114 protein-coding genes and 2 pseudogenes (2 of these 116 running past the window's edge) are annotated in these 110049 nt (G+C 64.9%); 61 read left to right on the top strand and 55 right to left on the bottom strand.

The window, feature by feature from the left end:
• Together ACFSX5_RS18205 and ACFSX5_RS18200 are read right to left on the bottom strand one after the other, a co-directional pair.
• Positions 1–943, bottom strand: partial view of an extracellular solute-binding protein gene (locus tag ACFSX5_RS18205; RefSeq protein ID WP_386835346.1) — the 5' portion only. 209 nt of this gene lie to the left of the window's left edge; only the first 943 of its 1152 coding nucleotides appear in the window; it begins with the start codon at positions 941–943; its stop codon lies beyond the left edge, outside the window.
• Positions 944–1277: 334 nt separating this feature from the next.
• Entirely contained in the window at positions 1278–2291 is a 1014-nt protein-coding gene (locus ACFSX5_RS18200) for a LacI family DNA-binding transcriptional regulator (RefSeq protein ID WP_386835345.1), read from the bottom strand.
• 269 nt (positions 2292–2560) lie between these two features.
• On the opposite strand from ACFSX5_RS18200, the gene mazG reads away from it, so the two are divergent.
• On the top strand, positions 2561–3370 hold the full coding sequence (gene mazG / locus ACFSX5_RS18195) for a nucleoside triphosphate pyrophosphohydrolase (protein WP_386835343.1): 810 nt from the start codon (positions 2561–2563) through the stop codon (positions 3368–3370).
• Positions 3371–3373: 3 nt separating this feature from the next.
• Here mazG and hflX read toward each other — a convergent pair whose 3' ends face one another.
• From hflX to ACFSX5_RS18175, 4 genes are all read right to left on the bottom strand, one after another.
• Positions 3374–4723, bottom strand: coding sequence for a GTPase HflX (gene hflX, locus ACFSX5_RS18190; protein ID WP_386835342.1), 1350 nt, complete (start codon positions 4721–4723; stop codon positions 3374–3376).
• Between the two features lie 6 nt (positions 4724–4729).
• Positions 4730–4978: an RNA chaperone Hfq gene (hfq, locus tag ACFSX5_RS18185; protein WP_386835341.1), complete on the bottom strand. Its 249-nt coding sequence runs from the start codon at positions 4976–4978 to the stop codon at positions 4730–4732.
• 186 nt (positions 4979–5164) lie between these two features.
• Positions 5165–6550, bottom strand: a complete 1386-nt coding sequence (gene ntrX / locus ACFSX5_RS18180; RefSeq protein ID WP_386835339.1) for a nitrogen assimilation response regulator NtrX — start codon at positions 6548–6550, stop codon at positions 5165–5167.
• Positions 6551–8875 carry a sensor histidine kinase NtrY-like gene (locus ACFSX5_RS18175; RefSeq protein ID WP_386835337.1) on the bottom strand — a complete coding sequence of 775 codons (2325 nt, stop codon included), beginning with the start codon at positions 8873–8875 and terminating at the stop codon, positions 6551–6553.
• A gap of 188 nt (positions 8876–9063) precedes the next feature.
• Here ACFSX5_RS18175 and ACFSX5_RS18170 point away from each other — a divergent pair, with 188 nt between their 5' ends.
• Positions 9064–9966 carry a DMT family transporter gene (locus tag ACFSX5_RS18170; protein ID WP_386835336.1) on the top strand — a complete coding sequence of 301 codons (903 nt, stop codon included), beginning with the start codon at positions 9064–9066 and terminating at the stop codon, positions 9964–9966.
• On the opposite strand, the gene ntrC is transcribed toward ACFSX5_RS18170, so the two are convergent.
• The 3 genes from ntrC to dusB are packed head-to-tail and all read right to left on the bottom strand — an operon-like array spanning position 9963 to position 13545.
• Complete coding sequence (gene ntrC / locus ACFSX5_RS18165) at positions 9963–11408, bottom strand: nitrogen regulation protein NR(I) (protein WP_386835334.1); 1446 nt, start codon at positions 11406–11408, stop codon at positions 9963–9965. The genes ACFSX5_RS18170 and ntrC overlap by 4 nt on opposite strands.
• On the bottom strand, positions 11405–12538 hold the full coding sequence (locus ACFSX5_RS18160) for a two-component system sensor histidine kinase NtrB (protein WP_386835333.1): 1134 nt from the start codon (positions 12536–12538) through the stop codon (positions 11405–11407). The genes ntrC and ACFSX5_RS18160 overlap by 4 nt, the downstream gene beginning before the upstream one ends.
• Positions 12535–13545: a tRNA dihydrouridine synthase DusB gene (gene dusB, locus ACFSX5_RS18155; protein ID WP_386835331.1), complete on the bottom strand. Its 1011-nt coding sequence runs from the start codon at positions 13543–13545 to the stop codon at positions 12535–12537. Before dusB ends, ACFSX5_RS18160 begins: the two co-directional genes overlap by 4 nt.
• A gap of 160 nt (positions 13546–13705) precedes the next feature.
• Here dusB and ACFSX5_RS18150 point away from each other — a divergent pair, with 160 nt between their 5' ends.
• Both ACFSX5_RS18150 and ACFSX5_RS18145 read left to right on the top strand, forming a co-directional pair.
• Positions 13706–14899, top strand: a complete 1194-nt coding sequence (locus ACFSX5_RS18150) for a bifunctional 2-C-methyl-D-erythritol 4-phosphate cytidylyltransferase/2-C-methyl-D-erythritol 2,4-cyclodiphosphate synthase (RefSeq protein WP_386835329.1) — start codon at positions 13706–13708, stop codon at positions 14897–14899.
• The gene (locus ACFSX5_RS18145; protein ID WP_386835328.1) at positions 14899–15402 is read left to right on the top strand and encodes a CinA family protein; all 504 of its coding nucleotides are present in this window, start codon (positions 14899–14901) and stop codon (positions 15400–15402) included. The genes ACFSX5_RS18150 and ACFSX5_RS18145 overlap by 1 nt, the downstream gene beginning before the upstream one ends.
• On the opposite strand, the gene ACFSX5_RS18140 is transcribed toward ACFSX5_RS18145, so the two are convergent.
• The 14 genes from ACFSX5_RS18140 to ACFSX5_RS18075 all read right to left on the bottom strand — a co-directional run bounded on the left by ACFSX5_RS18140 (position 15399) and on the right by ACFSX5_RS18075 (position 30433).
• Entirely contained in the window at positions 15399–15842 is a 444-nt protein-coding gene (locus tag ACFSX5_RS18140; protein ID WP_386835326.1) for a type II toxin-antitoxin system RatA family toxin, read from the bottom strand. The genes ACFSX5_RS18145 and ACFSX5_RS18140 overlap by 4 nt on opposite strands.
• A complete protein-coding gene (gene lipA / locus ACFSX5_RS18135) occupies positions 15843–16796 on the bottom strand; it encodes a lipoyl synthase (RefSeq protein ID WP_386835325.1) in 954 nt (317 codons plus the stop codon).
• Positions 16797–16883: 87 nt separating this feature from the next.
• Complete coding sequence (locus ACFSX5_RS18130) at positions 16884–17930, bottom strand: Gfo/Idh/MocA family protein (RefSeq protein WP_386835324.1); 1047 nt, start codon at positions 17928–17930, stop codon at positions 16884–16886.
• Positions 17931–18015: 85 nt separating this feature from the next.
• Positions 18016–19455: a dihydrolipoyl dehydrogenase gene (gene lpdA / locus ACFSX5_RS18125; RefSeq protein WP_386835323.1), complete on the bottom strand. Its 1440-nt coding sequence runs from the start codon at positions 19453–19455 to the stop codon at positions 18016–18018.
• Positions 19456–19479: 24 nt separating this feature from the next.
• Positions 19480–20127, bottom strand: a complete 648-nt coding sequence (locus tag ACFSX5_RS18120; protein ID WP_386835322.1) for an SGNH/GDSL hydrolase family protein — start codon at positions 20125–20127, stop codon at positions 19480–19482.
• 12 nt (positions 20128–20139) lie between these two features.
• Positions 20140–21516, bottom strand: coding sequence for a pyruvate dehydrogenase complex dihydrolipoamide acetyltransferase (locus tag ACFSX5_RS18115; RefSeq protein WP_386835321.1), 1377 nt, complete (start codon positions 21514–21516; stop codon positions 20140–20142).
• Positions 21517–21527: 11 nt separating this feature from the next.
• Positions 21528–22925 carry a pyruvate dehydrogenase complex E1 component subunit beta gene (locus ACFSX5_RS18110; RefSeq protein ID WP_386835320.1) on the bottom strand — a complete coding sequence of 466 codons (1398 nt, stop codon included), beginning with the start codon at positions 22923–22925 and terminating at the stop codon, positions 21528–21530.
• Position 22926: 1 nt separating this feature from the next.
• A complete protein-coding gene (locus ACFSX5_RS18105; protein WP_386835319.1) occupies positions 22927–23331 on the bottom strand; it encodes a hypothetical protein in 405 nt (134 codons plus the stop codon).
• Between the two features lie 8 nt (positions 23332–23339).
• Positions 23340–24359, bottom strand: coding sequence for a pyruvate dehydrogenase (acetyl-transferring) E1 component subunit alpha (pdhA, locus tag ACFSX5_RS18100; RefSeq protein WP_386835318.1), 1020 nt, complete (start codon positions 24357–24359; stop codon positions 23340–23342).
• Between the two features lie 189 nt (positions 24360–24548).
• Positions 24549–24875 (bottom strand): FtsB family cell division protein, encoded by a 327-nt coding sequence (locus ACFSX5_RS18095; protein WP_386835317.1) that lies wholly within the window; start codon positions 24873–24875, stop codon positions 24549–24551.
• A gap of 55 nt (positions 24876–24930) precedes the next feature.
• A complete protein-coding gene (locus ACFSX5_RS18090; RefSeq protein ID WP_386835316.1) occupies positions 24931–26475 on the bottom strand; it encodes a Ppx/GppA phosphatase family protein in 1545 nt (514 codons plus the stop codon).
• Entirely contained in the window at positions 26472–28643 is a 2172-nt protein-coding gene (locus ACFSX5_RS18085; RefSeq protein WP_386835315.1) for an RNA degradosome polyphosphate kinase, read from the bottom strand. The genes ACFSX5_RS18090 and ACFSX5_RS18085 overlap by 4 nt, the downstream gene beginning before the upstream one ends.
• Positions 28636–29358 carry a hypothetical protein gene (locus ACFSX5_RS18080; RefSeq protein WP_386835314.1) on the bottom strand — a complete coding sequence of 241 codons (723 nt, stop codon included), beginning with the start codon at positions 29356–29358 and terminating at the stop codon, positions 28636–28638. Before ACFSX5_RS18080 ends, ACFSX5_RS18085 begins: the two co-directional genes overlap by 8 nt.
• Entirely contained in the window at positions 29348–30433 is a 1086-nt protein-coding gene (locus tag ACFSX5_RS18075; protein WP_386835313.1) for an AI-2E family transporter, read from the bottom strand. Before ACFSX5_RS18075 ends, ACFSX5_RS18080 begins: the two co-directional genes overlap by 11 nt.
• A 132-nt stretch (positions 30434–30565) precedes the next feature.
• On the opposite strand from ACFSX5_RS18075, the gene purM reads away from it, so the two are divergent.
• The 6 genes from purM (at position 30566) to ACFSX5_RS18045 (ending at position 34510) form a co-directional block, all read left to right on the top strand.
• A complete protein-coding gene (gene purM, locus ACFSX5_RS18070) occupies positions 30566–31642 on the top strand; it encodes a phosphoribosylformylglycinamidine cyclo-ligase (protein ID WP_386835311.1) in 1077 nt (358 codons plus the stop codon).
• Complete coding sequence (purN, locus tag ACFSX5_RS18065) at positions 31639–32229, top strand: phosphoribosylglycinamide formyltransferase (RefSeq protein ID WP_386835309.1); 591 nt, start codon at positions 31639–31641, stop codon at positions 32227–32229. Before purM ends, purN begins: the two co-directional genes overlap by 4 nt.
• 54 nt (positions 32230–32283) lie before the next feature.
• Positions 32284–33102 (top strand): alpha/beta fold hydrolase, encoded by an 819-nt coding sequence (locus ACFSX5_RS18060; protein ID WP_386835307.1) that lies wholly within the window; start codon positions 32284–32286, stop codon positions 33100–33102.
• Positions 33103–33178: 76 nt separating this feature from the next.
• Positions 33179–34072, top strand: coding sequence for a DMT family transporter (locus ACFSX5_RS18055; protein WP_386835306.1), 894 nt, complete (start codon positions 33179–33181; stop codon positions 34070–34072).
• Between the two features lie 36 nt (positions 34073–34108).
• Positions 34109–34321: a hypothetical protein gene (locus ACFSX5_RS18050; RefSeq protein WP_386835305.1), complete on the top strand. Its 213-nt coding sequence runs from the start codon at positions 34109–34111 to the stop codon at positions 34319–34321.
• Positions 34322–34510: a hypothetical protein gene (locus tag ACFSX5_RS18045; RefSeq protein ID WP_386835304.1), complete on the top strand. Its 189-nt coding sequence runs from the start codon at positions 34322–34324 to the stop codon at positions 34508–34510.
• A gap of 3 nt (positions 34511–34513) precedes the next feature.
• Here ACFSX5_RS18045 and ACFSX5_RS18040 read toward each other — a convergent pair whose 3' ends face one another.
• The 4 genes from ACFSX5_RS18040 to ACFSX5_RS18025 form a co-directional block, all read right to left on the bottom strand.
• A complete protein-coding gene (locus tag ACFSX5_RS18040) occupies positions 34514–34771 on the bottom strand; it encodes a DUF2171 domain-containing protein (RefSeq protein WP_386835303.1) in 258 nt (85 codons plus the stop codon).
• Positions 34772–34864: 93 nt separating this feature from the next.
• A complete protein-coding gene (gene gatB, locus ACFSX5_RS18035) occupies positions 34865–36364 on the bottom strand; it encodes an Asp-tRNA(Asn)/Glu-tRNA(Gln) amidotransferase subunit GatB (RefSeq protein WP_386835302.1) in 1500 nt (499 codons plus the stop codon).
• 192 nt (positions 36365–36556) lie between these two features.
• On the bottom strand, positions 36557–37069 hold the full coding sequence (locus tag ACFSX5_RS18030; protein WP_386835301.1) for a GNAT family N-acetyltransferase: 513 nt from the start codon (positions 37067–37069) through the stop codon (positions 36557–36559).
• Between the two features lie 10 nt (positions 37070–37079).
• Positions 37080–37394, bottom strand: coding sequence for a chorismate mutase (locus tag ACFSX5_RS18025; protein WP_386835300.1), 315 nt, complete (start codon positions 37392–37394; stop codon positions 37080–37082).
• Positions 37395–37651: 257 nt separating this feature from the next.
• Here ACFSX5_RS18025 and ACFSX5_RS18020 point away from each other — a divergent pair, with 257 nt between their 5' ends.
• Positions 37652–37909, top strand: a complete 258-nt coding sequence (locus ACFSX5_RS18020) for a YjhX family toxin (RefSeq protein WP_386835299.1) — start codon at positions 37652–37654, stop codon at positions 37907–37909.
• 62 nt (positions 37910–37971) lie between these two features.
• Here ACFSX5_RS18020 and ACFSX5_RS18015 read toward each other — a convergent pair whose 3' ends face one another.
• The 4 genes from ACFSX5_RS18015 to gatC all read right to left on the bottom strand — a co-directional run bounded on the left by ACFSX5_RS18015 (position 37972) and on the right by gatC (position 40699).
• Positions 37972–38289, bottom strand: coding sequence for a hypothetical protein (locus tag ACFSX5_RS18015; RefSeq protein ID WP_386835297.1), 318 nt, complete (start codon positions 38287–38289; stop codon positions 37972–37974).
• Positions 38290–38406: 117 nt separating this feature from the next.
• The gene (gatA, locus tag ACFSX5_RS18010) at positions 38407–39891 is read right to left on the bottom strand and encodes an Asp-tRNA(Asn)/Glu-tRNA(Gln) amidotransferase subunit GatA (RefSeq protein WP_386835296.1); all 1485 of its coding nucleotides are present in this window, start codon (positions 39889–39891) and stop codon (positions 38407–38409) included.
• Between the two features lie 31 nt (positions 39892–39922).
• Entirely contained in the window at positions 39923–40408 is a 486-nt protein-coding gene (locus ACFSX5_RS18005) for a GNAT family N-acetyltransferase (protein ID WP_386835294.1), read from the bottom strand.
• A 3-nt stretch (positions 40409–40411) separates the two neighbouring features.
• Positions 40412–40699, bottom strand: coding sequence for an Asp-tRNA(Asn)/Glu-tRNA(Gln) amidotransferase subunit GatC (gatC, locus tag ACFSX5_RS18000; protein WP_386835292.1), 288 nt, complete (start codon positions 40697–40699; stop codon positions 40412–40414).
• A 147-nt stretch (positions 40700–40846) separates the two neighbouring features.
• Between gatC and ACFSX5_RS17995 the strand changes: the two genes are divergently transcribed.
• On the top strand, positions 40847–41155 hold the full coding sequence (locus tag ACFSX5_RS17995) for a hypothetical protein (RefSeq protein ID WP_386835290.1): 309 nt from the start codon (positions 40847–40849) through the stop codon (positions 41153–41155).
• On the opposite strand, the gene ACFSX5_RS17990 is transcribed toward ACFSX5_RS17995, so the two are convergent.
• Complete coding sequence (locus tag ACFSX5_RS17990; protein ID WP_386835288.1) at positions 41152–41673, bottom strand: hypothetical protein; 522 nt, start codon at positions 41671–41673, stop codon at positions 41152–41154. The genes ACFSX5_RS17995 and ACFSX5_RS17990 overlap by 4 nt on opposite strands.
• Positions 41674–41737: 64 nt before the next feature.
• Here ACFSX5_RS17990 and ruvX point away from each other — a divergent pair, with 64 nt between their 5' ends.
• The 5 genes from ruvX to dprA all read left to right on the top strand — a co-directional run bounded on the left by ruvX (position 41738) and on the right by dprA (position 46419).
• A complete protein-coding gene (gene ruvX, locus ACFSX5_RS17985) occupies positions 41738–42193 on the top strand; it encodes a Holliday junction resolvase RuvX (RefSeq protein WP_386835286.1) in 456 nt (151 codons plus the stop codon).
• A gap of 71 nt (positions 42194–42264) precedes the next feature.
• Positions 42265–43224, top strand: a complete 960-nt coding sequence (locus tag ACFSX5_RS17980; protein ID WP_386835284.1) for an aspartate carbamoyltransferase catalytic subunit — start codon at positions 42265–42267, stop codon at positions 43222–43224.
• Positions 43221–44516, top strand: coding sequence for a dihydroorotase (gene pyrC / locus ACFSX5_RS17975; RefSeq protein ID WP_386835282.1), 1296 nt, complete (start codon positions 43221–43223; stop codon positions 44514–44516). The genes ACFSX5_RS17980 and pyrC overlap by 4 nt, the downstream gene beginning before the upstream one ends.
• A 182-nt stretch (positions 44517–44698) precedes the next feature.
• Complete coding sequence (plsY, locus tag ACFSX5_RS17970; protein WP_386835280.1) at positions 44699–45292, top strand: glycerol-3-phosphate 1-O-acyltransferase PlsY; 594 nt, start codon at positions 44699–44701, stop codon at positions 45290–45292.
• Positions 45292–46419 (top strand): DNA-processing protein DprA, encoded by a 1128-nt coding sequence (dprA, locus tag ACFSX5_RS17965; protein WP_386835279.1) that lies wholly within the window; start codon positions 45292–45294, stop codon positions 46417–46419. The genes plsY and dprA overlap by 1 nt, the downstream gene beginning before the upstream one ends.
• A gap of 209 nt (positions 46420–46628) precedes the next feature.
• Here the strand turns inward: dprA and ACFSX5_RS17960 are convergent, their stop codons facing one another.
• Positions 46629–47654: an aldo/keto reductase gene (locus ACFSX5_RS17960; RefSeq protein ID WP_386835278.1), complete on the bottom strand. Its 1026-nt coding sequence runs from the start codon at positions 47652–47654 to the stop codon at positions 46629–46631.
• A gap of 241 nt (positions 47655–47895) precedes the next feature.
• Between ACFSX5_RS17960 and topA the strand changes: the two genes are divergently transcribed.
• From topA to ACFSX5_RS17930, 6 genes are all read left to right on the top strand, one after another.
• On the top strand, positions 47896–50514 hold the full coding sequence (gene topA, locus ACFSX5_RS17955; protein ID WP_386835277.1) for a type I DNA topoisomerase: 2619 nt from the start codon (positions 47896–47898) through the stop codon (positions 50512–50514).
• Positions 50515–50600: 86 nt separating this feature from the next.
• Positions 50601–51038 (top strand): type II 3-dehydroquinate dehydratase, encoded by a 438-nt coding sequence (aroQ, locus tag ACFSX5_RS17950; RefSeq protein WP_386835275.1) that lies wholly within the window; start codon positions 50601–50603, stop codon positions 51036–51038.
• Between the two features lie 32 nt (positions 51039–51070).
• The gene (accB, locus tag ACFSX5_RS17945; RefSeq protein ID WP_386835273.1) at positions 51071–51568 is read left to right on the top strand and encodes an acetyl-CoA carboxylase biotin carboxyl carrier protein; all 498 of its coding nucleotides are present in this window, start codon (positions 51071–51073) and stop codon (positions 51566–51568) included.
• Positions 51569–51579: 11 nt separating this feature from the next.
• On the top strand, positions 51580–52926 hold the full coding sequence (accC, locus tag ACFSX5_RS17940; RefSeq protein ID WP_386835271.1) for an acetyl-CoA carboxylase biotin carboxylase subunit: 1347 nt from the start codon (positions 51580–51582) through the stop codon (positions 52924–52926).
• Positions 52927–52965: 39 nt separating this feature from the next.
• Positions 52966–53607, top strand: a complete 642-nt coding sequence (aat, locus tag ACFSX5_RS17935) for a leucyl/phenylalanyl-tRNA--protein transferase (RefSeq protein WP_386835269.1) — start codon at positions 52966–52968, stop codon at positions 53605–53607.
• A gap of 50 nt (positions 53608–53657) precedes the next feature.
• Positions 53658–54035 (top strand): SPW repeat domain-containing protein, encoded by a 378-nt coding sequence (locus ACFSX5_RS17930; protein WP_386835267.1) that lies wholly within the window; start codon positions 53658–53660, stop codon positions 54033–54035.
• On the opposite strand, the gene ACFSX5_RS17925 is transcribed toward ACFSX5_RS17930, so the two are convergent.
• The 3 genes from ACFSX5_RS17925 to ACFSX5_RS17915 all read right to left on the bottom strand — a co-directional run bounded on the left by ACFSX5_RS17925 (position 54019) and on the right by ACFSX5_RS17915 (position 55394).
• A complete protein-coding gene (locus tag ACFSX5_RS17925) occupies positions 54019–54516 on the bottom strand; it encodes a GyrI-like domain-containing protein (RefSeq protein WP_386835265.1) in 498 nt (165 codons plus the stop codon). The genes ACFSX5_RS17930 and ACFSX5_RS17925 overlap by 17 nt on opposite strands.
• Positions 54517–54598: 82 nt before the next feature.
• Positions 54599–55012, bottom strand: coding sequence for a DUF2155 domain-containing protein (locus ACFSX5_RS17920; protein WP_386835263.1), 414 nt, complete (start codon positions 55010–55012; stop codon positions 54599–54601).
• Positions 55013–55022: 10 nt separating this feature from the next.
• The gene (locus tag ACFSX5_RS17915; protein WP_386835261.1) at positions 55023–55394 is read right to left on the bottom strand and encodes an NADH:ubiquinone oxidoreductase subunit NDUFA12; all 372 of its coding nucleotides are present in this window, start codon (positions 55392–55394) and stop codon (positions 55023–55025) included.
• Between the two features lie 184 nt (positions 55395–55578).
• On the opposite strand from ACFSX5_RS17915, the gene ACFSX5_RS17910 reads away from it, so the two are divergent.
• A complete protein-coding gene (locus ACFSX5_RS17910; RefSeq protein WP_386835259.1) occupies positions 55579–56511 on the top strand; it encodes an aminoglycoside phosphotransferase family protein in 933 nt (310 codons plus the stop codon).
• Here ACFSX5_RS17910 and ACFSX5_RS17905 read toward each other — a convergent pair.
• Positions 56508–57080: a TetR/AcrR family transcriptional regulator gene (locus ACFSX5_RS17905; protein WP_386835257.1), complete on the bottom strand. Its 573-nt coding sequence runs from the start codon at positions 57078–57080 to the stop codon at positions 56508–56510. The two genes, ACFSX5_RS17910 and ACFSX5_RS17905, sit on opposite strands and share 4 nt — an antisense overlap.
• An 80-nt stretch (positions 57081–57160) precedes the next feature.
• Here ACFSX5_RS17905 and ACFSX5_RS17900 point away from each other — a divergent pair, with 80 nt between their 5' ends.
• Both ACFSX5_RS17900 and ACFSX5_RS17895 read left to right on the top strand, forming a co-directional pair.
• Positions 57161–58360 (top strand): MFS transporter, encoded by a 1200-nt coding sequence (locus ACFSX5_RS17900; protein WP_386835255.1) that lies wholly within the window; start codon positions 57161–57163, stop codon positions 58358–58360.
• Positions 58361–58661: 301 nt separating this feature from the next.
• Positions 58662–62354 carry a vitamin B12-dependent ribonucleotide reductase gene (locus ACFSX5_RS17895; RefSeq protein ID WP_386835253.1) on the top strand — a complete coding sequence of 1231 codons (3693 nt, stop codon included), beginning with the start codon at positions 58662–58664 and terminating at the stop codon, positions 62352–62354.
• A gap of 201 nt (positions 62355–62555) precedes the next feature.
• Here ACFSX5_RS17895 and ACFSX5_RS17890 read toward each other — a convergent pair whose 3' ends face one another.
• Positions 62556–62813: a GIY-YIG nuclease family protein gene (locus tag ACFSX5_RS17890; protein ID WP_386835251.1), complete on the bottom strand. Its 258-nt coding sequence runs from the start codon at positions 62811–62813 to the stop codon at positions 62556–62558.
• A gap of 63 nt (positions 62814–62876) precedes the next feature.
• Here ACFSX5_RS17890 and ACFSX5_RS17885 point away from each other — a divergent pair.
• Positions 62877–63375: pseudogene (locus tag ACFSX5_RS17885) on the top strand (nucleoside kinase); the annotation flags it as partial.
• Positions 63376–63444: 69 nt separating this feature from the next.
• On the opposite strand, the gene ACFSX5_RS17880 reads toward ACFSX5_RS17885, so the two are convergent.
• Both ACFSX5_RS17880 and ACFSX5_RS17875 read right to left on the bottom strand, forming a co-directional pair.
• Positions 63445–63690 (bottom strand): CocE/NonD family hydrolase C-terminal non-catalytic domain-containing protein, encoded by a 246-nt coding sequence (locus ACFSX5_RS17880; RefSeq protein ID WP_386835249.1) that lies wholly within the window; start codon positions 63688–63690, stop codon positions 63445–63447.
• A gap of 129 nt (positions 63691–63819) precedes the next feature.
• Positions 63820–64863 (bottom strand): LacI family DNA-binding transcriptional regulator, encoded by a 1044-nt coding sequence (locus tag ACFSX5_RS17875; RefSeq protein ID WP_386835685.1) that lies wholly within the window; start codon positions 64861–64863, stop codon positions 63820–63822.
• 156 nt (positions 64864–65019) lie between these two features.
• Here ACFSX5_RS17875 and ACFSX5_RS17870 point away from each other — a divergent pair, with 156 nt between their 5' ends.
• From ACFSX5_RS17870 to ACFSX5_RS17835, 8 genes are all read left to right on the top strand, one after another.
• A complete protein-coding gene (locus ACFSX5_RS17870; protein ID WP_386835247.1) occupies positions 65020–66051 on the top strand; it encodes a Gfo/Idh/MocA family protein in 1032 nt (343 codons plus the stop codon).
• 11 nt (positions 66052–66062) lie between these two features.
• Positions 66063–66965 carry a sugar phosphate isomerase/epimerase family protein gene (locus ACFSX5_RS17865; protein WP_386835245.1) on the top strand — a complete coding sequence of 301 codons (903 nt, stop codon included), beginning with the start codon at positions 66063–66065 and terminating at the stop codon, positions 66963–66965.
• 71 nt (positions 66966–67036) lie between these two features.
• Entirely contained in the window at positions 67037–68044 is a 1008-nt protein-coding gene (locus ACFSX5_RS17860; RefSeq protein ID WP_386835244.1) for a LacI family DNA-binding transcriptional regulator, read from the top strand.
• 132 nt (positions 68045–68176) lie between these two features.
• Positions 68177–69406 (top strand): ABC transporter substrate-binding protein, encoded by a 1230-nt coding sequence (locus ACFSX5_RS17855; protein ID WP_386835684.1) that lies wholly within the window; start codon positions 68177–68179, stop codon positions 69404–69406.
• A 68-nt stretch (positions 69407–69474) separates the two neighbouring features.
• A complete protein-coding gene (locus ACFSX5_RS17850) occupies positions 69475–70377 on the top strand; it encodes a carbohydrate ABC transporter permease (protein WP_386835242.1) in 903 nt (300 codons plus the stop codon).
• The gene (locus ACFSX5_RS17845; RefSeq protein ID WP_386835240.1) at positions 70374–71201 is read left to right on the top strand and encodes a carbohydrate ABC transporter permease; all 828 of its coding nucleotides are present in this window, start codon (positions 70374–70376) and stop codon (positions 71199–71201) included. The genes ACFSX5_RS17850 and ACFSX5_RS17845 overlap by 4 nt, the downstream gene beginning before the upstream one ends.
• Positions 71198–72256, top strand: coding sequence for an ABC transporter ATP-binding protein (locus ACFSX5_RS17840; protein WP_386835238.1), 1059 nt, complete (start codon positions 71198–71200; stop codon positions 72254–72256). The genes ACFSX5_RS17845 and ACFSX5_RS17840 overlap by 4 nt, the downstream gene beginning before the upstream one ends.
• A gap of 7 nt (positions 72257–72263) precedes the next feature.
• The gene (locus ACFSX5_RS17835) at positions 72264–74174 is read left to right on the top strand and encodes a glycoside hydrolase family 127 protein (RefSeq protein ID WP_386835237.1); all 1911 of its coding nucleotides are present in this window, start codon (positions 72264–72266) and stop codon (positions 74172–74174) included.
• 194 nt (positions 74175–74368) lie between these two features.
• Here ACFSX5_RS17835 and ACFSX5_RS17830 read toward each other — a convergent pair whose 3' ends face one another.
• Both ACFSX5_RS17830 and ACFSX5_RS17825 read right to left on the bottom strand, forming a co-directional pair.
• On the bottom strand, positions 74369–75454 hold the full coding sequence (locus ACFSX5_RS17830; protein WP_386835236.1) for a PQQ-dependent sugar dehydrogenase: 1086 nt from the start codon (positions 75452–75454) through the stop codon (positions 74369–74371).
• Positions 75455–75488: 34 nt separating this feature from the next.
• A pseudogene (locus ACFSX5_RS17825) lies at positions 75489–76233 on the bottom strand (SDR family oxidoreductase).
• A gap of 164 nt (positions 76234–76397) precedes the next feature.
• On the opposite strand from ACFSX5_RS17825, the gene ACFSX5_RS17820 reads away from it, so the two are divergent.
• The 8 genes from ACFSX5_RS17820 (at position 76398) to ACFSX5_RS17785 (ending at position 85199) form a co-directional block, all read left to right on the top strand.
• Positions 76398–77291 (top strand): AraC family transcriptional regulator, encoded by an 894-nt coding sequence (locus ACFSX5_RS17820; RefSeq protein WP_386835235.1) that lies wholly within the window; start codon positions 76398–76400, stop codon positions 77289–77291.
• Between the two features lie 407 nt (positions 77292–77698).
• Complete coding sequence (locus tag ACFSX5_RS17815) at positions 77699–78733, top strand: LacI family DNA-binding transcriptional regulator (protein ID WP_386835233.1); 1035 nt, start codon at positions 77699–77701, stop codon at positions 78731–78733.
• Positions 78730–80343, top strand: a complete 1614-nt coding sequence (locus tag ACFSX5_RS17810) for an FAD-dependent oxidoreductase (protein ID WP_386835232.1) — start codon at positions 78730–78732, stop codon at positions 80341–80343. Before ACFSX5_RS17815 ends, ACFSX5_RS17810 begins: the two co-directional genes overlap by 4 nt.
• Positions 80344–80373: 30 nt before the next feature.
• On the top strand, positions 80374–81645 hold the full coding sequence (locus tag ACFSX5_RS17805; protein WP_386835230.1) for an ABC transporter substrate-binding protein: 1272 nt from the start codon (positions 80374–80376) through the stop codon (positions 81643–81645).
• 68 nt (positions 81646–81713) lie between these two features.
• Positions 81714–82637 carry a carbohydrate ABC transporter permease gene (locus tag ACFSX5_RS17800; RefSeq protein WP_386835229.1) on the top strand — a complete coding sequence of 308 codons (924 nt, stop codon included), beginning with the start codon at positions 81714–81716 and terminating at the stop codon, positions 82635–82637.
• The gene (locus ACFSX5_RS17795; protein WP_386835227.1) at positions 82627–83469 is read left to right on the top strand and encodes a carbohydrate ABC transporter permease; all 843 of its coding nucleotides are present in this window, start codon (positions 82627–82629) and stop codon (positions 83467–83469) included. Before ACFSX5_RS17800 ends, ACFSX5_RS17795 begins: the two co-directional genes overlap by 11 nt.
• 3 nt (positions 83470–83472) lie before the next feature.
• A complete protein-coding gene (locus ACFSX5_RS17790) occupies positions 83473–84519 on the top strand; it encodes an ABC transporter ATP-binding protein (protein WP_386835226.1) in 1047 nt (348 codons plus the stop codon).
• Positions 84519–85199, top strand: coding sequence for a hypothetical protein (locus tag ACFSX5_RS17785; RefSeq protein WP_386835225.1), 681 nt, complete (start codon positions 84519–84521; stop codon positions 85197–85199). The genes ACFSX5_RS17790 and ACFSX5_RS17785 overlap by 1 nt, the downstream gene beginning before the upstream one ends.
• 134 nt (positions 85200–85333) lie before the next feature.
• Here the strand turns inward: ACFSX5_RS17785 and ACFSX5_RS17780 are convergent, their stop codons facing one another.
• The gene (locus ACFSX5_RS17780; protein ID WP_386835223.1) at positions 85334–85858 is read right to left on the bottom strand and encodes a DUF6886 family protein; all 525 of its coding nucleotides are present in this window, start codon (positions 85856–85858) and stop codon (positions 85334–85336) included.
• 104 nt (positions 85859–85962) lie between these two features.
• On the opposite strand from ACFSX5_RS17780, the gene phnF reads away from it, so the two are divergent.
• The 14 genes from phnF to ACFSX5_RS17710 all read left to right on the top strand — a co-directional run bounded on the left by phnF (position 85963) and on the right by ACFSX5_RS17710 (position 97391).
• Positions 85963–86718: a phosphonate metabolism transcriptional regulator PhnF gene (gene phnF / locus ACFSX5_RS17775; RefSeq protein ID WP_386835222.1), complete on the top strand. Its 756-nt coding sequence runs from the start codon at positions 85963–85965 to the stop codon at positions 86716–86718.
• The gene (locus tag ACFSX5_RS17770) at positions 86711–87154 is read left to right on the top strand and encodes a phosphonate C-P lyase system protein PhnG (protein ID WP_386835221.1); all 444 of its coding nucleotides are present in this window, start codon (positions 86711–86713) and stop codon (positions 87152–87154) included. Before phnF ends, ACFSX5_RS17770 begins: the two co-directional genes overlap by 8 nt.
• The gene (phnH, locus tag ACFSX5_RS17765; protein WP_386835219.1) at positions 87154–87693 is read left to right on the top strand and encodes a phosphonate C-P lyase system protein PhnH; all 540 of its coding nucleotides are present in this window, start codon (positions 87154–87156) and stop codon (positions 87691–87693) included. The genes ACFSX5_RS17770 and phnH overlap by 1 nt, the downstream gene beginning before the upstream one ends.
• A complete protein-coding gene (locus ACFSX5_RS17760; RefSeq protein WP_386835218.1) occupies positions 87693–88775 on the top strand; it encodes a carbon-phosphorus lyase complex subunit PhnI in 1083 nt (360 codons plus the stop codon). Before phnH ends, ACFSX5_RS17760 begins: the two co-directional genes overlap by 1 nt.
• Positions 88772–89686 (top strand): alpha-D-ribose 1-methylphosphonate 5-phosphate C-P-lyase PhnJ, encoded by a 915-nt coding sequence (locus tag ACFSX5_RS17755; protein WP_386835217.1) that lies wholly within the window; start codon positions 88772–88774, stop codon positions 89684–89686. The genes ACFSX5_RS17760 and ACFSX5_RS17755 overlap by 4 nt, the downstream gene beginning before the upstream one ends.
• The gene (locus tag ACFSX5_RS17750) at positions 89683–90504 is read left to right on the top strand and encodes an ATP-binding cassette domain-containing protein (RefSeq protein WP_386835216.1); all 822 of its coding nucleotides are present in this window, start codon (positions 89683–89685) and stop codon (positions 90502–90504) included. Before ACFSX5_RS17755 ends, ACFSX5_RS17750 begins: the two co-directional genes overlap by 4 nt.
• Before the next feature lie 9 nt (positions 90505–90513).
• Positions 90514–91248 carry a phosphonate C-P lyase system protein PhnL gene (locus tag ACFSX5_RS17745; RefSeq protein ID WP_386835214.1) on the top strand — a complete coding sequence of 245 codons (735 nt, stop codon included), beginning with the start codon at positions 90514–90516 and terminating at the stop codon, positions 91246–91248.
• Positions 91235–92428 (top strand): alpha-D-ribose 1-methylphosphonate 5-triphosphate diphosphatase, encoded by a 1194-nt coding sequence (locus ACFSX5_RS17740; protein ID WP_386835212.1) that lies wholly within the window; start codon positions 91235–91237, stop codon positions 92426–92428. The genes ACFSX5_RS17745 and ACFSX5_RS17740 overlap by 14 nt, the downstream gene beginning before the upstream one ends.
• A gap of 60 nt (positions 92429–92488) precedes the next feature.
• Positions 92489–93316 (top strand): phosphonate ABC transporter ATP-binding protein, encoded by an 828-nt coding sequence (gene phnC, locus ACFSX5_RS17735; protein WP_386835211.1) that lies wholly within the window; start codon positions 92489–92491, stop codon positions 93314–93316.
• A 31-nt stretch (positions 93317–93347) separates the two neighbouring features.
• On the top strand, positions 93348–94283 hold the full coding sequence (gene phnD / locus ACFSX5_RS17730; protein ID WP_386835210.1) for a phosphonate ABC transporter substrate-binding protein: 936 nt from the start codon (positions 93348–93350) through the stop codon (positions 94281–94283).
• Between the two features lie 53 nt (positions 94284–94336).
• On the top strand, positions 94337–95248 hold the full coding sequence (gene phnE / locus ACFSX5_RS17725; protein WP_386835209.1) for a phosphonate ABC transporter, permease protein PhnE: 912 nt from the start codon (positions 94337–94339) through the stop codon (positions 95246–95248).
• 3 nt (positions 95249–95251) lie between these two features.
• Positions 95252–96082, top strand: a complete 831-nt coding sequence (gene phnE, locus ACFSX5_RS17720) for a phosphonate ABC transporter, permease protein PhnE (RefSeq protein WP_386835208.1) — start codon at positions 95252–95254, stop codon at positions 96080–96082.
• Positions 96079–96654, top strand: coding sequence for a phosphonate metabolism protein/1,5-bisphosphokinase (PRPP-forming) PhnN (gene phnN, locus ACFSX5_RS17715; RefSeq protein WP_386835206.1), 576 nt, complete (start codon positions 96079–96081; stop codon positions 96652–96654). The genes phnE (ACFSX5_RS17720) and phnN overlap by 4 nt, the downstream gene beginning before the upstream one ends.
• Positions 96655–96857: 203 nt before the next feature.
• On the top strand, positions 96858–97391 hold the full coding sequence (locus ACFSX5_RS17710; RefSeq protein WP_386835205.1) for a nucleoside kinase: 534 nt from the start codon (positions 96858–96860) through the stop codon (positions 97389–97391).
• A gap of 45 nt (positions 97392–97436) precedes the next feature.
• Here ACFSX5_RS17710 and ACFSX5_RS17705 read toward each other — a convergent pair whose 3' ends face one another.
• A complete protein-coding gene (locus ACFSX5_RS17705; protein WP_386835204.1) occupies positions 97437–97769 on the bottom strand; it encodes a putative quinol monooxygenase in 333 nt (110 codons plus the stop codon).
• Between the two features lie 63 nt (positions 97770–97832).
• Positions 97833–98306, bottom strand: coding sequence for a hypothetical protein (locus tag ACFSX5_RS17700; RefSeq protein ID WP_386835203.1), 474 nt, complete (start codon positions 98304–98306; stop codon positions 97833–97835).
• A gap of 282 nt (positions 98307–98588) precedes the next feature.
• On the opposite strand from ACFSX5_RS17700, the gene ACFSX5_RS17695 reads away from it, so the two are divergent.
• Both ACFSX5_RS17695 and ACFSX5_RS17690 read left to right on the top strand, forming a co-directional pair.
• Positions 98589–99203 (top strand): NADPH-dependent F420 reductase, encoded by a 615-nt coding sequence (locus ACFSX5_RS17695; RefSeq protein WP_386835202.1) that lies wholly within the window; start codon positions 98589–98591, stop codon positions 99201–99203.
• Positions 99204–99267: 64 nt separating this feature from the next.
• Positions 99268–99666 carry a VOC family protein gene (locus ACFSX5_RS17690; RefSeq protein ID WP_386835201.1) on the top strand — a complete coding sequence of 133 codons (399 nt, stop codon included), beginning with the start codon at positions 99268–99270 and terminating at the stop codon, positions 99664–99666.
• On the opposite strand, the gene ACFSX5_RS17685 is transcribed toward ACFSX5_RS17690, so the two are convergent.
• From ACFSX5_RS17685 to ACFSX5_RS17640, 10 genes are all read right to left on the bottom strand, one after another.
• Entirely contained in the window at positions 99667–99918 is a 252-nt protein-coding gene (locus ACFSX5_RS17685; protein ID WP_386835200.1) for a hypothetical protein, read from the bottom strand. It lies immediately after the preceding gene.
• A 56-nt stretch (positions 99919–99974) separates the two neighbouring features.
• Positions 99975–100457: a transcription elongation factor GreA gene (gene greA / locus ACFSX5_RS17680; protein ID WP_386835198.1), complete on the bottom strand. Its 483-nt coding sequence runs from the start codon at positions 100455–100457 to the stop codon at positions 99975–99977.
• 23 nt (positions 100458–100480) lie between these two features.
• Entirely contained in the window at positions 100481–100918 is a 438-nt protein-coding gene (locus tag ACFSX5_RS17675; protein WP_386835196.1) for an FKBP-type peptidyl-prolyl cis-trans isomerase, read from the bottom strand.
• 240 nt (positions 100919–101158) lie between these two features.
• Positions 101159–102136 carry a Bug family tripartite tricarboxylate transporter substrate binding protein gene (locus tag ACFSX5_RS17670; protein WP_386835194.1) on the bottom strand — a complete coding sequence of 326 codons (978 nt, stop codon included), beginning with the start codon at positions 102134–102136 and terminating at the stop codon, positions 101159–101161.
• A 117-nt stretch (positions 102137–102253) separates the two neighbouring features.
• Positions 102254–102883 carry a nuclear transport factor 2 family protein gene (locus tag ACFSX5_RS17665; RefSeq protein WP_386835193.1) on the bottom strand — a complete coding sequence of 210 codons (630 nt, stop codon included), beginning with the start codon at positions 102881–102883 and terminating at the stop codon, positions 102254–102256.
• Positions 102884–102953: 70 nt separating this feature from the next.
• Positions 102954–104459, bottom strand: coding sequence for a tripartite tricarboxylate transporter permease (locus tag ACFSX5_RS17660; RefSeq protein ID WP_386835192.1), 1506 nt, complete (start codon positions 104457–104459; stop codon positions 102954–102956).
• A 15-nt stretch (positions 104460–104474) separates the two neighbouring features.
• Positions 104475–104936, bottom strand: coding sequence for a tripartite tricarboxylate transporter TctB family protein (locus ACFSX5_RS17655; RefSeq protein ID WP_386835190.1), 462 nt, complete (start codon positions 104934–104936; stop codon positions 104475–104477).
• Positions 104937–104966: 30 nt separating this feature from the next.
• The gene (locus ACFSX5_RS17650; RefSeq protein ID WP_386835189.1) at positions 104967–106391 is read right to left on the bottom strand and encodes an aldehyde dehydrogenase family protein; all 1425 of its coding nucleotides are present in this window, start codon (positions 106389–106391) and stop codon (positions 104967–104969) included.
• Positions 106392–106501: 110 nt separating this feature from the next.
• Positions 106502–107263 carry an SDR family NAD(P)-dependent oxidoreductase gene (locus ACFSX5_RS17645; protein WP_386835188.1) on the bottom strand — a complete coding sequence of 254 codons (762 nt, stop codon included), beginning with the start codon at positions 107261–107263 and terminating at the stop codon, positions 106502–106504.
• A 10-nt stretch (positions 107264–107273) separates the two neighbouring features.
• Positions 107274–108047 (bottom strand): HpcH/HpaI aldolase family protein, encoded by a 774-nt coding sequence (locus ACFSX5_RS17640; protein ID WP_386835186.1) that lies wholly within the window; start codon positions 108045–108047, stop codon positions 107274–107276.
• A 189-nt stretch (positions 108048–108236) separates the two neighbouring features.
• Here ACFSX5_RS17640 and ACFSX5_RS17635 point away from each other — a divergent pair, with 189 nt between their 5' ends.
• The gene (locus tag ACFSX5_RS17635; RefSeq protein WP_386835185.1) at positions 108237–109130 is read left to right on the top strand and encodes a BKACE family enzyme; all 894 of its coding nucleotides are present in this window, start codon (positions 108237–108239) and stop codon (positions 109128–109130) included.
• A 22-nt stretch (positions 109131–109152) separates the two neighbouring features.
• On the top strand, positions 109153–110049 hold the 5' portion of the coding sequence (locus tag ACFSX5_RS17630) for a hypothetical protein (protein WP_386835184.1). It continues 15 nt past the right edge of the window; 897 of the gene's 912 nt are visible here — the first part of the coding sequence; its start codon is at positions 109153–109155; its stop codon lies beyond the right edge, outside the window.

Here is a 110049-nt window from a genome sequence, read left to right as displayed (position 1 = left end):
TGAAGTCGGCGAGTTTCAGCGCCGCATCGCGGTTCGTGCCGTTCTCGATCACGATCGAGCGGGTAAAGCCCCCAGCCAGCGCCAGATCCTGCAACTGCACCAGTCCGGTATCCGCTGGCAGCACACCTTGGTCGATGGCCTGCAGGACCTGATCGGACCAGACCGGGATCATGGTGACCACGCCCTGGCTCAGCAGTTGCAGCGACTGGGTATTGCCGGAGGAATAGGCACCGTTGTCGTAAAGGGATGGAGCAATGTCCTTGAGGAGCTCCCAGGCCTTGCCCAGTGCTTCCTCACCGAACTCCGGCGTGTAGTTGTCGACGGTGAAGGCCGCCGGATCAAGTCCGTTCGCCTGGTGGATCGCGCGGCGCACGAAATTGCCGCCCGAACCGCCTTTGTCCGGCCGGTTGTAGACGAACTGACCGGGATTGGCCTTGATCCAGGCCACGAGCTCGTCCCACGTCTTTGGCGCGTCTGCGGGCGACAATTTGGTGCTGTCATAGGCCAGCAGCACCTGCGAGCCGCGATAGGGCAGACTGTAGTCGCTCTGGATCGCGAGGGGATTGATCTTGTCGTAGTTGGAGAGCCCGGCCTCCTTGATGTTCGTGTAGACGCCGGCCTCGATGGCGCCAGCCGGCAGCAGCGCATCGCCGGATTCGAAGAAGTCGGCCTGCGGATCCGTGTTGGTCTGCTTGGCGGCGATCGCCCGCTCGCCGATGGCAATGATGCCGGCGCCGTCGCCGGCGTCCACGAGATTAAGGGTGATATCGGGATTGGCGGCCTCGAAAGCCGGCTTCACCGTATTGGTCCAGAAGTCGAGAATGTTGCTGTCCGAGCTGGTGTACCAGTCGATCACGCCTTCGGCGGCAATGGACAACCGGGGCAGGAGGGTTAGCCCGGCCAAGCCACCTGCTGCGGAAATCATGAAGTCACGACGTTTCATCTAGCTTCTCCCATCAGAGCGGCCCTGCGGCCGCCGCGCTGTCATCGCCGATATGCGGAGGCAGCGTTCGGCACGCGGCCGAGTGGCAAACCGGATCGGCACCGGCGCGCCCGCCTCATGGGCCTCCTCCCCATGCGACCCGCAGACGGAAGGCAGTCCCAATCTTGTGTCGGGTAGTGCCGCGTCGCAAAGTGATCGCACTGCAAGACAACACCCAAAGCCGCTTGCACACAAGTGCAATCGTCAGCCCATTTCAGGTGCGTAGTAGGGGTCGTGCATAACGCTTTGATGACACACGCGGCTTTTGCGCACGTGTGCACGGGATTGTCAGCCTTCAGCCGGCGGCGGGCCGAACCGAGCGCCGCCAGACCGGTATCGGCTCGATTATGCGGCGGCTCCCGTCCCCGAGGCCGGGGTTTAGCAGCAACTCCACCACGGCGTCGGCCATGATGTCGAGTGGCTGCGCGAACGTGGTGAGCTGGTAGGATTGCCAGCCGGCTTGCTCGATATCGTCGAATCCCACGACACACAGATCCTCGGGGATACGAAGGCCGAATTCCAGCCGCGCCGTATCCATGAAGCCGAGCGCCAGCAGGTCGGTGACGCAGAAGACCCCGTCCGGCGCCTGCGAGCGCCCGAACAGGCGGCGTGCGGCCTCCTGGCCCGATTGGTAGGTGGTCGGGCCGGCCTCGGTGATGGTGACCGACATGCCTTCCGCAGCCGCGGCTTCCACGAACACCCGTTTCCGCTCCATCAGGCTGGCCGTGCGCGCCGTGGAGGCGATCAATCCAAGCCGCTGGCAGCCGGCCCGGCGCAACAGGAACAACGCCTCGCGCCCGGCCATGGCGTTGTCCACGCCCAGATTGCTGGAACCGACCAGGCCATCGTCACGATTGATCAGAATGACCTGCTGACCGTTGGCCAGACAGGTTTCAATCAGCGAAGCAGGGGGTGTACCCGAGAGCACCACGGTCGCATCGGCTCGGTAGTTGAGCGTCTGCTTCAGCGCCGAAGAGACGCTGCCGGTATCGGTTTCGGTGTTGATCACCATGGTGATCTTGCCGGCGGCTTGCAGCTTGCTGGTCAGTACGTCGACCATGCGCGCACGAATCGGCGTGGTCATGTCGGCGACGACGAGGCAGACGATGTTGCTCCGTTCGCGCAGCACTCGCGCCAGATGGTTCACGTGGTAACCCAGCGCGGCGGCCGCCTCGAGCACCTTGCGCCGCGTCGCGTCGGACACGCTGGCGCCATCGGTGAAGGTCCGCGATACCGCCGACCGTGACACACCGGCACGCTCCGCGACCATCTGGGCGGTGACAAAGGTCCGGGATCTGGTATCGCGCATAACGGCTGGCGCTCCGGTAAAGCCGGGATTAGTGAGAACAAGCCGACATCGCGTCAAGAGCAGCGGTCGGAGCATCCTTCGGCAAAGCGCCGCGTCTGCCCGTCTCGGGCCATTCGTAAGTTCCATAATATATATTATGCGAATGGCGGATGTGCGACTTGCAGCCTGCTGCCGCCTTCCCATAAGCGCTGGCGGTCACGGTGCACCCTTCCTGCTGCCGGGGTCTGGATGGTAGACCGGGCCGAGCCGACAAAAGGATGAGCACAGCCATGCAGCCCTCTCGCGACATCTCCCGCCTGATCGAGATCATGGCTCGTCTGCGCGATCCGGACGGCGGTTGCCCCTGGGACCTCGAGCAGGATTTCCAAAGCATCCGGCACTACACCATCGAGGAAGCTTACGAAGTTTCCGACGCGATCGAACGCGGTGACTTGGGCGATCTTCGCGAGGAACTCGGTGATCTGCTGCTGCAGCCGATATACCACGCGCAGATGGCCAAGGAAGCCGGACACTTCGACATCGGCGACGTGATCTTTTCCGTCACCAGCAAGCTGATACGCCGCCATCCGCACGTATTTGGTGAAGTGGAGGCTGGCTCCTCTGAAGCCTCAGAACGACGCTGGGAGGCGATCAAGGCGGAGGAGCGCGCCGCCAAGGCCGCGCGTCAGGGCAACAAAACCCCTTCTCTGCTGGATGACGTGCCACAGGCCCTGCCTGCCCTCGCGCGTGCCGAGAAGCTGACCAAGCGTGCTGCCAAGGTTGGCTTCGACTGGCCCGATTTCTCAGCCGTACGGGCCAAGGTCGAGGAAGAGCTCGAGGAGGTTTCGGCAGCGCAGGCCGAAGCCAACGAGGCCGCCATGCGCGAGGAGATCGGCGACCTGCTGTTCGCGGTGGCGAACCTTGCGCGCAAGGCCGGCGTCGACGCGGAAGCGGCTTTGCGCGACGCCAACGCCAAGTTCACCCGGCGCTTCCACTATGTCGAGGCTCGTTGCCGGGAGGACGGCATCGCGCCGAAAGACGCGGGACTGGAGCGGCTAGACGGCTACTGGAACGAGATCCGCCAGGCCGACAAACCCTGACCGCTAGTGATCCGGGTTGTCGATCCGCCCGTTGAAGCGTTCCAGGAACTCGGCACGCCGGCGCGGATCAATCCGGACCAGAAAGCCCGAGCCCCGCTCCGTCGGTTCGTCCCGCTCGATAATCTCCGCATGGCTGTGCAACCAACCGATGTCGGCGCCGGCGCTGTGTGGCACCACGACATGGTAGGTGCGGGCCGACTGGCTGAGCGTCGTCTCGATCAGCAGTTTCAGCTCGTCGAGCCCCTGCCCCGTGAGCGCCGACACCGGCGCGACACCGGCTACCTTGCTCGCCGGTACGAGGTTGCTGACCGCGCCTTCCGGCAACAGGTCGATCTTGTTCCACACTTCGATGATCGGCGTCGTCTCCGGCGAAATGCCGAGCTCGTCCAGCACTGACAGGACGTCCTGCGCCTGCGCGGCATGGTCGGGATTGGCGATGTCGCGGGCGTGCAGGATCACATCCGCTTCCAGCACCTCTTCGAGTGTGGCGCGGAAAGCTGCCACGAGGTCCGTCGGCAGGTGGGCGACAAAGCCCACCGTGTCACTGAGCATGACCTCGCGGCCATGGGGCAGTTCAAGCTTGCGGATCGTGGTGTCCAGGGTCGCGAACAGCAGGTTCTGGGCGAACACCCCTGCCCCGGTCAGAGCATTGAACAGGCTCGACTTGCCGGCATTGGTATAGCCCACCAGCGCGACGACGGGCATGGCGCTGCGCTGCCGACGCTGCTGAGTTCGCGTCTTGCGAACCTTTTCCAGCCGGTTCTCGAGCAGGACGATCCGCTCGGTGAGCTGTCGGCGGTCGCTTTCGATCTGAGTCTCGCCGGGACCACCCATGAATCCGAGCCCACCCGTACCGCGCTGGCGCTCAAGGTGCGTCCAGGAGCGGACGAGCCGGCTCTTCTGGTAGTTTAGGTGAGCAAGTTCCACCTGCAGGACGCCCTCGCGCGTCGCCGCTCGCTCGCCGAAAATTTCCAGGATCAGCCCGGTGCGATCGAGGACCTTGGCGCCGGTCTCCCGCTCGAGGTTGCGCTGCTGAATGGGGCTAAGCGCCGCGTCCACCAGCAACAGGTCGATGTGCTCGTCCCTCACCTGCTGCGCCAACGTTTCCACGTGACCACCGCCGATGAAGGTCGCGGGTTTTACCTCGCGCACGCGCACGATTTCCGAAGAGACGATCTCGAGCTTGATTGCCTCGGCCAGGCCTTCAAACTCGGACTTGCGGGCCTCGATGTCGTGCGAGACGTTCTGGCCACGAATATCCGGCACCACCAGCGCTACTCTGGTAGGCTGCTCGCGCCGATCGATGAAGCGGGGGCCGCCCTGGGCGTCCTCGCCCTCTTCGATGTCACTCATACGCCATCAGTCGTCGTGGTTGCCTTCCGGATCGAAGAGCTGGATCGGCGCGCCGGGCATGATGGTGGAAATCGCATGCTTGTAGACCAGTTGCGACTGAGCATCACGGCGCAACAGCAGGCAGAAATTGTCGAACCAGGTGATCACGCCCTGCAGCTTCACGCCGTTGACCAGGAAAATGGTGACCGGGACTTTTTGCTTGCGAACGTGATTGAGGAAGGAATCCTGCAAGTTCTGTTGTTTTTCGCTGGGCATTCAGGCCTCTTTCGCGCGGCATTGTTTGTCGCTGTCATCGTTTGGCGTCAGCTTCTGGGCACGGGGACTGCCGCCAGTCCCTCCCCCGCTGGCAATGTGCTCACCACACCACTGCACTATGGCACGGTTCCCGTGCGTCTGCATACCCGCGCCGGTCGCATGGCACCTCCGTTCCCGGCGGAGCCGTCACAGGCCCAGCGACTTGATCTTCCGGTGCAGTGCACTCCGCTCCATACCGACGAACTCCGCAGTCTTGGAAATGTTGCCACCGAAGCGTTCGATCTGCGCCAGCAGGTACTGGCGTTCAAAGACCTCACGTGCCTCCCGAAGCGGCAGGCTCATCAGATGTGCGGAGGCGTCGGTGTCGCCGACCGTCGGCAGCACCTCCCCGATGTCGGGCGGCAGCATGGCAGCGGTGATCATCCCGTTCTCCGGATGCTGGTCTTTCATCAGGATCAGCAGGCGCTCGATGGAGTTGCGCAACTGGCGGGCATTGCCCGGCCACTCCTGAGCTTGCAGCACCGCGATCGCGTCGTCGCCGACGCTGTACCGCTGCAGGTTGTGCATGCGGCAGATCTGCTCGATGAAGACGGCCACCAGCGGCGGAACGTCCTCCCGACGCTCCCGTAGGGGCGTGAGTTGCACTGGCACGATGGCGAGCCGGTGAAACAGGTCGGAACGGAACTCGCCGGCCTCGATCAGCCCGGCGATATTCTGCGAGCTTGCCGAGATAATCCGAACATCGATCGGCACCGCCTGCGTGCCGCCAACGCGATGAAAGCGGTTCTCCACCAGCGTTCGAAGCAGGGCCGCCTGGGTGGCCGGCGGTAGCGTGGACACCTCGGAGAGGTACAGCGTACCGCCATGCGCCTTCTCGAGCGCTCCCACCTCCACCTTCAGTAGACCCGTCTTGCTGTCGCGCGACTCCCGGCCGAACAGCACCACCGGGACTTCGTCCGGCGCGTAGAGCGATGCGTTGATCTCGATGAATGGCGCCTCGGCGCGCGGGCTCCGCTGATGCAGCAGGCGCGCCACCAGGCCCTTACCGGTGCCGGAGGCGCCCGAAATGAAGATGCGCGAGTTGGTGGCAGCGGATTTCTCGATAATCGCCCGCACCTGCTGGGTGGCCGGCGACGTGCCCACCATCTCGGCGGTCTTGGTGATGGAGCGCTCCTTGAGCTCGGCAACTTCGTTGCGGAGTCGCGTCGCTTCCATGGCGCGCTGGGTGATGTGGAGCAGCCGGTCGATCTTGAACGGCTTCTCGATGTAGTCGTAGGCGCCGCGCTTGATCGCCGAGACAGCCGTCTCCACATTGCCGTGCCCGGAGATCATCACCACCGGCATGTCCGGGTGCTGGCTCTGGAACACGTCGAGCAGTTGCAGACCGTCCAGTCGCGACCCCTGCATCCATATGTCGAGAAAGACCAGGCTCGGGCGCCGGCGTGCGATCTCGTTGAGCCCGCTGTCGGCATCGTGCGCCTGCCGCGTCTCATAGCCCTCATCCTCGAGGATGCCGGCGATCAGATCGCGGATGTCGTCTTCGTCGTCGATGATCAGAATATCGAGTGCCATTTATGTGTTCACCGCAGTGGATAGAAGCGGTTCCTCCGGTGGGCTTGTCCGAGGTGCCTCGAGGGCACTCTGCTCTGTCTGTTCCGGTGCTTGCAGCGGCAAGGTGAAGGTCACGCAAGCGCCGACGCGGCCGGTCGAATCGGGTTCTGCATCGACCAGTTCGACGATGCCGCCGTGCTGCTCGATGATCTTTGCGACGATAGCGAGGCCGAGCCCGGTTCCCTTCTCCCGCGTGGTCATATACGGCTCGAGCAGGCGCTGCCGGTTGTCCTGCGGCCAACCCTTGCCGTTGTCCGAAACGGACACCCTGGCGTGGTTGCCTTCTACATGCGCTTCAACGGTGATCGTTGGTCGCCAGTCTTCAGAAAGCGACATACCCTCAAAGGCTTCGACGGCGTTCTTGATCAGGTTGGTCAGTGTCTGCGCGATAAGCCTGTTGTCGAACCAGGCATAGATCGCCTGGTCCGGCAGATCGGTGTTGATGGTGATTTCCGGCAAGCGAACGCTTTCGAGGAACACTGCCTGCCGAACGGTGTCGGAGAGGTCGGCCTTCTCGGGCGAGGCTTCCGGCATGCGTGCAAAGGCAGAGAACTCGTCGACCATACGGCCGATATCGCCGACCTGCCGCACGATGGTGTTGATGCATTTGTCGAACACCTCCCGATCGTCCTCGAGCTTGCTGCCGTAGCGGCGGCGGAGGCGCTCGGCGGATAGCTGGATGGGCGTCAACGGGTTCTTGATCTCGTGGGCGATGCGGCGTGCGACGTCAGCCCAGGCGCTGGTGCGCTGAGCCGACTCCAGATCGGTAATGTCGTCGAAGGTCAGGACATATCCCTTGGACTCGGCGATCGAGCCCTCGCGGGTGAGTTGGACCTGGTAGGTACGACGGTCGGACTCGTTGCCCAATTCGATATGGTCACGGACCTGGCCGCGGCGGGCAGAGCGCGCCTTCTCCAGCGTGGGCGCCAGTTGCGGCATGACCGAGTCGATCCGCTCGCCCATGAGTTCGATTTCCGTCCGGCCCAACATCTGGCAGGCGCGGGCATTGACCAGCGTAACCGCGCCGAACGGGTCGAGGCCGATGATGCCGGCGGACACACCCTCCACCACCGCTTCGGTGAACTGTCGGCGCTTCTCGTTCATCTCGTTGGCCGTTAGCAGCTCTTCGCGCTGAGTCTTGAGCTGCTGCGCCATACGGTTGAAGCCGTTGGAGAGATCACGCAGGTCGCCCCTGCCCTCCTGCACCGGCACCTGCACCTCAAGATCGCCGCGGCTGATCCGGGCGGACGCAATCATCAGGTTTCTGATCGGATCCACGAACCGGTTGGCGAGCGCGATACCCACCCAGAGGGCTGCCAGCAACAGCACCACGGCGAGGCCGATATACATGATCGTGAATGTGATCTGAAAGACCAGCCGGTTCGAGGCGTACTCGCGGTATTCCGTGATGTTCTCGTCGGTGAGGCGCATGTACTGCAGCACCTCGGCATCCACCGGTCGTGCCACGAACAGGTACACGTCCTCATAGCCGCGTGGCTTGGACACAGCGCCCACGAGGTTCGTCGAGCCGGGGGACAGGAAGGCGGGACTGCCTTCACTGACCACCTCGACCACCCCTTCCGGCAGGCGCGGAAAAGCGCCCTGCGCATTGATCTGCGCGCGCATCAGCGTCTCGCCGCTGCCGTTCACCAGGGAAGTGAAAGGCAACGAGCGGGTCACCGCTAGAGCGGTCAGGATGCGGGCGAAGCGATCCGGATCCTCCTCATAGATGGTGCGTGCCTGCTCCATCTCCTCGGTGACCCAGATGATGTCGTCGCGCAGCACCTGCGCGTGTTCGTTCATGTAGGAGCGCGCCACCAGCCGGGAGCTCTCCACCATGGCGCGAGTGCGTTCGGAGAACCACTGATCGAGCCCCTGGTTGAGCGAGATCGACGCCACCGCGGCCACAAGTACCGCCGGAATCGCGGCGACCAGCGCAAACATGGTGACCATGCGAACCTGCAGGCCGGCGCCGGGATTGCGCCGCAGTCGCGCCTGCACCAGCAGCGTTGCCTCGGTGACCACGAGGGCGATCATCAGCAGCACCAGAAGACCGGTGCCGATCCAGATAACCGTCCACACGCCGGGCGACGGCTCGATGTTGGTGGTTCCGGACAGGATCAGGAACGAAACCGAGGACATCAGCACCGAGGCAAGAACAACGACCAGCCCGAGAATGCGGAGCGCACGGTGTCCACTGCCGCCGAATAGGGGCGCAGGGTGCGGCCGCGTCGCCACGCTGGGCGCTGGCAGCGCGTCCATGGTTGTCGTGGCAGTCTCGTCCATGCAGCGCCCTAGAGCTCTCCCTTCCGCCGGAAAGGCAGAGCCTGTCCCAATTCGCCGGACCCTTCAAGACAAATGTTGCCAAAATGTGACACTGGTTACATCTGCCGGGGGTAAACGGCTCTGCGGCGGACTGGACAAGGTCTTGGCCGGGGCGCAGAACGGAGCGTCGCGCCCAGAGTCCCACCCAAGTGTCCACCGCAGCCCTCTCCCGCGTCGAAGCCGCCAGCCTCACCGGAATGGCTCTTGGTATCGGCGCGCACACGTTGTTTTCCGTTCATGATGCGTTCATCAAGGCCGTTGTGATCAGCGCCCCTGCCCCGCAGATCCTGTTCATCCGCAGCCTCGTCATCACAGCATTCTGCCTGGCCTTCGGCCGGTCAGCGCTGATCCATGACCTGATCCACTCGCGCAACAAGATGCTGATCTTGGGCCGCGGGCTCATGACGCTGGCCGCCTGGGTGATGTACTACAGCGCCGGTCGCGACCTGCAGCTCGCAGAGATGACCACCCTCTACTATTTCTCGCCGGTGCTCACGACCGTGCTGGCGGTGATTTTCCTCAAGGAACAGCTGACCCTGGCCCGCATCGGCGCCGCCTCCATCGGCTTCTTCGGGGTGCTGGTGGCTGCCAATCCGAGCGGCTTCACTATCGGCTGGCCTGTGGTCATGGTGCTGGCTGCCGCCCTGTTCTGGGCGCTGGCCATGATCCTGATGCGGACCATCTCCAAGAGCGAGCGCACCGTCGTGCAGGTCTTCGCGCAGAACCTGATCCACCTGGTGATCATGGGCGCTGTCGCCCTGCCGATGTGGCAGGGCATGGACGCTCGGCAGATCGGCTTCTGCATCGGAGCCGCGCTAGTCGGTGGTCTCGGTCAGTTCACCCTGGTGGAAGCGGCGCGCCAGGTGCCCGCCAGCGTTCTCGGTACGGTCGAATACGGGGCGCTGATCTGGAGCTTCGTCTTCGGCTATCTGTTTTTCGGCGAAACGCCGGCCTCGACCGTTTATGTCGGCGCGTTGCTGGTTGTTGCTGCCGGTTTGACGCTGGCACTCAGCGAGCGCCGCGCCAGGCGCGAGCTGGTTGACGTGCCCTAGTTCCGGCGGCTGTGCTTGACGATTTCGATGCTGTGCGTGCGGATCTTCTTGCGCAGCGTATTCCGGTTGAGTCCTAGCAGGTCGGCCGCCCGGATCTGGTTGCCGCCGCAGGCATTCAGCGCCATGGCGATCAGCGGCGCCTCAACCTTGTCGAGAACGCGTTGATATAGCCCCGGTGGGGGCAGATTGGGCTCGTACTCGCGCAGCAGTTGGCCCACATGCGTCTCAACGGCCACGGAAACGTCGACGGGCCCCGCCACGCCGGGCGTCGCAGTCCGGTCGGCGATATTGAGTTCGTTCTGCACGATCTCCGCCGAGATCATCTCGTCGGCGTAAAGCGCCGACAGGCGCCGGACGAGGTTCTCGAGTTCGCGAATATTGCCCGGCCAGTTGTAGTTCTGCATAAGCCGGATGGCCTCGGGCGACACCGACTTCGGTGGCTCACCTTCACGCTGCGCCGCATTCAGGAAATGCTGCACGAGGTCGGCAACGTCGTCGATGCGCTCACGCAGCGGCGGCAGGCGGATGGGAACGACATTCAGGCGGTAGAACAGATCCTCGCGGAACAGGCCCTGCCGGATCATCTGGCTGAGGTCACGGTGAGTAGCCGCCACGATCCGGACATTGGTCTTGATGGGGTTCCTGCCCCCGACCATGGTGTACTCGCCCTCCTGCAGCACGCGCAGCAGGCGCGTCTGGGCGTCCATCGGCATGTCGCCAATTTCGTCCAGGAACAGCGTGCCGCCCTCGGCTTGCTCGAAGCGGCCGGATGAGCGGGTGTTGGCGCCAGTGAACGCCCCCTTCTCGTGGCCGAACAGTTCGGCTTCGATCAGGTCCCGCGGAATCGCCGCCATGTTAATGGCGACGAACGGGCCGTTGCGGCGCTTGCCGAAGTCGTGCAGGGCCCGCGCCACCAGTTCCTTGCCGGTGCCGCTCTCGCCGGTGATCATCACCGTCAGGTCGGTCTGCATCAGCCGCGCCAGAGCGCGATAGATGTCTTGCATCGCGGTGGAGCGGCCCACCAGTGGCATGGTTTCGCCCGGTTCCTCGGCCCTACGCTCGGCTGCAGTCGGCTTCTTGGCGTCAGCGAGGGCGCGGGAAACCACCGACAGCACCTCGGTGATGTCGAAGGGCTTCGGCAGGTACTCATAGGCGCCCACCTCGGACGCCCGGATGGCCGTCATGAACGTGTTCTGAGCGCTCATGACGATCATCGGCAGATCGGGCCGGAGCTTCTTGATCTTCGGCATCACCTCGAAGGCATTGCCATCCGGCATGGCCACGTCGGTGATGAGAATGTCGCCTTCGCCACGGCTCACCCAGTTCCACATGGTGGAGATATTGCCGGTGGGCCGAACCTCGTAACCCGCGCGCGTGAGCGCCTGGTTCAGCACCATGCGGATGGCGGCGTCGTCATCGGCGAGAAGGACGACGTGGCTCATTTGGCAATTTCCTCGTTGGGCATGAGGCTGCCGCTGGCGACCGGCAGCAGGATGCGGAAGCGGGTGCGGCCAGGCCGGCTCTCACAGTCGATAACCCCGCCGTGGTCCCCGACTACCTTGGCGACAAGGGCCAGGCCGAGGCCGGACCCATTGGTCTTGGTCGTGACGAACGGATCGAACAGGAAGGGCATGATGTCGGCGGGAACGCCGGGACCATTGTCTTCGATGACGATCTCGAGCGGAAGCGAGATGCGCTCTGATACCCCGGTGACGCTGATGCGGATACCGGGGCGGAAGGCGGTGGTGATCCGAATTTCCGGTTTCTGAGTCCGCTCAAGCGCTTCCGCAGCGTTCTTCACCAGGTTCAGGAACACCTGGATCAACTGGTCGCGGTTTCCGAACACCGGCGGCAGCGACGGGTCATACTCTTCGGAAAAGCCGATGCCGCGCGCCACACCGTTGCGGGCGAGTAGCTTCACCCGATCTAGCACCACGTGGATGTTGATGGGCTCGCGCTCCAGTGGGCGCTCGTCACCGAACACTTCCACGCGGTCGATCAACGTGACAATACGGTCGGTTTCCTCACGGATCAGGCGCGCCAGCGGGATCTCGTCTGCGGCAACGGTCTGCTCCAGCAGTTGCGCGGCGCCACGGATGCCCGAGAGCGGATTCTTGATCTCATGGGCCAGCATCGAGGCGAGACCGGTGACGGAGCGCGCAGCCCCGCGCGACACCATCTGCCGGTCGATCTTGTCGGCCATGGTGCGCTCCTGGATCAACAGCGCAATCCGGCCGTCGCTGTCGGACAGCGGGCTGGCGAAGACGTCGGCCACCCGCTCGTCGCCGAAGCGGGAGGACCCGACGCGCACCCGGTACTCCGTCATGGGCGCCCGCCGCTGGGCGACCGTCTCCACCAGTGAAATGATGGGCGAGCCAAAGGCGATGAGGTCATCCAGCCGTTGCCGCGTAAGCACGCTCAGGGACGCGCCGAAAAACGCTTCGGCGGCGTAGTTGACGAAGACGATCTGGCGGGCGTCGGTGCACACGATGATCGGCTGCGGCAGGGCCTGGAGCACCGCGGTCGATGGCGCGGGCTCCGTTGCGTCCTGCGCGAGGGCGGAAATGCTCATGCTGCCTCCCTCCAGTCGCCAGAGAACAGGTCGGCAATCATTTCCAGCACAGCGTCGGTGGACTCATTGTCGAGCAGAGCTTTACGGGTGGGCTTGTCGAGTTGCAGGCCTGCGGCCTCGGCATACCAGTCGAGGTGCTTGCGGGCGGCGCGCAGGCCGACGGCCGTGCCGTACTCGATCAGCATGTCCTCGTAGTGCCCGGCGATCAGGTTGGCCAGTTCCCTGCCCTGCGGCGCTTGAGGTTCCGGCGTGCCTGCCAGAGCCGCACCGATCTGGCCCACGACCCAAGGTCTGCCGTGCGCACCACGCCCGATCATCACCGCGGCAGCACCCGATTCGGACAGTCCCGCGCGGGCTGAGGGCAGATCGACGATATCGCCATTGACGACCACCGGCACGTTCACGGCCTCGACGACGGCGCGGATCAGGCTCCACCGGGCCGTGCCCTTGTAGAACTGCTGCCGCGTACGGCCATGAACGGTGATCATGCGCGCGCCGGCATCGACAGCGCGCTTGGCCAGATCGGGTGCATTGAGACTGTCGTCATCCCAGCCGAGACGCATCTTCACAGTCACCGGCAGCGGAGTGGCTTCGACGACCGCCTCTACCAGCCGCACCGCCTGGTCCGGGACGCGCATCAGCGCCGAACCCGCGTACCCGCTGGTGACACGCTTGGCCGGGCAACCGAAATTGATGTCGATGATGTCTGCACCTGCTTCATAGGCGAGACGAGCACCTTGGGCCATCCACTCCGCTTCGCAGCCGGCGAGTTGCACCATGTGCGGCAGCCGATCGGGACGGCCGAGCTTGCGCACCATATCCGCGTGGCCGGTGCTGAGGGCATTGCTGGCAATCATCTCGGACACCACCATCCCGGCGCCGAACCGCTCGGCCAGCCTGCGGAATGGGCGGTCGGTGATACCGGCCATCGGGGCCAGCAGGGCGCTATTGGACAGCGAGTGGCTTCCGATGCTCAACACGCGGGCAGGGTTTGTTGAAGTCTGCATCAGAATTGTTCAGGCCACGAGTTTTGCCCGCACAATAATCAAAACGCTTCGTGGCGCAACTGCTTTGCGGGCGGTTCTGGTGCGTCGGCTGCCTTGCACTTGTCGCATAGCTTGCCGGGCGATAGACCACCCTCAGGTCGTTTCAATGTCAGAGTTGGTCATGTCGCAGAAGTCCGTTGCCGTGGTTGTCGTCGCGGCAGGACGTGGGGAGCGCGCAGGCTCTGCGGGCGACACCGTGCCCAAGCAGTACCGCTCGGTTGGCGGCCAGGCCATTCTCGCCCGCACAGTCGAGGCCTTCGTGAGCCAGCCGAACGTTAGCTGGGTGCTCCCGGTGATTCACCCCGAACATGAGCAGCGTTACGCAGCGCTGGGGCTCGGTGGTGACGAACGCTTGCTCGCGCCCGTGCACGGCGGTTCTACTCGCCAGGGATCGGTTCTCGCCGGGCTGAAAGCCCTCGCCCCCCTGAAGCCGGACCTAGTGTTGATCCAGGATGCGGCACGCCCGTTCGTGCCGGCTGCCTTGATCGAGTCCGTCATCTACTCCCTCGGCGCGGCGCAGGGCGCTTTGCCGACGCTTCCGGTGACCGATACCATCAAGCGCTCACTCGACGGCGCTGAGGTCGTCGGCACCGAAGACCGCCGCCTACTTCATGCCGCCCAAACGCCGCAAGGCTTCCGTTTCGGCCAGATCTTTTCGGCTCACATGCGCGCCGCCAGTGTGCGACGGGAATTTACCGATGATGCGGAAATCGCCGAGTGGGCGGGTTTGCGCGTTGTCATGGTTCCGGGCCACCGGGACAACATCAAGATCACCCATCCGGACGATTTCGCCCGGGCGGAGCGGATCATCAGTGGAGACACGCGCATGGAGACGCGCATCGGCACCGGCTACGACGTGCACCATTTTACCGATGGCGACGCTGTGTGGCTGGGTGGCGTGGAGATCCCGCACAACAAGCGGCTCATGGGCCATTCGGATGCGGACGTCGCGCTCCACGCGCTTACCGACGCACTGCTCGGTGCCATCGGCGAAGGGGATATCGGCATCCACTTCCCGCCTTCCGACCCGCAGTGGAAGGGGGCCCGTTCCACGGTCTTCCTTCGTCACGCGGGGGACTTGGTCGCGCAGCGCGGCGGGCGTATCGTCAATGTCGACGTGACCATCGTGTGCGAGGCGCCGAAAATCGCTCCGCATGCGGCAGCGATGCAGGGTGTGATCGGCGAGGCACTCGGCCTCTCTACCAACCGCATCGCGATCAAGGCGACGACGAACGAGAAGCTTGGGTTTATCGGGCGGGAGGAAGGTATCGTGGCTATGGCAAGTGCCAGTGTCGAAGTGCCGAGGGTCGACTGATGGCGGCCCGGAACACAGCGGCAGAAACGGGTCAGCAGGTCCTCGAGATCCTCGCCAGAGACGGCAAGACCATCGTGACCGCCGAAAGCTGCACGGGTGGCCTCATCGCTGCGGCGCTCACCGACATTCCGGGCGCCTCTCAGGCGTTCTATGGCGGCTATGTCGTTTATGCCAATGCAGCGAAGACGCGCCTCATCGGGGTGCAACCGCGGCTGATCCGGGACTATGGCGCCGTCAGCAATCAGGTCGCCCGCGCGATGGCCGATGGTGCCCGCAACACCGCCCATGCCGATTTCGCTGTAGCCGTTACCGGCATCGCCGGGCCCGAGGGCGGCTCGGAGAAGAAGCCGGTCGGGCTCGTTTACGTGGCGGTTTCGTCCGAACTGGGAACAGTCGTCATCGAGCACAAGTTCGGCGACCTCGGCCGGGACGCAATCCGCAAGGCGAGCGTGCAAGCGGCGCTTGATCTCGTGCTCCAGGTGCTGACCAGCGACGAAGCCTAGTCGCCGAAGCGGCGATCCGCCTCTTCGCAAAACGCCCTCATAATCTCTTCCTGCTTGGCTGCGAATGCCGGCTCGGCGACAGCGGCGATGAAGGGGTTGGAGATCTTGAAGTCGATCTCGAACTTCACCCGCGTGCCCGTGCCTTCCGGCACAAAGCTCCAGAGGCTATCCAGATAGGCAAAGGGGCCGTCCACCGCCTTCGCCCGGATGGTCAGCGCATCAGGGTCGAGGGTCACCCGGCTCGTATAGGCCTGGGTGATGGGACCGAAGGACAGGGTCATCCGCGCCAGGCGAACATCCTTGCCCCCTGCCCCTGGATCGGGCCGCACTACCATCGCACGGCAGTTGGGAATGAAACGCGGATAGTCATCGAGATCGGCCACGATCTCGTACATGCGCTGCGGAATATGCGGCACGTGCCGGTCGAAGTAGCGCTTCATTCAGAGTCCGAGCTTCGCCATGCGGTTGGCGCGCAGACGGGCGAAGTCCTCGCCGGCGTGGTGGGAGGAGCGGGTGAGCGGGCTCGATGAGACCAGCAGGAAACCCTTGGCTTCCGCCACCTTGGCGTAGGACTTGAACTCTTCCGGGGTGACGAACCGCTGCAGCGGGTAGTGCTTCTTGGTCGGCTGCAGGTACTGGCCGATGGTGAGGAAATCGACGTCTGCCGAGCGCAGATCATCCATGAGCTGCAGCACCTCGTTCCGTTCCTCGCCCAGTCCGACCATGATGCCTGACTTGGTGAACATGGTGGGGTCGAGTTCCTTCACGCGTTGCAACAGGCGGATGGAGTGGAAGTAGCGGGCACCCGGGCGAACCTTCAGGTACTTCGAGGGTACCGTCTCGAGGTTGTGGTTGAACACATCCGGCTTGGCGGCAACGACGATCTCGAGCGCGCCGTCCTTGCGCAGGAAGTCGGGGGTCAGGATCTCGATGGTGGTGCGCGGGTTGCGGGCGCGGATAGCGAGGATTACGTCGGCGAAGTGCTGAGCGCCGCCATCGGCGAGATCGTCACGGTCTACCGAGGTGATCACGACGTGCTCGAGGCCGAGCTTCTCTACAGCCTTGGCGACGTTATCGGATTCATTGGGGTCGAGCGGCCCCGGCAGGCCGGTGCGCACGTTGCAGAAGGCGCAGGCCCTGGTGCAGATCTCGCCCATGATCATCATGGTCGCGTGCTTCTTGGACCAGCACTCGCCAATATTGGGGCACCCGGCCTCTTCGCAGACCGTGACGAGATTGTTCTCGCGCACGATCTGCTGGGTTTCCTTGTAGACCGGCGATCCCGGCGCCTTGACGCGGATCCAGTCCGGCTTGCGCAGCACGGGGCTCTCGGGCCGGTTCACCTTTTCGGGGTGGCGGGGCCGGGCTGGCGAATTGTCGATGAGCGTAACCATAGCGGTCCTGACTGGGCGAGTGCCCTGTATATCGCTCCCTTGACCGGCCGGTTCAACCGGCTCTTTCGTTGGGTTGATCGGGTAAGATCAGGCGGTTTCCATGACCTCGGCGATGTCGACCCATGCCCCATCGCGCGAGGCGGAGAGGATGGTGGCCTGCACCAGGGCCAGCGAATGGAGGTTGTCCTCGCCGGAACTGAAGCGGGCGGGCACCGAGCCGGTCTCGATCACCTTGGCGATGGCGTTTAGCGTTCCGGTGCGGTCGGCGAATTCCACCGGCTGCAGTTCAAACGGCTCCGCCTCCTTGTCACGCTCGCGCAGGAACAGGCGGTCCGGAGCGCTCTTGCCCATGAAATTGTCGCGCGAGGTCCAGGTTATCTCGCCCTCGGAGCAATCCATGGTCCACTCGCCCGCCCAAGGAGTTACGGGGCCGCTGCTCATCCAGGAGCCGCGATAAGAGACGATGGTGCCCTTCTCGAATTCCAGCGTGGCGACGCCGATGGGGTGATGGCCGAAGGGGCTCGCCGGCGGATTCCAGGTGCGGCAGGAGACGCGCTTCGGCTCGTCGCCGAGCACCATGCGCATCAGGTCGAAATGGTGGATCGACATGTCGGCGAGCAGCGGGTCGGGCATGTCCCAGTACCGGTAGCCCTGCGAGGGGGCGTGGCGGCGGAAGTCGATTGAGACCAGGTTCACCGGGCCGAACTTCTGTGCGCCGATCAGTTCGGCGGCGGCGATGGGGCCGGGCTGGAAGCGGTAGTTCTGGCTGACCATCAGCACCCGGCTGTTGGCCTTGGCGAGCGCCACAAGTTCCTTGGCCTGCGCGATGGTGGAGGCAAAAGGCTTTTCCACCAATACGTTAAAGCCGAGTTCCAGGCAGCGCTTCACCACCGGATAGTGGGCTTCGGTGCGCAGGGTACAGATGGCGAGGTCGGCTTCGATGCCCTTGGCGGCTTCTTCGAGGCTCAGGAAACAGCGCTTCTCGTCGATGCCGAGTTCGGACTGGACGCGGGCGATCGCCTCGGGGTTGGCGTCGACATAACCCACCATGTGCACATTGGGAACTTTGGGGATAACTTCCTTGGTCCAGCTGAAACCCCAGTGTCCGAGGCCGACTTGGATCGCCTTGACCATGTGGATAACTCCTGAATCCTGTGCCGCAGATGAACGAAGATGAACGATGCCAGACTTCTGAATGAACGGCGGGCAACCAAGCCTGCTAGATGTTCAGTGCCCGTCCATAGGCATCCAGAACGCTTTCTTTCATCGTCTCGCTGAGTGTGGGGTGCGGGAAGATGGTGTGCATCAGTTCTTCCTCGGTGGTCTCGAGGTTCATCGCCACCACGAACCCCTGGATGAGTTCGGTGACTTCGGCCCCAACCATGTGGGCGCCGAGCAGTTCCCCGGTCTTGGCATCGAAGATGGTCTTCACGAGGCCATCGGGCTCGCCGAGGGCGATGGCCTTGCCGTTGCCGACGAAGGGGAAGCGGCCGACCTTGATCTCGCGGCCGAGTTCCTTGGCCTTGGCTTCGGTGAGGCCGACGCTGGCCACCTGCGGCTCGCAATAGGTGCAACCGGGCACCTTGCGACGATCGAGGCCGTGCACGTTGAGCCCGGCGATCTTCTCGACGGTGATGACCGCCTCATGCTCGGCCTTGTGCGCCAGCATCGGCGGGCCGGCGACGTCGCCGATGGCCCAGATGCCCTTGACGTTGGTGGCGCCGTACTCGTCGATGACGATGGCACCGCGCTCGGTCTTCACGCCGACGGCTTCGAGGCCGATGCCTTCGATGTTGCATTGGACGCCAACGGCCGAGATCAGCTTGTCGCCGCGGATCTCCTGCTTGGAGCCGTCCTTGAGCTCCACATGAGCGACAACACCGTCACCGGTCTTGTCGACCTTGGCCACCTTGGCTTCGGTCAGGAACTTGATGCCGCGCTTCTCGAGCCGCTTGCGGGCGAGTGCGGAAATCTCCGCGTCCTCCACCGGCAGGATCTGCGGCAGCAGTTCGATGACGGTGACCTCGGCGCCGAGCGAGCGGTAGAAGGAAGCGAACTCGATGCCGATGGCGCCGGAGCCCATGACGACGAGGGACTTCGGCATGCTGGCCGGCTTCAGCGCCTCGAAATAGGTCCAGATCTTGTCGCCGTCGGGCTCGATGCCGGGTAGCACGCGCGGGCGGGCACCGGTGGCAACGATGATGTTCCTGGCCTTGTAGGTCCCCTCCCCCAACGGGTTCTTCGGCACCGGCCCCTGCGGCTCGACCACCGGCTTCTTGGATGGACCGACCTTCACCTCGCCGGGCGCGGTGATCACCGCCTCGCCCCAGATGATGTCGATCTTGTTCTTCTTCATCAGGAACTGGACGCCATTGTTCATCTGCGCCGCGATAGCGCGCGAGCGCTTGACCACGCCATCGAGATCGAAGCCGAATTTCTCGGCGGTGAGCCCATAATCCTTGGCGTGGCTCATGTGACCGTAGATCTCGGCCGAGCGCAGCAGCGCCTTGGTCGGAATACAGCCCCAGTTCGAGCAGATGCCGGCCATGTGCTCGCGCTCGACGATGCCCACCTTCATGCCGAGCTGCGCGCCGCGGATGGCGGCGACGTAACCGCCGGGACCGGCGCCGATGACGAGAAGGTCGTATTGGTCAGCCATAAGGGCCTCCAGAGGAATAAGGGGTCAGAGACCCAGCACTTGCTTGACGAGCGACACCAGGCCCTCGCCGATGGCGCGGGTGTTGGCCGCGTCGAGATGGACACCGTCGCGAGGGTCGGCCTGGGCGACGGTTGCGGCGTCGAAGAAGTGGACGCCGGTTTCGCTGGCATGGCGGCGGTAGTGGCGAGCAAAGTCGCGCGACTCGCGCAGCAGGTGCTCGAGCCCGCCGAAATTGCTCAGCATGTTCTCGTTGGTGGTCTCCACCACATGCGGCGGAGACACCAGGATGATCTCGGGCACCGGCTCGCCCGTCATGGCGAAATGCCCGCGCGTGAGTTCGATCAGCCGCCGAGCGCCGCGGGCGGCAAAGGCAGCGGTGCCGGCGACGAACGGCTTCAGGTCGTTGGTGCCGAGCATGATGATGACGAGGTCGAGCGGCGCGTGGCTGGCGAGCAGCGTCGGCAGGATGCGGGCGCCGTTGCGATCGGCGTTCGCAGTCCAGTCATCGTAAGCCGTGGCGCGGCCGCCGAGCCCCTCGGCGATCACCCGCGCCTTGCCGCCAAGCCCCTGCTCCAGCGTCGTCGGCCAGCGGTCCTCATAGGCATGCCGCGGACCGCCGCCTGGATCGGCCCCGAAGGTCAGGCTGTCGCCATAGGCCAGGATGGTCTTCATCGCCTATGCCCCTCAGGCCAGCATCATCACCGGGTTTTCGATCAGACCCTTGAACACGCCGAGCACTTCCGCCCCCAGCGCGCCGTCGACCGAGCGGTGGTCGCAGGAGAGGGTCACGGTCATGAACTGGCCGGTCTTGATCTGACCGCCTTCGGCATAGACGCGCTCCTCGCCGGCACCGACCGCAAGGATAGTGCCGTGCGGCGGGTTGATGACGGCGGCGAAGTGCTTGATGCCGTACATGCCGAGGTTGGAGACCGAGGTCGCCCCACCCTGGTATTCATGCGGCGCCAGCTTCTTGTTGCGGGCGCGGGTGGCGAGATCCTTCACCTCATCCGAGATCTGGCGCAGCGTCTTGGTGTCGGCGGCCTTGACCACCGGGGTGAAGAGCCCACCCGGCACCGCCACGGCAACGGCCACGTCGGAGCGCTTGTGGTAGAGGATCGAGTCGCCGGCCCAGGTGGCGTTGGCGGCGGGAACCCGCTGCAGCGCCACGGCCCAGGCCTTCATGACGAAGTCGTTGACCGACAGCTTGTATTCCGGCTTGCCGTCCTTGCCCTTCGGCGCAGCGGCGTTGATCTGCTCGCGGGCAGCCATCAGCGCGTCGATCTTGCAGTCGAGCGTCAGGTAGAAGTGCGGAATGGTTTGCTTGGACTCGGTGAGCCGCTGAGCCACCACCTTGCGCATGCCGTCGTTCGGCACGAGCTCGTAGCTGCCTTCCTCGTAGAGGGCGAGCACCTGGGCCTTGGTCATGCCCGTCGGCGCGGCACCGCCAGCGGGAGCCGGAGCGGACGCGGCGGCCTTGAGCGGTGCCTTGCCGGACTTGGCGGCCTCCACGTCGGCCTTGACCACCCTGCCCTTCGGACCGGTGCCGGAGATGGCCGAGACGTCGATCCCGGCTTCCCTGGCGAGGCGACGCGCCAGCGGCGAGGCGAAGACACGACCGCCATCGGACTTTGCCGGCGGCGCCGCGGCCGGAGCCGGAGCGGCCTTCGGAGCCTCAACCGGAGCGGTGGAGGTGGTGGAGGTCCCCTTGTCGTAGGCGAGCGTACCGGCATCGCCCTTGGCGGGCTCCGCCTTCGCAGGTTCTTCAGCCTTTGGCGCGGGAGCCTCGGCCTTAGGGGCAGCCGCAGCGTCGGCGCTTTCGCCTTCCTGCAGCAGCACGGCGATGACGGCGTTGACCTTCACGCCTTCGGTGCCTTCGGCGACCATGATCTTGCCAATGGTGCCCTCGTCGACGGCCTCCACTTCCATGGTGGCCTTGTCGGTTTCGATCTCGGCGATCACGTCACCGGAGGAGACGCTGTCGCCTTCCTTGACGTGCCACTTGGCGAGCTTGCCCTCTTCCATCGTCGGAGAGAGCGCCGGCATGGTGATATCGATCGGCATCCCTGGTCTCCTTACGAGCGGTAGGTGACGGCGTTCACGGCGGAGATGACCTCGTCGACGTTCGGAAGCGCCAGCTTCTCGAGGTTGGCGGCGTAGGGCATCGGCACGTCCTTGCCGGTGACGCGGGTGACCGGCGCATCGAGGTAGTCGAAGGCCTGTTCCATGACGCGGGCGGCGAGCTCGGCGCCAATGCCGCCCTGCGGCCAGCCCTCTTCGACGGTGACGAGGCGGCCGGTCTTCTTGACCGACTCGACAACGGTGTCGCTGTCCATCGGGCGCAGGGTGCGCAGATCGATCAGTTCGACATCGACACCGGCGGCGACCAGCTTCTCAGTGGCCTGGGTGGCGTAGCGCATGCCCATGGAGAAGGAGACGATGGTGACATCCTTGCCCGGGCGAGCGATGCGGGCCTTGCCGATGGGCAGGAGGAAATCGTCCATCTTCGGCACCAGGCCGGTCGAGCCGTAGAGAATCTCGTTCTCGAGGAAGACGACCGGGTTGGGCGAGCGGATGGCGGACTTGAGCAGGCCCTTGGCATCGGCCGCGCTATAGGGGGCGATCACCGTCAGGCCGGGAACGTGGCTGTACCAGGCCGAGAAGTCCTGCGAGTGCTGGGCGGCAACGCGTGCGGCCGGGCCGTTGGGGCCGCGGAACACCATCGGCGCCGTCACCTGGCCGCCGGACATATAGAGCTGCTTGGCAGCGGAGTTGATGATCTGGTCGATCGCCTGCATGGCGAAGTTCCAGGTCATGAACTCGACGATCGGCTTCAGTCCGGCAAAAGCCGCACCGACGGCGAGACCGGCAAAGCCGTGCTCGGTGATCGGGGTATCGACGACGCGCTGTGGCCCGAATTCCTGCAGCAGGCCCTGGGTGATCTTGTAGGCGCCCTGGTACTCGGCGACTTCTTCGCCCATGACGAAGACGTCCGGGTCGCGGCGCAGCTCTTCGGCCATGGCCTCGTTCAGCGCCTGGCGGACCGTCATCTCGACCATCTCGACGCCTTCGGGAAGGTCGGGATCGTTCTGGGCGACGAACTTGGGCGCATCGGCACCGGCTGGCGCCTTGGCTTCGGCGGGGACACTCGCGGCCTCCGGCACGGCCGACTTGCCCTCGGGATCGGAAGAACTGGCCTGAGCCGCCGGGCGATTGCCTTCGCCGATCTCTTCGTTTTCGCCCAGCACCAGAGCGATCGGGGTGTTCACCTTCACACCCTCTGTGCCTTCTTCGATCATCAGTTCGCGCACGGTGCCGCCATCGACGGCTTCTACTTCCATGGTGGCCTTGTCGGTCTCGATCTCGGCCAGCACATCGCCGGGCGACACGGTGTCGCCGACCTTGACCAGCCATTTCGACAGCTTGCCCTCTTCCATGGTGGGCGAGAGCGCGGGCATCAGGATTTGGGGCATATCAGCTCTCCAGAATGGGGGCGCCGGGCACGGGAGCCACACGGCGGAAATCGGTCAGGTTGGCGGTGCGGGTGGGAATCACCCGCCAATCATTGATGAGGGTGCGGTCGACGCGGGCGCTGTTTGTCGGCGGCGGGGTCTGGTTGACGGCCCAGCCGCTCAGGATCAGCCCCAGAACGACGAACACCACGAAGGCAATCACCGCCCGCTTGTAGATCGAAAGGCGTTCGCGGGCGGCAGGACCGCCTTTGGCCTCGAGCTGGCTGAATTTCCACCAGCCGAGCGGAAAGAAACTGCCGAGCTGTTCCCCGTCCGGGGCCAGCCGCACCGCGGCCATGGCCTGAACCACGGCCACGAACAGGGACAACAGAGCAAACAGCAGGACGACCCCGAGCAGGACGGTCATTTGCTGGCTCAGGCAGGAATGGTGATGTCGGTCCAAAGCTCGGACGGATCGGGCTCGGGATCGTTGGTGGCGAACTCGGCCGCCTCGTTGACTACGCCGCGGACGCGGGCCTCGATCTCCTTGAACCACTCCTCGCTGGCGGCACCCGATTCCAGCAGCCGCGCCTTGACCTGTTCGATCGGGTCGCGCTCCTGGCGGTACTTGGTGACCTCGTCCTTGGTGCGGTACTTGGCCGGGTCGGACATGGAGTGGCCGCGATAGCGGTAGGTCAGCATTTCGAGAATGAAGGGGCCATTGCCCGAGCGGGCCCATTCGATGGCGCGCTTGGCAGCGTCATAGACCATGCGCACGTCCATGCCGTCGACCTGCTCGCCCGGAATGTCGAACGAAGCACCGCGCTGGGAGAAGTCGGTGGTCGCCGCAGCACGCTCGATCGAGGTGCCCATGGCGTATTTGTTGTTCTCGATGATGAACACGACCGGCAGCTTCCAGAGCTTCGCCATGTTGAAGCTCTCGTAGACCTGGCCCTGGTTGGCAGCGCCGTCACCGAAATAGGTGAGCGAGACCGAATTCTCGCCACGGTACTTGGACGCAAAGGCAAGGCCAGTCCCGAGCGGGACCTGGGCACCGACGATGCCGTTGCCGCCGTAGAAGCGGTGTTCGTTCGAGAACATGTGCATCGAGCCGCCCTTGCCCTTGGACAGGCCGCCCTGGCGGCCGGTGAGCTCGGCCATGACACCCTTGGGGTCGAGGCCCATCACCAGCATATGGCCATGGTCGCGATAACCGGTGATCTGGGCGTCCCTGCCCTTCTCGGAGGCCATGGTGACGCCGGTCACCACCGCTTCCTGGCCGATATAAAGGTGGCAGAAGCCGCCGATGAGGCCCATGCCATACATCTGGCCGGCCTTTTCCTCGAAGCGGCGGATCAGGAGCATCTCCTCGTAGGCCGACTGCTCCTGTTCGGTGGTGAACTGCGGCACGTTGGGTTGCGTGTTGGCCTTGGTGGCCACTGCTTTGCGCGCCATATCGATGCTCCGACTGGATGGATTTTGCCGCTTGGCCCGATCAGGCCACATTCGGACATCATAGTCTAGGCAAAGCAGGCAAAGCAATGCTTCACGACGATCGGACGGCGCTGCTAGAGCGTTGTATCTGCTTCGATAATTGCCATTAACTCGTCTGAAGCTAATTCTCGGAATTTACCGGAAATCGGTTCACCGGTATGTATGCGGATCGACCATGATCAGGATGTCGTCGGCATGAGCCATGTTGAGCATGGCGCGGGCGCGTTCGGTCACGATGTCAGGGTCGAGCCGGCGGGTGTCCATCAGCGTGGCGCGGTGGCGATAGTCGTCGATCTCGGCCTGTAGCGCGGCGGAACGAGCCTTGAGCTGGTCGACGTCGAGCAGGATCTGTTCGCGGCTTTCGATGCCGAACTGACCTGTGAGCGCCGAGTAGCCGAGATAGCCCTGAAACCCCAGCAGAACCAGGGTAAGCCCCAGTGGGCGCCAGAAGGGTTTGCGTTTGAGGCGGGTGGGCATGGATGGGTCCGGGCTAACAGCGGGATCATGCCCCCAACAGGCTTAACAGCGGGTTTCAGTCGCTGGCCTCGACCTTGACTTCGGCGTGCTTGTGCCCGGCGGCGCCGGCGAACTGGTTGAGGCGGTTGCGCAGGTGATCGCCGTCGAGAAAGGCGAGATCGGCCGGCAGGTGAAGCACCAAGGTGCTGCCATCGAGGCTGAAGCCGACGCGCGGCAGGATGCCGGGCATGGCCGCGGTCATGGGATAGGCGACGCGGAACAGGGCCCCGAGTTGGCGCGCCTTGTCGATCAGCGCCGGAGTGGCGAGCCGGGCAACCGGGGCTGCGGCCTTGCTCTTGAGGCCGTCATAGCGGACGGCAATGACATGAGCGAGGAAGGCGCGGCCCGGATGGTCGACGCCGCTGAGGGCGCCATAGGCCACCGCATCGACGCTCTGCGGGCCGCGATAATCGGGATGCGAGCGCCAGCCGATATCGGCGAGGAGGCAGGCAACGGTGCGCAGGCGCTTCTCCTCGGCTGATTCCTCGGCGCCGACAGCGGCAAGATATTGGGTGGTGAACTCGATGAGGTCGCCGGCATGGGCCGGAGAGCGGGAGCGGAGAACCGAGAGTTCCTCGGCACCCTGGATCAGCGGATCGACGAGTTTTTCGCGGTGGTCGAGCTTGCTGAACAGATAGCCCTCGCGGACACCGAGGGCGGAGAACACCACCTTGCCGAAGCGGCCAGCTTTCAGCACCTCGCTCAGCACGGCAGCGCCAAAGGGCACGAGTTCGCGGCGGGAGGAACTGGTGAACTCGGAACCGGTGTAGCTCTTGAGCGAACCGCTGCCGACGATGTCCTGGCAGAGCTCGATCATGTCGTCGGCGGCGACTTCGTAGTGCTGCACCATGTGCAGCGGGTATTTGCGAACTTCCTGGTGGATCTTGGCGAGGGCGCGCCAGGTGCCGCCGATGGCCGCGAAGGTGGCGCCCTTCCCTGCCCCGGCCAGCGCCGATTTCTCGAGGCGGTCGCGGATGATGCCGGCTGCCTTGGCGGGCGAGCCGCCCGAATCGTCCTGCAGGCGGATGACGCCGAGTTCATAGGATTGACCGTCGGTGTCGGCACCGCCGACGATGGTCGAGAGTTCTAGGCTGCCGCCGCCCAGGTCGCCGACCGCGCCGGTGAAGTCGGGAATGCCCGCCACGACGCCGAGCGCGGCGTAGTGGGCTTCCTCTTCGCCGGAGAGGACATGCACGCGGCTGTCGATCACCGCCTCGACAGCGTCGACGAATTCCTGGCGGTTGGCAGCGTCGCGCACGGCGGAGGTCGCGAGCACGCAGACGCGGCCGACGCGCATCATGCGGGTCACGAGCGCGAAGCGTTTGATGGCGTTGAGGGCCTGGGCCATGTTGGCTTCGGCGAGCCGGCCAGTCTGGCCCACGCCCCTTCCGAGGGCACAGGCGGACTTCTCGTTGTAGAGCGGCGTCAGCGCTCGGGCGTGGCGCTCATAGACGACGAGGCGAACGGAGTTCGAGCCGATATCCAGCACGGCCACCGGCTTGGCGCCCTTGATGCGGCCCTGCGCGGTCGGGTCCGCGTCGACGCCCCAGAACTGGTTCAACCCTGGCCCTCATCGGCTTCGGCGGTGCCGGCGCTGCCGCGACCCGACAACGACGGATTGGTCATGAAATAATCGTGGGCGTTGAACGGTTCCTCGCCCTCGGCCACGCGGATACGGTGCGAACTGCCGTCCGGCAGGACTTCCCAGCTCTGCTGGTTGTCCTTGAGATAGGCGACCAGAATGCGGTCCATGATCTGCTTGTGCACGGTCTTGTTGAGGATCGGCACCATGACTTCGACGCGACCATCGAGGTTGCGCCCCATCAGGTCGGCCGAGGAGATGTAGACCTTGGCGTGCGGCCCCGGCATCGGCTCGCCATTGCCGAAGCAGTAGATGCGGCTGTGCTCGAGGAAGCGCCCGACCACCGACTTGACCCGGATGTTGTCCGAGAAGCCGGGAATGCCCGGGCGCAGGCAGCAGATGCCGCGCACGATCAGGTCCACCTTCACCCCGGCCTGGCTCGCGTCATAGAGCGCATCGATCACCTGCGGGTCGACCAGGGCGTTCATCTTGAGCAGGATCGAGGCCGGTTGCCCGTTGCGCGCGAACTCGGTCTCGCGGGCGATGTTCTCCAGCAGCGTCGGCCGCATCGTTACCGGCGAGACGGCGATGGTCTCCAGTTCCGTCGGACGGGCGTAGCCGGTGATGAAGTTGAACACCCGGGCGACGTCCCGGGTGATTGCGGGATCGATGGTGAAGTAGCTGAGGTCGGTATAGATCTTGGCGGTGATCGGGTGGTAGTTGCCGGTGCCGATGTGGCAGTAGCTGACCAGCTTGCCCTTCTCGCGCCGCACCACCTGGCTGAGCTTGGCGTGGGTCTTGAGTTCGATGAAGCCGAACACGACCTGCGCCCCTGCCCGCTCGAGGTCACGGGCCCAGCGGATATTGGCCTCTTCGTCGAACCGCGCCTTAAGTTCGACGAGGCAGGTGACCGACTTGCCCGCCTCGGCCGCGAGCACCAGTGCCTTGACGATGGGGCTATCGGCCGAAGTGCGGTAGAGCGTCTGCTTGATGGCGACGACGTCCGAGTCGCGCGCCGCCTGCATCAGGAACTGGGCCACGACATCGAAGCTCTCGAAGGGGTGGTGCACCAGGATGTCCTTGGCGCGGATGGCGGCGAAGCTGTCGCCATTGTAGTCGCGGATGCGCTCGGGGAAGCGGGCGTTGTAGGCGGGGAACTTCAGGTCCGGGCGGGCGATGTCGCAGATCCAGCGGGCGTCGGCGAGACCGAGGAAGCCATGGACTTCGAACACCTCGGTGTCGGACACGCCCAGCGGCTCGCCGATCTGGCGCTTCAGCGCCCGCGGCATGGTGCTCTCGATCTCGAGGCGGATCACCTGGCCGCGCCGACGCTGGCGCAGGGCGGTCTCGAACTCCACCACCAGGTCCGCGGCCTCGTCGTCGATTTCGATTTCGCTGTCGCGGATGACGCGGAAGGCACCGGAGCCAACCACTTCGTGGCCGGGGAACATCTTGTGAAAGAACAGCTTCACCAGCGTGTCGATGGTCACCACTTCGGTGCGCCCGTCGGACACGAGCCCCGTCGGCAGGTTGATGAAGCGATCGAGATTGCCCGGGATGCGGATCAGCGCCGTCAGCGGCAGGTCGTTGTCCGGCCGCTTCAGTTCGAAGGCCAACGCCAGCCCGAGGTTGGGGATGAACGGGAACGGATGCGCCGGATCGACGGCGATCGGGGTCAGCACCGGAAAAATCTCTTCCCGGAACAGCTTCTGCAGGTAGTTCACCTGCTCGGGAGTGAGATCGTGCTGCTCGTGAATGACGACATCCTGCTCGAACAGCTCTTCGCGCAGGTTCTGCCAGTGATCCTGCTGCTCGAGCTGCAGGTGCTGCGCCAACGTCGCGATTTCCTCGAGCTGCTCGGCCGGGCTCAATCCGTCCGCACTCTGCTTCTGCAGACCGGCACGCAACTGCCCCTTCAGGCCCGCCACGCGCACCATATAGAATTCATCGAGATTGTTGGCGGAGATGGAGACGAAGCGCAGCCGCTCCAGCAGCGGGTGGTTGACGTTGCCCGCCTCCTCCAGCACCCGCATGTTGAACTGCAGCCAACTGACCTCGCGATTGACGAAGCGGGCCGGGCTGGTGCGCAGCGCCTCCACGTCGGGGACCGGGGCTTCGGCTTCGGCGAATTCGCCCATCTCATTCATCGTCTGCAGTGTCCCAATCTGAGCCCGCGCCATGCACGCGCTGACGGCGGTCCAAGGCTTCGGCAGCGATGCTGCGCGTGATGGCGGTGCCGCGCTCCAGCGCCAGCCGGTCCATCAGGTCTGCGAGGATCACCGCCTCCTCGGCGGAACGTTCCATGCGCGCAACGATGTAGCCGATGACCTTGGGGTCAACGGCCACCTGCCGATCAGCGAACAACTTCACGAACATCTGTGACAATTGGATGTCGTCCGTCAGTTCCAGGCGGAAGGTCGCCGCCCGGCGCATCCGCGAGCGCACATCATCGGTGGCCAGCGGCCATTGTGCAACCTCGTCGCGCGCGGTGAGCAGCAAGGAGCGGCCGTCGCGCATGGATTGGTTGAGCAGGTGGAACAGGCCGGCCTCGTCATAGCCGCGGCGGTCGACGTCCTCGACGATCAACGGAAGCTGCCCGCCTTCTGCCGCCAGCCGCTCCAGATCATCCACGCCGGCGAAGCGGGCGCCGCTGCGGTCGGCGAAGATGCGCGCCAGATGCGACTTGCCAGCCTTGGCGGGACCGATCAGCAGCGTGATTGGGTCGGGCCAGTGCGGCCAGGACAGGATGCGGCCGTGCGCGAGCTCGTTGCCTTCTCCCACCAGGAAGTCGGCCTCGCCATGCTGGGCTGCGTGTCCGAGTTCGAGCGCCAGCTGCCGCTTCGGCGCGCCTTCACTTGACATCGAGATCCAAAGTCGAGGCCGGGCCACGATAGAGCGAACTGTTCTTGTACTTTCGCACCCCGTAGCGCACCAGCACACTGCCGATCGCCGCCATTGGCACGGCCAGCAGCAGGCCGACAAAGCCGAAAATGGCGCCCAAGGCGAGCAAGGCAAACATCATCCAGACCGGGTTGATGTTGATGGTCGAGCCGACGAGCTTGGGATAGAGGATGTTGCCCTCGATGAACTGCCCGATCAGGTAGATCACGCCAACCAGCGCGATGAACCACCATTCCGGCCAGAACTGCACGATGGCGATGCCCACGGACAGCACGATCCCGACGGCAAAGCCGACAAAGGGCACGAAGCTGAACAGGCCGGCGATGAGGCCGATGGCAAGGCCGAAGTTCAGGCCCACCAGCGAGAGCGCTGTGGCGTAGAAGGCGGCAAGGATCAGCACGACGCCGCCCTGCCCCCGGATGGCACCGCCGATGGCGCTGTCGATATCCGCCAGCACTTCGAGGATTTCCTCCTTGTGCTCGCGCGGGAGCAGGCTCTTGAGGCCGTTCACCATCGGCTGCCAGTCCAGCAGCAGGTAGAAGGTGACCACCGGCGTGAAGACGATGAAGCTGATCGCATTGATCACGGTCATGCCGCTGGCGAGCACTTCGCCCGTCACCACACCCGCGAGCCCGACGAGACGACCCATCATGTCGGCGACGGTTGCTTCCACCTGCGCGGCTCGCTGCGGGCCGAGCCACTCGTTGAGCTCAGGCGCCCAGCGGCGGGCCAGGTCCTGCAGATCGGCCGCATAGCCCGGCAAGCGCTGAATCAGCCCGACCACCTGCTGCCCGACCAGCGGCACCAGCATGTAGAACAGGCTGACGATGATAGCGATCACCACCAGCAGCACCGTGGTGGTGGCCCAGCCGCGACTAAAGCGCAGGCGCTGCAACTGGTTGACCAGTGGGTTCAGCAGATAGGCCAAGGCCGCGCCCACCACGAATGGCAGCAGGATGCCCCGAAAAATCCACAGAATGACGATCAGCACGACGAAAGAGCCGAGCCAGATCAGGACTTGATTTCTCAGGGACATCGGCGCACGCGGGCCTTGCTTCGCGGGGGTGGGAAAGCTATCAGGCCCTCTAGCTTCCGGCTCCGGCGTTGGCAACTGCCCAGGCTGTCCGGTTACGGCCTTACGCACGCTTTCCCCATTCGGTACCGCGCCATGTCCGACGCCCAGAACCTGACATCAAACGGCCTGTCATACAAGCACGCCGGTGTGGACATCGACGCGGGCAATGCGCTCGTCGAAGCCATCAAGCCGGCGGTCCGCTCGACCCGCCGCCCTGGCGCCGATGGGGAGATCGGCGGCTTCGGTGGCCTGTTCGACCTCAAGGCCGCCGGCTTCACCGATCCGGTGCTGGTCGCCGCCAATGACGGCGTCGGCACAAAGCTCAAGATCGCCATCGACACCGGCCGGCACGATACCATCGGGCAGGACCTGGTTGCGATGTGCGTCAACGACATCATCGTCCAGGGCGCCGAGCCGCTGTTCTTCCTCGACTATTTCGCCACTGGCCAGCTCGACGTCCAGCAGGGCACGGCCATCGTCAACGGCATCGCCGAGGGCTGCCGCATCGCCGGCTGCGCCCTGATTGGCGGCGAAACGGCCGAGATGCCCGGCATGTACCATGGCAAGGACTATGACCTTGCCGGCTTTGCCGTCGGCGCGGCCGAGCGCGGCACGCTGCTGCCCCGGCCCGACATTGCCGCCGGCGACGTGCTGGTGGCTCTCGCCTCCTCGGGCGTCCACTCCAACGGCTACTCGCTGGTGCGCAAGATCGTCGAGGTTTCCGGCAGCGAGTGGTCCATGGAGGCACCATTCGCGCCTGGGCAGACGCTGGCCGAGGCGCTGCTGACGCCGACCCGCATCTATGTAAAGCCGCTGCTCGCAGCCATTCGCGGCGGCATCGGCATCAAGGCGCTGGCGCACATCACCGGCGGCGGCTTCATCGACAACATTCCCCGCGTGCTTCCCGATACTCTTGCCGCGCATGTGGACCTCGACGCCATCACCCCGCCGCCCGTATTCGGCTGGTTGAGCCGCAGCGGCGGTATCGCGCCGCTGGAAATGCTGCGCACCTTCAATTGTGGTGTCGGCATGCTGGCTGCTGTGGCGGCGGATGATGCGGAGCGGCTGGTGGCGCACCTGACGGCGGCGGGCGAAACGGCAACGATCGTCGGCCGCCTGACCGAGCGCAGCGGCGACGCTGTCACCTTCCAGGGCAGCCTCAAGCTGTGAGCCGCAAGCGCGTCGCCGTCCTCATTTCCGGGCGCGGCTCCAACATGTCGGCGCTGATCGAGGCCGCCAAGGCGCCGGACTACCCGGCCGAGATCGTCGGCGTGCTCTCCAACAAGGCCGCTGCGGGCGGGCTTGCGGTAGCGCAGGCTGAAGGCATCGCCACGGCGTCGCTGGCACAGAGCCGCTTCCCGAGCCGCGAAATGTTCGAGGACACCATGACCCAGGTGCTGGAAAGCTGGGAGGCAGAAATCGTCTGCCTCGCCGGCTTCATGCGCATCCTGGGCGAGGACTTTGTGAACCACTGGGCTGGGCGGATGATCAACATCCATCCCTCGCTCCTCCCCGCCTATCGCGGCCTCGACACCCATGCCCGCGCCCTCGCGGACGGAGCTACGGTGCATGGTTGCAGCGTCCATTTCGTGACGCCAGGTCTCGATGAAGGTCCGGTGATCCTGCAGGCGCAGGTGCCGGTCTTGGCAGGGGATACGCCGGAGACGCTGTCCGCGCGGGTGTTGGTCGAAGAGCACCGGATCTATCCGCAGGCGCTGGCGATGCTCTGTCGGGGCGAGGTTTCTCTTCTGGTCTAGTCGAAAAGGGCAACAACGGCTCGTCGGAGGCATGCAAGCACGCTGGAGCCCAAGATGACCTTCACCGACGACGACCTGACCCATCTCCAGGCCCACGGCCTGCCTCCCCTGCCCGTTGCCCGGCGCAGCGGCTATGTGGGGCATGACAGGGCACGCATCTGGTTCGCGGAGTTCGGCGAAGGTCCGCCGGTAGTGCTGCTGCATGGCGGCCTCGGCAACACTGGGAACTGGGCGTACCAGATCCCCGCCCTCGTTACCGCCGGCTATCGGGTCGTCGGCATCGACAGTCGGGGCCAAGGGCGGTCCAGCCGTGACGAGCGCCCGTTCAGCTATGAGCTGATGGCGGCGGACACCCGGGCGGTGCTGGATGCGTTGGGGATCGAACGCGCCGCCTTCATTGGCTGGAGCGATGGAGCGGTCACCAGCCTGGAGGTGGCTCGAGCTGCGCCAGAGCGGGTGGCCGGCGTGTTCTTCTTCGCCTGCAACGTGGACGGGACGGGCGCCCTGCCCTTCGAACCAACGCCGCTGATCGATCGCATCTATGCCTATCATGTCAGCCAGTATGCGGCCCTGTCGCCTACACCGGACGGCTTCGACCGGATGCGGGACGATCTCAACGTCATGCAGGGGAGCCAGCCTGAATACGGTGCGGGCGACCTCGGCGCGATCACCGTGCCGGTGTGGAGCGTGATCGGCGAACGGGACGAGTTCATCCGGCGCGAGCATGCCGAATATATCGCCCGCACCATTCCCGACGGGCGCTTCCTGCTGCTCGAGGAGGTCAGCCATTTCGCGCCAATCCAGCGGCCAAGCGCCTTCAACGCGGTTCTACTGTCATTTCTTGACGCGGTTCTGCCCCATCACGGCGATTGATCGCACGCATTGTCAAAATCGGTTCGACGCGACTCTGCGCCGGCGCTAGAGCTTGCGCACAAAAGGAGAACACCTCGTGCCGCTTCGCTATTGGTTGCTGATCATTCTGTTGGGAGCGGTCTGGGGCTGCTCGTTCCTGTTCAACGCCGTGCTGATCCGCGAGATCAGCCCCCTCTGGGTGTCGGCCGGACGCGTGGCAATCGGCGCGGCGATCTGCTGGGTGTACTTCTTTGCCATGCGCAAGCGGCTGCCGTCCGGAGTCGGCGTCTATGCGCAACTGCTGGTGCTCGGCATCCTCAACTATGCGATTCCGTTCGCGCTGTTTCCCTATGCGGAGATGACCGTGGCGAGCAGCATTGTCGGGGTCATCAACGGCTTGACGCCGATGAGCACGGTGATCGTTTCGCAACTGTGGCCGGGCGGTGAAAAGGCGACGTGGAACAAGGTGGCGGGCGTTGCAATCGGGTTCGTGGGAGCAGTGATCCTTGCATCCCCGTCTTTCGCGGCGGGCGCGTCGGCCCAGGTGCTGGGCCTGCTGGCGGCGATCGCGGCGACACTCTGCTATGCGCTGACCCTGAACTATGCGCGCCGCTTCAAGGATGTCGATTCCGCCGTGGTCGCGACCTGTTCGCTCACCGGCGCGGCGCTGGTGTCGATCCCGGTGGCGCTGCTGTTCACCGGCATTCCGGTCATCACCCGGGTGGAGACCTGGGGTGCGCTGATCGGCATCGGGGCCTTCTCGACCAGCTTCAGCTTCCTCCTGGTCTACTGGCTCTTGCCGCGGGTGGGCGCGACAAATGTCTCGCTCAACACCTTCATCACCCCGATCTCGGCGATCCTGCTCGGCGTGCTGGTGTTGCACGAGCGGTTCGAGGCGGCGCATCTGGCCGGGATGGCGGTGATCTTCCTCGGGCTGATCTTCATGGACGGGCGGCTGGTGCGCCGGTGGCGGCAGCCGCGTCCGGCCTGAGGGGGAACCGCCTCGCGGCCGGCTCGTTGCCCTCGCATGAGCCAGCCCCAGAGACCCGATATCGACCCGCGGCCGATCCCCGAAATCGTGCCGCAGCCGACGCCGCCACAGCCAGAGCCGGTGGAGCCGTTTCCGTCGCATCCGGCCGAAGTGCCGACGCCGGACCAGCCGGTGGAAGACCCGGTGCCCTCACCGGCGCCGGAGATTCCGCCCGAGCCCGGCCACGAACCTCGTCCGAGGGAGGTCTAGATGCGCGATCCGCACGAACACGATCCCAAGGTGCCGCACAACAAGGTGCGGCCCGTGCCCCCCATGCCCAAGCACCTGCCGGTGGGCGACGCCGAGCATCCGCACACCTCACCGCTCCGGCATGACGAGGACAGCGAGCAGCCGGACCCGGCGCTGCCGCCGGAGCCCGGCCACGATATCAACCCGTAAGGATCAGGCGGCGCCGCCGTCTTCTTCCTCTTCGAACGTGACGGCAACGTCGGCGTTCGCCGAAAGCCGCACCTTGTCGCCTTCGACCTCGGCAACGAGGCCGAGGGAAATATAGTGGTGATGCCCCTTGTGGGCGCCCTCGCCGCTGTCGCTCCTGGTGAGCTTGATGCGATCACCTTCGACGGCATCCACCTTGCCGACATGGACGCCGTCAGCGCCGATGACTTCGTAGTGTTCCTTGATGTCGTTCACGTCAGCCATGGTACGTCTCCGCGTTGAGTTCGGCACTCAACGCGCGACGAACCGATTTTGCTGCTTCGAAAGGGGCCGGTTCTCGAGACCTGCCCCGGGACGCTACTCGATCCCGAGCTTTTTCTTCATCAGCTCGTTGAGGGCCTGCGGGTTGGCCTTGCCGCCCGACGCCTTCATCGCCTGGCCGACGAACCAACCGATCATGGTGGGCTTGGCCTTCACCTTCTCGACCTGCTCCGGATTGGCGGCGATGATTTCATCGACGATCTTCTCGATGGCACCCAGGTCCGTCACCTGTTTCATGCCGCGGCGCTCGACGATTTCCGCAGGTTCCCCTTCCGGCTCCTCGGCGATAACGATCTGCAAAAGATCCTTCGCGCCCTTTGACGAAATCGTCCCGGCTGCAACGAGGTCGACAATGCCGGCGATCTGGCGGGGCTGCAGATGCGTCTCCCACACGGCCATGCCCTGCGAGTTGGCATAAGCGGCCACATCGGCGTTCAGCAGGTTGGCAACGGCCTTACCGTCACGCTTGCCGCCGCCATGGGCCACGCAGGCCTCGTAATAGTCCGCCGTCTCGCGATCGAGGGTAAGAACCATGGCGTCATAAGGGGTTACACCATACTGCGAGATGAACCGCGCCTGCTTCTCGTCGGGCAGTTCCGGCAGATGCTGCGCCAGGTCAGCGATGAAGGCATCGTCGAACTCGAGCGGCAACAGGTCCGGATCGGGGAAATAGCGGTAGTCGTGCGCTTCTTCCTTGGAACGCATCGACCGCGTCTCGCCGGTCTTGGGGTCGAACAGGCGGGTTTCCTGGTCGATCACGCCGCCATCCTCGAGAATATCGATCTGCCGCCGCGCCTCGTACTCGATCGCCTGGCCAGCAAAGCGCACGGAGTTGACGTTCTTGATCTCGCAACGCGTGCCGAACTCACCACCCGGGCGGCGCACCGACACATTGACGTCGGCGCGCATGGAGCCCTGCTCCATGTTGCCGTCGCAGGTGCCGAGATAGCGCAGGATGGTGCGCAGCTTGGAGAGGTACGCCTTGGCCTCTTCGGACGAGCGCAGGTCCGGCTTGGAGACGATCTCCATCAGCGCCACGCCCGAGCGGTTGAGGTCGACGAAGCTCATGTTCGGATGCTGGTCGTGGATCGACTTGCCGGCATCCTGCTCGAGATGCAGGCGCTCGATGCCGATCTCGATCTTCTCGCCATCGACGTCGAGTAGCACCTTGCCCTCGCCGACGATCGGATCCTTGAACTGCGAGATCTGATAGCCCTGCGGCAGGTCGGGATAGAAGTAGTTCTTGCGGTCGAACACCGAGCGCTTGTTGATCTGCGCCTTGAGCCCGAGACCGGTGCGCACGGCCTGGCGCACGCATTCCTCGTTGATGGTCGGCAGCATGCCCGGCATGGCCGCATCGACGAAGCTCACATTGGAATTGGGCGGGCTGCCGAACTCGGTCGACGACCCGGAGAAGAGCTTGCTCTCGGAGGTCACCTGGGCATGCACTTCCATGCCGATGATGACTTCCCAGTCACCGGTCGAGCCGGCGATCAGGCGCTTCTTGTCAGGGGTACGGGTGTCGACGATGGTCACGGATCAGTCCTGCGATCGGATAGTTCAGGCTTGTGATTAAAGGGGTTGGACGCCCGGCGCAACGGTCACGCCTGCCGCAGTTACCTAGACCTCATCCTGAGCCTGTCGAAGGGTGAGGTCGCGGCCGCGGTGTTACCGACCTCGTGGTTCGACGAGCTCACCATGAGGTCTACGAGAGCGCCGCTTCAGCGCTCAGTCGTCATCCTCGATGAAGCCGTCATAGGGATCGAGGCGCTTTTCGAGGTGGACGCTCATGAAGGGCGAGTGGGCGTCGCGGCCGTCCGGCCGGAGCGCCAGGATGCGGTAGCCCTGCTTTTCGTAGAAGCGCACGGCGCGCACATTGTCGGCGGGCGTCTCGAGATGCACGCGCTCGGCGCCTTCGAGTTCAAGCATCGACTCCATGCGCCGCAGCAGCATGGAGCCGAGGCCGTGGCCCTGCAGTTCCGGCATCACGAACAGGTACGGGATGTAGGCGCGCCGATGGGCCCGGGAGCACCAGCCGACAACGATGTCGTCGACACTGACGACGATGGTGCGAGCGAGCTGTTCGCGGACGGCCTGGGCGAGGCGCCGGCGCTCGGCGTCGCGCATTCCCGGCTGCTCGTCGAGCAGGGGCAGGATACCACCTTCCCAGGCGCGGTAGGCGATGTCGGCAAGGCGCGGTGCTTCGGCCGGCTCGGCCTTGCGAATGCTGATCCCTGCCATGGCCGCCTCCTTACGAATTGCGGCGCCGCGCCGCGATGATGCCCTTCTCGTAATTGACGTTCCAGTCGATCAGGGTTCGCCACACAAGTTCGGCCTGATCCTCGTCAAGATCAAGGGCCAAACTGCGCTCGCGAATGCGGCCGATCACCGCCTCGATCCGCGTCGGATCGCGCGCCTCATGCGGATCGGTTTTTATTTCAGCCATGCGCGTGACATAGCGATGCCGCTCGGCAAACAGCGCCAGCAGCGCCTGGTCGATGCGGTCAATTTCGGCGCGCACATCTTCCTTGGTGGCGCATTCGGCTGGCGTCTTTTGCGGGCTCAATTGGCTGGTCCTGGTGCTTGCAGTCGTTGCTGGTTTGCACCGCATCGGTCGCGATTTCAACCGCCCGCCGCGCCGCCACTGGACAGGCACGGCGCTCGCGCTATTTTCCAGCTCATGTCTAGTCAGTCCGAGATTGCCTGAGACCCGTCACCGCGCGTGACGGGCATGGATGAACCGGCAACGGCTGCGCGCGATGCGAGCCGGGGCCTCAGTTTGTTCGCGGGTGCGTGGCGCCCGCCCGAGGCAATCCCGACCAAATGGACATTTCCCGAGACGAACAGCGGGTGCTGCACGCACTCGCGCAGGGCGGCTTCATCGCCCTGATCAAGGACGATCGCGGCACGATCGTCGAATACCAGTTCTTTAACCGCGATGGCTGGCTCGCCAGCGGCCTGACGCCGCTGCTGTTCCGCAAGCTCAAGGCCAAGAAGGCGATCAAGTCGCAGGGCGGCAAGCCGTACCGGATCACCAAGCGCGGGCTGGAATTGGTACGCAGTCAGTACGACAACCGCTGAGCGCAACAAAAAGCCCTCGGGTCAAACCCGAGGGCTGCATGTCGTGGTCCTGAACGCCTTGCCTAGTGCCGCGTGACGTCGCTCAGTGCAGCGGCGATGTGTTCCCATTCCTGGGCGACGCTGGGGGTGGCGCGGCGCTTGCCGGCGCGGCGATACCAGTAGTCGGCGTTGCCCATGTCGGCTTCGATCCAGTGCATCAGGGCATGCACCCAGTCGAATGCCTGCACGCCTTCCATGGCCTGGACGATGGCGTGAGCCTGCTCCCACTCCGGGCCGACCCGCAGTTCGCCCTTCTTGAGCCACCACAAGGCCTGCAACGGCTTCGACATGTCCTTGGGCGGCTCCGACCAGTCCAGCGAGGAGAAGATATCTACAGCCATAGTCGAGTGCCCCTGCGGCGAGGACGTGACGACAGGGCGCGTCACCACCAGTTTGAATTTGTGCATAGGCGCCAAGTAGTGCGGAACGGCGGAACGATCAAGTCCCGCCGCACCTCGTTACCACCAGCGCTTCGGGGCGAAATCGCCCCCTGCAGCCTTCTCGATTACCCGGCCGGCTGCGAACAGCGTCTCCTCGTCGAACGGCTTGCCGATGATCTGGAGACCGAGCGGCAGACCCTTGCCATCCTTGCCGGCAGGCACGGCGATGCCCGGCAGGCCGGCCATGTTCACGGTGACGGTGAAGATGTCGTTGAGGTACATCTTGACCGGATCGTTGTTCATGTCCTCGTCGCCGATCCCGAAGGCGGCGGAGGGTGTCGCTGGAGTGAGGATGGCGTCGACACCGGCGTTGAAGGCGTCCTCGAAGTCCTTCTTGATCAGCGTGCGGACCTTCTGCGCCCGGACGTAATAGGCATCGTAGTAGCCCGCCGACAGCACATAGGTGCCGATCATGACACGGCGCTTCACCTCGCGACCGAACCCGGCGGCGCGGGTCAGCTCGTACATGTCGGTAATGTCCTTGCCGCTGACGCGCAGGCCATACTTCACACCGTCATAGCGGGCGAGGTTGGACGAGGCCTCGGCCGGTGCCACGATGTAGTAGGCCGGCAGGGCATATTTGGTGTGGGGCAGCGAGATGTCCTTGACCGTCGCGCCCTCGGCCTTGAGCCAGTCGAGGCCCTGCTGCCAGAGCTGCTCGATCTCGGCGGGCATGCCGTCCATGCGGTATTCCCGCGGGACGCCGATGGTGAGGCCTTTCACGCCGCGCTCGACGGCGGCGGCGAAGTCCGGCACCGGCAGATCGGCGCTGGTCGAATCCTTGGGGTCGAACCCCGACATGGACGTCATCAGGATGGCGGCATCTTCCACCGTGCGTGCGATCGGGCCAGCCTGGTCCAGCGAGGAGGCGAAGGCCACGACGCCCCAGCGCGAGCAGCGGCCATAGGTCGGCTTGATGCCGACGGTCCCGGTGAAAGCGGCCGGCTGGCGGATCGAACCACCGGTGTCGGTGGCGGTCGCACCGGCGCAGAGCCAGGCCGACACGGCAGCGGCCGAGCCGCCGGACGAGCCACCCGGCACGAGGTTGGCATTGCTGCCCTCGGCGCGGAACGGGCTGATCACCGGGCCGTAGTAGCTGGTCTCGTTGGAGGAGCCCATGGCGAACTCGTCCATGTTGAGCTTGCCCAGCATGACGGCGCCATCGCGCCACAGATTGCTGGTGATGGTCGACTCGTATTCCGGCTTGAAGCCGTCGAGGATGTGGCTGGCGGCCTGGGTGTGGACGCCCTTGGTGCCGAACAGGTCCTTGATGCCGAGCGGAATGCCTTCGAGCGGACCGCTCTCCCCGCGCTGCAGCTTCTCGTCGCTGGCCTTGGCCATGTCGCGGGCCTGATCGGCGGTCACGGCGACATAGGCGTTGAGCTTGTCGTTGGCGGCCTCGATGGCGCCGAGATAGGCGTCCGTGAGTTCGGTGGCGGTGAAGCTCTTGCTCTTGAGCCCGTTGCGAGCATCGGCGAGGCTGAGTTTGGTCAGGTCGGTCAAGGCAGTCTCTTTCGTGGTCTCGGGGCGTCGCTCAGGCAGGAACCGCCGGCGCCGTCAGGTGCATTTCGAAGAAGGCGGACCATTGGCTCTCGGGATAGTCGAGGAATGGACCGCGCGGCGTGAAGCCGAAGCGGGTGTAGAGCCGGTGTGCCTCGGCCATGCCTTGGCCGGTGCCGGTCTCAAGCATCACCGTGTTGAGGCCGCGTTCGCGGGCAAGGTCGACGATGCATGTGAGCAATTGAGAGCCGACGCGCTGCCCCCGTACTTCCGGCAGGGTGAACATGCGCTTGACCTCGCCGAGTTCGGGTGAATGGACCTTCAGCGCGCCCATGCCGACGGCGCGGCCCGTCTCGTCGCGGGCGACGAACAGCGTGGTGTCGCTGCCGGCCATCTGTTCCACGGTCATCTTGAACTGGAACTCCACCGGCGACAGCGGCAGCAGATGGTCGTTGAGATGCGCAACGAGGGCGCGGACATCGTTCTGCAGCGGCGTCTCGATGGCTATGGTGACCGCCATGGCCTACTCCACCACCTTCGGCACCATGAAGAAATTGTCCTCGGTGAGAGGTGCGTTGCTCACCACCTTGTCGGCGTAGCCGCCATCAGTGACGACGTCGTCACGGCGGCGCAGCTGCATGGGGGTGACCGACGTCATCGGCTCGACGCCGGAGACGTCCACCTCGTCGAGTTGCTCGACGAAACCCAGAATGGCGTTGAGCTCGTTCTGGTAGCCGGCCACCTCATCCTCTTCGATGCGGATGCGCGCGAGGCGCCCGATGCGTTTGACGGTGGCGGCGTCGACGGACATGTGGATTGGCTCCGGTGGTTGGTCGGTTGGGGCGTTATTAGCAACGGGTCCGCCCAAATGACAACGAAAATGCCGTCGCAGGTGCGATACCGGCGCAGCGAAAACCGGCGTATCCTGCTCGGGCTGCAACTACAGGGATGTGTTGCCATGATCGCGAACAACAACGGTGCTGCCTTCGAGCATGACGGCGACCTCGCCCGGCTGTGGAACACGCTGCGGGTGATCGGCTGGTGTGCGGTCCCGCTGCTCCTCCTGCTGCCGGCTGTCGCGATGCAGTTCACGAGCGAAGTGCAGTGGACGGCGATGGACTTCGGTTTCGCCGGCGCCGTGCTTGTTGGCGCAGGGGGGCTGCTGGAACTGGTGACGCGCATGACCGTGCGGCCAGCGCTCCGGTTCGGGGCCGCGCTGGTGGTGGGCTTGGTAGTGATGGCGATCTGGGCCTGGGCCGTCGCCTAGACTTCCACGGCGAGACCCTGCTCCAGCGCCAGCAAGCCGGTGCCATCCAGGCGTGGCGGCAGCTCGGTGAAAGCGCGGTCGAGATCTGGCGCGTCGAGGCCGAGGGCGAGCAGGCGTGGAGCATGGCGGTCGAGCAGCGTTGCGGCGCGGCCGGTTCCGTTGCTGCCGAGCAGGACCACCACGGCACGATCGGCCCAGCGCCCGAGCATCGGCGACTCGGCGGCGAGGATCACCAGCGGCGGCTCGCCAGGTGCGTCGATGACGAGGGCGGAAGGGCCGATGGACCAGCACTCCACCGGCGGCGCGTCGGTTTCATCGAGCAGGCGACCGGCCGAGCGGGGGCGCCAGGTTCGCGGGCCGACCGGCTCCTCGCCGGCTGCGAGCGTCAGCAGGCGATCGGCGCCGCCGGTGAGTTCGGCGGGCGAAACGCCGGTGGGTGCCAAAGCCGCGTCGACGACGAGAATGCTGCCGCCGATATGCACCCGCATGGTGGTGCCGCCGAACCAGGTGAGCTTCATGCGCTTTTCCTCGCCAATCCTGCCGTGAGCCTATAGGACACGCCGAGGCAACACGCGAGAAGCCATGGCCGACGACCTGCCCATCACCGACCTGCCCGCCACCGGCAAGCTCATGGGGCTCGATCTCGGCACCAAGACCATCGGCGTCGCCATTTCCGATGCCATGCGGTACTCGGCGACGCCCGTGGAAACCATCAAGCGCACCAAGTTCACCCAGGACGCGGCGCGGATCGTGGAGCTGGTGGAGCAGAATCAGGTCGTGGCCATAGTGCTCGGTCTGCCGCTCAACATGGACGGCAGCGAGGGACCGCGGGTGCAATCGACCCGGGCCTTCGCGCGCAATCTCGTCCGCCTGCTGCCGCTGCCGCTGGCCTTCTGGGACGAGCGGCTGTCCACCAGTGCCGTGACCCGGATGATGATCGATGCCGATTTGCGCCGCGACCGGCGCGCGGAGATCGTCGACAAGCTCGCCGCGAGCTACATCCTGCAGGGTGCGCTCGACCGGCTGCGCAATAGCTGAACAATCCCGGCGAGGGCTTGCCCCGCCCCCTGCCCTCCGCTATGCCGCAGCCAATCCGAGGACAGGAGCTTATGGCAGAGGATCGCACCCACACCGGCGACTTCCCCCCGTTCCGCCAGCGTCACCTCATTTCCATTGCCGACCTGAAGCAGCACGAGATCATCGACCTGCTCGACCGCGCCGAGGCCATGGTTCCGGTGAGCCGGCAGGAGCGCAAGTCGCACCCGACATTGACCGGCAAGACCCAGGTCAATCTGTTCTTCGAACCATCGACGCGAACGCAGGGCTCGTTCGAGATCGCCGGCAAGCGCCTCGGGGCGCAGGTGATGAACATGTCGGTCAAGACCAGCTCCGTCAGCAAGGGCGAGACACTGATCGACACCGCAGCCACGCTGAACGCCATGCGCCCGGACGTGATCGTCGTGCGCCATTCGGCGGCAGGAGCGGTGGAGCTGCTGTCGCAGAAGGTCGGCTGTTCCGTGGTCAATGCGGGTGATGGCGCCCATGAGCATCCGACGCAGGCGCTGCTCGATGCGCTGACCATCCGCCGCCACAAGGGCCGGATCAGCGGGCTGACGGTCGCCATCTGTGGCGACATCGCCAATTCGCGCGTCGCCCGCTCCAACCTGCTGCTGCTCGGGGCGCTGCATGTGCGCACGCGCGTTATCGCCCCGCGGAATCTGCTTCCGGCCGGCATCGAGAACCTGGCGACGGAAGTGTTCACCGACATGCATGAGGGGCTCAAGGATGTGGACGTGGTAATGATGCTGCGCCTGCAGCACGAGCGCGCCAACGGCCGCATGATCCCCTCGGTGCGCGAATACTACCGCTTCTACGGCCTCGATGCCGACAAGCTCGGCCGTGCCAGGCCGGACGCCATCGTCATGCACCCGGGGCCGATGAACCGCGGTGTCGAGATCGACCCGGCGATCGCCGACGGCCCCGCCTCGGTGATCACCGATCAGGTGGAGATGGGCGTAGCGGTGCGCATGGCCGTACTCGACGCCCTGCTCGCGGGAGATGCCGCATGACCCGCCCGCTGCTGATCGAGAATGCACGCGTCGTCGATCCCGCTTCGGGAACTGATACGCTAGGGGCGGTGCTGGTCGAGAACGGTGTCGTCGGCGACATCGCGCCGGGTGGTCCTGTCGGAGTGCCTGAGGGAGCCGAAGTGGTCAACGCGGGCGGGCTGATGCTCGCACCCGGGCTGATCGACATGCGCGTCTTCACCGGCGAGCCGGGCAAGGAATACCGCGAGACGCTGCAGTCGGCAGGTGAAGCTGCTGCAGCCGGTGGCGTCACGAGCTTCGTGATGATGCCGGACGCTACACCCGTCGTGGATGACGGCGCGCTGGTTGACTTCCTGCTGCGCCGGGCCAAGGCGACCAGCAAGGTCAACGTCCTGCCTTCTGCCGCCATCACTCGCGGCCTCGAGGGCAAGGAGATCACCGAGTTCGGCCTGCTCAAGGAAGCGGGCGCGGTTTGTCTCACCGACGGCCGGAGCTCGGTGCAGTCCAACGCCCTGCTCCGCACGGCGATGAGCTATGCGGCCAATTACGGACTGCCCCTGGTTCATCACCTCGCCGATCGCAGCCTGACCGGCGACGGCGTGATGAACGAGGGGCTGTTTGCGACCGTCCTCGGGCTCCGGGGCATTCCGCGAGAAGCGGAGACCATCCCGCTCGCCCGCGACCTGCAGCTCGCCGCCCTCACCGGCGCCACCTACCATGCGGCCCAGATCTCCTGCGCCGCCTCGGTGGAGTTGGTCACTGCGGCCAAGTCGCGCAACCGCAAGGTTACGGCTGGGGTGTCGATCAACAATTTGGCGCTTAACGAAAACGACATCGGCCGCTACCGAACCTATTTCAAGCTCTCCACCCCGCTGCGCTCCGAGGATGATCGGCAGGCGGTGATCGAGGGGCTGAAGTCGGGCGCCATCGATACCATCCATTCCGACCACGACCCGCAGGACACCGAGGTCAAGCGCCAGCCCTTCGCCGAGGCGTCGGACGGCGCGATCGGGCTTGAGACGCTGCTGGCGGCAGCGCTACGGCTGGTGCATTCGGGTGACGTGGACCTCGTCACGGTGCTGCGCGCCATGACCAGCCGACCCGCGGAGATCCTGGGGCTCGAGAGCGGCCGCATCGCCCGCGGGGCGCCAGCGGACCTCATACTGGTCGACATCGACTATCCCTGGCAAGTCACCGAGTCGGACCTGCGCTCCCGCTCCCGCAACACCAGCTTCGAAGGCGCGCGGCTTGCGGGCAAGGTGATGCGGACGTTTGTGGCGGGCGCAGAGGTGTTCCGGCACGCGGAGGCGTGAGGTTTCAGCGGCCGCGACCTCGTGGTTCGACGGACTCACCATGAGGTCTACGGGAGAGCGGAGTTCGCGAAGACCTCATCCTGAGCTCGTGGAAGGACGAGGTCGCGGGCACTGAAACCCCTTGCCCTTGCACTCCCCCGAGCGCTACTCCTGAACGGCCTTGGAGGGAGAGGCACAGCTTGATGATCGAATACGCATACGCCGCGGTTCTGGCCTACCTCTGCGGCTCCATTCCGTTCGGCCTGATCCTGACACGGCTCGCGGGGCTCGGGGACATCCGCAGCATCGGCTCGGGCAATATCGGGGCCACCAATGTGCTGCGGACAGGCAATCGCCCACTCGCGGCTGCCACGCTCGTCCTCGATGCGCTGAAGGCGCTGGTGCCGGTGCTTGTCGCCCGTGCCCTGTGGGGCGAGGAGGCAGCACGCATCGCCGCGATCTTTGCCTTCCTCGGTCACTGCTTCCCCGTCTGGCTCGGCTTCAAGGGCGGCAAGGGCGTGGCGGTGATGATCGGCTCGCTGCTGGCCCTGTCGTGGCCCGTGGCGCTGATCTTCTGCGCCGTCTGGCTGCTGATCGCCTTCACTCGCAAGATGTCGTCCCTGGCGGCACTGACGGCCGCAGCGACGGCGCCGATCTTCGCCTTCGTCATCAATGACGAGTGGCTCGCCGGCACGGTCGCAGTGATGGCGATCATCCTGTTCTTCCAGCACCGCACCAATATCCAGCGGCTGCTCGCCGGCACGGAGCCGCGGATCGGCGAGAAGAAGTCCGCCTGATGCAGCCGGCAGTGGCGACCGCGGCGTTGAGCAACAACCAGCGGATCGCCGCCCTGCGGCTGATCCGCACCGACAATGTCGGGTCCGCCACCTTTCGCCAGTTGGTCAACCGCTTCGGCTCGGCCGAGACGGCGCTCGAGGCGCTGCCCGAGCTCAGTGCCCGCGCTGGCAAGCCGGTGCGCGTGGTCAGCCGGGCTGCTGCCGAGGACGAGATCGCCGGAGCCGCGAAGTACGGTGCCCGCATCGTGCTCAGCGCCGAGCCGGACTACCCCGAGCTTCTTCGCTACATCCCTGCCGCGCCGCCGGTGATTACCCTCGTGGGCGGCGATCGTCTCAACTGGCGCCGCACCGTCGGCATCGTCGGCGCCCGTAATGCCTCCTCGGCCGGCATCAAGATGACCCGGTTGCTGGCGACCGACCTCGGCGCCGTCGGCTACACGGTAGTGTCTGGCTTGGCTCGCGGCATCGACACCGCGGCGCATCGCGCCAGCCTCGATAGTGGCACGGTGGCGGTGCTCGCCGGTGGGCTCGACCGCATCTATCCCGACGAGAACATCCCCCTGGCACACGATATTCTCGACCGTGGCGGCGCATTGATCACAGAAATGCCGCTCGGCTGGGAGCCCCGGGCGCGCGACTTTCCGAGACGTAACCGGCTCGTTTCGGGTCTGTCGCTCGGGATCGTCGTGGTCGAGGCGGCGAAGCGCTCCGGCTCGCTGATCACTGCGCGGCTGGCGCTGGAACAGAACCGCGACGTCTTCGCCGTGCCCGGCTCACCGCTCGATCCGCGGGCCGAGGGTGGCAACGCCCTGATTCAACAAGGGGCCAAGCTGATCACGTCGGCAGCCGACGTCATCGAGTCGCTCGGCAGCGCCGATCCCGCTGCGGCCGCTCTGTTTGATCGCGACTGGGAGCCTGAGTTCGGGCCGGAAGACCTGCAGCCGCCCAGCAGCGATGATCGGTCGCGCCTTCTGGCAACGCTCAGCGCCACGCCGGTGGAGGTGGACGAGCTGGTGCGCCAGTCTGGTCTCTCGGCATCAGCGATGCAGATGCTGCTGCTGGAGCTGGACCTTGCCGGACAGATCGAGTGGAGCGGCGGGCAGTTGGTGGCGCTGCGGTATAGGTGACCGTAGCTGGCGAGGGTTCCCTGAAGCTCTGATGGTCCACTCCACCGCCAGCCCTCGGGCTTGACCCGAGGGCCAATCCTAAACCTGAGCGGGCGCCGCGGCAGGCCCTCGGATCAAGTCCGAGGGCGGATCGTGCGTGTTGAGGGCGCAGGGCCCTACAGAGCCACCTTGTCAGGCGCTAGAAGACGCTGGCCGCGACCTCAGGGGTACTACCGCCCGCCCTCCATCTTGCGGTTGCGCTGGCCGACGCCGCCGACACCGTAGGGGTAGTCCGACATCCGCGGTGTGCTGACGGTGTCGAGCTTCTCCATCTCGGCCGCATCCAGCGTCAGGGAAGCGGCACCGAGGTTGTCGCGGAGTTGTTCCACCGTGCGGGCGCCGAGAATCACCGAGGTGACCGCCGGCTTCTGCGCTGTCCAGGCGAGCGCCACCTGGGCCATGCTGATGCCGCGCGCTTCGGCGATGTCCTGCAGCGCGCTGATCACCTGCCAGGTGCGTTCATCCGCGTTGCGACCCTCGTAGGCCTCCATGCCGCGCTTGGGGTTCTCGCCCAGGCGGGTGGCGCCGGTGGGCATCTGGTCACGCTTGTACTTGCCGCTGAGCCAACCGCCGCCGAGCGGCGACCACGGCAGGAGGCCGATGCCCGCATCCTGGCAGGCGGGAATCACCTCGTGCTCGATGTCGCGCACCAGGAGGTTATATTGCGGCTGCAGCGTCACCGGTGGCTGGTAGTGGTTGAGCTTGGCCAACCACACGGCTTTGGTCACATGCCAGCCGAGGAAATTGGAGAAGCCATAATAGGCAATCTTTCCGTTACGAATGGCGTCATCAAGGAAGCGCAGCGTCTCCTCGAGCGGGGTCAAAGCGTCCCAGGCGTGCATCTGGTACAGGTCAATCTGCTCGACCCCGAGACGCCGCAGCGAGGCATCGAGCGCATCGGTCAGGTGCTTGCGCGAAAGGCCCAGGTGGTTCGGGCCGTTGCCCATGGGGAAGCGACCCTTGGTGGCGATGACGAGGTCGCGCAGTTTCTTGCCCTTGAGCCAGCGCCCGATGATCTCCTCGGAGGTGCCGTCGCTGTAGACGTCGGCGGTATCGAGGAAATTGCCACCGGCCTCGACATAGGTGTCCATCATCTCAAAGGACGTGGCCTCGTCGGACTCCTTGCCGAAGGTCATGGTGCCGAGGCAGTAGGCGGTGACGATGGCGCCGCTGTTGCCGAGCTTGCGATATTCCATTGGGGCTCCTCCAGAAGGGTAGAGACGGCGAGGCGCTGCCGCACGAAGCGGTGGCAGTCCCGTGGTGCCGGTGAGTTGGGCGCGGAGTTGCGCCACCATGATTTCAGCATGCGGGGTGGGCAGAGCGCAACAGAATCCTCCCCTACGGGGAGAGCGAAGGGGCTATCCGGGGGCCGTTGACACGCCCCTGCCCCTTCACCATGTTGCGCCACTCTCAAGCAAGCAGCGGAAACCGGGGCAGATGAAGGTCGTCGTCGTTGAAAGTCCGGCCAAGGCCAAGACAATCAACAAATATCTGGGCAAGGACTACGAGGTCCTGGCCTCCTTCGGTCATATCCGCGACCTGCCGTCCAAGGATGGCTCGGTTCGTCCCGAGGAAGACTTCGCCATGTCGTGGGAGGTGGACACCGCCGCCCGCAAGCGGGTCAGCGATATTGCCAATGCCCTCAAGAATGCCGACGGCCTGATCCTCGCCACCGACCCGGATCGCGAAGGCGAGGCCATCTCCTGGCACATCATGGATGTGCTCAGAGCCAAGAAGGCGATCAAGAAGGACACCCCGGTCCAGCGGGTGGTGTTCAATGCCATCACCAAGGACGCGGTAACCGCGGCCATGGCGAACCCGCGCGACATCGACATGCCGCTGGTGGACGCCTATCTGGCGCGGCGCGCGCTCGACTACCTCGTCGGGTTCACCCTGTCGCCGATCCTGTGGCGGAAGCTCCCCGGCTCCCGCTCGGCGGGGCGCGTGCAATCGGTGGCGCTGCGGCTGGTGTCGGACCGCGAGGCCGAGATCGAGAAGTTCAAGCCCGAGGAATACTGGTCGGTCGAAGCGCAGTTGAAGCAGGCCGGCAAGAGCTTTCTGGCGCGGCTGTTCTCGGTGGACGGCAAGAAGACGGACAAGCTGGCGATCAAGACGGGCGAGGACGCGACAGCGCTCAAGGCGCTGATCGAATCCGGCCAGTTCAACGTCACCAATGTCGAAAAGAAGCCGACCAAGCGTAACCCGCACGCGCCCTTCACCACGTCCTCGCTGCAGCAGGATGCATCCTCGCGGCTGGGCTTTTCGCCCAACCGGACCATGCAGATCGCCCAGCGGCTCTATGAGGACGGGCTGATCACCTATATGCGAACCGACGCGGTGCAGATGGCGCCGGAAGGCATCGGCATGGCCCGCTCGGTGATCGGGAAGTATTTCGGCGAGGAGTACCTGCCGGAAAAGGCGCGTATCTACCAGAGCAAGGCCAAGAACGCGCAGGAGGCCCACGAGGCCATCCGCCCCACGGACATGTTCAAGCGGCCCGAGCAGCTTCACATAGATGCCGACCAGCAGAAGCTCTATGGGCTGATTTGGCGCCGCACTCTGGCCTCGCAGATGAAGTCGGCCGAGATCGACCGCACCACCGTCGACATTGCGGTCAACGTGCCCGGCCGCAAGGTCGAGCTGCGCGCCACGGGTTCTGTCGTGACCTTCCCCGGCTTCCTGACCCTTTATGGCGTGGAAGCGTCGAGCGGCGAGGACAATGACGACGAGGAAAGCCGCGAACTGCCGCCGCTCGCCGTGGGCGACAAGCCGAACCTCGAAAAAGTGGCTATCGAGCAGCACTTCACTCAGCCGCCGCCGCGCTACACCGAAGCGAGCCTGATCAAGAAGATGGAAGAGCTCGGTATCGGCCGGCCGTCCACCTATGCGGCGACGCTGACGACGCTAAAGGATCGCGACTACGTCCGGCTCGAAGGCAAGGCGCTGCACCCCGAGGACCGTGGCCGTATCGTCACGGCGTTCCTCGAGAGTTTTTTCAGCCGCTATGTCGAGTACGACTTCACCGCGCATCTCGAGGAGCAGCTCGACCAGGTCTCTGCGGGCGAACTCGACTACAAGACGCTGCTGCGCGACTTCTGGAGGGATTTCACCGCGGCGACCGAAGAGATCAAGGATCTCCGCGTCTCCGAAGTCCTCGATGCGCTCAACGACCTGCTGGCCGACCACATCTTCCCGCCGCGCGAGGATGGTTCGGACCCACGCCGTTGCCCGACCTGCGGCACCGGTACGCTGTCGCTGAAGCTGGGCAAGTTCGGTGCCTTCATCGGCTGCTCGAATTATCCCGAGTGCAAGCACACCATGCAGTTGTCGGACGCCGCCTCCGGGCAGGCTTCGGAAGCTGCGGCCGGTGACGGCGTGCTCGGGGTCGACCCGGAATCGGGCGAGGAGGTCCACCTCAAGTCCGGCCGCTTCGGTCCCTACGTGCAGCTCGGCGAGGGCAAGGAGCCCAAGCGCAGCTCGCTGCCGCGCGGCTGGGATGCGGCGTCGCTGACGCTCGAAAGGGCGCTGCAGTTGCTGTCGCTGCCGCGCGAAGTCGGTCGGCACCCCGAAACTGGTCTGCCCATCACCGCCGGCATCGGCCGCTATGGTCCGTTCATCCTTCACGACGGCAAGTACGCCAACCTTCCGGATGTGGAAGAGGTGTTCACCGTCGGCATCAACCGCGCCGTGGACCTTATCGCGCAGAAGGCCGCCGGCGGGTTCAAGCGGGGCGGCGGCGGTGCCACTCAGACGGCGATCAAGAGCTTCGAGCACGAGAGCGGGCCGATCACCGTCCGTTCGGGCCGCTATGGCCCCTATGTGAACCAGGGCAAGATCAACGCCACCATCCCCAAGGACACCAATCCCGAGGATGTGACGCTGGAACAGGCGGTGGCCCTGCTCGCCGCCCGCGCCGAGGCGACAGGAACCAAGGTCAAGAAGGCCCCCGCAAAGAAGAAGGCGGCAGCCAAGAAGCCGGCGGCGAAGACGGCCGCAAAGAAGGCGCCAGCCAGCAAGGCAAAGAAGATACCCGAAGACGAGACGCCGCCCTTCTGAGGCGGCGTCCAGTTTTTGCCTTTTCGGTGCAATTCGTGTAACCGCGCTTGCGCCTGCCGAACCGGCCGGTGCACAAGGCGGAAATCATGGCCAAGCGCGTTCTCGTCCTCAACGGTCCGAACCTCAACATGCTCGGTACTCGCGAGCCTGGCATCTACGGGTCGGAGACCCTCAAGGATGTGGAGGCCCTCTGCCGCCAGACCGGCGAGCGCCTGGGGCTCGAGATCGACTTCCGCCAGTCCAACCACGAGGGCGAACTGGTCACCTGGATCCAGCAGGCGCTCGGCACGGCCGACGCGATCCTGATCAACCCGGCAGGCTATTCGCACACCTCCGTCGCCATTCCCGACGCCCTCAAGGCGGTCGGGCTGCCGGTGGCCGAGGTCCATATTTCGAACATTCACCAGCGTGAAGCGTTTCGGCACCATTCCTTTGTCTCGAGCGTTGCGTTTGCCGTCATTTGCGGCTTCGGCACCGGCGGGTATAGGCTGGCGCTGGAAGGGCTCGCCGACAAACTGAAATAACAAGCGCGCCGAGCGCGGGAGACCGACAGGAAATGACCAAGTCGAATGTGGATCAGGAGCTGATCCGGGCCATTGCCGAACTGCTCAACAAGGAAAACCTGGCCGAGATCGAAATCGAACAGGAAGACCTGAGGGTCCGCGTCACCCGCTCCTATCCTAACGAGGCGCCGGCCTACGCTCCTGCCCCCCAGCAGTTCTATGCGCCGCCGGCCGCGCCTGCCGCTCCCGCGACGCCAGCCGTGCCGGCAGGTTCCGTTGCAGCCGCACCGGCAGCCGCCGAAGACCTCGCCGCCAATCCCGGCACCCTGACCTCTCCCATGGTTGGTACCGCCTATCGCTCGCCCGAGCCGGGCAAGCCTGCTTTCGTCGACGTCGGCACCAAGGTGTCGGAAGGCCAGACCGTCCTCATCATCGAGGCGATGAAGACCATGAACCAGATCCCGGCGCATCGCTCGGGCACCGTCACCCGCATCCTGGTCGACGACGCCCAGCCCGTCGAATACGGCGAGCCGCTGGTCGTCATCGAATAAGGGGACTTTCCATGTTCCAGAAGGTCCTCATCGCCAATCGCGGCGAGATCGCCCTGCGCATCCTCAGGGCGTGCAAGGAGCTCGGCATCCAGACGGTGGCGGTGCACTCCACTGCCGACGCCAATGCCATGCATGTGCGCCTCGCCGACGAGAGCGTCTGCATCGGCCCGAACTCCGCCAAGGACAGCTACCTCAACATCCCGTCGATCCTTGCCGCCTGCGAGATTACCGGCGCCGACGCGGTGCATCCGGGTTACGGATTCCTCTCCGAGAACGCGCGCTTCGCCAAGATCCTGGAGGAGCACAAGGTCACCTTCATCGGACCTTCCGCGCACCATATCGAGATCATGGGCGACAAGATCACCGCCAAGAAGACGGCGGTCGAGCTCGGCATCCCCGTCGTTCCCGGCTCCGACGGCGCCGTGGAAACCGACGAGGACGCGCTGCGCACAGCCGCCAAGATCGGCTATCCGGTGCTGATCAAGGCGACCGCCGGCGGTGGTGGTCGCGGCATGAAGGTAGCCAAGACCGAGAAGGACCTGCTGGAAGCCTGGTCCACTGCCCGCACCGAAGCCAAGGCGGCCTTCGGCAACGACTCCGTCTATATGGAGAAGTATCTCGGGCAGCCGCGCCACATCGAGGTGCAGGTGCTGGGCGACGGCAAGGGCAATGCAGTCCATCTCGGCGTCCGCGACTGTTCGCTGCAGCGCCGCCACCAGAAGGTCTGGGAAGAGGCCGGCGGGCCGACCATCAAGCCGGAAGAACGCGACCGCATCGGCGAGATCTGCGCCGCGGCCATGCGCAAACTTCAGTACTCGGGCGCCGGCACCATCGAGTTCCTGTACGAGAACGGCGAGTTCTACTTCATCGAGATGAACACTCGCCTGCAGGTGGAGCACCCGGTCACCGAGCGCATCACCGGCATCGACATCGTCTACGAGCAGATCAGCGTCGCTTCCGGCCAGCCCCTGTCGATGACGCAGGAGCAGGTGCAGTTCTATGGCCATGCCATCGAGGTGCGCATCAACGCCGAGGACCCGCAGACCTTTGCGCCCTCGCCCGGCACAATCACCTTCTACCACCCCGCTGGTGGCGTCGGCGTGCGCGTCGATTCCGCCGTCTACCAGGGCTACAAGATTCCGCCCTACTACGACTCGCTGATCGGCAAGCTGATCGTCTATGGCCGCACCCGCGACGAGTGCCTGCAGCGCCTGCGCCGCGCGATCGACGAGTTCGTGGTCGACGGGGTCAAGACAACCCTGCCCCTGTTCCAGCGGCTGATCCGGGAGCCGGATATCCTGGCCGGCAACTACGACATCCACTGGCTGGAAAAGTTCCTTGCCGCCAACAAGGCGTGAGGCATTGAGGGGCGCTGCGGCGCCCCCTATCTTTGGCCCATGGTCCGCCGCTCCGATCCCTTCGCCATCGAGATCACGCCCGAGCTGATCCTGCGCGCCTATCGCGCCGGCATCTTTCCCATGGCGGAGGATGCGGCCGACGAGGACCTGTTCTGGGTCAGCCCCGACCAACGGGGCATCCTGCCGCTCGACGGTTTCCGCCTGTCCAGGAGCCTCCGCAAATCCATGCGCCGCAGCGGATTTGCAATCCGCGTAGACACTGACTGGGACGGCGTTATCGAAGGCTGCGCCACCGTCGGCGAAGACCGCGACTCCACCTGGATCAACGGCTCCATCCGCCGGGTCTATGGCGAACTGTTCCGCCGCGGCGTCGCACATACGGTGGAAGTCTGGGACGGCGCCGACCTCGTGGGCGGTCTCTATGGCCTCGCCATCGGCGCCGCCTTTTTCGGCGAGTCGATGTTCCATCGCCGCACCGACGCCAGCAAGATGGCCATGGCGCATCTGGTGGAGCGGCTCAATGCCGGCGGGTTTGTCCTGCTCGATACCCAGTTCCTCACCGCCCACCTCGCCTCCCTCGGGGGCATCGAAATCCCGCGCGAGGAATATGAGGAGCGCCTCGCCGAGGCTCTGACGCTCGACGGCGACTGGCACGCAATCGAGCGCCAGCCACCGGGCTAGGGCGGAACCGGGGCGGCTGCTCGACGGTTCACAGGTCGAGGAGACAAGCCATGATCCCCACCCGAACCCACGGCATCATCGACTACATCTACGGCATCGCCCTGATCGCGGCGCCGTTCGTGCTCGGCTTCGCCGACGGTTCGTCCGCCCAGTGGGTGCCGATCATCATCGGCGTCGCCACCATCGCCATGAGCCTCATCACCCGCTATGAGCTCGGCGTCATCAAGGTGCTGCCGATGCTGGCGCATATCAGCGTCGATGCCGTGGCGGGCCTGGTGCTCCTCGCCTCGCCCTGGGTGTTCGGCTTCGCCGACCGCATCTGGTGGCCGCACGTGCTGTTCGGAGCCATTGCCATCGTCGTGCCGCTCCTCACCGCCCGCAAGAGCCCGATCGAGTTGCGCGACCGCGGACTCAGTCCTTCAGCTTGAACTCCAGCCGGGTCTCCCACTTGTTCATATCAGGCTCCACGTCCGGCTCGGTTTCGTAGAGCTCCAGCCGACACGAGAAGTAGTCGTGGGCGCCCTCCGTGCGCTGGTCAAAAGGCTGGTTCGTCAGCCGTGACCAGCCGATCAGCACGCCAGTGACGGTGATCAGTTGGTCCGGATGCCCGTGCCAGGTCACTGTCATGAACCGGCCGCCCGGGAGCGTGCCCGCCCTGACCGCTCCTTCCTCCGTTGCCGGCGCCTCGACGGCAATGCCGGCTTCCACGTCGAGCGTGTCTTCCATGTTGATGCGGCGGTAGTTGTAGAACGGCGCACCAGTCGGCTTCAGCCCGTGCCGCGCCAGATAGTCGAACAGTTGCGGAAAGCCCTGGTCGGCAGGCTGCTGCATCTGGTCCATGCGCACGGTGAACGGCACATAGATGTAGGGCCGCTCCGGCAGTTCCACGTTCTTGGGCAAGGTCATCATCGTCGTCTCTCCTCTGCGGCGCTGTGGCGCTGTTAGGTCGCGACGAATGAGCCCCGATAAGTTCGACAGCGAGGCGAAGAGTTTATCGCTGGTCCGGCGGCGGCACGTCGGTGGAGGTTTTGCACTCGACCAGCCAGACGTCATAGACCGCGTGGTCGATGGCGTGCAGCGCCGGGGCGTCGGCGAACATCCAGCCGGTGAAAATGCGCTGCGAGGTGCCAGTCAGACTGCGCTGATCCACCTCGAGGAAAGCCGAGGTGCGCTGCAGGGTATCAGTCTGGGGCCGGTTGTAGCAGGCGCGTGGAGTGATCTCGAGGGCACCAAACAGCACTGTCTCGTCGATATAGACGTCAAAGCGCGTGATGCGGCCGGTGATCTTGTCGAGGCCGGCAAAGGTCGCAACGGGATTGGCGATGGGCTGGGCTGCGGCGGAACCCGCTCCCAGCAATCCCAGCAGCAATCCCGTCAGAAGGGCTGCGGCTCTCACGGCCGGCAACGTGGCCGCCTTATTCCGGCGACCAGGCTTCGTAGTCGCCGGTCACGCGCGGCCGCTCGCCGCGGTTCAGCAGGCTGCCGTCGGGGCGGTAGGCCTGTGCCGTGCCAGTGAGGTTCGGCTCGTGCGGCTTTTCCCACTCGTGCGGCTGGTAATTCACATCGGTCGGCGGCGTGTCGACCCGGTGATGCATCCAGCCATACCAACCCGGCGGGATCTGCGAGGCGTCGGCATAGCCGGCATAGGTCACGTAGCGGCGCTTGGCCTTCTTGTCCTGGTAGTATTTGTTGCCGAACTCGTCGCTGCCGACATATTCGCCGTGTCGCCAGATCCACAGGCGCGTGCCCCAGGTCTGGCCCTGCCACCAGACGAAAATCTCGGACAAAAACTTCTTCCAACCGGACTGGGCCACTCTACGATTCCGCTGTTCGAAGGCGATTTGGCCGGGGTTTACCACGCTGTTGTGGCGGAGGGTAGACCAAGATCGGCGATTTGAGCGTGCTGCGACGATGAACCTGCCGGTACCACCGGCAGTTGCCCCGACCCCAAAATCACCTACGCTGCGATGCATGACAAACCCGCTTCCCGACGAGTCTCTCGCCCTAGCGGTTGCCGCGAAGGCACTGGGTTGGCAGCCCAGATGGGCCCGCCGCTTCAACACCGGGCTCGACTTCTTCGTCTTCGACGTGGGCGACGATACGCGCAACGTCGTGGTGCGCATCGGCCGGCCGGAGCAGGCGTCGGTGCTGGTGAAAGGCACGGCCCTGCGCCAGCGGCTTCGGGCGTTGCATGTGCCGTTACCGGATACGTTGGCGTCAGGGATCGCCGCCGGCTTCCCGTTCGTGGTTCAGACCCGCCTCCCCGGCACGGACCTCGGCAACGTCATGCATCGGCTGGACCCGCCGAGCCTGGAGTGGATCGCAGTTTCCGTTGCCGATGCGCAGGCGGCCACAGAGCGGCTCGGCAAGGGAACGCGCTATGGCTACGCGGCGACCGCACAGGATGCGCCGCATGCGAGTTGGGCCGACGTCGTCGATGCGCACATAGCACGCTCGGAGCGGCGGCTTGCCGGTACGGGGCTGTTCCCTGACGCGGTTACAGAGAGAGTTCGGTCACACTTCTCTCGCCACGCGGCCGCGCTGGTGCAGATGCCGGCCATCCCGTTCCTCCACGACACCACCACCAAGAACGTGATCGTCACGGCGGCGGGGGAGTTTTCCGGGATCGTGGACGTCGATGATCTCTGCTTCGGCGATCCGCGCTATGCCCCTGCCCTCACCGAAGTGGCCATGCTGGTTCATGGCGGACCGCTCGGCTACGTGAGGACATGGATGGACCGCGCCGGACATGCGCGCGACGCGGTCTTCGGCTTCTATGTCAGCGTCTTCCTGCTCGATTTCATGTCCGAGCACGCCACCACCTTCAACGGCAATGAGGCGGTTACCCGCGCGGAGGACCGGGCGCGGCTGGTGGACCTGTTCGAGCAGTCTCTGGTCGCCTAGGCGCTCAGCATCGCCATGGCCGCCGTGATCACCCGGTCCTTTTGCGCGTCGGTGGCGCCGGCCAGGCCCTGGATATGGAGGCCCTGATCGAGTGCCTGCAGCATCTTGCCGAGGCCGGCGATGTTGCTGTCGGCGGGGATCTGCCCCCGACTCGCCGCGCCGGCGAGATTGCCGACGTAGAGCGCCTCGATCTCCTCGCTCGCGGCAAGGGCCCGGGCGACGGCTTCGGGCGGCACCGTGTCCTTCTGGGTCAGCGTGTTGATCATGAAGCAGCCGTAGTACTCGCTGCCATATTGCAGCGAGCGCAGCACCGCCTCGACGTTTTCGAGGCCGAGCGGCTGGCGGGTGAGAAGGCCGCGATACTGCTCCAGCAAGAAGCCGAGAAACCGCTGCAGGGCGGCCTCGTAGAGACCCGCCTTGCCGCCGAATTCCTTGTAGAGGCTGAAGCGGTTGAGCCCGGTATGCTCAACCAGAGCGGCAAGGTGGGCGCCTTCATAGCCCAGCCGCCAGAACAGCTCCATGGCCCGGTCCACCACTTCATCTCGCTGATAAGTTCTGGGTCGCGCCATTCTGATCGTTCGTTCTGAAACTCTTGCCACGCAGTCCGTGCTGCGTTATTCACCTGTCGTTCTGAAACATGGAGCGGCCGATGTCCAGCACTTCCGGCTCCGACCTGCGGCGCTTCCTCGGCGTCTACTACGCCTACCGCTTCCTGTTCGACTTTATGCTGGCCTACGCGATCTATACGGCGCTGTTCGAGCTCGAAGGGCTGTCGGTCAGCGAGATCGGCGTGCTCCTCGCCTTCTGGTCGGCCAGCGCCATCGTGCTGGAGATGCCTTCGGGCGCCCTCTCCGATCATTTCGATCGTCGCGTATTGCTGGTTGCGGCGCCGCTGGCCAAAGCGCTGACCTTTGTCTGCTGGGCCGTGGCCGCGGGCAATTTCTGGCTGTACGGCCTCGGTTTCCTGTTCTGGAGTCTTGGGCAGGCGCTTTATTCCGGCTCGAGCGAGGCGCTGCTGTACGAGCGGATGGAGGCAGACGGGCGCAGCGGGGACTTCGATAAGGTGCTGGGCCGCGCCAATGCGGCGGAGGGGCTGGGCATCGGTTTCGGGACCTTGCTCGGCGGGTTCGTCGCGGCGTGGAGCTTCGACTGGGCCATCTGGCTGTCGATCCCGCCGCTGCTTGTTGCGGCCGTACTGGCGCTGGTGTTGCAGGACGCGCGGGACCGGGCGCACCGGGAGGAAGACGCCGACGCCGGCAATTACCTGTCGCATTTCGTGCATGCGGCGCGCGAATTCCGGCAGCACCCGGATCTGCGCTTCGTCACCGTCTATATGGCGGCCGGACTGATCGTGTTCGAACTGCTGGAGGAGTTCGACCAGCTCTACTACCTCGCGGCGTCCGTGCCGGTCTGGGCCTGGGGCATTCTCGGTGCCGGGATCGAGGGCGTGTATGCGCTCGCCAGCGTCCATGCCCACCGGCTGGCGGGCAGGCCTTGGCTTGCCTGGGGGCTGCCGCTCGCAGGCGGGATTCTGCTGGTGCTCGCATCGATCGGCGCCAACCCCTGGTTCGTGCTGCTGCTGTGCGCGGCCTATGTGGTGATTGCGCCGGTGACGGTGCTGGCCGAGGCGCGGTTCCAGCGAGTGATGGAGGGTCGCAGCCGTGCCACCACCACTTCGGCGCTGGTGATGGCGGAGAATGTCGGCGGCATCGCTGCTACCCTCCTGTTCGCCTGGATCGCCGACCGCATCGGCATCCTGCCCGCCTATGGCTGGGCGGGTGTCGCAATGATGCCGCTGGCACTATGGGTGGTGCTGGGGCAGCGCCGTGGCCTCCGCGCTACCGACTAGCTCTTGTGGATAATCCACGGCTCGTCACAAAGCCGACGCAACAAATCCGGTTGACTAGGATTCCTGCCGATTCCCGGCCGCTGCCCTGCCTCGTGGGCGCCGACCGCGTGGAATGGTTTCCACATGGTTATTCCGCCAAATTGCATTATGGCTCAAGCGCTTGGGCTTGAATGCACAGAAACAGCTCCCATCTACTATGGGTAGCCCTCGATCCGGGTCTTTGGCACCAGCCCTTGTGTGTCAGACGGAATCGGAGCGATGGTAGAGCAACACCGTATTCTACCTAGTCGAGACCCTTCCCATGCGCATCGAACGTCGCTTCACCACTGCCGGTCAGGACCGCTATGCCGGGATCGAATTCCGCTCGGCCACGAGCGAGATCCGCAATCCCGATGGCAAGGTCGTCTTCCGGCTGGAAGACATGGCCGTGCCCGCGACCTGGTCGCAGGTGGCCACCGACATCATCGCGCAGAAGTATTTCCGCAAGGCCGGCGTCGCCAAGGTCCTCCGCAAGGTCGAGGAAAACGACGTGCCGTCCTGGCTGTGGCGCTCGGTGCCGGACGAGAAGGCATTGGCCAAGCTCCCCGAGGGCGAGCGCTTTGGCTCAGAGACCGATTCCCGCCAGGTGTTCGACCGTCTCGCCGGTACCTGGACCTATTGGGGCTGGAAGGGCAGGTATTTCGACAGCGAGGAAGACGCCCTCACCTTCCGGGACGAGCTCGCCTACATGCTCGCCACCCAGCGCGTGGCGCCGAATTCGCCGCAGTGGTTCAACACCGGCCTGCACTGGGCCTATGGCATCGACGGCCCCGGCCAGGGCCACTTCTATGTCGACCCGTTCACCCATCAGCTGGTGCAGTCGCAGAGTGCCTATGAGCACCCGCAGCCGCATGCCTGCTTCATCCAGTCCGTCGACGACGACCTCGTCAACGAGAACGGCATCATGGACCTGTGGGTGCGTGAGGCGCGCCTGTTCAAGTACGGTTCGGGTACCGGCACCAACTTCTCCAAGCTCCGCGGCGAGGGCGAGCGGCTGTCGGGCGGCGGCAAGTCGTCGGGCCTGATGAGCTTCCTCAAGATCGGCGACCGCGCTGCCGGCGCCATCAAGTCGGGCGGCACCACCCGCCGCGCCGCCAAGATGGTGGTGCTCGATATCGATCACCCCGATGTCGAGGACTACATCAACTGGAAGGTCAAGGAAGAGCAGAAGGTGGCCGCGCTCGTCACCGGCTCCAAGACCGTCTCCAGGCACCTCAAGGCCATCCTCAAGGCCTGCGTGAACTGCGAAGGCTCAGGCGACGACTGCTTCGACGTTGCCATGAACCCGGCGCTGAAGCGCGAAGTGCGCGCCGCCAAGAAGGCGCTGGTGCCGGAGAACTACATCTACCGCGTCATCCAGTTCGCCAAGCAAGGCTATACCGACATCGAGTTCCCGGTTTACGACACCGACTGGGACAGCGAAGCCTATCTGACCGTTTCCGGCCAGAACTCCAACAACTCGGTCCGCGTCACCGACGACTTCCTCAAGGCCGTCGAGAATGACGGCGAGTGGAACCTGACCGCCCGCCAGGACGGCCGTGTGGTCAAGACGCTGAAGGCCCGCGACCTCTGGGAACAGATCGGTTACGCCGCCTGGGCCTCGGCCGATCCGGGCATCCAGTACCACACCACCATCAATGAGTGGCACACCTCCCCCGAGGCTGGTCCGATCGTCGCGAGCAATCCCTGCTCGGAATACATGTTCCTCGACGACACCGCCTGTAACCTCGCTTCGGTGAACCTGCTGCCCTACCGCAACGGGGACGGCAGCTTCGACACCGCCGCCTATGAGCACACCGTGCGCCTGTGGACCGTGGTCCTCGAGATCTCGGTGATGATGGCGCAGTTCCCCTCGCGCGCCATTGCCGAGCGCAGCTTTGTCTACCGCACCCTCGGCATCGGCTACGCCAATATCGGTGGCCTCCTGATGACCTCCGGCATTCCCTATGACTCGGCCGAAGGCCGCGCCATTGCCGGTGCCGTCACCGCCATCATGACCGGCGTCAGCTATGCTACCTCGGCTGAGATGGCCAAGGAGCTCGGCCCCTTCCAGGACTACAAGCGCAACGCCGAGCACATGCTCCGCGTCATCCGCAACCATCGCAACGCCGCCCATGGCAATGCCGAGGGCTATGAGGGCCTCTCCATCCTGCCGGTCGCGCTCGACCATGCCAACCTCAAGGACGCCGCTCTCTCCGAGCGCGCCAAGGCGGTGTGGGACGAAGCCCTCAAGCTCGGCAAGAAGCACGGCTACCGCAATGCCCAGGTCTCGGTGATCGCGCCCACCGGCACGATTGGCCTCGTCATGGACTGCGACACCACCGGTATCGAGCCCGACTTTGCCCTGGTGAAGTTCAAGAAGCTCGCCGGCGGCGGCTACTTCAAGATCATCAACCGCGCCGTGCCCCCGGCCCTGCGCACCCTCGGCTACTCGGAATCGCAGATCGCCGAGATGGAGGCCTATGCCGTCGGCCACGGCAACCTGAACCAGGCCCCCGGCATCAACCCGTCGACACTGCGCGCCAAGGGCTTTTCGGACGACAGGATCGAGGCGCTGAACGCCGGCATGAAGTCGGCCTTCGACATCAAGTTCGTGTTCAACCAGTGGACGCTGGGCGTTGATTTCCTGAAGTCGCTCGGCGTCACCGACGAGCAGCTCGCCGACCCGAGCTTCGACCTGCTGAGCTTCCTCGGCTTCTCGAAGAAGGACATCGAGGCCGCCAACATCCATGTCTGCGGCGCCATGACCCTCGAAGGTGCCCCGCACCTCAAGGACGAGCACCTGCCCGTCTTCGACTGCGCCACCCCGTGCGGCAAGATCGGCAAGCGGTACCTCTCGGTCGAGTCCCACATCCTGATGATGGCTGCAGCCCAGCCCTTCATCTCGGGCGCGATTTCCAAGACCATCAACATGCCGAACGACGCGACCGTTGAGGACGCCAAGGAAGCCTACATGATGAGCTGGCGCCTGGCCCTCAAGGCCAACGCCCTCTATCGCGACGGCTCCAAGCTCTCCCAGCCGCTCAACTCCTCGCTGCTGGCCGACGAGGACGAGGATGAGGACGAGGTGGTCGAGAACATCGCCGCCCTGCCCGCTGCCGCCCGCACCGAAGTGGTGGTGGAAAAGATCGTCGAGCGCATCCGCGAGCGCGAGAAGATGCCGGATCGCCGCAAGGGCTACACCCAGAAGGCGATCGTGGGCGGCCACAAGGTCTATGTCCGCACCGGCGAATACGATGACGGGCGCCTGGGCGAGATCTTCATCGACATGCACAAGGAAGGCGCTGCCTTCCGCGCGATGATGAACAACTTCGCCATCGCCATCTCGCTGGGCCTGCAATATGGCGTGCCGCTCGACGAATATGTGGAGGCCTTCACCTTCACCCGCTTCGAGCCGGCCGGCATGGTCATGGGCAACGACCGGATCAAGAACGCGACGTCGATCCTCGACTACGTGTTCCGCGAGTTGGCCGTCTCCTATCTCGACCGGAACGACCTCGCCCACGTCAATCCGGACTCACCGACTTCGCTCGGCAAGGGCGTCGCCGAAGAGCAGGGCGCGCGGAACGCGCCGGCCCCTGCCCCGGTGCCCGCCGAGCGCTTTGTCTCCCGCGGCATGACCCGCGGCAAGACGGCCAACGCCTCGCTGATGCTGGTTCCCACGGCCGAAGCTGCCCGCTTCGCGCCCCAGGCCAGCACCGCGAGCGCAGTGACCGCCCTGCGCTCGGGCGCCACCGCCCTCAAGATCGAGCCCGCTGCCACCGCGCTCAACACGGCCGAATTGTCGCCCCTGCCCAATCCGCCGACCCAGAAGGACACCGGCCTGCTCCGCGCCGAAGCCCAGATGAAAGGCTACACCGGCGACCAGTGCACCGAGTGCCACAACTTCACCATGGTCCGGAATGGCACGTGCCTGAAGTGCGACACGTGCGGGACGACGACGGGGTGTAGCTGAGGGGTAAGGTCTCGTCTGGCTACTGAATTCGTGCGATAGGGAGGAAAGGCGACGGGACTACACCCGTCGCCTTTCATTTGTCGTGGCTCGCTAGAGACGCAGCAGCACCCCCTCCGTGGATGCTAGAAGCAGTTGTTTATCCCGTCTCGAACCTTCTTCTGCCATTCCGGCCCTAGGGTGTCGCGCGCGTCTATCCCCTGTTCAAAACCCGGGTCGCCGCGACGGAGCATAATAAGGATTGTCGGCATCGTTGCTACCTGTCACCATGGTGTTGCTGCCACCGCGGCAATGTCGTCGTGCTCTTCGAAGTAGACCAGACGCTTGATGCTTTTTGCGGCGGGTGTAGCCCTCAACCAGCCCCTCGCGGTGCTCACACACGCGCCGGAGGAGGTCGTTGGTCACGCCGATATAGGTCTGTCCACGCCTGAAGTCGGCGAGGATATAGACAAAGCCGCCCATGACGGCACTCTGAAGTGAAACACCCTCGGGTCAAGCCCGATGGTGACGGCTGGAGGGATGCCGGTGGCCCACCGCAACTACCTCATCGAAGGCGTGTCCGGCTCCGGCAAGACGTCGGTTGCCACCGAACGCGAGCGTCGGGGGTTTCATGTGGTTCATGGCGATCGCGTGCTCGCCTACCAGGGCGATCCTGAGACCGGCGAGCCACTGCCGCCGGAGCGCCGCTCGGACGACCTCTGGTTTCTCAACGACCACCACATCTGGAACCCGAGGCTGTGCGGCGGCTGATCGCCGACCGGAGCCATCCCATTACCTTCTTCTGCGGCGGCTCGCGCAATACGCCAAGTTCGTGCACCTGTTCGACGCCGTGTTTCTCCTCGAGGCCGATTGGCCACCATTGAGCGGCGCCTGCACACGCGCGTCGACGAATGGGGTGCCCACCGTGAAGAACGCGCCTCACCCGCGAGTTGCATCGAACTGGCCGCGACCAGCCCGAGGCCTCCGCATCGGCGCCACCCGGCCGCTGGACGAGGTGGTGGAGGATATTCTCGGGCGCTGCGGGATGTCGCCGAGGCAGAGAAGCCAAAGACGACAAGGATTCAGGTTGCTCGTCGTAAGTCAGACAGACCCGTTACGTTGGCCCATGAATCTGCGGAAAGGGCCTCAGGACGGTCTGCAAGACAAGCCGTGACGTGCAGCCAGATCCACCATGGATGGTGTGGGTTGCCGCAGTGAAATCCGCGATGCTGGCCGTTTCGGGAGCCGAACCAGACTGCGGATTACGGTCTAAACGCGGAAAGTTGGAAGACGCCACCTGCAGTCGCAGCCTGGTGCCGCGGCGAAACAGATGACTGATGTGGCCGAGTCGGATGGTCATGCGAACCGATCAAGGTTGTTGACGACGTCTTGGCGTGTAGAGCCGGAAGTAGACGGTCGGCCGGCTCTTGGGCGGCACATCTCCGAAGCTGTCGCCCTGCCTCGCTGCGCACCGTCAGACCGAGGGATTTTATGTCCGCTCGACCGTCATCTTGTCGCTGTCACCTTCGATCAGGTTCAAGGGGATGACGCTGCGCACCAACCCTCGAGGGTAGATGTCCGAGAAGCCGGGCATGGTGGCGAGCAGACTTTCCGCCAGGGTGATGCCGAGATCGCGCAGCGATAGCGTGAAAGACGTCAGCTTTGGTACGAGGAAGTGTGTCTGCGGACTGTCCCTTCCAATCAATGCGATGTCACGACCGGGCACCAGGCCAACCTCGTACAACCCGTTGTAGAGCCCGAGAGCCATCATTTCATTCGTGAAGATAAAGCCGGTAGGGCGCCTTTCAGCTGGCAATCCTGCGATCGCATGGGCGATATCGTGCCCACCGCGCTCGTTCGGGTGAGCTCGAAAGACGAGAGCTGGATCGAACTCTATGCCGCGCCGTGCCAGTTCGTCGCGATAGGCATCGATAAAGACGAAGCCCAGATTGGTGTCGTCGAGCGGAGCGTATACGGCGATGCGACGATGGCCCCTGCCGACCAGACGCGACACGCCCTGTCTGGCCATGCCTTCGAAATCAAGGTCGAGCCAGGGGTGACCGGCGTCGCTTTGGGAGCGGCCCAACGCGACGAAAGGAATGCTCCGGCTGGCCAGGAAATCGATGCGGTGGTCTACCCGCTTGGTGGCCGAGATGATGAGGGCATCGGCGATCCCACGCGCGACGATCCTCTTCATGTACTCGGCAGAGTCCTGCTCGGACGAGCAGAGTAGTACCACCAGATCCAGTTGATGGCGGGCGAGCACAGTCTGCACACCGTCGAAGACACTCATGAAGAACACGTCTCCTTCACCCGTGATCTCCGAGCCGGTCTGCATCATAAAGCCGACGACGCCCGTCGATCCTCTGCGCAGCGCACGCCCGGCCTGGTTCGGCGCATAGCCGATTTCAGCGGCGGCCTCGAGCACGCGCTGGCGGGTTGCCTCGTTGACGTCCGGCTTGCCGTTCAGCGCGCGCGACACCGTACCAATGGAGAGATTGAGCTGCTGCGCGAGGCGTCTGATCCCTGACATGCCTTGCCGTTCTCCCTGAGTCGCGCCATGCCAAAAACGTTTACGATTGTCCATTGACACGCGCACCGTCCGAAGAATAGCGTCGTAAACGTTTACGAGACTGTTTCACGATGCTGCGCCAGATGGCTCGGGAACGGTCAAGGGAGGTATGCCCAGGTGTTCACCGCGGTTCTTGCCGGCTGTGGCAGCATGTCCAGGGGATGGCTATCCGCCCTTGCCGAGCATCCCCTGCTTCGCGGACGGGTAGCGATCGTCGGCCTGGTGGATCTCGATACTTCCATGGCCAGTGAGCGAGCGGCCGAGTTCGGTCTTTCGGAAGCCATCGTCGGCAACAACCTCGACCAGGTTCTCTCGCAGACAAAGCCCGACCTCATGTTTGACGTTGTCACTCCCGCGGCGCGGGCGGACGTCGTTACCACCGGCCTGCGGCACGGCTGCCACGTGCTGAGCGAGAAACCGATGGCGGCAAGCCTCGAAGCCGCCCGCACCCTGCTGGCGGCGGCCAAGGCGGCGGGGCGGCTGCATGCCGTCATCCAGAATCGGCGCTTCATTGCCGGAGTACGCCGTATCCGCCGGCTGCTCGATAGCGGTGCGTTGGGCGAACTCACCAGCCTCAACTGCGACTTCTTCATCGGCGCCCATTTCGGTGGCTTCCGGGAGGATATGGACAACGTCCTTCTGCTGGACATGGCCATCCACACGCTGGATGCCGCACGTTTCATGGCCGGCAAGGCGCCGCGGGCAGTCTACTGCCTAGAGACCAATCCGCGCGGGTCCTGGTACCGGCATGGAGCCGCGGCGAACGCCATCTTCGAATTCGACGACGATGTGGTGTTCAACTTCCGGGGTTCCTGGTGTGCCGAGGGCGCCAACACCAGCTGGGAGGGTAGTTGGCGCATAACCGGCAGCCGGGGCACATTGTTGTGGGACGGCGCCGACCAGTTCGACGCCAACGTCGTGGCGGGCGACAGCGGCTTCCTGCGCGAGCTTGCTCCCATTGAGGTTCCTCTTCCGCTCGAGGCGGACGAGACGCATGGCCATGCCAGTGTCATCGCCGACTTCCTCGAAGCCATCGAGACGGGCCGGCAACCCGAAACGGCGGGTCCCGACAATATCAAGAGCCTCGCCATGGTGTTTGCCGCAATAGAAAGCGCTCGCTTCCGGCAGCGTGTAATCATCCCCAACTGAGGACCCCATCCGTGAGCGATCCCGCCAAGTCCATCCGTATCGGCACAATGATCAGCGCCACCGCCGGCCGGGCTGCCGAACGGATCGCCGAAATCGCTGACCTCGGCTTCGAGAGCTTCGAGCCGTTCTTCTGGCAGACCACCAACGGGCAGGATCTGGCCGAGCTGGGCAAGCGGTGCCGCGAGTCCATCGGAGACCGGGACATCACCATCTCGACCATCGGCATGTTCGGCAACCCGCTCGAGCAGGAGGAACTCGACCGTGAGACATTGCAGGGCTGGCAGGACTGCATAGACAACGCACACCATTTCGGCGCCACCTGCGTGGCGGGCTTCACCGGCCGCATCCGCGGCCGCCCCCTCCCCGAGAGCCTGCCCCGCTACCGCGAAGTTTGGTCGGAGCTCGCCAAGCGGGCCCGCGACAAGGGCGTGCGCATCGCCTTTGAAAACTGCGCCATGGACGGCAACTGGCAGGCCGGGGATTGGAACATCGCGCACAATCCCGATGCTTGGGAGCTGATGTTCAACGAAACGCCGGACGACAATATCGGGCTCGAGTGGGAGCCCTGTCACCAGCTCGTCTACCTGATCGACCCGCTGCCGCAGATCCGCAAATGGGCTTCCAGGATCTTCCACGTGCACGGCAAGGACGCAACGGTTCGCTGGGACGTGATCCGCGAACACGGCATCTTCGGCAAACACCCCTTCGTGTTCATGCGCACGCCCGGCTTCGGCGACACCAACTGGACCGACGTGATCTCGGAACTGCGCCTCGCCGGCTGGTCCGGCTCCATCGATATCGAGGGTTGGCACGACCCTGTGTATCGCGACGCATTGGAGATGACCGGACAGGTTCGGGCACTCAACTACCTCAAAGCATGCCGGGGTGGCGACTACCTCGCAATTGCCGGCTGAATAGGTTGCGCACCGATGAAAAACCGTTTTATTTTGCGTGAGAAAAGGGTTTCCTTGTGAGGTACGGCGACGTGATCAAGGCAGAACGCATCCGCATCTATGATGTTGCGCGCGTTGCCGGGGTCAGCGTCGCCACGGCTTCCAAGGCCTTGAACGACACTGGCCGCATGACCGAGGAGACCCGGCGCCGGGTCAAGGATACTGCGGCTGCACTCGGATTTCGTCCCAACGCAATGGCGCGAGCCCTCACCGGCCAGCGCAGCTTCACGGTTGGGCTGCTCACCAATGACACCTATGGCCGCTTCACCCTGCCGGTGATGGCCGGCATATCCGAGGCGTTGGTGGACGAGGGCGTTTCGGTGTTCCTGTGCGGCATCGAGGATGATCCCGCCTTGGGCAAGGTGCATGTGGATGCCATGCTGGATAAGCAAGTCGACGGCATCATCGCCACCGGTAAACGTGTCGATCGCAGCCTTCCCGTCGACCTTTCACAACTGCCGGTGCCGGTGGTCTATGCCTTCACCCAGGGGCCCAAGGATGCTGTGACCCTGGTTTCGGACGATGGACAGGGCGCCCGCGAGGCCACCGAACGGCTGCTGAAGTCGGGAAGGCGACGGCTGGCTCATATCACCGGCCCCGCCAGCTTCGCCTCGGTGGTGGAAAGAGCGGCAGCCTTTCAGGAAGTGGCAGGGGCGGACGCGCCTGTGCTCAACGGCACCTGGTCCGAGGCTTGGGGGCATGAGGCTGTCGCACAGCTCTGGGGCGGGAAGGGACCCTACCCCGATGCCGTCTTCTGCGGCAACGACCAGATTGCCCGCGGAGTGGTGGACGCCCTGCGCGAACGCGATGTTTCCGTGCCGCGCGAGGTGTCGGTGATCGGCTTCGACAACTGGGAGATTGTTGCCGCCGCGACGCGCCCGCCGCTGACGACGGTCGACATGAATCTCAAGGAACTTGGCCGCGAGGCCGGACGACTGATCCTCGAGCTTGCCAAGCGCGAGCCGGTGGAACCGGGAATCCGCAAGCTGCCATGCAAGCTCGTGGTGCGCCAATCCTGCGGCGGTGAGTCCGCCGAATAGCAAACAGGAGAGGTGACGCGGGAAGTTTGAGTGCTGCCACGGCCGTTGCAGCGGCCGTGGCAGCGAGGAAACGCCGCAAGGGAAGAGGAACCCGAGCGGCATGGAGCGCGGCCAGTGGCCGCAAGGGAGGGTATAGTGCAGTTCATCAAACTTGGTCTATTGGCTGGCCTTGCGGCTGGCGCATTGGTCGCAGCAAGTCCCGCGCAGGCGCAGGTGACGCTCAAGGTCTGGTCCATCGACGGCAATGACCGGCCTGGCATCGCCGATACCTTCTCGAAGGAGTTCGACGAGGCCAACGACGACATCGTGGTGGAGTACCGTTATATCCCCTTCGATGAGCTGGTGAATGAGACGTTGCGCGCCTTCGCTACGGGGAACGCGCCCGATATCGTGTCCTTCGACAATCCGGATTTCGCTCTGTTCTCGTCTCGGGGCGCCATGCTGGACATCACCGATCGCGCCGGCGGCTCCGACATCATCAATGTCGAAGCGTATTTCGAAGGGCCGCTCAACTCGGTGATGTGGGATGGCAAGCTCTATGGGCTGCCGAAATATACCGACACCATTGGCATCTTCTACAACAAGGACCTGTTCGCGAAGGCCGGGCTGACGGAGCCGCCGACCACCTGGCAACAGGTGGTGGAGTATGCCGAGAAACTCACCGACCCGGCGAACTCGGTCTATGGCATCACCTTCTCCGCCCGCGCCGGCGAGGAAGGCACGTTTCAGTTCCTGCCGATCATCCAGATGTCCGGGGGCGATGCCGACAAGGTGAACACCGAAGGCGCCGCACAGGTGCTCGATCTGTGGAAACAGATGATCGACAACGGTTGGGCGTCGCGCGACGTGCTGAGCCTCGGCCAGTGGGATTCTACCGGCGTTTTCAACTCCGGCAACGCCGCCATGGCTATTTCCGGGCCTTGGGAGATCGACCGAATGGTCGAGGATGCCCAGTTCGACTGGGGTGTGGCGCTCCTGCCCACCATCACCGAAGGTGGCGAGCGTTCCTCGGCACTGGGTGGCTTCAACTGGGGCATCATGGCCAACACGCAGCATCCGGACGAGGCCTTCCGCCTGCTCGAATACTATGTGAGCCAGGAGCACCGCCTGTTCCCCGAATTCGGTAACCTGCCCGCCCGCGACGATATCGAGCTCCCCGTAACCGGCATCGAAAAGAAGGATGCCGCACTCAAGGTGTTCCAAGAGCAGCTCCAATATGCGCAGCCACGTGGGCCGCACCCGGAGTGGCAGAAGATTTCCAAGGCCATCTATGACGCCATGCAGCAAGCGCTGACCGGTCAGATGGCGTCCATGGACGCACTGAACCAGGCCCAAGCCACCATAGACGGCATCATGCAGTAACCCTCCCGACGAGGCCGGCCGGGGCAATGCTCCGGCCGGTCGACGCCGCGCGCACATAGGAGGCAATGGTGTCGCGATTGTTGAGTTCGCTGCGCGACGGGGTCGGCTTTGATATCCTGCTGGTCGGCGCCGCGCTTATCTTCCTGCTGGCCCTGGCGGGCGCTCCGCTGGTCTATAATGTGCTGATGAGCTTCCAGCAGGTGGACATGTTCACCTTGGGCGCCCTGGTGAGGCCGTTCGTCGGCTTCGACAACTACGTAGCGGTGGTGCAGCAGCCCGAGTTCTGGCTGGTCCTCCGCAATACGCTGGTGTTCGTCTTCGGCTCCATGGCCGGGCAGTTTATCCTGGGCTTTTCGCTGGCGCTGTTCTTTGCCCAGCGCTTTCCGGGGGCGGCGACCATTCGCGGGTTGTTCCTCGTATCGTGGGTCATGCCCGGTCTGGTGGTGGGCGCCATCTGGAGTTGGATACTTGCCGGCGATTTCGGCGTACTCAACGTCATCCTGCGCGGGCTCGGCATCATCCAGTCCAACATCTTCTGGAAGTCCGACCCGAATTTCTCGATCTGGGCGGTGATCATCGCCAATATCTGGCTGGGTCTGGCATTCAACATGCTGCTGCTGTCGGTGGGGCTCGCCGCCATTCCGCGCGACCTCTACGAGGCGGCCGAGCTCGATGGCGCCAATGCCCTCCAACGTTTTTGGACCATCACCTTGCCGATGATGCGGTCCACCATCGGCGCCGTGCTGTCTCTGGGGCTGATTGGCACGCTTCAACAGTTCGATCTCTTCCCTGCCCTCACGGAAGGTGGGCCGGCCAACACCTCCAATGTCGCGGGGTTCTGGTCCTGGCAGCTCAGCTTCCAGCTCTACGACTTCGCCAAGGGCGCGACGGTGTCCGTGATGATGTTCCTGCTCGTGCTGTTTGCCTCGATCCTCTATGTGCGCTCGACGCGTCATGAGGTGCGCGGATGACCCGGCCCTACACACCCTGGCTGCTACTGGTCCTCGCTCTCGCGCTCGCCGCCCTCTACCTATTCCCGCTCTACTGGATGTATGTGACCAGTCTGAAGAGCAGTTCGGAGATCTTCGCGAACCCGCCGACCTTCTGGCCACGCAATCCTGAGCCGAGCATTTACGCCGAGGTATGGACCCGGCGCACCATGCCGACCTTCCTGTGGAACTCGCTGGTGATCGCGACCGGTGTGACGGCGATTACGGTCCTGCTCGGGACCGGCTGTGCCTATGTGCTGGCCCGCTACCGCAATCCGTGGATCGATGTGGGTCTGTTCGCCGTGCTGATGCTGCAGGTGCTACCCGCCTCGGTGATGGTCACGCCCCTGTTCGTCGGCTTCAACCAGGTAGGGCTGCTCGGCTATCCGCGCACCGCCGTGGTGCTCGCGGCGGCCGCCAAGGCGATGCCGTTCTTCGTCGTGCTGGTGCGCGCCACCTTCATGAGTGTACCGCGCGAGCTGGAAGAGGCGGCGCTGGTGGACGGCAATTCGCGCATCGGGGCGTTCTTCAGCATCGTGTTGCCGCTGGCGCGCAACGGCATTCTGGTCTGCGCCATCCTCACCTTCATGAGTTCGTTCGGGGAGTACATCTACTCGAAGTCCATCATCCAGAGCCCGACATTGCAGCCGGCCAGCGTCGGACTGTCGGGCTTCCTCGGCCCCAACACCACCGACTGGAGCGCCATCATGGCCTACTCGGCGATCTACGTGACGCCGATCCTCGCAATCTTCGTCCTGCTACAGCGCCGCATCGTCGCCGGACTGACCTCGGGAGCCCTGAAATGACGCCGCAGATCGAGCTCATCGACATTGATAAGCACTACGGGGCCTTCCACGCTCTCAAGAACATCACGCTGACGATCGACAAGGGCAGCTTTGTCGCGCTGGTCGGCCCGTCCGGCTGCGGCAAGTCCACATTGTTGCGCTCAATCGCCGGGCTGGAGACGATCACGTCCGGGACGTTGCGCATCGCCGGGCAGACGATGACCGGAGTGCCGCCGCGGCACCGCGACATCGCCATGGTGTTCCAGAGCTACGCGCTCTATCCCCACATGAGCGTCGAGCAGAACCTCACCTACTCGCTACGCTTGCACGGCGTGAAGAAGGCCGAGGCGAGGACCAAGGCCGCCGAAGTCGCGGCCACCACCGGACTTTCCCACCTGCTCGGCCGCTATCCGCGGCAGCTTTCGGGCGGGCAACGCCAGCGGGTGGCCATGGGTCGGGCCATCATCCGCAACCCCAAGGCTTTCCTGTTCGACGAGCCGCTCTCCAACCTTGACGCTGCGCTAAGGGTTCAGATGCGCAAGGAAATACGCGCCCTGCACGACCGCCTCGGCGCCACGTCGGTCTACGTGACGCACGACCAGATTGAAGCGATGACGATGGCTGACTGGGTCGTGGTGATGCGCGACGGCATCATCGAGCAGCAGGGCCGGCCGCTCGACCTCTACGACCACCCGGTCAACCAGTTCGTCGCCGGGTTCATCGGCTCTCCGGCAATGAACTTCTTGCCGGCGACGGTGGGGCAGGATGGCAGATCGATCGCCCTCGAGGCCGGCGGAAGCGTGCCCATTGCTGGGCAGGCAAGCCCCGGAGAGAAGGTGGTGGCCGGCATGCGGCCGGAGCATCTGCGCGTGGCGGAAGGGCCCGCAGCGGCATTCCACGTCGAAATCGGCACCATCGAGTCCACTGGCTCGGCGACTTATCTCACCTCGCGTGACGGGTCGCTGCAGGTGGTGCAGTCCGAGCGGACCCCGCTCGCGCCAGGCGACCTCGTGGGCCTCGAGATAGAGCCTACCAACATCCACCTGTTCGACCCGAGCACGGGCCGCAAGCTTTAGGACCACCATGTCGCGCTACGCTCCGCTCCCCTTTTCGCACGTGAAGCTCGAAGGCCAATTCTGGCGCGAGCGTCTGGAGACCGTGCTGACCCGCACCGTGCCCAGCCAGCATCGCAAGCTGGCCGAATACGGCATCCTGGATTCTTTGAAGTTGCCGGATCCGCCGCCACCCCTGCGTTTCCCCCGGGCATCAAACGGTTTCACGGTCCAGGTGTTCTGGGACAGCGACGTCGGTAAGTGGATCGAGGCTGCGAGCTACGCCCTCTCTCACCGCCGAGACCCCGACATCGAGAACAAGATCGAGGCCGCTATCGACGACCTCGAGATGGCCCAGGCGCCGGACGGCTATCTCAACTGCTGGTACCTCGGCCGCGAGCCGGAGAACCGTTGGACCAACCTGCGCGACAATCACGAATTCTACAATGCGGGTCACCTGCTGGAAGGCGCCATTGCCTATTTCCAGGCCACTGGCCGCCGGCGCTTCCTCGATATCATGGAGCGCTATCTCGACCACATCTACTCGGTGTTCGGCCGCGGCGATGGGCAGAAACGGGGCTACGATGGCCACGAGGAGATCGAGCTAGCGCTGATGAAGCTCTACTACCTTACCGGAGAGCGCAGGCACCTCGACTTCGCCGCGTATCTCGTCGACGAGCGCGGTCAGCAGCCGCACTATTTCGACATGGAGCGCGAAGCCCGAGCGGCGCGAGGGCTGGTCGAGCAGCGCTACCCATTTCCGAACTACGAATACTCGCAGAGCCACAAGCCGGTGCGGGAGCAGGACAAGGTAGTCGGTCACGCCGTGCGCGCCATGTACCTCTACACCGCGATGGCGGACCTAGCGGCCGAACTCGGTGACGCCTCCCTCAAGCGAGCCTGTGAAGTGCTGTGGAACGACGTCATGAACACCAAGATGTACGTCACCGCCGGGCTCGGGCCGTCTGCCCACAACGAGGGCTTCACCCACGACTACGACCTGCCCAATCAGACCGCCTACGCCGAGACCTGCGCTTCGGTTGCCTTGATCTTCTGGGCGCAGCGCATGCTGCATCTCGACCTCGATGGCAAATATGGTGACATCCTCGAACTGGCCATGTTCAACGGTGCCCTGTCCGGCCTCAGCCGCGACGGTGAGCACTACTTCTACGCCAATCCACTCGAGAGCGACGGACGCCCTAGCCGCTGGGAGTGGCATACCTGCCCGTGCTGCACCATGAATGTCAGCCGGCTGGTGGCCTCCGTGAGCGGCTACTTCCTCTCCACCGCTGCAGACGGAGTCGCCTTCCATCTCTATGGTGGCATCTCGACCGAGGTCGAAATCGGCGGCACGAGAGTGGCGCTTCGGGAGGTCTCAGATTACCCGTGGCGCGGCGAGGTTGCCATCCATGTCGACCCCCGCTCTCCCGCCGAGTTCGACGTCAAGCTGCGTATCCCCGGCTGGTGTACCGGCGCCAGTGTTTCCGTCAACGGTCGCTCCCTCGACGTTGCTCAAGCCGAGCGCGGCTACCTTACGGTGCGGCGGATCTGGGGACCGGGCGACATCATCCGGTTGAACCTGCCAATGCCGCCGGTGCGGCTCTACGCACATCCCGCGGCTATCGCGGATGCTGGACGGGTGGCCCTTAAGCGCGGCCCGCTCGTCTACTGCCTTGAAGAGGTGGATAATCCGGGAGGCCGGGTACAGCGTCTTAGGTTACCGCGGAAAGCGGAGCTTCACGCTGAGCCATACAACATTTTCGACGGTGCCGTTGCCCTTACGGCCGACGGAGTAGCGGTGGATGAATCTGATTTCACGCAGCTCTACCGAACCACTCCTCCCACCGAACAGACAGCAGTAGTGACCGCTATCCCGTACTTTCTGTGGGCCAATCGCGGCCAAGGAACAATGGTGGTCTGGGTGCCGGAATCTGCAGGCTAGATTTAGGAACCTGGCGAACCGCCGTAGGGTGCTGAGGCCCGCCCAGGGCCAGAGCGACCGTGCCGTGGCCAAAGTCTAGTCGATGGGGCGGAAAAGACATCGTGGTCCATGATGATTCTGCCACCTTCTAGGGCTGTACCTTCCGGCCGCAAGGCGAATACCGGGGGGCGGCGGCAACGCCGCCCCGTGACGTGTCAGCGGGGAACCAGCTCAAGTCTCAGGATTCGGTCGTCGCCGCCCCGGGGAGGCGTTCCGCCAAGCGTCGCCCCGTCAGTGTTGGAAGTGACGATCCAGAGTGAGCCGTCCGGTGCGAGCTCAACTGCTCGCATCCTGCCGTATTCCTCATTGAAATAGACTTCCGGCTCACCGGCCACTTCGCCGTTCCGCACCGGCAGCCGCCACAGGCGCTGTCCGTGCAGTGTGCCCATCCATATCGCTGCGCCAGCGTATGCAATGCCGGACGGCGACGCTTCCGAGGGGCGCAGCGCGTAGATGGGTGGAACGCCCAGTTCGCCATCCGGGCCCTCCGACATAGGCCAGCCGTAGTTGGCACCGGCTTGCACGACGTTGAGTTCGTCCCAGTCATTCCAGCCCAATTCGGACGCATAGAGCGTGCCGTCGGGCCCGAAGTCGAGTCCCTGGACGTTGCGATGGCCGATGCTGAAGACGGATGTGCCGTACGGGTTGTCTTCAGGGACGGAACCATCGGGATTGATGCGGAGGACTTTTCCGTTGAGCGAAGTCCGGTCCTGCGCGCGCGGCGGGTCGAACGCATCGCCGGTACCGATCCACAGATGGCCGTCCGGTCCGAACCGGAGTCGGCCACCGTGGTGGCGGTTTGCCGTACCGATTCCGTCGAGCACAACACGATCGAATGCGAACGAGTCGAGCCGCTCGCTGAGGATCAGGGCAACAACGCGGTTGGTTGGAAGCGACGAAACGTAGGCGAACACGGTCCGGTCTTCCTCGAAGGTCGGCGAGACCGCCAACCCGAGCAGCCCTCCCTCAGCGCTGAACTCCATATCCGGCACAACGCCCGATTCCTGAACCCTCCCTGTCTCAGGATCGATCCGCAAGATGCGTGCGGACCGCCGCTCGGAAACCAGCGCCGTGCCATCGGGGAGAAATGCTAGGCCCCACGGCATGTCCAGGCCGGAGACGATCTCCGTCACTTCGCCGGGAAAAAGCTCGGTTTCCTGAGCCGGAGCGGCCTGCACACTGAACAGGGTCAGGGCAAGGATCGCCGGGACCGCCCGAGGTATCTTGATCGTCGTGATCATTTGGATCTCCTTCATCTACCGACGCCGGCTAGGCTTATTGGTTCAGGCGGGCGAAGGACTCTGCATAGCGCCCCTCGCTTTCGGCAAAGCGCTGGAAGTGCACGCGTTCGACCAGGATTTCCTCGGCGGTAGGCCCGGGTTTCGAGCAGGGTCATGGTCTCGGAAATGTACTCGCCGAGCGGCATGGCGTTGGCGTCGATAGCCTGATGGGGACCGGTCAACTCGGTCTGCACATAGGGCGGGGCCAGTTCGATGACCTGAACTGGGGTGCCGCGCAATTGGAACCGCAGCGACTGGCTGTAGGAGTGGATGGCCGCCTTCATCGCGCAATAGGTGGGGAAACCCGCGCGCGGCAGAAAGGCGAGGCCGGAAGATACAGTCAGAACCGCCGCTTCGGGTTTGCTCAGGAGGTGCGGCAGGAGTGCCGTGGTAAGGCGGATCGGGCCGAGAAGGTTGGTGACGATGGTCGCTTCGGCGGTGGCCGTGGAACCCTCCTGGACCGTTTCCGGACGCATGATGCCAGCGTTGTTGACGAGGACGTTCAGCGCAGGGAAGTCCACGACGACCTGCCTCGAAAAAGCGCCTATCGCTTCTGGATCGTCGACGTCGAGTTGGTAGGTGTGGATGCCGGGGCTGGCGCTTTCGACGTCGATGAGCTTGTCGCGGTTGCGGCCGGTGACGATGACAGTGTTGCCTCTAGCGAGGAACGCTTCGGCAAGGGCGCGCCCGATCCCACTGCCGCCGCCGGTGACTAGGATGGTGTTGCCCGTGATGTTCACATCGCTCTCCTTTGTGCGTTCACCGGAGAGATAGCGCCGCTCCCCTTCCCTTGCCTGCCGCATCCTCGAAAGAACCTGCCCAATTCTCCAAAACCCGATACCGCGCTATTGCGACGGCACCGGTCGGGCGCAACCATGCAGTGCCTTTTTCTACGGAGGATCGGATGGGACTCGATGATCTCGCCCGCAAGGTGCTCGCTTACGCCGACGACCGTGAGTTCGGCGAGGCGCCGACTGCGTCGGATGTCCCGGCATTGAACGTGTCTCGCCAGAGGCGCGCGACCGCATTGGCGCCGGTGCTTTATGAGCCGATCTTCTGCCTCGTGCTACAGGGCGCAAAACAGGCGCTGCAGGGGCAGCGAGTGGTCGATTTTCCCAGAGGCCATTCGGTTATCGTGGGTATCGATCTGCCCACTGAAGCTCGCGTGGTCGAGGCATCAGTTGAGACGCCCTATGTTGCACTGGCTCTCAAGCTCGATATGGGGCTGATCCGCGAATTGTCGCTGGAGCCGGGCCGCGGCGGGCGGGAGGACGGTAAGCTCGCGGCGATCTCGGCAGCAGAGGCGGACGAGGCAATCATCGATGCGATGGGACGGCTGTTCGCCCTGGCCGAGAAGCCCGCGGCGCGACCGGTGCTCTACCCGCTGATCCTGCGCGAGATTCACTATTGGCTGCTCTGTGCCGACCATGGCTCACTGCTACGAGCGCTGGCGCAGACCGACAGCCACGCCTCGAAGATCGCCGATGCCATCGTTGCGATCCGGAGCAGTTTCGACCGGCCGCTCGTCGTGGCAGAGCTGGCGAGCGCTGTTGGAATGAGCGTTTCGGCCTTTCATTTTCACTTCAAGGCCATTACCGGCACGACGCCACTTCAATACCAGAAGCGCCTGCGGCTGATCGAGGCAAGGCGCCTCATGCAAGCCGAGCGGCATTCAGTTTCCACCGCCGCGTTCACTGTCGGATATGAAAGCCCCACCCACTTTTCGCGCGAGTATGCCCGCATGTTCGGGGCGCCACCGCTACGACATGTGCGCGAGGGCGCGGCGGTGGCGGGGTGAGAGCGACATAGAGGCAAACCTTCGGGGTTCTGCAAAGCCCCGCAGGCCGGAATGGCACACGGAGGCTCGGACAGGTCCGAAGCCGCACAGCCTATACGGCCGGCCAGGAAGCTTTAGCCAAATGCAGCATCCGGCTTGCGGCCGCGAATAGCCGATCCATGATGGGTCGGATGGTCTGCGGCGGCTCGGTCTTTCGAGCGGTATCACTGTCACCTGGTATAGTCGCCGTCCGCGTTGGTGTAGCGCCAGCGTGCGATGCCGGTTGGTCTCCTACGGATGTGGCCTCCCTGTGCCACACAACGCCACGCGCCTGCCTTGTAGGACCCAAAGAGAAACCCATTGAACTGCTCAGCGCTCTACGCTAATACGTATCAGCGCTAATACGTATCAACACCCCGGGAACTATTTTGGTTCACCATCGGCGACTGACACAAAAGGACATCGCCCGCCTGGCTGGGGTCAGTCAGGCGACGGTCTCGCTTGTGCTCAACGGGTCGCCCGAGAACGCGAACCGCATCCCTGCCGACACCCGCGAGCGGGTCCTGAAGGTCATCCGCGAAACCGGCTATGTCGCCGACCCCGTCGCGCGTCGCATGGTCAAGGGGCTGAACCGCATTCTCGGCGTGTTCACCTATGAGCCGGCCTTTCCCTCGGCTCAGGCCGACTTCTTCACCCCGTTCCTGCTCGGCATCGAGGAGGCGGCGCAGGAACTCGGATACGACCTGCTACTGTTGACCGGTGCCGGTGCCCCGCGGCGCATTTTTGGCGAGAATGTTCGCCTGCGCCTGGCCGATGGCTGCATCATTCTCGGGCGTCAGTTCGATCGCGAGGAGCTTCGGCGGCTGGTTGGCGGCGACTTCCCCTTTGTTGCTGTCGGCCGTCGTGATGATGCCGGCGGCCCCGTGCCCTATGTCGGTGGTGACTATGCCCCGGCGACGGCGGCGTTGGTGTCGCAAGCCCGTTCACTTGGTCATCAGCGCATCGCCTATGTCGGGCTGAACGAAGGCGCCGAGTCGACGGTCGACCGCTGGATCGGTTTCGAGCAGGCGCTCGACGGCGGTGATCTAGTCTATTCCCGGTTCGCCGTGGCGCAGCCGCCTGACGAAACGCTGGACGGCATCATCGCTGCGGGTGCGACCTGCGTCTTCGTCACGGAACTGGCCGATGCGATCGCCATCGACTCGGTGGCCCGCCAACGCGGCATCAGGGTGCCGGCAGATCTTTCGGTTGTGGTCCTCGGCAATCACATTCGAGCCGAAGAGCCCGGCCGCCGCTTCACTTCGTTTTCGATCCCGCGCGAGGCCATGGGCCGTGCCGCCACCTCCATGCTGGTGCGCCGGGTCGAGGACAATGCCCCGGTCGAGCAAGTGCTGCTCGACTGCCCCATCCTCGAGGGCGAGACCCTCGGTCCCGTTTCTTCCCAACCTGTTCGGAACACATGACCAGAGAGCTTCACGCAGACATCCTCATCGTTGGCGGCGGGCTTGGTGGCGTTGCTGCAGCCCTGGGCGCATTGCGCTCGGGCCGCACCGTCATCATGAGCGAGGAATTCGACTGGCTGGGCGGCCAGCTGACCAGCCAGGCCGTGCCGCCCGACGAGCATTCGTGGGTCGAGCAGTTCGGCGTTACCCGCAGCTATCGCCAGTTGCGTAACGGCATCCGCCAGTACTATCGCGACCATTATCCGCTGACGGCCGAAAGCCGCGCCTGGGGCGATCTCAATCCGGGCGCCGGCTGGGTCAGCCGGCTTTGCGCCGAGCCGCGCGTGGGCCTCGCTGTCATCGAAGCCATGCTGGCGCCGTGGCGCGGTGGCGGCCAATTGACCGTGCTACAGCCCTACCTTCCGGTCGCGGCGGATGTTGATGGCGACACTGTGCGCGCCATCACGCTGCGTCACCGCGACAGCGGCCGCGAGATCGTCTGCTCGGCGGCCTATGTGATCGACGCCACCGAACTCGGCGACCTGCTGCCCATGACTGGCACCGAGTACGCCAAGGGCTTCGAGGCACAGTCCGACACCGGCGAGCCCAGCGCTCCGGCTGAGGCGCAACCCGACAATGTGCAGGCGGTGTCGGTGTGCTTTGCCATCGACCACGTGGATGGCGATCAGACCATCGACAAGCCGGAGAACTATGACTTCTGGCGGCAATATCAGCCCGAGTTCTGGGGTGGTCCGCTGCTCGGCTTCAAGGCACCGCACCCGCGTACCCTGGAAATCACCGAGCGCAGCTTCACGCCCAATCCGGACGACGATCCGCTGCTGGTGGATGCCGATCAGCGCCGCAATCCCGGGGACGGCAATCTCTGGACCTTCCGCCGCATCGCTGCGCGCCGCAACTTCCTGCCCGGCGCCTACCAGTCAGATATCTGCCTCGTGAACTGGCCGATGATCGACTACATGCTCGGCACCATCATCGACGTCTCCGAAGACGAGAAGGCCCGCCACCTCAAGGCTGCGGCCGACTTGTCCTACGCGGTGTTCTACTGGCTCCAGACCGAGGCGCCGCGCCTCGATGGGGGCCAGGGCTTCCCCGGCCTGCGGCTACGCGGCGACGTCACCGGCACCGACCACGGTCTTGCCATGGCTCCGTATATCCGCGAGAGCCGCCGCATCCTGCCGGTGACCCGCATCGTCGAGCAGGACGTGTCCATGACCGTCCACGGCAACAACCTGTCCAAGCAGTATCGCGATAGCGTCGGTATCGGCATGTACCGCATCGACCTGCATCCTTCGACCGGGGGAGATAACTATGTCGATGTTGAGTCCGCGCCGTTCGAGATCCCGCTCGGCGCGCTGCTGCCCCGCCGGGTCAAGAACCTGCTCGCCGGCGGCAAGAATCTCGGCACCACCCACATCACCAATGGCTGCTACCGCCTGCACCCCGTGGAATGGAACGTCGGTGAAGTGGCGGGCCTGCTGGCTGCTCATTGCCTCAACAAGGGCCTGACGCCGCATCAGGTGCAAGCCGAGGATCGCAGGCTCGAAGACTTCCAGGCCAGCCTCTACCGCGAAGGCATCGAGATCCGCTGGCCGGATGTGCGCGGTTACTGAAACCACACCAATAATCAACAGGAGGAAACGATGAACAGACGATCCATTCTCAAGGCCACGGCGGCCACAGCCGGCATTCTCTTGCCCCTCGCCTGGAGCGGAACCGCCTGGGCTCAGGACGCCGTGAACCTGCGCATGACCATCTGGAGCGCCAACGAGGCGCACCTGGCGATGTTCGACGAAATCGCCGCTGGCTTCAAGGAGACGCACCCGAACGTCAACATCACCTTCGAGCCGCTGCCTTTCGAGAGCTACACGACCACTCTGACCACCCAGATCGCCGGCGGGAACCCGCCGGACTTGGCCTGGGTGCTCGAGACCTCGGCTGCCGACTTCGTCAATTCCGGTGCCCTGGCACCGCTGACCGATGCGTTCGGGGCCACCGAGGGCTACAACCTCGACGACGTGACGGAGCAGGCGACGGCCTTGTGGACGAAGGACGGTCAGCTTTACGCCTACCCGTTCTCGACCTCGCCTTTCGCAGTGTTCTCCAACAACGACGTGATCCGCGCTGCTGGCGCCAAGACCCCGGCCGAACTGATCGAGGCGGGAGAATGGACCTGGGAGAACGCCTTCGCCACCGCCTCGGCAGTGGGACAGGCTGGTCAGGCGGGTCTGGTCGTCCGCGATTTCAACTACCAGCTCTGGCAGAACCTGGCAGCGATCTGGAAGGGTTGGGGTGCCTCGCCCTGGAGCGAGGACGGCAAGACCTGCACCTTCACCGAGCCGGCCATGGTCGATGCCATGACCGCGATCCACAAGGCGATCTTCACCGACAAGGCCATGCCTGGCCCGGGCGAGGACATCGACTTCTTCGCCGGCGAGACCGCCATGACCATCACCCAGATCAGCCGCGCTTCGCTGCTGCCCAAGGAAGACCCGTTCGACTGGTCCCTGGTTCCGCTGCCCGCCGGCCCGGCCGGTGAGTACGGTGTGGTCGGTCAGGCCGGCGTGGGTGCCTTCGCGAGCGGCGCCAATGTCGAGGTCGCGGTGGAGTTCCTTGCCTACCTGACCAACCCCGAGAACAGCCGGAAGCTGGCGCAGTTCTTCCCGCCGGCTCGTGCCAGCCTGCTGAACACCGAAACCCTGGCTGCGACCAATCCGCTGCTCTCCGCCGAACAGCTCGAAGACGTCGTGATCAAGGGGATCTCGATTGGTGAGGTGATTCCGGGCCACACCAATTTCGCCCAGATCCAGCAGACCGTGCGCGCCTCGCTCGACGCACTGTGGGTGCCCGACGCCGACGTCGAGGCGGTGCTGGCCAATGTCTGCCAGAGCGTCGGTCCGCTGCTGGCTCGCTAAGCTGGCTTGACACTTTTGCATCCCGGCCAACGGCCGGGGTGCTCCCAAGGACAACCCCCGAGGCTCCGGTGACCGAACAAACCACAACCGCAGCGCCGCACAAGCGTCCGTTCTGGACCATTGCGCGCAAGGACGCGCTGGCGGGCTATTTGTTCATAGCGCCGCAACTCGCCGGCATCGTCACCTTCGTGCTGATCCCGCTGGGGCTCGTCTTCTACTACTCGCTGCACGAGTGGAACGTGCTTGCCAAAACGTTCACCTTCGTGGGCGATGCGAACTATCAGCAGTTGCTGCGCGATCCGAACCTGCCGGGGGTTCTTTCCGCCTCGGCGATCTTCTCGGTTGGCTTGGTCGTCTTCAACCTCAGCCTCGCGCTACTGCTCGCCGTCCTGCTGGACCAGAAGCTGAAGGCCATCGTGGTCTTCAGAACCCTGTTCTTCTCGCCAGTGGTGGTGTCGCTGGTTGCCTGGACCATCGTCTGGAGCTTCCTGCTGCAGAACAATGGCGGCATCAACGGCATCCTCTCCGTTTTCGGAATCGAGGGACCGAACTGGCTGCGAACCCCAGGCACCGCCATGTTCTCGGTCATCGTCGTGCAGGTGTTCAAGAATGTCGGCCTGAACATGATCCTGTTCCTTGCCGCGCTCCAGGGCGTGCCGAAGGAGCTTTATGAGGCTGCGCGCGTCGATGGCGCCAGCGCCTTCAAGCAGTTCCGACGCATCACGCTGCCGATGATCTCGCCGACCATCCTGCTCACCTCGATCATCACCATCGTCGGCTCGCTGCAGGTGTTCGCGCAGATTGCCATCCTTACCAAGGGCGGGCCAGGCGTGTCGACCACGGTGCTGGTCTACTACCTCTACCAGCAGGCATTCCAGTTCAACTTCTTCGGCTACGGGTCGACGCTGTCGATCCTGCTGTTCCTGATCGTCGCGGTGCTCACTTTCATCCAGTGGCAGATGCGCAAGCGGATCGTGTTCTATGAAAACTGAGCTGTCGCCCAGGCTGCGTGTCGCCCTCTACGGGTTGATGTGCGTGCTGCTGATCCCCTTCGTGTTTCCCACCTGGTGGATGGTCACCTCGTCGGTGAAGCCGATCAGCGACATCTTCGCCTTCCCGCCCGAGCTGTGGCCGCGCCGGTTCGATTTCACTACCTATCAGCGGGTATTCGAACTGCAGCCGTTTGCCCGCCAATACTGGAACTCGGCCTATATCGCCGCCCTCGTCACTGTCGGCACCATGATCGTGTCGTCGATGGCCGGATATGCCTTCGCCCGCATCCGCTTCCCGTTCAGCAATGCCATCTTCATGGTGGTGCTGATGGGGCTGTTGATCCCCGCCGAAGTCACCATCGTTCCGCTGTTCCAGATGTTCCTCTCCTGGAAGATGATCAACACGCACTGGCCACTGATCCTGGTGCCCATCTTCGGCGCCCCGTCGGTGTTCGCCACCTTCGTCATGCGCCAGTTCTTCATCGCCCTGCCGGTGGAACTGGAAGAGGCGGCGCGGGTCGACGGGCTAGGCCGGTTCAAGATCTTCTGGACCATCGCCCTGCCGCTGGCGAAGCCGGCGCTCGGTGCCGTCGCGATCTTCACCTTCCTCCACTCCTGGAACCTCTATCTGGAACCGATCGTGTTCCTGTCCTCCACCCACATGTTCACTCTGCCGCAGGCGCTGACCCAGTTCACCGACGCCTATGGCGGCGCCATGTGGAACATCCAGCTGGCCGCCGCGACCATGACTGCCATTCCCGTGCTCGTCGTCTTCATCCTGGCGCAGAAGCAGTTCGTCGAAGGTCTCGCCCATACCGGCTTGAAAGGCTGACCCATGGCCCCCGTTACCCTCTCCTCCATCCGCAAGTCCTTCGGCCCAACCGACATCCTGCACGGCATCGACGTCGATATCGCCGATGGCGAGTTCATCGTGCTGGTCGGGCCCTCGGGCTGCGGCAAGTCCACCCTGTTGCGCATGGTGGCCGGGCTCGAAACCATCAGCTCGGGCGACATCCGCATCGGCGGCCGGGTGGTCAACGACCTCGAGCCCAAGGACCGGGATATCGCCATGGTGTTCCAGAACTACGCGCTCTACCCGCACATGACCGTCGCCACCAATATGGGCTTTTCGCTCGAGCACCGCGGTGGGTCCAAGGCCGAGATCGCCGAGCGCGTCCGCTGGGCCGCCGAGATCCTCGATCTCACCCACCTGCTCGAGCGTTACCCGCGCCAACTCTCCGGCGGTCAGCGCCAGCGCGTGGCCATGGGCCGCGCCATCGTGCGCAACCCGCAGGTGTTCCTGTTCGACGAACCGCTCAGCAATCTCGATGCCAAGCTGCGCGTGGTGATGCGCGGCGAGATCAAGGCGCTGCACCAACGCCTCGGCGTCACCACCGTCTATGTCACGCATGACCAGGTGGAGGCCATGACCATGGCCGACCGCATCGTGGTGATGCACGGCGGCAGGGTGGAGCAGATCGGTGCACCGCTCGAACTCTATGATCGACCGGCCAATCTCTTCGTTGCCGGCTTCATCGGCTCGCCCGCCATGAACATCATCGCCGGCACCATTGCGGACGGGCGATTCTCTGGTGGAGGCGCGACCCTGCCTCTGCCAGCTGGGATCAGCGTCAGTGGAGCGGTCAAGTACGGCATTCGCCCCGAACACCTGCAACTTGCCACAGATGGACTGCCGGCCACCGTGCGCCTGGTCGAGCCAATGGGCTCCGAGACACAGGTCACCATGGCGATCGGCGAGCAGAAGATCATTGGTGTGTTCCGCGAGCGCGTTGCCGCGCGCCCGGGCGAGACCATTCACGTCCGGCCCGATCTCGCCGCCGTCCACCTCTTCGATGCCGAGACCGGCCACAGGATCAACTGATGTACGCCCCTACCCCGTTCTACCAGTCTCTCACCGATGGGAGCTTTCCTGTTATCGTGTCGCTTGCCCGGCATGATCTCGAGCTGGCCAAGGCGGCTCTCGATGGTGGCGCCACGGCGATCAAGACCCACCTCAACGCCTATCATCGAGCCACCGGCACTACGTTCGGCTCTTTTGCCGAGGAGCGCCCGTTCTTTGAAGAGCTTGCAAAGCTCGGCTGTCCGCTGCTGGTGATGGCTGGACAGGAAACCGTGCCCAGTGCCGAGGAGATGGATGCCCTTCATGACCTCGGCTTCGAGGGCTTCAACGTCTATGTCGACCACCTGCAGCCGCATCTGCTGCGCTCGAAGCTCCGACCGATGCCGGCGCTTGCGTCCACCAGCTCGCCCGAAGATGTCGCGAAGATCGCGGCCATTCCCGGTTGCATCATTGAAGCCTCCATCATGCCATTCGAGCGCTACCGCACGCCCATGACGCCGGCGGACCTTGACCGCTATGCCGCGATTGTTGCCGCAGTCGATGTGCCGGTGATCGTGCCAAGCCAGTTGCAGTTGACGCCCGCCGACGGCAAGGCACTGCGCGATGCCGGCATCGCGGCGGTGCTGATGGGGGCAATTGTCACCGGCGACTCACCGGACACCATGAGGGCCTCGGTCGAAGCGATGGTCCGCGGGCACTAGCCTTCTGCAGCCGATCCTGTGAACCGCCCCCGTCGCCGATACCACAGCGGAGACGTACAGGGCCGTCAGCGGGCCGGCCGCTTCCACAGTTGCCACTAACCCTGCCCCGCTCGTGCTGCCCAATTTTGAGCCGTTCACCAGCCGCTGGCATTCCGCAGCCGAATGCCGCTGGTGTGCAGGGAGGTCGCCCAGAGCGCCTTGAGCGGCACAAGACTGTCCACGACGCGAAGCTCCACCTCGCGTGACGCCAAGCTACTCGGCAGGTCGGTGAGTTCGACACGGGCCAGCGGCTTTACGACCTCCCGGCTCACCCACATACCCGCGTCTCCGAGGTTCTCGAAATGGTCCGCCGGCAGTTCATAGCGCTGCAGGACGGCCTCGGAGATGGCTGTCATCCAGCTTCGCTCCACATAGGCGGCAGCGCGACGGCTACCGAGCCAAGTCGCACGGTCGGAGTCCAGCGTGGCTTCCGTGGCCCAGATGAGGATGCGCGGGCACTCCCGCGGGAAGTGATAGAGGAAGTCGAAATCGTCCTCGATTGCCCAGACAAGGGGCCCATTGAGCCACTCCCGGCCGGGCGTCCGTTGGGAGGGAACCAGGACGGCACGGGGAACAAAGGTGACGATACCGGGATCGTCGCTGAAGTGATAAAGACGCAAATGCCACCCGCCTGTCGGTTGCGCCGGCCAGCATAATCGCCGCAGGCGTCACGTGCGTGTCACTCAACTTCGATACCACCAGCTCATTCGAATGAGTTGGTGCGATGCGCAATCAGGGACATTCCTGGCAAGAGACCCGAGACCGGATCGACGGCGAAATTGCCGCCGGACGCCTCGTCCCGGATACGCGCCTGCCACCCGAGCACGAACTCTGCGTCCACTATGGTACGCGCCGCCACTCCCTGCGTAAGGCATTGGCGGCGCTGGTGGCCGAAGGCAAGCTACGGGTCGAGCATGGTCGCGGCACCTTTGTCGAGCGGGCTCCACTGCTCAACTATGTAATCGGTTCGCGCACCCGTTTCCGCGAAAACCTGATGTCTCAGGGACTGACGGCGTCGGGGGAAACGCTCGAGGAAATGACCATCCCCGCGAGCGATCGGGTGGCTTCCGCTCTGGGGATAGAGACGGGTGCGCCGGTCCATGCGCGCTCCTGGCGCGGCTTCGCCAATGACCTGCCGATCAGCATCGGCTGGGCCTACCACGAGGTCGATCGCTTTCCCGACCTGCCGGAGCGTCGGCGGGACCTGACCTCGATCACCCGGGTCTACCAATCCTACGGCATCGCCGACTACCGGCGCCTGCGCACCACCGTCTTCACGCGGCTCGCCCGCGAGAACGAAGCGGCCATGCTGATGCTGCGCGTCGGGCAATCGGTGCTGGTGGTGCAGAAAGTCGATGCCGACCTGGATGGCCGCCCGATCGGGTTTTCCGAGGCCGTATGGGCGGGCGAACGGGTGCAGTTCACCTTCGAGACCGATCAGCCACATGTCATGACCACCCATGGAGAGAACGATGTTTAACGAGACAGGATCGGGAGGGCCCGATCACCGGGCGGTGCTCGATACGCTGGCGCGGGCACGGCCCGAGCGGCTGAAGGCCTTTGCCGAAACCCTGCTCGAAGGCATGGGCGAGATTTCCGTCGTCGCCAACCGGACCGGCCTCGTCATGGTCCCGATGCGCGATACGGTCGAAAATGTCGATTTCCATTTGGGTGAAGTGCTCGTCAGCGAGGCGCAGATCGCCGATGCGGCGGGGCATGTCGGCTACGGCATGGTCACCGGGCGCGACCTCGAGCGGGCCATGGCCATGGCGGTTGTCGATCTGCGCATGGCCGCTCTCGGTGAGGAGCCGGCAACCGCACAATTCCTGTCCGAGGAGCGGGCTCACCTTGCCGCCGCGGATGATGCGCGCATGCGCCAGGTCGAGGCCACCCGCGTCGAAATGGAGACGTTCTGATGCTGACCGTTGCTCCGCCGGACACGATCGAACTGCGCGCCAATGCCACCTTCGAAGCGCTGATGTGGGCGCTCTCACGCCCGGGCGACAGCCGCGACATGCCTGAAGCTGGTTTGGCGGCCATCATCGAGACGCTGGTTGATCTGGAATGCACCGTGTTCGCAGACGACCCCGCCCTGCTGGCGCGGATTGCGGCGACCGGCGCGCTTCTCACGGACGATATCTCTCAGGCCGACCACGTCTTCCTCACCAGCCTCGATGGTGCTGAAGCGCGTGTCGCCGGTTTGCGCTGCGGCAGCGCGCTTTATCCCGATGACGGCGCGACCCTCATTGCGGAATGCCGCCATGGCGCGGGCCAGCGCGTGCGGCTTTCCGGCCCGGGGATCGATGGCGCCAGCGAGATGTCCCTTGGCGTGTCGCCCGGTTTTTGGGCCATGCGCGCCGCGCTTTGCGCTTACCCGGAAGGTTTCGACATGTTCCTCGTTGATGGCACCTCCGTCATCGGCATTCCCCGCTCCACCACGGTAGAGGTGCTCTGATGGCCTATGTGGCAACCCGCGGTGGCGAAAAGGCCATCGAACAGGCCGAACGGCTCTTCCGTCAGGATCTGGGAACGATCGATGCCAGCCGCGTAGAGACCATCCGCAGGACCATGCCGTATCTGGTCGACCGCGTCATGGGAGAGGCCTCCCTCTATGACGAGGAACTGGCGGCCTTGGCTCTGGCGCAGACGGGCGGAGAATTGTCCGAGGCCGTGCTGGTCCTGCGCGCCTGGCGCACGACGCAACCGCGCCTCGCCATTGCCCGACCTGTTCAGCAGCACGAGATCCTGACGCAGCGCCGGATATCAGCGGCGTTCAAGGACATACCTGGCGGCCAGCTCCTCGGACCAACGCTCGACTATTCGCACCGCGTGCTGGCAACGGACGTGCTTGAAGGCGAACCCTACACGCCGCCGGCGGTGGAGGCTGCGGCCGACCCGGCACCAGCCCGGCAACCATCGCTGGCCGACTGGCAGCGCCAGCAGGGCCTTGTTGCACCCGCCAACCGCGCCGAGGTGGCGCCGGAGGATATTCCTGACCTCACGCGCGAACCGCTGCTCTTTCCGACGTCGCGCGCCCACCGCCTGCAGAGCCTGGCTCGTGCCGAAACTGGGGGCGTACTGACGCTGGGCTACTCGGCCATGCGCGGCTACGGCAATGCCCACCCGACCGTCAATGAACTGCGCCTCGGCGAAGCGGAGGTCGTCGTCCGCCACCCGAGGGGCACCGAGTTCTCTGCCGGGCGGGTGCGGGTCAGCCAGGCCGAGGTGACCTCCAAGGAAAAGGGCGGCTATCTCGAGCTGGGCTTTGCCGCCACCTTCGGCTGGAACGAGGTCAAGGTCATCGCTGCGGCAACGCTCGATCTCAATTCGGCAGAGGCCCCGGTGGGTTCGGCCGTGCATGAGGAATTCTACCTCTACCACACCGAAAGCGTGGAAGCCTCGGGCTTCTGCATCCACTTCAAGCTGCCGCACTACGTCACCTTCCAGTCGGTTCTGGATGCCATGCGCGACGCCAAGGCCAAGAGCGCAGGCAGCGCCACACCCGAAGACACGCGCCAGACGGAGCCCGCAGAATGAGCCTTGCTTCCCTCACCAAGCCATGGGCTGCTACCAGCTACGGCTTCCTCGATGCCTCGGCCAAGCGCGAGCTGCGCCGCAAGATGCTCAAGGCGATCGCCGTGCCCGGCTGCCAGATGCCCTATGCCAGCCGCGAAGTGCCGATGGCGCGCGGCTGGGGCACTGGCGGATTGCAAGTGACGCTGACGCTGGTCAACCCGAACTCACGGGTCAAGGTCATCGACCAGGGCGCCGACGACGGCGTCAACGCCGCCTCCATCCGTCGCTTCATCAGCCGCGTCTCCGGCGCGACCGAAACCTGGGACACGCTGGCTGCTTCCATCATCCAATCACGCCACCGGGTACCTGAAGAGATGCTGGGCGAAGACCAGATCCTGGTGCTGCAGGTCCCCAACCCCGAGCCGCTACGTGGGGTTGAGCCCAACATCTCCATTGCCCGGCAGATGCATGCCGATGCCGACTACGGAAAGCTCTGGCTGACGCTCTACGAGCAGATCGTGCGCAAGGGCCGGATCATGCAGGGCGCCGCTTATCCCTCCATGGTCAATGGCCGCCATGTGATGACGCCGTCGCCCATTCCGCGCTGGGACGTGCCTAAACTCAATATGGCCAGGCACCTCACCTTCCTCTCGGCCGGGCGGGAGAAGCGGCTGTTCGCCGTGCCGCCATTCACCCGGGTCGAGCCGCTCGTGTTCTCCGACCGTCCCTATCGGGTGGAGGAGCATGCCGGCCTCACCTGCCGCCGCTCCGGCGTCTCCGGCTTCTTCATGAACGAACTGCCGCAGGAGGGTGGCGGGTCCGCCTTCGAAGTGTCCGACAGCAATTTCGGCATCAAGGCCATCCAGCGCAGCGAAGGCAGCTCGGCGCCGATCGGGCTCACCTGGTATCGCAATGGGGAGTTTTCCGCATGAACCTCGATATGACCCCCATGGTGCCGGCGCTTGCCGCGCCACGCCTGATGCAGGTTGAGCCGCTCCTGACCATGCAGGCCATCTCCAAGTCCTATGGAGAGGTGCAGGCGCTTCGCCATGTCGATGTCACCGTCTATCCCGGCGAGGTGCTGGGGATCGTGGGCGAGAGCGGCTCGGGGAAATCGACGCTGCTGCGGATGATGAACCTCGAGGACACACCGGACCAGGGCGACTATCGCCTGCGCCTGCCGGACCGGGACGATGGCAATCTGTTCGACCTTACCCGTTACCAGAGGCGCATGCTGTGCGCGCGCCATGTCGGCATCGTCTACCAGAACCCCCATCTGGGGCTCTTGATGCGGCATAGTTCCAGCGGCAACGTCGCCGAGCGGCTGCTGATCGCCGGTGAGCGCAGCTTCGAGGTCCTGCGCAGCAAGGCGCGCGAGGCTCTCGATGCCTCCGAGTTCCCGCTTTCACGCATGGATGCGCGCCCGATCGAGCTGTCGGGCGGTATGCAGCAGCGCGTGCAACTAGCCAAGGCCATCGCGCTGGAACCGGCGCTGCTGCTGCTCGACGAGCCGACCACCGGCCTGGACGTTTCGGTCCAGGCGCTGGTGCTCGATACGCTCAAGCGCCTGCAGCGCGACCGTCGGATCACCATGGTGCTGGTGAGCCATGACCTGGGGGTCATCCGGACCATGGCCGACAGGGTAATGGTCATGCGCCATGGTGAAGTCGTGGAGCAGGGTCTCGCCGACCAGGTGTTCCAGGACCCCCAGCACCCCTACACGCAGCAACTCGTCCACGCCAAGCTCTGAGGCTCGCAGATGACTCCAACCATTCCGCTGCTGCGGGTCGAGGGCCTCACCAAGACCTTCCGCATGTACCATCTGGGCAGCATGCTCCATGCCTTCGAGGGCGTAAGCTTCGATCTCGACGAGGGCGAGTTCCTGCTGCTGCGCGGGCACAACGGCGCCGGCAAATCCACCCTGCTGCGAACGATCTGGCGCAGCTATCTGCCCGTCGCGGGCCATGTGTTCTTTCGCTCCCGGCACGGGGAGATCGATCTCGCCAATGCGGCCGACGTGGACATCGCGCTGCTGCGGCGCGAGGAAATCGGTTTCGTCACACAGTTTCTCAATGCCCGGCCACGGGTCGCCGCACAGGATATCGTGGCCGAACCCCTCCTTCTTGCAGGAGCAGGAAAGACCGAGGCGCTCGAGCAGGCTCGCCACTGGCTCGACCAGTTCGGCGTGCGCCCGGAACTCTGGCGTGCTTATCCGAGCACCTTTTCCGGCGGCGAGCAGCAGAAGGTGAACCTCGCCCGCGCGCTCATCCTGCCACAGCGCCTGTTACTGCTCGACGAGCCGACCGCCTCGCTCGATGCAGGAGCGCGTGCGGCCCTCGTGCGCCGCCTCGCTGACCTCAAGGCACAGGGGGTGGCGATCGTCGGCGTCTTCCATCATCCGGGCGACGTGCAGGAACTGATCGATCGGGAAATCAACCTCAACACCAGGGTCGTTGCCGACCAAAGCGCCGAGGAAAACCATGTGGCTGTCTAGTTTCCGTATCGTCCTCGCCGACCGGGTCATCGAAAACGGCGCCCTGCACATCGAGGATGGCGTCATCACCGAGATCAGCGAACGGCCGGTTGAAGTGGCTGACATCGAAGGCAATGGCCTCCTGCTGCTGCCCGGCATGATCGACATGCATGGCGACATGATCGAGCGCGAAATCGAGCCGAGGCCGGGCGTGCGCATGCCCATGGAGATGGGGCTTCGTGACCTGGACATGAAACTGGCAACGGCAGGCATCACCACTGCCTATGCCTCGTTGTCCTTCGCGCCCGGCTCCACCTACGGGCACATGCGCTCCTATGACTTCACCAGCGAGATGATCCGTGCGGTCGTGGCTGCCCGGCCCAACCTGCTGATCGACCATCGCGTGCATGCCCGCTTTGAGGTGACGTTCCCGGCGGCGCTTTCGGTGGTCAAGGACCTCGTCAGCGAGGGCCTCGTGGACTTGGTCTCCCTTTGCGACCATACGCCAGGACAGGGCCAATATCGCGACCTCGACCTGCAGGCCGCCAACCTGTCGCGCAACAGGGGCATTTCGCTGGAGGCGGCGGCCGAGCAACTGCAGCAGCGTATCCGGGATCGTCGCGAAACGGCCGGCGACATCACCGCCACACTGCGCGCCGTCACCCAGTATTGCGCCCTTCACGGGGTGCCAGTTGCGAGCCATGATGACGACACCGTCGAAAAGGTGGCGCTCATGCATTCGCTTGGCGCCAGTATCAGCGAGTTCCCGGTGACGCTCGAAGCTGCCCAGGAAGCTCGCCGGCGTGGCATGCTCAACGCCATGGGCGCTCCCAATGCGCTGCGTGGCCAGTCCTATTCGGGCAACCTTTCGGCCCGCGCGGCTCACGAGGTCGGCGTTCTGGACCTCCTGGCTGCGGACTATCACCCCAGCGCCATGCTGCCGGCTGTCCTGGTGCTTGCCCGCACTGACCCGCGGGGGTTGCCCGGCGCCATGCGCCTCGCCTCCCTCAATCCGGCGCGGGCTCTCGGCCTCGAAGACCGTGGCGAGATCGGGGTGGGCCAGCGTGCCGACCTGGTCATCGCCAGCGATACTGGCGTCGGTCGCATCCACGCGACGCTCTCGCGCGGGCGTCCGGTGCATTCCGACGGCACGGTGACGTTTGCTGCCAAGCAGCGCGTCACGAGCATGTCATTCGAATGAGCTAATGCTGTCATCCAGGCGCTCTAGCGTCCTGGACATGAAAACCGCCGGGGAGCCCACATGCTTGAATTAAGGAACGTCACCAAGCGCTTCGGCGACACCCTCGCTGTCAACGAGGTGTCCCTGTCGTTTCCTGCGGGACAGATGGTGGGCGTCGTCGGCCGCTCCGGCGCCGGTAAGTCGACATTGCTTCGGCTCATCAACCGCCTCGCCGGTGCCGACCAGGGCCGCATCATCTTCGGCGATCTCGATGTCGGCACCCTGCAGGGTAAGGCCCTGCGGGCCTGGCGCGCCCGCTGCGCCATGATCTTCCAGCAGTTCAACCTCGTGAACCGCCTGGACGTGCTCACCAACGTCATGATCGGGCGCATCGGCACGGCCGCGACCTTGCCGGTGATGTTCAAGCGCTTCCCCGAGGCTGATCGTGTCAACGCCGCACTGGCGCTAGACCGGCTCGACCTTTTGTCCCAGGCGCTACAACGCGCCGATACCCTGTCCGGCGGCCAGCAGCAGCGGGTGGCCATCGCTCGCGCCCTGATGCAGAAGCCCAGCGTCATTCTCGCCGACGAGCCGATCGCCTCGCTCGACCCGCGCAACGCCCGCCTCGTCATGGACGCCCTGCGCGCCATCAACCGGCAGGACAAGATCACCGTCATCACCAACCTTCACACGCTGGACGCTGCCCGCGCCTATTGCGACCGCATCATCGGCATGGCTCATGGCCGCGTGGTCTTCGATGGCACGCCCGCACAGATGACCCGCGCCGTCACCCAGCAGATCTATGGCGATGATACCGATCCAGCCGTGGACGAGAACCTGACCTCGACCATGGCCAGTATCGGTTCGGCGATAGCCGCCGATGCTCGACAACTGGAGGCGGCCCTCTAGCCGCCCCTATTCCCAACCCGGAGCTATATAGATGTTCACCTTGACGCGTCGTGGCCTTGCGGCCGCGCTGGTTTCGCTCGCCCTCGTTTCGCCTATCCTCGCCACCTCCGCCCTGGCCCAGGACTGGCGCGAGCAGTTCCCGGAACTCACTATCGGCATCTCCTCGGCGGAGAACGAAACCGATGCCATCGCCCGCACCGAGCCCTATGCCGCCTATCTCAGCCGCGAGCTCGGCGTGCCGGTCAAGATCGTGCGCGGCACTGACTATGCGGCCGTGATCGAAGCCATGCGCTCGGGCCATGTCCATTTCGCGTCCGTCGGCCCGGCGGCCTATGCGCTGGCGCGCAAGGTCATGGGAGAAGACATCGCACCGGTAGCGGTGACGCTCGATAACGAGGGCAACCTTGGCTATCATTCGGTGATCGCCGTACGCGCCGGCAGCCCCTACCAGACGCTGGCGGACATCAAGGGCAAGTCCTTTGCCTTCGCCGACCCCAATTCCACCTCCGGCTTCGCCGTGCCCTCCTATTATCTCTCGACCGAACTGCAGACCTCGGCCGACGAGTATTTCAGCGAAGTCGCCTTCTCGGGCGGTCACGAGCAGAGCGTGATGGCGCTGGTCAACGGCACGTTCGAGGCTGTCGCCACCCATTGGCGCAACGAGGAAGCCGGCAATATCCAGACCATGGAAAAGAAGGGGCTGATCCCTGCCGGATCGACCCGCATCATCTGGACTTCGCCAGTGATCCCGAACACGCCGGTCATGATGCTGACCACGCTGCCGCAGGATTTGCAGGATGCGTTCAAGACGGCATTGATGGCTTTCCCGGAGAAGGATCCGGAAGGCTTCGCCATCTACAGCAACGGCACCTCGAGCGGGTACGTCGAGGCGAAGCACGAGGACTATCTCGACGTCGTCGCCATCACCGAATTCAACGCCCAGGAACGTCGCCGGAACGGCAATTGATCAAGCCCAGGGCTGTCGCGCCCGGCGCGGCAGCCCGCATGCGGAGACGGCCCATGTCCACTTTCGTCCCCACCAGCGGCCGGCTTTCGTCGACCACGCAGGAGGAGCGCCTGCTCTCCTTCCAGGATCGCTACCGCCGCCAGCACCTCGCGCGCCGCACCTGGACCTTCGGCTATGGCCTGCTCTTCGTCGCGGCCCTGCTGGCGTCGGTGGTGGTCAGCGACTTCAGCATTCCAAATCTGGTCCGGGGCCTGCCCAAGGCCTGGAACTACATCGTCGGCACCATGCCGACCCTGACGCTCGACAATCTCTGGGGCGATATCGCCAACTGGTACTGGGGGCTGCGCTTCTGGCTGCGGCTACTACTCGAAACCATCCTCATGGGCTTTGTCGGCACTGTCCTCGGTGGCGTGCTGGCCCTCGCCTTCTGCTTTCCCGCCTCGCGCAATCTGGTCCAGAGCAGCGCCATTTACTTCGCCGCCCGCCGCACACTCGAATTCTGCCGCACGGTCCCCGAACTGGTATTTGCGTTGATCTTCGTCTTCGCCTTCGGCCTTGGGCCCTTTGCGGGCGTTCTCGCCATAGCCGTGCACACGGCCGGCTCGCTCGGCAAGCTGTTCGCCGAGGTCAACGAGAATGTCGATCCGCGTCCGATCGAGGGCGTACGCGCCGCGGGTGGTAACTGGCCGATGATCATGCGGCTCGGCGTCGTGCCGCAAGCGCTTCCGAACTATGCAAGCTACCTGCTGCTCCGCCTGGAGATCAACGTGCGCGGTGCCTCAGCCCTTGGCATCGTCGGCGCCGGCGGCATTGGGCAGGAGCTCTATGTCGCCATTCGCCAGTTCGAATATACCGACATCTCCGCCATCATGCTGCTGCTGATCCTCACCACGTCGGTGATCGACATCATCTGCGAAACCATCCGCCACCGCCTGATCGGCCACGACCTGGCGCAAGGGACCTGAGCCATGACGATCGCCCGACCCGCCGACATCGCCCGGCTCAAGCGTCTCCACCCTGAAGTGTTCACGCTGCCGCTGACGGAGCGGCTCCGCAGTTGGGGCCTGTGGCTAGCCTTTTCGGCAGCCTTTATCTTCGGCCTGTGGTGGATCGACGCGTCGCCGATGCGCATCATAAATGGATTCAACAAGCTCGGGATGCTCGTCGTGCTGATGATCCCGCCATGGCCGGGCGATGGCCTGTGGGACTATGTGGCGGCTATGCTCGAAACCCTGGCCATGGCCTTCCTCGGCACGGTCATCGCCGCCCTCCTGGCAGTGCCGCTCGGGTTCATCGGCGCCAAAAACATCGTGCCCAACTGGTTCATCCACTTTGGCCTTCGACGCTTCTTTGACGCTGTTCGCGGTATCGATGGCCTGGTCTGGGCCCTGATCTTTGTGTCGGCGGTGGGCCTCGGCCCCTTCGCAGGGGTTCTCGCCATCGCCGTCGGAGACGTCATGGTGCTGAGCAAGCTCTATGCGGAAGCCATCGAGAACGTCGACAAGAAGCCCATAGAAGGGGTGCGGGCCTCGGGCGGCAACGGGCTACACGTGATGCGCCTCGGCGTCCTGCCGCAGGTACTGCCGGTCATGGCTAGCCACGTGCTCTACTTCTTCGAATCCAACGTCCGTTCGGCCACCATTCTCGGCATTGTCGGAGCCGGCGGCATCGGTCTGCAACTCTCCGATCGCATGCGCATTAACAACTGGCAGGAGGCGGCGTTCATCATCCTGCTGATCCTGGTTACCGTCTCGGTCATCGACACGGTCTCCCGGCGGATCAGGGCAAGGCTCACATGAGCACGCTTTTGCAAACGGCGGCGCTGCACCCCGGAAGCGGCACCTTCGTGGCCGTCGTCGGCTCCAGCGGCGTCGGCAAGGATAGCCTCATGGCCTATGCCCGTGCTCGATTGCCCGCCGACCAATTCGTGTTCGTGCGGCGGGTGATCACCCGCGATGCGGATGGCGGGAGCGAGGATCATGACACGCTCGACCGAGCTTGCTTCGAGGCGGCTGCTCGTGCCGGTCAGTTCGCCTTGAGCTGGGAGGCTCATGGCCTCTGTTACGGCCTGCCGATCTCACTGGAGGCGGATCTGGCCTCGGGCCGCACGGTGGTGGCCAACGTGTCGCGTGCAATCATCCCGACACTGACGGAGCGATATCCCCATGCGTTGGTGGTGGAGGTAGTTGCTGAGCGACAAGTTATCGCCGAGCGCCTGGCGGCGAGGGGTCGCGAAACACAGGACGCCATCCGTAGCCGCCTGGACCGCACTGTCACCACCGCTCTGCCGCCTGGCGTCGTAAGGATCAACAACTCGACCGGCCTTGAAACGGCCGGAGAACGATTGGTGCAGTTGCTGCAGGCCTGCTAAAGCAGACCACCGAGGTAATGCACGAGCCGCCGCAAGACGGTCGGCGCCACTCAGCGCGATCTAATATTTCAACATGCTAGGCTGAACAAGGTAAGCAATAGTGTTGCCAGCGATAGAACAGGCGACACTGATGTGGACCACGAGGGAATTCGCAGGCTGCAGTGGGCACTGGTTCCGCGTTGGTGAGGGATGAGCATGCCTTAATGTCCACAAGCTTCCGCCGCAACTACCTCATCGAAGGCGTGTCCGGGTCCGGCAAGACCGCCGTCGCCACCGAACTCGAGCGGCGGGGGTTTCATGTGGTTCATGGTGATCGCGTGCTCGCCTACCAGGGCGATCCCGAGACCGGCGAGCCACTGCCGCCGGAGCGGCGCTCGGACGACCTCTGGTTTCTCAACGACCACCACATCTGGAACCCCGACGAAGTCCGCCGGCTGATCGCCGACCGGAGCCACCCCGTCACCTTCTTCTGCGGCGGCTCGCGCAATCACCAGAAGTTCGTGCACCTGTTCGACGCTGTGTTCATCCTCGAGGCCGACTGGACCACCATCGAGCGGCGCCTCGAAAGCCGTGTCGACGAATGGGGCGCCCATCCCGAGGAACGCGCTCTCACCCGCGAGTTGCACCGCACCGGCCGCGACCAGCCCCCCGGCATTCGCATTGACGCCACACGCCCGCTGGACGAAGTGGTGGAGGATATCCTCGGACGCTGCGGGCTGTTGGGCGGGTCACCATAGCCGTGCCTGCGTGCACTCGCCCCTGCGGAACGGAGAAGGTGCGCCTCAGGCGCTCTGGCCCGGCGGGGCGCTGAAATCGTCCTCGTCGTGCGTCACGGCATCGGACACCACATTGTCGATGCTGGCATGGGCGAGGTAGTCCGGCATGATCGCCCATAGCGCCCGCATGTGGTCGGTGTCCTCGTGCAGCCGATGCGCCGCCTCGTTGTCGAAGGCTTCGGCCAGCAGCATGCGGTCGGGATGGTCCGGCAACGGCAGGAGCTCGAAATAGCGGCAGCCCGGCTCCGTCCGACTCTGCACCGCATGGTCCTGCGCCGCCGCGAGGAACGCCTCGCGCTTGCCCGGCTTGGCCGTCAGGTAGCCCACGATCAGCTTCATGGTCGCCTCCTCCGCGTGTGCCAAGACTAGCGCGGAGCGGAGAGGTCGACCAGCCGGCTCAGCCTAGCCGCACTTGGCCAGCACCTGCGCGATCGCGGCCGACGAACCTTTGGCTCCGAACACACTCGGGTCCAGCGCCTCCAGCCCAGCAGCGGTCTGGCGCACATAGCTGACGCGCATGTCGGTGCGGGCCGCCTGCGCGATCCTGGCCCATTGCCGAGCCACCGGGCCGCGGACGATCACCGAGGTGCCGTCGAGATGCACCAGCGGCATGTCTTGGGCATAAACAGTGCTGCCGCCCGCCGCGAGGTCGGGCGTGATGGCAAGGCTCATCGCGGCGGCGCCGGCCACGGTCGGATCGGGCTTGCGGACCCAGAAGCCCATCGCCAACTGCCCGCCACGGCAGGCGAACTGGAACTGCGCCGCATCGGTGTCGAACCAGGCGATCGGCACGCTGCCGCCCTCATATTTCCATTCCGTCGCCGCCGCTGTAGACACAAGAAGCAGGCTGAGGGCAGCAAGAACGAGGCGGCGCATGGCGGATCCTGGATGAAGCGGACGTCCTACTCCTCGCCGGGGCACGCTTAACAAACAGTTGCGCGCGCGGAGGCGTGATGACCCCCACGGACACCCGACATCCCCCGCAAGCGGGGAGGGGCAGATCGAGTTTGTCGCGCCGCCTCAACACCCACCGGCAGGTCTCTCCCCCCAAACACCGCCCCGCCAGGTCTCCCCGAAGACATCAGCACGTCGTTTCAGAAGCGGCATCCGCCCGGCCTTCAGCGCGTTACCGCTACTCCCCCAACGGAGCGCATGCTCATGAAGATTGCAGTTTTCGGCACCGGCGAAGTCGGCAGCGCCATGGCGGGGCGGCTGCGAGACCTTGGCCACGAGGTTGTCTTCGGCTCTCGCCAGCCGGACGACCCTCAGGACGGCATCCGGGTTCTCGGCCACGCCGAAGCCGCCGCCCATGCCGAGTGGATCGTCAACGCGCTTCATGGCGAGCATGCGATGGCGACACTTCCGCCGCTCGACCTTGCGGGCAAGCTCCTCGTCGACCAGGGCAACTGGCAATCCGCCATTGATGGTCCCATCGTCGAGACGCTGGGCGAAACCCTGCAGCGCGCCCTGCCCCGCACCCGCGTGGTCAAAGCCATGAACTTCGTCAGCGCCCAGTTGATGGGACATCCGGGAAAGCTCGCCGGCCGCCACAGCGTGTTCGTCGCGGGCAACGACGTCGAAGCCCGCACCGCCGTGGCGGCGCTGTTGCGCGAGATCGGGTGGCAAGACGTCATCGATCTGGGCGACCTTACCGCCTGCCGCGCCATGGAATCGCTGGCGCCGCTGTGGATCCGGCTCAACAGCCGACTGGACAGCGTGTGGTTCAACCTCGAAGTGGTCCGGGAGAGCCCCGGCGACCTTCCGGGTCAGTAATCGGCGTTCTTGCCGCCCGTTTTTCTCGGGCGTAGGCTCCCCTGCAGCACGAGGAGGAGCCAGCATGACCGATTTCCGTCCGAACGGGGGCGTCACGCCCTATCTCAGCGTCGACGGCGCTCGTAAGGCCATCGACTTCTACAAGACCGCCTTCGGCGCCATCGAGCGCGAGACCATGACGAGCGAGGGCAGCGACCTGCTGATGCACGCGCAGATCGACGTCAACGGCAGCCCGATCTTTCTCAGTGATTTCTTCCCCGACTACGGGTTTCCGGCGGTCAAGCCACAGGGCTTCAACCTCCACATCCATGTGGACGACGCCCAGATGTGGTGGGACCGGGCCGTCGCCGCCGGCTGTACCGTGGCGCAGCCGCTCGAAAAGCAGTTCTGGGGCGACATCTACGGCCAGCTCACCGACCCGTTCGGCGTCACTTGGGCTATAGGGCAGTCGACGGAAGCGTAGTCACCACGGGCGCCGGCGCGCCGCCCGGCCGCCAGCCTGCACGATCGGCACCACGGCCAAAAGGATCATCCCGACCATGCCGCCAATGGCGAGCATGGTTGTGGGCGTCACGTCCACATCGGCCTCGAACCGCGCCCTGCCCCAGCCGAAGCGGACCGAAGCACGGCTGCGCGCATTGAGCGCTTCGCCCCGTTTGCCACCGGTATCGCCACGAACATCACGCGCTTCGTCGCTGATCAGATCATTGCCCACGCTGCCGCTCCGCCTTGTTGCCATTCGGGCGACCAACGCAGCGGGCGGCATGCAGTTCACCGGATGGTGGTGACCTCGACCTCGCCCGTGCCGACGACGGCCACGTCGCCGACGGACTTGCCGATCAGTGCTCGGGCGATCGGAGAGGCGAAGGAGATGGTGCCGGCCCTGGGGTCCGCCTCATCCTCGCCGACGATGCGGTAGGTCTGGACGCGTCCGTCCTCGCGCTCGAAGGTGACGGTGGAGCCGAAGGCCACCACGTCAGGCTGTTCCGGCGGCGGCACCAGCTGTGCGGTGCGCACCCGTTCGGCGAGATAGCGGAGGTCGCGGAACGGCCCCGCCGCCTGGCGGCGCCGCTCGTTGACGTCTTCCACCTGCATGGCGGCGTCATAGGCGGCCCGCGCTTCGGCGAGTTGCCGCTCCAGCGCCGCCAGCCCTTCCGCAGTGACGAGGTTGGGGCCCTCGGGCACCGGACGATCCGGCAGCAGGGTCTCCGAGGCGGTCTCGGCACTCTCCTCTTTGGTGAAGGCGACGCTCACCGGATCATCTCCCTTGCCGGGCCTCAGGCGGCCTGGACGATTTCCACCAGTTCGACGTCGAACACCAAGTCCTGGCCGGCAAGCGGATGATTGGCATCGACGGTCACCGTCTCGGCGTCGAGCGCCACCACGGTGATCGGCAGCACGCCGCCATCGGAGGTGCGGGCCTGTAGCTGCGAGCCGACCTCCACATCGATGCCGGCCGGCAGCTTGGCGCGGTTGAGGCTCTGGATCGCCTCGTCACGGCGCGGGCCATAAGCGGCTTCGGCCGGAATGGTCACAGTGCTGCGGTCGCCCTGCGCCATGCCGGCGACATGCTGTTCGAGCCCGCGAATGACCTGGCCTTCGCCGAGGGTGAATTCGAGCGGCGCGCGCCCTTCCGAGCTGTCGAACTGGGTTCCATCGGTCAGGCGGCCGGCATAGTTGATGCGGACGCGATCGCCCATCTTCGCTTCGGTCATGGCTGTATCCTTGAGATCACGGGCGGCCGAAACGCCGCCCTGTCTTGCAGAAGCCGCGCGCTCGGGGCGCACGACGCGAAGGGCCCAATATAGGGACCGATCCCCGGATGTGAACCGCCAGCGGCGAGAAAAGCCCGGTTTGCCGTCACATTCGGGCCGCATTGACCCACTCACGGGCACAAAAGCGACACCGCCCCGCACGGAGGCGAGGCGGCGCCGCAAACCGGTTCGATCCAGCGGTCAGGTGGGCTGGACGAGCCCGGCTTCGACCAGGGGCCGGATGGACTCGATCTCGCGCGCCACGGTCTCGCGCATCTCCTCGGGCGTGTTCAGCACCGGCCTCACACCGAGCGAGGCGAGTTGCTCCTGTGCTTCCGGAGTGGCGCCCCAGGCTTTGAGCGTGTCGTTGATCTGCGCCACGATCTCGGCCGGCATGCCCTTGGGGCCGACGATGCCGAACCACAGCGTCTGCTCGTAGCCTTCCAGCCCCTGTTCGGCGACGGTGGGTACGTCCGGTAGTTCCGGCAGCCGCTCGGCCGAGGTTACCGCCAGTGCTTGCACATTGCCCGCTGCGATGTGCGGGAGGTAGTTCGACGGGGCATCGAGCGCGAACTCGATATGGCCGCCCAGGAGATCCGCCACCAGCGGTGGCGAGCCGCGATAGGGCACGTGGTTGATCTCGATCTCCTCGAGCTGGCCGATGATGGCCGCGCAGATATGGCCCTTTGTGCCGGCCCCGGGGTTGCCGATGTTTACCTGGCCCGGGTTGTCGCGGGCATAGGTGATCAGCTCCTGCAGCGTCTTGGCCGGCGCATTGTTGGCCGCCGTCAGCAAAGCCGGGCTCTCGGCGAACACGGTGATCGGCTCGAAGTCGGCCTCGGGGTCGTAGGCAAGGTTGGCCTGCACCACCTTGTTGGCAGCGAGCGGCGCACTGCCGCTGACGAGGATGGTATAGCCATCGGGTGCCGAGCGCGCGAGTTGTCCGCCAGCCAGGGCGCCGGCGGCGCCGGCGACGTTCTCGAGCACGAATTGCTGCCCGAACTCGGCGGTGAGGATATCGGCGACCAGGCGAGCCAGAATGTCGCTGGTGCCTCCCGGCGGATAGGCCGAGATCACGGTGACCGGCTTGCTCGGCCAGCTGTCCTGCGCGAACGACATGCCGGTCGAAGCCAACAGCCCTGCAGTACCACCCAAGACAATGAATTCACGTCTTTTCATGTTTTCCTCCTGCCTCGCCCAGCGCTTGTTTTACTTGGGCTTTGCTGTCCCACAGCTCTAGCGCAACTGCCGCTGCCCCGAAATTTCTCCCGGGCAGCGTTCCATCCGCCGAAACGACTAAGCCGGCAGGTCCTCGCCGGCGAGCCAGCGGTCCTCCAGCGCATGAAAGGCGGCCAGTTCTTCGAGCCGGTCGTCTCCCAGGAGCTCCTGGTTCACGGCGATGCCGCGGGTGTGCTGCATGTAGGTCAGGAATTTGTAGGACGGCCGCATCGTCTCGAGCAGGGCCCGGTCGATCGGCAGGGGATCGCCCGCGTGAACCGGGCGCATGATGTCGCGCTCGAAGAACACGTGGAAGCTCGCGAGCGTCCACTCCCCCTCCTCGCGCACCGCGCGGGAATAGAACCGGCAGAAGACATGGAAGTCGACCTCGACACCCTCGATCTTGGCCCGATTGAAGATCATGGCCGGGCTCTCGACCGTCGCCCTGTGTCCGCGGATCTGCGCGAAGGCGGGAAACACCCAGTGCTTGCTGTTGCCGGTGCGCCCCATCCACTGTCGGGTAGCGTCGACATAGGCCTGCCCGCCGATGCCGTCATACCAGCTGGTACGGATATGGGCGTCGCGATGGAAGCAGCTCGCCATGACCTCGAAGCGTCTCTGGTCGCGGGCGAAGCGTTCGCGGCGCACGAGGTCGAACAGCGCCTCGCGGTCGAGATGGTCCTGCAGGCGCCGGTCGTCGATGCTCATCGAATTCCTCCCCCAGCGCCTTGGTTGCGGCCGCGGGAGGAGGCGCTGACCTGCCCGACTGGCGAAGACGTCAGTCGGCTTCCTGGAGACCCTCCGCGCGCACCCGGCGGAAGGAGGGAAGTACGATGGACAGCAGTAGCGCTGCCGACACCAGCAGCGTCACGAGGCTAACCGGGTGAGTGGCGAACACGCTGGCATCGCCGTGCGAGATCAAGAGGGTGCGGCGCAGATATTCCTCCGCCATCGGCCCAAGGATCAGCGCCAGGATCAATGGCGCCGGCTCCGCGCCGGCCTTGCGGAACACGTAGCCCAGCACCCCGAACAGAGCCATGACCATGACATCGAAGCTGCTGTTGTTGATGCTGTAGACGCCGATGGCGGTGAACACGCAGATCAGCGGGAACAGCAGGTGGTAGGGCACCGAGATCAGCTTGGCCCACATACCGACCAGCGGCAGGTTGAGCGCCAGCAGCAACATGTTGCCGAACCACATCGAGACGATCAGGCCCCAGAACAGTGCCGGCTGCTGCGTCAGGATATCGGGGCCGGGCTGCACCCCCTGCACCACCAGTGCCCCGATCATCAACGCCATGGTGGCGGTGCCCGGCAGGCCCAGTGTCAGCATGGGGATGAAGGCGGTCTGAGCGGCGGCGTTGTTGGCCGCCTCCGGCGCAGCCACGCCCTCGATGGCACCCTTGCCGAACTCCTGCGGCGTGCGGGACATCTTCTTCTCCAGCGCATAGGCCGAAAAAGAGGCGAGCAGCAGCCCTGCCCCCGGCAGCACGCCGAGCAGCACGCCGAGGCCCGTGCCGCGCAGGATCGGCGCGAACATGCGTTTCCAGTCCTCGCGGGTGGGAAACAGAGAACTGACCTTGGCAATGCTGGCGCCGCGGGAGTGCTCGTTCTCCAGATTGGCGAGCACGTCACCCAGCCCGAAGATGCCGGTAGCGATGACCACGAAGTTGAGCCCGTCCATGAGGTTCGGCGAGTCGAAGGTGTAGCGCGCAGCACCCGAGTTCACGTCGGTGCCGATCATGCCGAGCAGCATGCCCAGCAAGACCATGCCGAAGCCGGTGAGCAGCGAGCCCGAGGTCAGCACCATGGAGGTAACAAGGCCGAGGACGATCAGCGAGAAGTACTCGGCGGGGCCGAAGGTCAGGGCGAAGCTGGCGAGGATCGGACCGGCGATGGCAATGAACAGCGTGCCTACCGTGCCGGCGAAGAAGCTGCCGATCGCGGCGGCGGCAAGCGCCCTGCCCGCCTTGCCTTGTTTGGCCATCTCATGGCCGTCGAGCGTCGTCACCACCGAAGACGCCTCGCCGGGCAGGTTCATCAGGATGGCGGTGGTCGAGCCGCCATATTGCGAGCCATAGAAGATGCCGGCCAGCATGATCATCGCCGTATCGACCGGCAGGCCGAAGGTGAACGGCAGCAGCATCGAGATGGTGGCGATGGGCCCGAGGCCGGGCAGCACCCCGACCGCCGTGCCCAGCAGCACGCCGGCAAAGCAGTAGGCGAAGTTGGTGAAGGTGCTCGCGGTTTGCAGGCCGAGCAGAATGCCACTGAAAAAGTCCATATCGGCCTCGCGAGACTAGGCGCCGAAGACCGACACCCAGGTCCCGACCAGCGGGATGGGCAGGCCCAGCATTCTGACAAAGAGGACGCCGCAGATTGCGGCAAACAGGACGGCACCAGCCACTGCACGCCAGTCGAATGCGAAGCGAACGCTGGCCGTGGCCGCCCCGATGGTGAGGACCAGCACTGCCAGGGGCAGGCCGAGGCCGTCGAGCAGCAAGCCGAACAGGACGATGGCGCCCGGCACGATCACCAGCGGTAACCAGCGGGTTACGCGGATCGCCTCCGACGAGGTGATCACACCGCGCGCCAGTATGGCGATGCCCACAAGGGTCAGGAGGCCGGAAATGACCACCGGGAAGAAACCCGGCCCCATGCGGTTCGGCGTACCCATCGGGTAGCCGAGGGCGATGATGAGTGCGGTGGCGCCGATCCCCAGGAACAAGCTGCCCTGGACTGCATCCTGTGTAATCTTCACGGGCTCTCCTCCCTCCCGTTACGTCTGCTGCTAGGCCGGAAAGCCGAGCAGCGCCTTGACTTCCAGGTATTCTCGGAAGCCGTAGAGGCCGAATTCGCGGCCGTTGCCGGATTGCTTGTAGCCGCCGAACGGCAGGCTGCGATCAAAGGGAGCGCCGTTGTAGTAGACCCTGCCCGCGCGGATGCGGTTGGCGACCTTGCGGGCGCGCTCGGGGTCGCTCGACTGGACGAAGCCGGCGAGCCCGAACGGCGTGTCGTTGGCGATCTCGATCGCCTCGTCTTCGGTCTCGTAGTTCAGGATCGACAGCACCGGCCCGAAGATTTCTTCGCGCGCGATGGTCATCTGCGGGGTGACGTCACCGAATACGGTCGGCTGGACGAAATAGCCGCGGTTGATCTCGGCAGGTCGGCCCGGGCCGCCGGCAACCAGCGTCGCGCCTTCGTCGATACCGCTCTGGATCAGCTTCTGCACCTTGTCGAACTGAGACTGGCTGACCACCGGCCCCATTGTCGTTTCCGGCAGCAGCGGGTCGCCGAGGCGGATGCTGGCGACGGCCGCGCATGCCGCGTCGAAGGCAGCATCCCGCTGCGAACGGTGTACCAGCATGCGCGTGGGCGATTGGCAGTTCTGGCCCGCATTGGTGTAGCAGGCGTGGACGCCCTGGATCACCGCCGCGCGCAGGTCGGCATCGGGCAGGATGATGTTCGGCGACTTGCCGCCGAGTTCCTGCGCCACGCGCTTCACTGTCGGTGCCGCCAGAGTGGCGACACGGATCCCGGCGCCGGTCGAGCCGGTAAAGGACACCATGTCGATTTCGGGCTGCGAGGCTATGGCTTCGCCAACCGATGGACCATCGCCATTGACGAGGTTGAACACCCCTGCGGGCAGTCCGGAGTCATGGATGATCTCGGCGAGCAGCATGGCGCTGAGCGGTGCGATCTCGCTGGGCTTCAGCACCACGGTGCAGCCGGTGGCAATGGCGGGGGCGACTTTGGAGGCCACCTGGTTCAGCGGCCAATTCCAGGGCGTGATCAGCCCGCAAACGCCGATCGGCTCGTGCCGGACGATCCCCGGCCCCATCCGCTCTTCGAATTGGAAGGTCTCGAGAACCCTCGCCGCCTCTTCGAAATGGAACAGGGCGACGGTGGCCTGCCGCTCGGTGGCGAAGGTTATCGGCGAGCCCATCTCCAGGGTCATCGCCCGCGCCAGTTCCGGCAGGCGGGCGCGGAAACCGTCGATGATCCTGGCGAGCCAGCCAAGGCGCTGCTCGACCGTGGTTTCGGAATAGGTCGAAAAGGCACGTCGCGCTGCCTTGGCGGCACGGTCGACATCCGCTGCCGAGCCCAGGCTGATGGTGGCAAACGTCTCCTCAGTGGCAGGATTCTGCACGCCGAGGGTGGCGGGTACGGCCGGGTCGACCCACGCGCCATCAATGTAGAATTTCAGACTGTTCATCCCTGCCCCTACCCCGTGCTCTCCACAGCACGCGCTCACTAGACGCCTCCGGACTGCCGTCTCGCAAGCCTTTGCCCACGAGGGTTCCGTCAGGCGGAGCGGCTGCGCCGCTAAAGGTGTCGTCCCTCGTCCACCGGCACGACAATGCCGGTCGAGCTGGTCAGATTGACGATGCAGGCCACCACCGCCCGGGCCACGTCATCGGGCGTGGTGACATGGGCAAGCGGCAGCTTCTCTGCCGTTTTCTGCAACTGCTCTCTGCTGCGACCGGGCACGAAGTCGGTGTCTACGCCCGCAGGCGACACCGAGAACACCCGCACCTTCGGCGCCAGCACCTTGGCCAGCGAACTGGTGAGGGCGTCGACCCCGGCCTTGGCTGCGACGTAGGCGAGGCTGCTGCCGGTGCCGGTTCGCGCCGCGATCGAGGAGATGTTGACGATCGCGGCCCCCTGCCCGCGCTCCAGCAGCGGCCGAAAGGCGCGGATGGTGGCGAAAGGACCGCGCAGGTTCAGCGTCACGGTGCGGTCGAAGATTTCGTCGGTGAGAGCCGTGAGGTCGGCGGCCGGCACCGGCGTCGTGGCGCCACCGGAGTTCACGAGCGCATCGAGGCTGCCGAAGCGCTGCTCCACCGCAGCCGCAGCCGCCTCGATCGTGTCGCTGTGCTCCATCGAGATCCGGAGTGCGAAGTGCCCAGTCCCCTCCAGGCCGGATACGACCTCCTGGGCCAGTTTGGCGCGGCTGTTGTAGCCGACGACCACCGTGGCTCCGAGTGCCGCGAGGCGCATCGCCGAGGCCCGACCAATGCCGCTGCTGCCGCCGGTGACCAGCACCGTTCGCGGAACCGCCAGTGGCGGGAAATCTGCTGCAGGCATCGCTGTTCCTCTAGACGACGATGTCACGGATCGCAGCAGCAGCGGCCGTGCGGATGAAGCCGTGATCGCTCGACAATACCAGCGCCGTGGCACCGAGCGAGACCGCAAATTCGCAGTCGCTCCGGCTGGTGGGCAGCATCATCAGAGGCACGTCGGCCTCCTGGGCGGCCGCGGCGACTCGCCGGCTGATCTCGGCTACTTTGCCCGACGCTTCCGGATCCTTGCCGAACGAGGCGGTGAGATCGCCGCGGCCGATAAACAGCGCATCGACACCGGGTACGCGGGCGATATCGACGGCAGCGTCGACGGCATGCTGGTCCTCGATCATGGCGAAGACCACGACCTGGGTGTCCTGCTGCTCCATGTGCTGCACCGAACCGACGCGGCCCCAATTGCTGGCACGGGAGACCCCGACAAAACCGCGCTCTCCTCCGCCATAGTGGCTGGCGCGGGCAATCGCTTCCGCCTTCTCCACCGAAGCGACATGGGGAACCATGATGCCCATGGCGCCGGAGTCGAGTGCCGACAATACGTGGGACGGCGTGAACTCGGGGATGCGCACCACCGGCGCCAGGTTCGCGGCACGTGCCGCAAGGATCATCAGGTCGGTGATCCCTCGATCCAGCGCCGCATGCTCTTGGTCGATGATGATGAAGTCGTAGCCGAGTTCGCCCAGCATCTCGATGACCTGGGTGGTCGGCAGCTTCACGAACGTGCCGATCAGGCGCTCCCGGCGCAGCAGTCGCTCGCGGAAGGTGGAAAAGTGCTGGCGCGTTTCGGTCATGGCGTCTCCCTCTCCGGGCCCTTCTAGAACGGGCACCAGGCAGCACCGACCGGCAACGGGCATTGTTTCTCTAGACGAAACGCTGATTGCCGTTCCCTCTCGCGAAACGGCGCCGCAATCGAGTTGCCGATGCGCAGTTCGGGTGGGACCTACCAGCCATCATCATTGCGACTGTGCCTGGAGCCGAACTTGGCGGAACCGACCATTCTCACCTGTGCCGTTACCGGCAACATCACCACAGTCGACCAGACGCCGTACCTGCCGGTCACGCCGGAACAGATCGCCGAAGAATGCCTCGAGGCGGTGCGCGCCGGGGCCTCGATCGTCCACATCCATGTGCGCTATCCCGATGGGCGGCCGAGCATGGAGCTGGCGCACTATCGCGAAGTGGTGGAGCGCCTGCGCGCGGCCGAGGAGGACGTGGTCATCAACCTGACCACCGGCCCCGGGCAGCGCTTCATCCCCAGCGAGGACGAGCCGAGCGTCGCTGCCCCCGGCACCACGCTGATCCGGCCGGAGCCGCGGGTGGTGCATGTCGAGCAATTGCGCCCCGAGCTCTGCAGCCTCGACTTCAACACCATGTATTCGGGCAATTCGGTCGTCATCAACACGCCGGCCAATGTCGAGATCATGGCCGAGCGCATCCAGGCTGCCGGCGTCCGTCCGGAACTGGAAGTGTTCGACAGCGGCGACATTCAGCTCGCCAACCACATGATCCAGCAGGGAAAGCTCGCCGCCCCAGCCTTCTTCCAGATCGTGCTCGGCATCCGCTACGGCGCGATCGCGACCCCCGAGACGCTCGCCTATCTCAAGAGCCTCCTACCCCCCGGCACGCACTGGAGCGCCTTCGGGGTGAGCCGCTGGGAGTTCCCGATGCTGGCGCAGAGCTGGCTGCTCGGCGGCCATGTCCGGGTCGGGCTCGAAGACAACATCTATCTCGAAAAGGGCGTGCTCGCCCAAGGCAACCGGCCACTCGTCGAGAAGGCCGTGCGCCTCGTGCGCGACCTCGGCGGCCGCATCGCCACGCCAGGCGAGGCGCGCGAAATCCTCGGCCTCAAGAAACAGGCGCCACGTCCGGCCTGACACACATCCAAGGGAGACCGCCATGTACAATTCGAGCGATCCACGATCCACCCTCGCGCCAGCCCAGCAGAAGAGCGCCACCAGGACACATGGGAGCTTCTTCGGCTCGCAGCTGGAGCTCTTCTACGGCACCCGGCCACAGCTCAGCGACGGCAATGGCGAGACCTGGATCGGCCGGGCGCAGAACCTCGTCGTCGCCTACAGCAAGGCTTGCGAGGGCGGCGTGTTCGAGCGGGCGGCGCAGCCCGACGAGTACGCGGTGATCATCCCCGACCGGGAGACGCAGGTCGAGATCACCACAGAGCACGGCACCGAGACAGTCCCCGGCTACAGCGTCGCCTTCGTGCCGCCGGGCCGCAGCGCCATCCGCATGCTGACCTCCGGCACCATCATCCGGCTGGTCACCTACAAGTCCACGGACCTCGCCGAGGCCGCCTCCAACGCCGAGGCGTTCCCCGGCGAGCACCCCAACGTGCCGCCGTTCCAGCCGTGGCCCGAGCCTGCCGGCGGGCTCCGGCTCAAGTGGTACACGCTGGACGTGCCCGAGGACCCTTCGCGCTTCGGCCGCATCTACCGCTGCACCACGATGATGGTGAACTACCTGACGCCCCGCAACGGCCCGCGGGCCCGCGACAACGTCTCCCCGCACCACCACGACGACTTCGAGCAGGTGTCGCTGGCACTGACCGGAGCCTTCACCCACCACCTGCGCTGGCCGTGGACCACCAACATGAACGTCTGGCGCGAGGACGAGCACCTCTACTGCGAGTCTCCGTCGATCTGCGTGATCCCGCCGCCGTCGATCCACACCACCACGGCAGAAGGCGCCGGCGTGAACCAGCTCGTCGATCTGTTCTCGCCGCCGCGGATGGATTTCTCGCTGAAGCCGGGCTGGGTGCTGAACGCCGACGACTACCCT

Origin of the sequence: Devosia albogilva, from assembly GCF_042685625.1 — a bacterium.
GTDB lineage: Bacteria > Pseudomonadota > Alphaproteobacteria > Rhizobiales > Devosiaceae > Devosia > Devosia albogilva.
This window is presented reverse-complemented; position numbering and strand designations above follow the sequence as displayed.

What these genes read in the sequence shown, in the direction of transcription:
- ACFSX5_RS18200 (WP_386835345.1), bottom strand. Translation starts at nt 2,291, where the DNA reads ATGCGCGATACCAGATCCCGGACCTTTGTCACCGCCCAGATGGTCGCG.
- mazG (WP_386835343.1), top strand. Translation starts at nt 2,561, where the DNA reads ATGCAGCCCTCTCGCGACATCTCCCGCCTGATCGAGATCATGGCTCGT.
- hflX (WP_386835342.1), bottom strand. Translation starts at nt 4,723, where the DNA reads ATGAGTGACATCGAAGAGGGCGAGGACGCCCAGGGCGGCCCCCGCTTC.
- hfq (WP_386835341.1), bottom strand. Translation starts at nt 4,978, where the DNA reads ATGCCCAGCGAAAAACAACAGAACTTGCAGGATTCCTTCCTCAATCAC.
- ntrX (WP_386835339.1), bottom strand. Translation starts at nt 6,550, where the DNA reads ATGGCACTCGATATTCTGATCATCGACGACGAAGACGACATCCGCGAT.
- ACFSX5_RS18175 (WP_386835337.1), bottom strand. Translation starts at nt 8,875, where the DNA reads ATGGACGAGACTGCCACGACAACCATGGACGCGCTGCCAGCGCCCAGC.
- ntrC (WP_386835334.1), bottom strand. Translation starts at nt 11,408, where the DNA reads ATGAGCCACGTCGTCCTTCTCGCCGATGACGACGCCGCCATCCGCATG.
- ACFSX5_RS18160 (WP_386835333.1), bottom strand. Translation starts at nt 12,538, where the DNA reads ATGAGCATTTCCGCCCTCGCGCAGGACGCAACGGAGCCCGCGCCATCG.
- dusB (WP_386835331.1), bottom strand. Translation starts at nt 13,545, where the DNA reads ATGCAGACTTCAACAAACCCTGCCCGCGTGTTGAGCATCGGAAGCCAC.
- ACFSX5_RS18150 (WP_386835329.1), top strand. Translation starts at nt 13,706, where the DNA reads ATGTCGCAGAAGTCCGTTGCCGTGGTTGTCGTCGCGGCAGGACGTGGG.
- ACFSX5_RS18145 (WP_386835328.1), top strand. Translation starts at nt 14,899, where the DNA reads ATGGCGGCCCGGAACACAGCGGCAGAAACGGGTCAGCAGGTCCTCGAG.
- ACFSX5_RS18140 (WP_386835326.1), bottom strand. Translation starts at nt 15,842, where the DNA reads ATGAAGCGCTACTTCGACCGGCACGTGCCGCATATTCCGCAGCGCATG.
- lipA (WP_386835325.1), bottom strand. Translation starts at nt 16,796, where the DNA reads ATGGTTACGCTCATCGACAATTCGCCAGCCCGGCCCCGCCACCCCGAA.
- ACFSX5_RS18130 (WP_386835324.1), bottom strand. Translation starts at nt 17,930, where the DNA reads ATGGTCAAGGCGATCCAAGTCGGCCTCGGACACTGGGGTTTCAGCTGG.
- lpdA (WP_386835323.1), bottom strand. Translation starts at nt 19,455, where the DNA reads ATGGCTGACCAATACGACCTTCTCGTCATCGGCGCCGGTCCCGGCGGT.
- ACFSX5_RS18120 (WP_386835322.1), bottom strand. Translation starts at nt 20,127, where the DNA reads ATGAAGACCATCCTGGCCTATGGCGACAGCCTGACCTTCGGGGCCGAT.
- ACFSX5_RS18115 (WP_386835321.1), bottom strand. Translation starts at nt 21,516, where the DNA reads ATGCCGATCGATATCACCATGCCGGCGCTCTCTCCGACGATGGAAGAG.
- ACFSX5_RS18110 (WP_386835320.1), bottom strand. Translation starts at nt 22,925, where the DNA reads ATGCCCCAAATCCTGATGCCCGCGCTCTCGCCCACCATGGAAGAGGGC.
- ACFSX5_RS18105 (WP_386835319.1), bottom strand. Translation starts at nt 23,331, where the DNA reads ATGACCGTCCTGCTCGGGGTCGTCCTGCTGTTTGCTCTGTTGTCCCTG.
- pdhA (WP_386835318.1), bottom strand. Translation starts at nt 24,359, where the DNA reads ATGGCGCGCAAAGCAGTGGCCACCAAGGCCAACACGCAACCCAACGTG.
- ACFSX5_RS18095 (WP_386835317.1), bottom strand. Translation starts at nt 24,875, where the DNA reads ATGCCCACCCGCCTCAAACGCAAACCCTTCTGGCGCCCACTGGGGCTT.
- ACFSX5_RS18085 (WP_386835315.1), bottom strand. Translation starts at nt 28,643, where the DNA reads ATGAATGAGATGGGCGAATTCGCCGAAGCCGAAGCCCCGGTCCCCGAC.
- ACFSX5_RS18080 (WP_386835314.1), bottom strand. Translation starts at nt 29,358, where the DNA reads ATGTCAAGTGAAGGCGCGCCGAAGCGGCAGCTGGCGCTCGAACTCGGA.
- ACFSX5_RS18075 (WP_386835313.1), bottom strand. Translation starts at nt 30,433, where the DNA reads ATGTCCCTGAGAAATCAAGTCCTGATCTGGCTCGGCTCTTTCGTCGTG.
- purM (WP_386835311.1), top strand. Translation starts at nt 30,566, where the DNA reads ATGTCCGACGCCCAGAACCTGACATCAAACGGCCTGTCATACAAGCAC.
- ACFSX5_RS18060 (WP_386835307.1), top strand. Translation starts at nt 32,284, where the DNA reads ATGACCTTCACCGACGACGACCTGACCCATCTCCAGGCCCACGGCCTG.
- ACFSX5_RS18050 (WP_386835305.1), top strand. Translation starts at nt 34,109, where the DNA reads ATGAGCCAGCCCCAGAGACCCGATATCGACCCGCGGCCGATCCCCGAA.
- ACFSX5_RS18045 (WP_386835304.1), top strand. Translation starts at nt 34,322, where the DNA reads ATGCGCGATCCGCACGAACACGATCCCAAGGTGCCGCACAACAAGGTG.
- ACFSX5_RS18040 (WP_386835303.1), bottom strand. Translation starts at nt 34,771, where the DNA reads ATGGCTGACGTGAACGACATCAAGGAACACTACGAAGTCATCGGCGCT.
- ACFSX5_RS18030 (WP_386835301.1), bottom strand. Translation starts at nt 37,069, where the DNA reads ATGGCAGGGATCAGCATTCGCAAGGCCGAGCCGGCCGAAGCACCGCGC.
- ACFSX5_RS18020 (WP_386835299.1), top strand. Translation starts at nt 37,652, where the DNA reads ATGGACATTTCCCGAGACGAACAGCGGGTGCTGCACGCACTCGCGCAG.
- ACFSX5_RS18015 (WP_386835297.1), bottom strand. Translation starts at nt 38,289, where the DNA reads ATGGCTGTAGATATCTTCTCCTCGCTGGACTGGTCGGAGCCGCCCAAG.
- ACFSX5_RS18005 (WP_386835294.1), bottom strand. Translation starts at nt 40,408, where the DNA reads ATGGCGGTCACCATAGCCATCGAGACGCCGCTGCAGAACGATGTCCGC.
- gatC (WP_386835292.1), bottom strand. Translation starts at nt 40,699, where the DNA reads ATGTCCGTCGACGCCGCCACCGTCAAACGCATCGGGCGCCTCGCGCGC.
- ACFSX5_RS17995 (WP_386835290.1), top strand. Translation starts at nt 40,847, where the DNA reads ATGATCGCGAACAACAACGGTGCTGCCTTCGAGCATGACGGCGACCTC.
- ACFSX5_RS17990 (WP_386835288.1), bottom strand. Translation starts at nt 41,673, where the DNA reads ATGAAGCTCACCTGGTTCGGCGGCACCACCATGCGGGTGCATATCGGC.
- ruvX (WP_386835286.1), top strand. Translation starts at nt 41,738, where the DNA reads ATGGCCGACGACCTGCCCATCACCGACCTGCCCGCCACCGGCAAGCTC.
- ACFSX5_RS17980 (WP_386835284.1), top strand. Translation starts at nt 42,265, where the DNA reads ATGGCAGAGGATCGCACCCACACCGGCGACTTCCCCCCGTTCCGCCAG.
- pyrC (WP_386835282.1), top strand. Translation starts at nt 43,221, where the DNA reads ATGACCCGCCCGCTGCTGATCGAGAATGCACGCGTCGTCGATCCCGCT.
- plsY (WP_386835280.1), top strand. Translation starts at nt 44,699, where the DNA reads ATGATCGAATACGCATACGCCGCGGTTCTGGCCTACCTCTGCGGCTCC.
- dprA (WP_386835279.1), top strand. Translation starts at nt 45,292, where the DNA reads ATGCAGCCGGCAGTGGCGACCGCGGCGTTGAGCAACAACCAGCGGATC.
- ACFSX5_RS17960 (WP_386835278.1), bottom strand. Translation starts at nt 47,654, where the DNA reads ATGGAATATCGCAAGCTCGGCAACAGCGGCGCCATCGTCACCGCCTAC.
- topA (WP_386835277.1), top strand. Translation starts at nt 47,896, where the DNA reads ATGAAGGTCGTCGTCGTTGAAAGTCCGGCCAAGGCCAAGACAATCAAC.
- aroQ (WP_386835275.1), top strand. Translation starts at nt 50,601, where the DNA reads ATGGCCAAGCGCGTTCTCGTCCTCAACGGTCCGAACCTCAACATGCTC.
- accB (WP_386835273.1), top strand. Translation starts at nt 51,071, where the DNA reads ATGACCAAGTCGAATGTGGATCAGGAGCTGATCCGGGCCATTGCCGAA.
- accC (WP_386835271.1), top strand. Translation starts at nt 51,580, where the DNA reads ATGTTCCAGAAGGTCCTCATCGCCAATCGCGGCGAGATCGCCCTGCGC.
- aat (WP_386835269.1), top strand. Translation starts at nt 52,966, where the DNA reads ATGGTCCGCCGCTCCGATCCCTTCGCCATCGAGATCACGCCCGAGCTG.
- ACFSX5_RS17930 (WP_386835267.1), top strand. Translation starts at nt 53,658, where the DNA reads ATGATCCCCACCCGAACCCACGGCATCATCGACTACATCTACGGCATC.
- ACFSX5_RS17925 (WP_386835265.1), bottom strand. Translation starts at nt 54,516, where the DNA reads ATGATGACCTTGCCCAAGAACGTGGAACTGCCGGAGCGGCCCTACATC.
- ACFSX5_RS17910 (WP_386835259.1), top strand. Translation starts at nt 55,579, where the DNA reads ATGACAAACCCGCTTCCCGACGAGTCTCTCGCCCTAGCGGTTGCCGCG.
- ACFSX5_RS17905 (WP_386835257.1), bottom strand. Translation starts at nt 57,080, where the DNA reads ATGGCGCGACCCAGAACTTATCAGCGAGATGAAGTGGTGGACCGGGCC.
- ACFSX5_RS17900 (WP_386835255.1), top strand. Translation starts at nt 57,161, where the DNA reads ATGTCCAGCACTTCCGGCTCCGACCTGCGGCGCTTCCTCGGCGTCTAC.
- ACFSX5_RS17895 (WP_386835253.1), top strand. Translation starts at nt 58,662, where the DNA reads ATGCGCATCGAACGTCGCTTCACCACTGCCGGTCAGGACCGCTATGCC.
- ACFSX5_RS17890 (WP_386835251.1), bottom strand. Translation starts at nt 62,813, where the DNA reads ATGGGCGGCTTTGTCTATATCCTCGCCGACTTCAGGCGTGGACAGACC.
- ACFSX5_RS17880 (WP_386835249.1), bottom strand. Translation starts at nt 63,690, where the DNA reads ATGACCATCCGACTCGGCCACATCAGTCATCTGTTTCGCCGCGGCACC.
- ACFSX5_RS17875 (WP_386835685.1), bottom strand. Translation starts at nt 64,863, where the DNA reads ATGTCAGGGATCAGACGCCTCGCGCAGCAGCTCAATCTCTCCATTGGT.
- ACFSX5_RS17845 (WP_386835240.1), top strand. Translation starts at nt 70,374, where the DNA reads ATGACCCGGCCCTACACACCCTGGCTGCTACTGGTCCTCGCTCTCGCG.
- ACFSX5_RS17840 (WP_386835238.1), top strand. Translation starts at nt 71,198, where the DNA reads ATGACGCCGCAGATCGAGCTCATCGACATTGATAAGCACTACGGGGCC.
- ACFSX5_RS17835 (WP_386835237.1), top strand. Translation starts at nt 72,264, where the DNA reads ATGTCGCGCTACGCTCCGCTCCCCTTTTCGCACGTGAAGCTCGAAGGC.
- ACFSX5_RS17830 (WP_386835236.1), bottom strand. Translation starts at nt 75,454, where the DNA reads ATGATCACGACGATCAAGATACCTCGGGCGGTCCCGGCGATCCTTGCC.
- ACFSX5_RS17820 (WP_386835235.1), top strand. Translation starts at nt 76,398, where the DNA reads ATGGGACTCGATGATCTCGCCCGCAAGGTGCTCGCTTACGCCGACGAC.
- ACFSX5_RS17810 (WP_386835232.1), top strand. Translation starts at nt 78,730, where the DNA reads ATGACCAGAGAGCTTCACGCAGACATCCTCATCGTTGGCGGCGGGCTT.
- ACFSX5_RS17805 (WP_386835230.1), top strand. Translation starts at nt 80,374, where the DNA reads ATGAACAGACGATCCATTCTCAAGGCCACGGCGGCCACAGCCGGCATT.
- ACFSX5_RS17795 (WP_386835227.1), top strand. Translation starts at nt 82,627, where the DNA reads ATGAAAACTGAGCTGTCGCCCAGGCTGCGTGTCGCCCTCTACGGGTTG.
- ACFSX5_RS17790 (WP_386835226.1), top strand. Translation starts at nt 83,473, where the DNA reads ATGGCCCCCGTTACCCTCTCCTCCATCCGCAAGTCCTTCGGCCCAACC.
- ACFSX5_RS17785 (WP_386835225.1), top strand. Translation starts at nt 84,519, where the DNA reads ATGTACGCCCCTACCCCGTTCTACCAGTCTCTCACCGATGGGAGCTTT.
- phnF (WP_386835222.1), top strand. Translation starts at nt 85,963, where the DNA reads ATGCGCAATCAGGGACATTCCTGGCAAGAGACCCGAGACCGGATCGAC.
- ACFSX5_RS17770 (WP_386835221.1), top strand. Translation starts at nt 86,711, where the DNA reads ATGTTTAACGAGACAGGATCGGGAGGGCCCGATCACCGGGCGGTGCTC.
- phnH (WP_386835219.1), top strand. Translation starts at nt 87,154, where the DNA reads ATGCTGACCGTTGCTCCGCCGGACACGATCGAACTGCGCGCCAATGCC.
- ACFSX5_RS17760 (WP_386835218.1), top strand. Translation starts at nt 87,693, where the DNA reads ATGGCCTATGTGGCAACCCGCGGTGGCGAAAAGGCCATCGAACAGGCC.
- ACFSX5_RS17755 (WP_386835217.1), top strand. Translation starts at nt 88,772, where the DNA reads ATGAGCCTTGCTTCCCTCACCAAGCCATGGGCTGCTACCAGCTACGGC.
- ACFSX5_RS17750 (WP_386835216.1), top strand. Translation starts at nt 89,683, where the DNA reads ATGAACCTCGATATGACCCCCATGGTGCCGGCGCTTGCCGCGCCACGC.
- ACFSX5_RS17745 (WP_386835214.1), top strand. Translation starts at nt 90,514, where the DNA reads ATGACTCCAACCATTCCGCTGCTGCGGGTCGAGGGCCTCACCAAGACC.
- ACFSX5_RS17740 (WP_386835212.1), top strand. Translation starts at nt 91,235, where the DNA reads ATGTGGCTGTCTAGTTTCCGTATCGTCCTCGCCGACCGGGTCATCGAA.
- phnC (WP_386835211.1), top strand. Translation starts at nt 92,489, where the DNA reads ATGCTTGAATTAAGGAACGTCACCAAGCGCTTCGGCGACACCCTCGCT.
- phnD (WP_386835210.1), top strand. Translation starts at nt 93,348, where the DNA reads ATGTTCACCTTGACGCGTCGTGGCCTTGCGGCCGCGCTGGTTTCGCTC.
- phnE (WP_386835209.1), top strand. Translation starts at nt 94,337, where the DNA reads ATGTCCACTTTCGTCCCCACCAGCGGCCGGCTTTCGTCGACCACGCAG.
- phnE (WP_386835208.1), top strand. Translation starts at nt 95,252, where the DNA reads ATGACGATCGCCCGACCCGCCGACATCGCCCGGCTCAAGCGTCTCCAC.
- phnN (WP_386835206.1), top strand. Translation starts at nt 96,079, where the DNA reads ATGAGCACGCTTTTGCAAACGGCGGCGCTGCACCCCGGAAGCGGCACC.
- ACFSX5_RS17710 (WP_386835205.1), top strand. Translation starts at nt 96,858, where the DNA reads ATGTCCACAAGCTTCCGCCGCAACTACCTCATCGAAGGCGTGTCCGGG.
- ACFSX5_RS17705 (WP_386835204.1), bottom strand. Translation starts at nt 97,769, where the DNA reads ATGAAGCTGATCGTGGGCTACCTGACGGCCAAGCCGGGCAAGCGCGAG.
- ACFSX5_RS17700 (WP_386835203.1), bottom strand. Translation starts at nt 98,306, where the DNA reads ATGCGCCGCCTCGTTCTTGCTGCCCTCAGCCTGCTTCTTGTGTCTACA.
- ACFSX5_RS17695 (WP_386835202.1), top strand. Translation starts at nt 98,589, where the DNA reads ATGAAGATTGCAGTTTTCGGCACCGGCGAAGTCGGCAGCGCCATGGCG.
- ACFSX5_RS17690 (WP_386835201.1), top strand. Translation starts at nt 99,268, where the DNA reads ATGACCGATTTCCGTCCGAACGGGGGCGTCACGCCCTATCTCAGCGTC.
- ACFSX5_RS17675 (WP_386835196.1), bottom strand. Translation starts at nt 100,918, where the DNA reads ATGACCGAAGCGAAGATGGGCGATCGCGTCCGCATCAACTATGCCGGC.
- ACFSX5_RS17670 (WP_386835194.1), bottom strand. Translation starts at nt 102,136, where the DNA reads ATGAAAAGACGTGAATTCATTGTCTTGGGTGGTACTGCAGGGCTGTTG.
- ACFSX5_RS17665 (WP_386835193.1), bottom strand. Translation starts at nt 102,883, where the DNA reads ATGAGCATCGACGACCGGCGCCTGCAGGACCATCTCGACCGCGAGGCG.
- ACFSX5_RS17660 (WP_386835192.1), bottom strand. Translation starts at nt 104,459, where the DNA reads ATGGACTTTTTCAGTGGCATTCTGCTCGGCCTGCAAACCGCGAGCACC.
- ACFSX5_RS17650 (WP_386835189.1), bottom strand. Translation starts at nt 106,391, where the DNA reads ATGAACAGTCTGAAATTCTACATTGATGGCGCGTGGGTCGACCCGGCC.
- ACFSX5_RS17645 (WP_386835188.1), bottom strand. Translation starts at nt 107,263, where the DNA reads ATGCCTGCAGCAGATTTCCCGCCACTGGCGGTTCCGCGAACGGTGCTG.
- ACFSX5_RS17640 (WP_386835186.1), bottom strand. Translation starts at nt 108,047, where the DNA reads ATGACCGAAACGCGCCAGCACTTTTCCACCTTCCGCGAGCGACTGCTG.